Source organism: Pseudomonas sp. FME51 (genome assembly GCF_014897305.1).
In genome coordinates, this window is sequence record NZ_JABUYN010000003.1 from 1 (window position 1) to 115343 (window position 115343).

The window sequence follows — 115343 nt, forward strand, 5'->3', positions numbered from 1 at the left end:
GGCTCTACGTCGCCTTCGTGGTCGATGTATTTGCCCGGCGTATCGTTGGCTGGCGGGTGAGCAACAGCATGCGAACAGACTTCGTTCTGGATGCCCTGGAGCAAGCGCTGCACGCTCGACAGCCGAGCCGCATGGACGGCCTGATACACCATAGCGACAGGGGTAGCCAATACGTCTCCATCCGATACACCGAGCGTCTCGCTGAGGCCGGCATAGAGCCCTCTGTAGGCAGCAAAGGCGATAGCTATGACAACGCTTTGGCTGAAACCATCAACGGGTTATACAAAGCGGAGCTGATCTATCGGCAATCCTGGCGTAGTCGCGAAGCCGTGGAAATCGCCACTTTGAAATGGGTTCACTGGTACAACCACCAGCGGTTGCTGAGCTCGATTGGGTATATACCCCCGGCAGAAGCTGAGGCAAACTTCTACCAGCAACAATCCGGTCAGACCATGGCGGCCTGACTTAAACGAAATGGCCTCCATAAAACCCGGTACGATTCACTCCATAGAATTTAGCGGGTTGGAGAGAATGCTTTTTAATTTGAAGGGCGCTGCTTTCAGAGAGGAGAAAGAATGGCGCCTCATTTCAACTAGGATGAACATGACCAATCCTGATTCGATCAGCAGAAGCACTAGAAATGTAGAGTACCGGGCGTCAGGCGGAGCAATCATCCCTTACAAGGTATGCAAGTTGACAGACTTTTCTTTTCCGCAGATTGAGGAAGTCGTTCTAGGGCCAAAGAACAACACGCCATTGCATGTTGTCGAGGGAATCCTTGCAAAGAATGGATTTAACTCTGTGCAAGTGAGAAAATCTTCTGCCACTTACAGGTGATTCGGGGGTTCTTCAGCCAAGCAAATGTGGTCTTGAGAGCTACAGGTACTTTTTGAAGCTGCTCGCGGTCAGGGCCACCGCCAAGCCCAGCAGCGCTGCGCTGGGCAGCAAGATGAGCAGCGGATGCACCGAGACCGGCATCGCCAAGTAGATTACCCAGGGTAGTATCGACAGTGGCAGCAGCGAGGCTTTCGCGCGATGGTATAAGAAACCCGATTCCCTCCCTGCGCCAAACTTGCGAACGTCGCGCCGAACCAGGCCATCAACCAGGCCCACGAACATCGCCGTTAGCATCAGCGGCAGTGTCAGCAGTAGTACCACCAGGCGCACTAGAAAGGTTAATGCGGTGAAAGCGCCGGCAATCAGGTAACGCTCTGTCCATAGATAGGTCTGACTGATGAAGTAACGAAAATCGCGTGTTACCGCTCGGGCTGGCGCGCGGGCACGTTCGGCGGTATCGGTCATTTTGTCGAGCAGCCCAGTCTTGACGAACACCCACTCGTAACCGGCATCAAGCACCCGGTGAGCAGTGCGCCCCGGCTCCTGTACCATAACGCTGCGCGTGAAGTGACTGGACAGATGCCCCAGTTCATACTGCAGCATTTGCTGCGAGTGCCTCCACCCCTGATCCTTCCAGAAGATGTGCATGCCTACGCACTCAATCAGGATCGAGAGCAGCAACGACGCGGCCAGTACTCCGATCAAACGCAGCGGTAAAGAGATTACCCCGACAATCAGACCTTGTCGGCGCTGTTGCTGGCGCTGCGCAGTGGATGCCGCGTCGTTCATGGCACCTGCTCGTCCTGGCCCATGTCACCTACATCGGTTACCGGATGGGTGTTGGTAACGATCACGTCATCAATCAGGTCATTGGGTAAGGGACCGTCCTGCAGTAGCGGCGAGCTACCCACGTTCTCCCACCAGTGCGTCGCCTCGGTGTAGTGCTGGCGCATGTACTCGGCCAGTTGCTGCAGATCCTTCGGCATGACCTCATCAGGGTCGGCCGCCGGCAGCGGCATCCTGACCTTCCACAGCTGTCCGCCCTGCATCAAGGCGAAACATTGACCCTTCGGCAACGCTACGACATGAGAGGGCTCGATCATCGGTACGCTGGACATGCTGATGCGGTCTTGGGTATTCGATGTGAAATCCGTCGCCCCGCGGATGTCAGAGCTGTCGGTCGCACCGGAGACGATGGTGGTGGTATAGACCTCCACCTTCGGCAACTGCCTCGTCAGCAATTCGGCAGTCGCCGTCTCGCGCACACGCAGCATGAACAGGTTGTTGAAATTCCCGATCACCTGGCCCGCTTTCGCACGGTTTCCGATGCGCGCCTCAATATCTGAAAGCGTCTGGGTGTATGCAGTCACCTGGATGCCGGCGCCGCCGCCCTTGTTGATCATCGGGATGAACTCGTCGCCCATGAGTTCGTTGAACTCGTCGGCGTGGACGTTGATCAGCACGCGCGTGTCCGCGGATGCACCGGGCAGACCGTCGTCGATGCCGTGCTTGTAGATGTGCCCGGCGACCGACACAAGGTCACTGAACATCGAGTTGCCGACTGCCGCGGCGACTTCAGCATCGGACAGCGCGTCCAGGCCCACATAGACGATGGCGCGCTTTCTGATGACTTGCATCCAGTCGAAGATCGGCCGAGGGTCATTGAGGTCGGAGTAATTGGGGGCAAGGAGTTGCGCGATTTTTCCGCTGGTGAGCTTTTCCAGTAGCGGCAGCAGCGATGCGACGATCTTGTCGAAGTAGGTCTTGTCGTACCGGACCGCCGAACGCAGGCCGTCGAGCACAGGGTCGTAGTTGCGCGCCTGGCTCAGGTACTGCTCCAAGGCGACGACGCGCTTCTCCCGCCCGATCATGTTCCTGGGAGTATTTTTTTCGTTGAGCTTGGCCTCGATCTGGACGATGACCTCCCAGGCCTTGGGCTCGGTCTTGGCGAAGTAGTGCTGGGCGTACTCGATGAACAGCGCGTCGATGTTGATGACGTGGCGCTGGATCAGCATGTAGTCCGGGCGCTGCCCCAGTTCCACCAAAGCGCGGGCAATGATGTTGACGAAACGCCAGGCAAACTCGCGAAACGCCGCGCTGTTGCCTTCGCCGGAGAGTTGTCCGGCGATGCGGGTGGCGACTTCCGAGATGCGTCCGAAGCGACCGACCGCGTTGTAGCGGGCGCTGATTTCCGGCCAGCCCAAATGGAAAATGTAGAACTCGCCCTCACGACCTGCACGCTTGGCTTCCACATACATCCGCTTCAGGAGGTCTGCGTCCCCCTTGGGATCGATGACGATGACGACCTCATGCTCGCCAGCACCGTTCTTGCGGCGAATATCCTGTGTCACGAACAATTCAGCGAGGCGGGTCTTGCCCACGCGTGTTGTGCCCAGTACCAAAGAATGGCCGACCCGTTCTCCGAGCGGCAGACTGACGTCAACTTCTTCCGGCTCGATACCGTGAAGGCGCGGCAGTCCGCCGACGGGCGGCAGCGGCCGCACGGGGTTGATAGGTACGTCCCAGCCCGTGAGCCTTGGCAGGTGGGATAGTGGGAACGGTGCGAACTCCAGGCGCTCTTCCAGGCGCCGAGCCAGCCGGTATGCGGGCGTCGGTTCCACGTAGCGGCGAAACTCCGGCCGGTACGTCTGCATCAGCCTGTGCGTGTGCTTCTGCTCCCACAAGAACCCGCGCCCGATGAACAGACGTTGCTGGCTGACTGGTACGTTCTGGCTTGTCATTACGTAGCGCGGTAGCCGGCGGATATTGCGTCGGTAACGCAGGATCACGCGGGCATCGCGCCAGCGCAGCGTGCCATAGGCACTGAACGCCAGCGCACTGCCGATACCCGTAGTCGGACTTAGTGCGAGCGACCATGGTGCCGCCACGCATAGGAACGTGGCGCCGGCGCAGACCGCCACGGTGTATAGCTCCACGGCAGGGCGTAAAAGAACCTCGACTGGCTGATTCCCCGCCATCGATTCATTGCTCAATGCCGGTGGACGTGACCAGCACCGGGTAATGCCGCAGGCCCAGGCGTTCGGCCAGATCGTCGGCGGACATCGGCGACAGATTCAGGCCGGGCGCGATTGCACGCAGTTGCGCCAGCGCCTGGGCCGTCTCGACATTGACCACCAGGCCCCAGGCGTTGCGTTGGCGCAGCGTGTCGGCGTGCTGACGCAACCAGGCTTGAGAGGTCGCATCGTCACCGACCAGGAAGAATGGTTGCAGTCCGGGGGCCTCGATGACGCGGCGGGCAACCGTTCCCGGCGTGAGCCTGGCACTGCGCACCGGCAGCATGGCCGTCTCATCGACAGCGGCGGTCGGTGCCTCGGGAATGACGATGGAGGGGAGTGGCTGACTCGTGGCGCGCGGCTGCAGGTCGAGCGCTTCGTAGTACGGCAGCGCGGAAGCGCCGCCCCGGTCTTCCACCACGATCAGGGGCGGCGTGGCACGCACCGCGCTCATCGGCACGGTGGCGAGCATTACGACAAGAAGGCCGTGCGTGGCCCGGATGGATGAGGTCATCGGCTGTTCTCCTGGCGGGGCGCGTGTGCGGCGGTCTGTTGCGGGCCGAGCACGCGCTGGAGGTGTTGTGAAACGCTGCGCCGGTAACGCGCCGCGGGCGCGCCGCCAGCCGGTCGGTGGTAACGCCCGACCGCCAGCAGCCAGTCTTCGCCGGGGGTGTGCTGCTCTTTCAGGATGTCGGCGGCGATGCGCAGGTTGTCGTAGGGGTCGAGCAGATCGCAGGGCTGGCGGTAGCGGTGCTGCTGGTAGCCGAGGTTGATCTGGCCCAGGCCCACGTCGATGCGCGTGGGGGGCACCTCGCGCAGCGCCTGGCGCACGCCCGCACAAGCCTGCGCGCGCGTGGCGTAGCGGCGCGACTGGCCGGCGACATTGAGCGACCAGGGCCACGGCACGATGCGATCGTCCCGGCGCACGCCGCTTTCCTGCAGCGCCACGGCATAGAGCACCGTCGAAGGAATGCCGGCGTGCTGGGCCGCCAACTGGTAGGCGGGCGGCGGAATTTCCTGGGCCTGGACTGGCCCGGTCGCCAGCGCGGCGGCCAGCAGCACGCGCAGCGGCCACGTCGGCATCAGGGCTGGCGCTGCCATTGGCCGTTCACCTGACGCACCACCGTGGGCAGTTCACCGGGCAAACCCAGCGCCAGCCAGCGGCCACCGTCGTGGTTGAGCGTGATCGAGCCGCTGCGCACGCGCGCCGGATCGATCTGCGCGCGCTGGGCCCACTCGCGGATGCGCGCGTCGTCTTGGCGGCTGCCGACCATGTACAGGTCGAACTCGGCGTTCGTCGTCTGCAGACGCTGCACGACCTGGGCACACGGCGCGCAGCCGTCCCGGACGAACACGGCGGTACGACCGCTGCTGGTCATCGCACTGCCGCCCGGCAGCGCATCGGGCAGATTCACCCGCTGGGCGTCGGGATGCAGGCGTTGCCAGGCTTCGTCGTAGGCTCGTTGATACGCCAGCAACTTTTCCACGCGGCGCGCTTCGACCTGCACTTGCAGTTCGGCATAGCGCCGCCGCTCCTCGTCGGAGCGGGCTTCGATGCCGAGTGCGGTCAGCGGGTCGAGGTTGGGTGAATGGATGCCCAGCGGCCCTTCCATCAGTTCGCGGTAGCGTCCCCATTCGTCGCCGCGCAGCCCCCAGTCCCGCGCCAGGCGTTCATCGCGTGCCTGATCGATCTGGCTCGGCGTGACACGGGAAGACTGTGCGGGTGTGCTCTGGGTGGCGGGCTGCTGCGCGAAGGCCGGTGCGTTCAGCGCGGCCAACAGGAACAGCATGGAAAGTGCGCGACGTTGCATGGCGCCTCCCGATCAAGGAATCGCCAGCCGGCGCGTCTGGTCGCCGGCCTGGAACACGGCGGTGTTGCCGTCGATGGTCTGCAACTGCCAGCGCCCGGCATGCTCGCCGGGAAGCAGCACCTGGATCTGCCCGACCGAGAGCGGGTCGGTGGAGGGGGCGATGGAAACGGCTCGCTGCCCGGCGCGCAGTTCCGCACCGATCAAGCGGAAGGGAAACGGTGCCGGTGCCGGTGCCGTCGTCGTCGCCCTGGCGGGACGCGGCGCTGCGGGCGTGCGCGCGGCGGTCTGGCGCTGTGCCTTGAGCTGTTCGACGTCGCTGTGCAGTGTCTGCAGGGCCGCCTCGGTGGCGTAGCCGGCCAGCGACTGTTCGAGACGGGCGATGTCGGCTTCGAGGCGCTGGCGGGTGTCCTGCAAAGCTGCCGTGGTCGCCGCTTCCGGGCGGGCTTGCAGCGTCTGCACGTCGTCGGCGAATTCGGCGAGCCGGCCTTCGAGCACCTGCAGTTGGCGCAAGGCCGAATCAACTTGATTCTGACCGGCCAGGTCGCCCGCGACGCGGAAGTTGACGAGCACCAGTGCGCTGAGTCCGACCATCCAGGCCCACAGCAGCAGGTACAGCACGAAGGCCGCGCGCGAACGCGACGCATGGGCCACTGCGCTCATGGCTGGCCTCCGTCGACGATGGGAAAGGTCTGCACCGGCGCGGCCAGTGGCGTATCGGTCTCGGGATCTGCGGAGGGCTCGCCGGCAGGTACGAAGCAGATCTGGCGCGCCCGGTCATCGACCTGTACATCCCAGGCCGGCCCGGCGAGGGTGAGCAGTGCGTCGCGCAGCGTCATCGGCCCCAGATGCAGGTGCGCCGTCGGCAGCGGCAGCGAATACAGCTGGATCACCGCATGGGCGTTCTCGCAAAGCTGGTAGCCGCTGCGCTGGAGTGTGTGGCGCAGGCCGTCGCCCACCGTCGCTCTGGCATCCGCTGGCATCGCCACGTCGATGACCTGCAGCAGCAGGTCACGCTGGGCCGCGGTGGGAACAAGCTCCACGAGCGTGTAGCGGCCGTAGCGCACCACCGGAATCAGTTCGGGTGACTGCGGCGCGGCGTCGGCTTCCTCGACAGGAGGATCAACGGGCGGTGCGGCGGTGGTGGCGCAGCCGCCGCTCAACATGGCGACGATCAGCAGGCTGCTGCCGGCCAGGCGCCGTAGAAGTTGGGTTGCTGGCATGGTTCGGCTCTCGATGGCGATGAGCCGATACCTTCGCCGGGCAGACCGAATCGTTCAGCAAAGAATACGAAAGAGTCTTGGATCGCTTTGTTCGCGGGTGTAGGTTGGAAGTACGAGTCTTCGGAGGTTGAGTCAGCGCAGGCTTGTAGGGAAGGCGGTGAATAACTAACGGTGTTGCCGACGATGGGCTGATATTATTCGTAAGACATATTGCAGGGGGTGTGTATGCGGATCTCACGCGTTAGGCTGATCAATTTCGCCAATTTTTCGGATGTTGATATAAAGACTGGCGATAGCATCGTTATCGTTGGTGAGAATAAAGTCGGAAAAAGTAACTTCATTCGTGGATTACAGCTGATTCTCGACCCAGGATTGTCCGAGCGTGACCGGCAATTGAGCATAGAGCACTTCTGGGATGGCCTGGTTGAAGACAAGATCGGTAAAATCATCGAGGTCTCGGTGGACTTGACCGACTTCACTGATAACCCGCGGTTGATGGCTCATCTCAACGATTGTGTGATTGATCCAGGCCCACCCATGACGGCCCGTCTCACCTATCGCTTCCAGCCCAAAGCCGGACTGGGACGCGCTCCGGAATCGTTGAAAGACTATGAGTATGTGATCTTTGGTGGTAACGACCCCGAAATGCACGTCGGTAGTGCGTTTCGCCGCATGTTGCCAATAGACGTCCAGGTGGCACTGCGTGATGCTGAGAAGGATCTCGCGAGTTGGCGCAATTCACCATTGAGACCCCTCATAGAAGATCTTGCCGAGTCGTTGGACGAAGACGCCCGTGAGGAGATTCAAAATCAGGTTGACGACGCACAGCGGGAACTAGCTGGCCACGCCCAAGTGGTTGCGACGGCGAACCGGATCAGCGAGCGGTTGATCTCCATTGCTGGTGAGCAGCATGCTGTGCCTGTGTCGCTTGGACTCGCTCCAACTCGGGTGGATACGCTGCTTCGCAGCTTGCGATTGTTAATTGACAATGGAATTCGCGGCGTCGGTGATGCTAGTCTGGGAACCGCGAACCTGATCTTCCTGGCATTGAAGAGCCTCGAACTCGACCGCCTCGTGTCTGACGGAGAACGTGACCATACATTTTTTGTGGTTGAGGAGCCCGAAGCGCACCTGCACCCGCACGTTCAGCGCCTTGTCTATCGTTATTTCCTTGGCACCGGAGGGGATGAAAACGAGGAAGATGCTCCGCTAACAACGATCCTTACAACTCACTCCCCACACATTGCAAGCGTTACGCCGATTAGATCCATCGTTCTGCTACGTCATGACGTGGGGGCAGGCAAGACTGTCGCCGTTTCAACTGCGAATGCGCCGTTCACACAGAGGGATGAAGAAGATCTACAGCGCTACATTGATGTCACGCGTGGCGAGATTTTCTTTTCTCGGGGGGTCATTCTGGTCGAAGGCGACGCAGAACGTTTCCTGGTCCCCGCGTTCGCTGAGGCGCTTGATATCCACCTCGATATGCTTGGGATTACCGTGTGCTCGGTTGGCGGAACTAACTTCACGCCGTATGTGAAGCTCCTAGGCCCTGAAGGACTGGATATTCCTCATGTCATCCTGACGGACTGTGATCCGGTCAATGGCAAGGCTCCGCTGGTTCGCCGGCGACTGATCAATCTTCTTGACGTGGTTGAAGACGAGTACGACCACTCGGAGATGGAGACAGATGACGTAATTGAGCTTGCCGAGGAGTTCGGATACTTCGTGAACGAGAACACACTGGAAACGGAGTTGTTCGCCGGTGGGTTGGCTGAGTCGATGCGGGATGTAATTCAGCAGGAATTGCCGCAACTGAGGCAAGCAACCCGAGAAGCATTGCAGCAGTGGGTGGATGACTTAGACCAGGTCGATGAAGAACGGCTGCTGAAGCTTATCGAAAGAATCGGAAAGGGACGATTCGCTCAGGCCCTTGCACGTTCAGTGTCCGAGGATACTTGCCCGCACTACATCCGTTCCGCGCTGGAGCATATCCGCAATGCCGTCGCGTAGTTTCAGCACAGCCTACCTGGCCCAGGCTGCCGAGCTGGCCGGAAATCCTGGTCAGTTGGCGGCGTACAACTCCCAGGGACATTGCGTGGTGCTCGCCGGCCCTGGAAGCGGAAAAACCAAGACGCTTGTGCTGAAGCTGGCTCGCATCTTGGCCGAAGACGTGCAGGCACCGCGTGGTGCTGCGTGCATCACCTACAGTCAAGAGTGCGCACGCGAATTAACCCGTCGGCTTGAAATGTTGGGGCTGCGGGAGGCGCCAAACCTGTTCATCGGCACCGTCCACGGATTCTGCCTACGCCATCTGTTGATGCCATATGGACGCTTAGCTGATCTACCGATTCAGTTTCCCCTCTCGGTGGCATCCCAGCGAGTGAGTGATCGTTTGATCAGGCAGTCCGGAGACGAGCTCTTTGGGGCCAACCATCCTTACAAAGCCATCGATCTTGGACGGCATCGCCGATCCGTACTGAACCGAAACAGTGTTGCCTGGCGTAGCGAGGAAGAACTTGCCGCCTGGGCCGAAGCCTACGAGGCGGCACTGCGCCAAGGAGGGCTGATCGACTACGACGACATGGTGGTCTATGGCCAGCGCCTGATCGCCGAGCATGATTGGGTACTGCCTCTGGTGCAGGCGAAATTTCCGGTGCTGGCGGTAGATGAATATCAGGATTTGGGGGTTGCACTCCATCGCATCGTCAAGCGCCTGGCTTTTGATGGTGGCGTGCGCTTGTTCGCAGTCGGTGATGCAGACCAGTCGATCTACGGTTTCACAGGGGCCGATGGCGCGTTGCTCATGGAGCTAGCTGAGCGTGAAGACATCGAGCCGGTCAGACTTCAATTGAATTATCGCTCAGGGGCAGGCATTGTCAGCGCTTCGGAAATGGCGTTGGGTGAGGATCGTGGCTATCGGGCGAACGACCCGACCCGTCAGGCGACTATCGAGTTTGTGCTGTGCCCTGATGGGCTCGCAGATCAGGCCGCACACGCCGTCGCGCAGATCATTCCGGTGGCCTTGGACTCCAAGCCAGGACGAACGCTGGGCGATATCGCAATCTTGTATACGGACTATCGCGCAGGCGATATTGTGGCCAAGGCCGTGGCAGCCGGCGGTTTCGATTATATCCGCGTGGACACCGCCGCGCCTTACCGTAAAGTTGCCTTGACGAGTTGGGTAGAAGACTGCGCCGCATGGTGTGCGGGTGGCTGGCGTATCGCGCGTCCGCAACTGCGTGGATTGATCGACCGTTATCTCGCATTTCATCGAGCGAACTTGGACGATGCGCAGGCTCGACGCGAGGGGCAGGAGCTAACCGCTCTGTTGTGGGCGTTGCGCGCCGATCAGCAGTCCGCACGTGATTTTGTCGCATCACTGCGCAACGGCATCTTGGATCGTCTGTTGGTTGCTGAATCGTCGCTTGCCGATCAGAAGGAACAACTGGATCGCATGACGGCGGCGCTTGCCGAAGGTGGCGCGCTGGCTACGCTGGACATTGCGAGTCTGGGCGGACGTGATGGTTCGCCGGATCACCTGAACCTGCTGACACTTCATTCCGCTAAGGGATGCGAGTACGACGTGGTCATTATGGTCGGTCTCGACTATGGGAGTTTGCCATGGCGAAAACTGAGTCCAGAGAAGTTGCGCGAGAGCCGCCGGCTGTTCTATGTGGGACTCACACGCGCCCGCGACGAGGTTCACATGCTGTACTCGGGATTCGTTGAAGGGCGCTATGGTCCGATGCGCCATGGGCGCTCACCATTCCTGGATGAATTAGAGGCACGAATGCGTGCTGCGAACCTCTGAGCGACTATATAAGGGTTGGGGCTGTATCCGAATCGCATGGGCTCCGGATGAGTTAATACCGGTTCTTAACTAAATATCTGCCGCGCGCTGGGCTGCGGCACGTTCGCGCGCAAGTTGGGCGGCACGAGACATCGCATCTAGGTTGTCGATGCACCAAAGACCATCTACGCAAAGAAAGCGATCACTAAGCACTGCTTCGAGTAAATCCGGAAGACTGGCGGTGAAAAATCCAGCACCTGTGATCGTGGTGGTCGGCTCCAACTCGAGCATTGCTATAGGCACATCTGCGAGACATGGGCCGAAGTGCCCGGCTGGAGGGAATTTTCCTCCGAACTCGGTCCGCAGTCGCTCCTTGCTCATGCTCCTCGTGAGAGTGCTGTACCTCTCTTGTCTTAGCAACCAAAGCGCCTTGATGCCCTCGGCCCGATATTTCTTTTGCCGGGTACGGTAGTCACGCAGCGACTGATATGACCTTTGGATCTCGATAGCCAACTTGGCCTCGCCACGCTCGCCCCAGACATCGGCTTTCCAGCGGCTGGTTTCGCTGCTCCCTGGAACCTCAACCGAGGCTCGGCAACCAAGATCCTCCAAAACGCTGCGCACCAGTATCTTGGCCGCGAGGTGCCACTGGCTTTCTTCGGAAGTGCTGCAGGCACCGCTTAGATGCGCGAAGAAAGGATGGCCATTGGCACTGATCTTGGGGACGGCTGGAGCATTGCAGCATGGCATTAGCAGATCGCCGACGTGATAGTTCCGTTGCAGCCCCAGCCACTGGGCCTGCGACATGCGCAGTGCATTCGCGACGCCAGTGCCATTCGCGTAGGCTGCTTCGATCACCATGACCATCATGCCCCTCGAGATCTGCGTATGTCCGCCCAGTTTAACGACCCCGACGCCGGGAGTCATGGCGACGATTGATGGTACTGTGCAGGAATAAAAAAAGCCGGCGCCCAGAGGGACGCCGGCATGAACGAGAGCATCAGGCCGCGACAAGCTGCCGGGCCAGGGCGACCTCGATCGAATCGCCGTCCTGGTTGAGCACATCCAGCCCCGATTCCGGGACGTCGCCGGAGGTGCTCTGCGACACCAGGATCTTCTTCGCCATCAAGGCCAAGCACGTCATCTGCGACGTGGCCGCATACCCCAGGTAGATCACCTTCACATGCTGCTTCTGGCCGATCCGCCATGACCGGCGCGCGGCTTGTTGCAACGTGTAGATGTTCCACCCCGACTGCATGAACACAATCGTGGGGAACTCCAGCAAATCCAGGCCGGTTTTCACCAGTTCCGGATTCGTGATGAGGACGTCGATCCCGCGATCGAGCCGCTCGGCAATCCAGTCTTCACGGCGAGAGGCATCCACGCTTGCGCGCAGTACCGCCACCCGAAAACCCTCTTGCTCCAGCAACATCTTCAAACGGCTGGTGGTATCGCGCGTGCCGGTGTAGACGGAGTACACCAGGGTCTTGCGACCCGCGGCTTTCTCCTCGCGGCAGATGTCGATCAGCTCACGCTCTTTCGGCATGATCTCCAGCTCGTTGAACTGAGCCGGTGTGAAGGCCAGGATTTGGCGCGTGCGCGGGTGGCGCACGGTTTCCGCCCGGAAGCAGCAGTCGGACCACGCCAACAGCACATTGAGGACTACGCCCAGCAAGGTGGTATCCCGCTTGCGCAGGGCCTCCTTGAGTTCCGCCGTCAGACTGGCGGCCAGATTGCGGTAGGCGTCGGCCTGCCCAGCATCCATGGCGACCTCCCGGAACTCTTCGTCATACGGCGGCAGCACGCCGCCGATGTCTCTGAGCTTGAGGAAGATCGTGTACGGCAGCACGCAGCGCAGTACGCCTTTCGGCCCGAACCCGGGTGCCTTGACCGTTCTGACGGTGATCTTCGAGCCTTTGGCGGTCTTGTGGGCCGGCCCGTTGCTCTCGGAATAGATGTCCTTGAGGACACCGTGGTCCCTCATAAACGCCATGGCAGCGGCATTCATGCTGCCGCTGGCGCTCGGGCGGTAACCATCTTCGATCATCCTCGCGGGCAAGGCCCGGAACAGCAGATGAAAGAGATCGTCTGCATAGCCCCCCATGAGAGTGCCGGTCAGCAGTACGGTCTTGCGGGCCTTGGCCGCGATGACGCCCATCGCCTGGCCCTGCGCCGATCCACCCGTTTTGTATTCATGGGCTTCATCTGCGATGAGCAAGTCGAAGGTGCTTTGCGGCAGATACCGCTTCACATATTCCGAGGGTTGATAACCGCCTTCTCCGAAGCCGAACTCCATCGAGGACATGGCGCGTTCCATGCGCTGCGCCTGCCGATCGGAAAACACCAACTCCCCGCGCTCGTCCATCAGGTTGATGAAATTGTGCAGGTTGTCGCCGAGCATCGACGCCAGGAACGAATCGCCGAAGGTCTTCATCAGCTTGTTGGCCGTGGCCTCGCCGATGGTCGGGATTCTCTTCAGCGCACGCAACACCGCCGAGGACTGATCACTGCCTGACAGGCTGCGTGGCCGCATCAGCGTCCAGAGTGCGCCGTCGCAGACATTGCACTTGCGGCGGATTTCTTCCGCCTCCAGCTCCAGAGGATTGGCCGGCTCGCCGTCGAGGTCGGTGACCACCGTGCCGCAGTGCGGGCAGGCGCCGACCATGCCGTGACGGGTGCGTTTGCGGGTAAAGGCGGGCTTCCAGTGGAATCCCATCCGCATCCTGACCCTGCCGATGATGAAGAATTCCTGCCCTTCAGCCGGTATTTTCAACTGCTCGCGCAGCTTGATGAGCTTGAGTAGTGTGTCCGGACCGTTGAGGACCCAGACCTTGGCACCGGCGACAGTTTCCAGTATTTCGCGGCGCCACTTGTAGACCAAGTGCGGAGGGCTCAGGACAAGCGTACGGCGATAGCCCTCGGCATGCAGGACCGCCGCCAGCGCAATGCCGATTGTGGTCTTGCCGGTGCCCATCTCACCGTTGATGAAAACAGCACTCTCGCCCTGATTGGCAAGCAGTTCCGAGGCCGCATGCACGACCTCGGCCTGAGCGGGAAACAGCTGGCGTTTGAGGCCCGCCAGCACCAGTTGACGGTGCGGGCGTGGCGTACCGCTATAGACGGGCGGATTCGCCCTGTTGAGGGAGCCCAGGATTTCGTCGCCGAACTCGGCAACGAAATCCTGGAGGCTAAGGGACAGCTCGGATGATTCCTGTTCGAGTAGGTCGTCCACATTGGACGAGACTACGTCGGCGGGAACCGCTTCGATGACTGGCATGTTCATGGTGATGCTCCATAGAAAAAATGAGGCACACACCACCCCCAGGGGCAGTGACATGCCCCTGGGGGTTGAAGTTGGAAAGGCGGTTTGCAACCGCCTCGGGATGGATCAGTACTCGCTGGGCAACAACAGCGTGGTGACGCTGCGATCCCATTCAGTGATGATCCAGAGTTTCAGATCAGGTTCGACCTGGTAGGAGGAAAACAGTCGGGCTTCACCCGATGCCAGCGCGGCATCGTTCAGTTGACGATCACTTTGATCGAGATCGCCCCAATCGGCGCTCAGGTGGCGGCGAAGGTACGAACTCGGGTTGAGTCGACCCTGTTTGACCAGACTGACCACGCCGACGGTCATGACCGTCGCACCCGGTGAGAAGCGCAGATTGGGGGTCGCGCTGATGAACATTGCTTCGGTTGCCATGGTGATAGCTCCTTCGATAAAAGAAAGGGCCATGGCAACCCCATCGGGGCAGCATGACCCCGTTGGTAGGATGAAAAGGATGAGTGGAGAACTAACGTTCAGTTAGAGATTGATGGGCTCGTCGACCAGCTTTACCAGCGTCAAGTCGCGATGCTCGTCGGTTATGACTGCAACCGTAAGACGCGGTGTGATGATGTAGCGCGACATAACGATGCCCTCCTGATGCAGAGCTTCCTCGTTAGAAAGACATTCGGACTCGCCGATGTCGCCCCAGTCGCCGCGAACATGTCGCTGCACCAGTTGGATAGGATCGAGTAGGCAGTGGTCGTCGAGCCAACGTACTCGCTCGCTGAGCCTAATGCCACCCACAGAAAACAGCGGTGGTTGCGGTCGGCTAGTGGCCTTGGCCGATAACAGTTGCTTGAACATGGAAATGCTCCTTTGAGAATGAAGGACGGTTACCCGTCCGAGAGATCAGTGAATAGTGAGAATCCGGCCGAGGGTGTCCGAGTCGGGCGTGAGATCCCAGGCCCGAATCACCGGGACGAACTTGTCCGTCAGGATGCGCGTCTCGGCCATTGAGCCGTCGTCGCGCTCGCGGTACTCCACGGCGGAGGACTTCTGCTTGAACGTGTCCCCCTTCACAGCCAGCGTGCGGCCGTTTGGTGACTGCACGACACCGGAGATCGCGCCGGCCGCGAGGGCCAGTGCGAGGTGCCACTGGGACAAGGCGCGTGCCGGAGCACGCGGGATCTGCTGGGTCGCGCCCAGGTGGGTCTCGAACGCGGGCCACAGGCCCTTGAGACGCCGCACTTCGTCGGCGAACTGCTCGGGCTCCATGCTGATCCGGTAGAAATGCTCCGGCTCAGACTGGGCCGTGGGGACGACATACGGAAGCAGCGTCCACTGGTGTGGCAGTTCCTCCGCTTCCAGCTCCGCCTGGCCGATTTGCAGCAGCCGGACGCGAGCCGATTTCACATCGTCTCCCGACTGTTCGCGTTGGCGAACCCGGCGACCGAAGATCACGACCTGCTTGAACTGCTTGTCCACCGCCTGGTAGACACGCAGATCTGCGAAGTGGCGCGTTAGCCAGCCGACGATTTCCTGATCCAGCACATGGGATGGGATGATGAAAACGAGCACACCGCCGTATTGCAGAAAAGGCAGCGCTCGCTGATAGAACAGCTTCTCCAGTCGGCCGCGGCCCTTGCCTTCATAGCCAAGATTGCCATTGGCATCCCTTGCGAGATCGCCATACGGCGGGTTGAGCCACAAGAGGCCGAAGGCCTGCCGCGAGATCATGGTGTCCATCAGGTCACCGTGTATGCAGTGATCGACCAGTAGCCGGGCATGGTTGGCCCGCTCCTGATCGAACTCGACTGCATAAGTGCTGGTCTGCTCAGGCCCGAGGGCATGGGCGGCTTCGGCGATGGCAACGCCTTCGCCCGCGCATGGATCAAGAATGCACATCGGCCCGCTGGACGTGGAGTCTGCGGGCGCCAGTGCGCCGAGGGTTCGTTCGAGGGTGGTTTCGTCGGTCGGGTAATAGCCGTTCTTGGCGAAATTACGAGCGAGCCTTGGGAACATCAATGCCATGGGAGTCTCCTGTCTGGCGGGAATGAAGGAAGTGAAGGACGCGCGCAAGGCACGCAACCATCGCGGCAACTTCAGGTGGTGGCCACCATCTCCAGATCGGCCGGAGCCGGCAGCTGGGTCAGATGGGCGGTGAGCATGCCTTCGCGGATGAGATCACCCAACGCGTTGGTGAGCTGAGGTACGTCGATGACTAATCGAACACCCTGCAGCGGCCCGAGGGTCACTGGTAATGCGCTCAACATCTCGCGCTCGCGCAATAGGGCCAAGACTGTCGATTGCCAGTGATCCAGCAGCGGCAGCGGGCACGTGTCCTTGACCAGTTGCCACAAGCGTGACGTGGGATCGGCCGCCGAGCGTGGCAGCAGCGCCAAGGCGCTGGCCGAACTCTTGTCGGGCCGGATGCAGCGTCGATCGAACAGCCAGAGATTGACCATCGAACCGAACAGCGTGCGGCGATAGCTGCGGGTCAGGCGCTTTTCCAGGCGCTCGACCGAGCCGACGAACACGGGCAGCGAGCCGCCCTGGTCGGTGATGACGTGAAACTGGTCCAGGCCATCATCGCTGCGGCCCAGGGTGAGCCGCCCAATGAACTGCTGAATCGCGGTGTCGCGCGCCCAGACCGAGAGAAAGATCAGGTCGCCCTGGTCACCGCAGACGCAGGCATCGGCCATGAGGTCGCTGCATTCGTCGATGTGGTACAGAGGGTGATCGGAAGAAGTGGCAGGCATGGTGATGTCCTCGATGAAATGAGGGGCAGCACCACCCATCGAGGCAGTGATGCCCCGTAGGGATGAAAAATGCGAAGTATCTGAGACTGAATTCAAAGCTCCTGTTCGGTAAACGAACCATCGCTCTGATGTTTAGTAACGCGGTTGCCGGTATTCCTTTCGCGGTCACGTTCGACCTCGATGAACATGCTCTCCGGCACGACGATCTGAAAATGCCGCAAGACATCGCGGTAGTAGTCCATATCATGGCCAAAGGGATCAATCTCATACAGATTGCTGTACAAGAAGTTTTCATCCACGAACGGCATTGGCATGGTGTCGTCGATTAGTTCGGCTGGCTTTTTGACGACCAGGAAGAAGTACTGCATCGGCCGGTCCCAGCCGAATATGACGGAGATGGGAAATCCTTTGTGAGTCGTGTCGAAGTGGTGCTGACTCATAGTGAGGCTCCTCGATTGAAAATCGCCGGAAGCTTCCCCATCGGGGTAGCCCCGCCGGGTGATGACAAGCCGTATGAGCGGCGATGAAATGAGGTGTGAGCCTCAGTAACTTAATAGTCCGAATCGCAACCGGCCGGGCAATAGCCCTGTTCGATTCCGTGCGAGCAATAGCCGTTCTCCGCATTCCAGTCCTGGGTATCTTGCCGCTCGGTAGGTGTCGCGTAGTCCCATTCCTGAGCTATTTGCAGGGCTTGTTCATGCTGCGCTTCCGGCAATCGAGCAACTTGCGCATCGATCGCCGAGCTGAAGCGTTCAACGTAGTAATCGTGAGACAGGCCACAACCCTTGGTGGCTTGTGCCGCCGCAGTCTCGCAGATAGCCCGCCACACTGTTTCATCCAGCGCAGAAGGGGTGTCCCGGGTGGGTTGTGATGGGGTATCGCAAGCGATGGTTGACATGGTGAAGACCTCCAGAAAAAAAGCCGGAGCCCTCCCCCATTTGTGGGAAAGGAGCTCCCGGCAAGTGATGAAAAACACCGCGGATGCGGTGCCCGTGATCACGCAGGTTGCGGTTGGGCCTCACGGCTCCACTCTTGCGTCTTAAAGTCCAGCGCGTAGCCCAGTTCTCCCAAGCGGGCGATCTGGGCGCGCAGCGTGCGGCGGTCGATGGTCGAATCCAGTCTCACGGACCCGCCCAACGGCCAAAGAAAGCCAAACAGAGCGGCGTCGCCATCTTCGGTGCTACCGGTGGTAGCAGCCGCAGCGGTCGTCGGCGCATCCACACCGAAGGGTGTGGTATCGATCAGCGGGTCCGCGGATGCCCGCAACGGTGCGGGTTTGGACGTTCTGGCTTGCTTGGCCGATGTCGCCATCGGCTGCGTCCCCAGATCTTCATCGAGCGGATCGACGTCTTGGGCGGCGAAGCTACGTGCTTCGTCACGGCTCAGTTTGTCGATCCCGTTGAGTATCATCCCGTCGAGACTGGCACGGATCTCGAATCGCATACCGCCGCCGACTGGGTAGGACTTTGGGAAGATGTAGCGGATCAGGAACTCACCGTCGTACTTGCCTTCGGCGTACTGCTCCAGTTCCGCATCTTTGACGGCAAACTCGCCGATGGGCGTGACAAGGCGGCCAACCGTGAACGGACCGTTGCGGCCGCGGATGGTGCGCAGCGTAAGCTGGCCGGTAACGATGATGGGCGATACTGATTTCTCAGGCACCGATATGACTGCCATGATGCTTCTCCCTTTAGAAATAGGAAAACGACAAGGCCCCGTGAGGGGCCAAGCCGGATCAGAACGAAGCAGCCAATGCCGGCTCCTGCCCCTGTACTTCACCTTCGGGCTCGCGCTCAGCGGGCGGCGAAGTCTGGTCGGAAGCGTTGTCGGCGGCATCCTCGGCTTCGGGCGCGGGTGCGTCCTGGGCCCGCGGCGCCTCGGCTTGCGCCTGGCTCGTTGGATAGACCTTGGTACCGTCGATCTTGATAAGACCGATGTGGGCCAGTGTCGATTTCAGGCTGGCGGCCGGTTCCCCGGCGTGCTCGCCCTTGGTGCGAATGTACGAATCAATCCGCATGTCGTTGAGCCTGAAGGCGATCAGTACCTTGCGATCCCCTTCAATGGCCTGCACGCATCGGCGAACCAGATGCTCGGCCTCGGGAGTGCCGACGATCGTATCGAAGTACCGATACTCCGGTTCATCGACGAGGCCCGCCAGTGCGGCGATGGAGCACGACAGGAACGGATCACCGGCTTTCGGGGTGACGTCCTTCGGACGATTGAGATAGCCGATGCCGCGGGTGATGAGTTCGAACTTTTCGATCTGCGCCAGTTCTGCACGATCGATCAATTCGGCCTTCAGCAGTCGGCCTTTGAGACTGGCCGCCGGCTGATTCTTGCGGTCGCCGCTGGTGCGAATAAAGGCATCGCCCCAGAGATCGCCGATCCGGAACTTGACCAGCGGACGTTGCCTCGGGTCATCGACGCCGATGTAACCCTCAACCAGTTTCTTGGCGTCGGCACCGGAGACTTTGACGTCGAAATAGCGGGTTATAGGGTCTTTGGCGGACCCGACGAGTGCGGCGACAGTGCAAGCCAGGAACGGCTGCGCACGGCGGCCACCACGGACAGGAACCTCCCGGACACGCTGCAAGCGGCCGTAGCCCTCGGTGTGAAGATCGAAGTAGCTCTTCGCGTTGGATGCTGTATTGGTCATGGTGAATCTCCAATGGGAATGAAGCGGAGACACACCGGACCCGACTGCGCGGGGGGTGCGTAACCCCGCGGTGGGTTGATAAGGCGAATGGACTAGGAAGGTGCATCCACCACCGGCAAGCCGATGGTCGTTCGCACAAAGGGATGCGTTGCGAACTGGCTTCGGCCACGCGGCGGATGCCGCGCCGCAACCTTGAAGACCGATGGTTGCCTGGCATGTCGCTGACAACGTCAGCAAGCATGGGGGTCAGCATGTCCTCACTCTGCGTGCGAAACAGCAATGAAACAGCATCCGGGAGTTTCCCTTTGTCTACGGAGGCGTTTGGGTATCGCCTTCACCAGCCTGGAGCGCGATGCCAAGCCAAGTAAAAGCTATTAGCACGATATGTGGAGAGGTGTTAAAACTCACTTGGGTTTCGACGCGCACGATAACTTACTGGCTACGTGCTCGGATTCCGAAGAATTTGGACAGTATCAATGAGAAATTTTTTTGAAAATCCCTTTAAAGGCAAATTACTCGCCGATCAGGTAAAGAACCCGAACATCAAGGTAGGGCGGTACAGCTATTACTCCGGTTACTATCACGGTCACTCGTTTGACGAATGCGCGCGTTATCTTCTGGCAGATCGCGATGACGTAGATCGCCTCGTGATTGGAAGCTTCTGTTCAATCGGCTCAGGGGCCTCTTTCATCATGGCCGGCAATCAAGGTCACCGATATGACTGGGCGTCGTCGTTTCCATTCTTCTACATGCCAGAAGTGCCTTCGTTTACAGGGTCACTTGACGCATTTGAGAAAGTCGGCGACACGGTGATCGGCAGTGATGTTTGGATAGGCTCCGAGGCAATGATCCTGCCTGGGATCAAAGTAGGGCACGGTGCTGTCATTGGAAGTCGCGCACTTGTCACCAGAGACGTGGCACCTTACGAAATTGTTGGAGGCAACCCTGCCAAGCTGTTAAAGAAACGATTCACCGATGACGAAATCGTCATGCTTCTGGAAATGCAATGGTGGGAATGGTCTGAGGAGAAAATCAAAGGAGCAATGTCTTTACTGTGTTCATCCAAGATTGCTGACCTGTATCGGTATTGGCAGGATTCGACAACCTGAAAAGCCGCCAGACAGAGCTGCCTGTACTCTGTGCGTATGAGCACTCCCAATAGGAAAGCCCCCAAAAGTGGGGGCTGTGGAGGATTCATTCTCCTGCTGGTGTGGCAGGTACGGCTTGAAACGACAGATGTGTGGCCGTGGCGGACACTTCCAGATCATCCTGGCTGTTAAGAACGCGCGTGAACACGCCGTCTCCAATATCCAGAAACTCCCCGAAATCATCACCGCCAAACTCGACGCGTGCTCGATCCCACCAAGTGTCAAACGGATCGACATCTGGATTGCAGCCAACCGCATAAGCAACTAGCTTCTGGCTGCCATCGGGGTGGCGTTCGCCACGCTCGGAGAGGAAGTAAACGCCGTGATCCTTGACCAGAATGATCCGGCATTGGTTTGCGACGGCTTCGGCAAGAACGGGACGCAGATCTGCGCCTTTGAAACGTACGGTCATGAGATGTCTCCCAGCAGCTGGCCCAGTCCCGGGCGCCGGCGCGAGGCCGGTTCCCGGAAGCAGTGCTGTAGTGGATGAATGCACCGGCGACGCGGTGCGGAATGGACGAAATACCGCCGAAGAACTCAGCCGTAATAATGGCCCACTTCACGCAGTGCGACGAAGCGGGCGTCATGGCCGGTCGCTGGCGGTAAGGCAACGGAACATGCCTGCTCGGTGCTGAAGCGTGTGGCTTGGCCGAGTTCGACCCAGTCCAGCGTGTCGTTCCAAAAGCCAGCGCCGTCACGGAGAGCCGATTCGTTGGGTGAATAGATCACCCAGGCACACGCTGCAGTTCGCTCACTCATGCTGACAATGCCTGCGGCTTACGCCGTGCCGGCTTTTGCACTGTGCTGATGCGAATCTGGCGCCAACTGCCGTCGTCGATCAGGCGTTCCAGCGTGTCGCCGAGATCATCGAAGAACACCTCGTCTACGCGCTCGATCAGCTCACCGTCGCGATGGAGTTCCACCGCATAGAGGTCGTCGCCTCGTTCATACAGCAAGGTGACGCGCCCTTGGAACTTTGCCGTAGCCACGTTGAAGCTGATAGCCGGCGGCGTGGCGATAATGTCCTTGGGCAGCGGATCAACCCAAGTGAAGTCGCACGCGCCGGCATCGACCAGTAAGTGCGTGATGCGTCGGTAGCCGTCGGGTGCTGGCAGCGTCTCCAACTGCTCGATGAGCTGCTGCAGTTCCAAACAATGCGGCTGTGGGATCGGCAGCTTCGCCGGAGCCGAACCGAGCACGAACGTCTGCAGCTTATAGGGCTGACCGTCATGGGTGTACTGAGTGCGCTCCTCAGGCGTATCCGCCCGCAAGCCATCAAAACGGCGTCTGGCGTAAGGCTCGACCTGGACCTTGGCACCCTCGTCGGGTTCCTCGGTCACCAGCGACCTGTCGAGCACCATGAACTGGGTGCGCCCGGTCTTGACGACAATGGCGTCGTCCGTTCTGGCGACGACCTTGCCTTCGAACGGTTTGGGGTCGATATGAAAACCCAGGGTAGATACCTTGGGCTCGCCGTCGAAAATGACGAACTTGAACCCGCGAGCATTGGATGGCACATGCCCGGCAACGAGTGTCGGGAGTTGTTGACGAATGAGTTGATGGTCCATGGGAAATCTCCAAAACAAAGGGACTTCCCGACCACTAGAGACGGGGTGTCCCAAGTGGGTGCAATAGATGGACGCCGAGCGTCCGGGGAGGATGGAAGCCAACATGCCAATGGCATGCCGCGGTCTTGATGGCCTTAACCGCCTGGGATGCTGCCGGCTCCGCCAGCGAACATGGCAGCAGGATGGCAGAGCTTGGCCGGCCCGGCCTGCGATTAACCGAACCGGCCTGCACCGCATTCCCGAGGCAGAAAAAAGCCCCTCATCGGAGGGGCTCGGGGGGACATGACTGGTCAGGTGTCCACAGAGGGGGTGTCGTCCTCTTCCTCGAAGACGGTCAGACCGTCCAGCTCGTTGGCATCAGCATCGAATACCAGCACCCTGACGTCAGCCTGTCCGGCCAGCGCCAGTACGTTGGCCAGATCCTCGGGCATGCCCTTGGACAGGTGCTCCCGGCGCAGTTGCTCGGCGGTGATGCCTTCGACGTGCATCAGGTTCTCATCCGTCCAGGGTGTGGCGATCAGCTTGACGCCGATGGCTGGGCTGTACGGGATGCGAAAGGCGACGAACAGGAACCCGCTCGGTGTGGCGATATCCGCCAGTTCGCACAGGTAGCGGCCCGATGCTTCGGTGATGTGGGCTGTGCTGATCTCCCAGGCACGGCTGTAGAAGCCCGTCTCGAACTGCAGATTGCGCACCACCGCTTGGGCATATTCCAGTGTGTAGCTGTCGCCCACGTGGATGAAGCCTCTATCGAGGGTTCGGCCATAGATGCTGTGGTACACGGCCTGCACGGCGCCGCTGCCGCCGCACAAGGCATCGAGTTCGGCGGGCACCGTTTGGCCTTCGGTGATCAGCACGAAATCATCGTTGAAGATGCACGCTTGGTACGCCACCTTGTCATCGGGTAGATGAGCCTGCGATGGATGCAGCGGCAGAAAGGTTTGCGGGTGGCGCTCGTCGTAGCTGATGACGGCAAGGCGCCGAATCTCGAAACCGTAGTAGCCGCGGGCGAAAGGATTGGATGAATGGTCCATGGTTTGATTCTCCGGTGAGGGGTGACGCAGGGCCAACCCCCACCGGGGATCGACCCAAGTGGGAAAGGAAGTGGTGCCGGCAGGCGGCGCCAGCACGGATCAAACGAACGGCGCTATTCGCCGAAGTCGGTAGGGTCGCCCAGGGACTTGAGCAGTTCGATCAGTCCACAATTTGCCAGGACATATAGGGAGTTGTAGTCATCACCCGTGGGTGCTTGCTCCCCGGCGTTTATCCAGGCATCCATATCCAGGATGCTCTGACGAACCTTGCGGGCCTGGGTCAAGACGTCCGGGATATCATCCAGGATCGGCTCATCCAGAGCAGCGAGCACGATCCGTGGTGACAATGCATCCGGTAGGGATTCGAACACGGTGGGCGTGTCGCTGCGGCACAGCGCTTCGGCTTTGGTATTGCCGATGTCGAAGTAAACGATTTCGTTGTCGGCTGCGCCTTCGGTGTCGTAGTCCACCACCGCGAATGGTGGCAGCGGGAGATGAGTCGGCCAATCTTGTACGACGATGGCTTGAACCAGGCCACCTTCGAGAACGACGGCAAAGGAAGGGTGTCGGGACATGTGTCACTCCTTGGATGTAATGAATAGAGGGGCACCATCCCTAGGGACGGATGTCCCTCTTTCGGGGTTGGGAAAGTGGCGGAGATCAGTTGTGTCGACCTACCAACCGCTGTAGTTGAGTACCAGATCGGCGATCACCTGACGCCGCTCCAGATCCAGGCCTCCGAGATCGGAAAGTCCCTCGAACCCGCAGTGTTTGAGCACCGCAGCGCCCTCGCGGGCGTTATAGATACTCACCATTGCGGGCAGGGACATGCGCTGTCCGCCGCTCAAAACACCCAGGGCGTCGTTGAGTTCCAGCAGGTTCGGACGCAAGTCCCACTTGCTGGTGGCACGGTGCAGACCTTCGCGGGTGCCATCGCCAAACCACTCGGGCCCGGCGATTTCCGCACCGCGTTTCCAAGCCTCGAAAAAGGCCTCGGCGCACGCTCGAAATGGCGCGTTTCACGCATGATCTGATCCTGACGGGATGGCAGCTCCCGCTGGCGGTGGATGAATCGACATCGGCACCATGAAGGCGCGCGTCCGCGGACTCGATGCGATGGCGGACTGGTGCGGGTCGCACGGGTGGGAAATCCCGCGGCAGCCTGAAACCCTGGCTGCTGGCATGGTGCTGACGTGGTCAGCGACACATGCCAGCAGCTTCTGCCAGGGCCGGACAAGTGTCACGCTCAAATGGGAATTTGAGATGCTCCGATTAATGAACAACGTCCCACAGTGATGGCCGTGGGGCGGCTGGAGTTTGGAGTCTGGCGGATGGTCAGGACGATTCGCCGCCCAGGACGTGCTTCTTCCACAAGGCAAAGGCCTCATCTGGCGGCAGTTCAGCCAGAATGACGATGGGTACTTTTTGCCGTGCACGTAGAGCAGCGAAGTACGCTGGGCGATCGGCGATAGTCTTGAGCTTGATGCCCTTCAGGAACAGTAGCTTGTCTGTCTTGATGAAAAGCAGTTTGTTGGTGATGTCTCTGTTGTAGGCCTTGCGCAACTTGCGCTCTGCATGCTGTGCCTCGGCCAGATGATCGACCAGGTAGTCGAGCGTAATATTGATGATCAACGGATCGTCATCCTGGCCGGAGACACCTTCTACCCTATCGGGTGGGAGATGCCTGGCAAAGGCTTCGGCCTCAGCCAGCTGCGCAGCTTGGCCGTCGAGCGCTCGGAGGAAGGTGGAACCGCCATGCCCGTCGTTACGAGCCTCGGCGATGGCGACGCCATCGAACAGCACGGTGGCGTTGAAGCACAACGTCTCTTCGCTGGCGAAATCCGCGACCTTGAGGTGTTTCAGGGTGATGCGGTCTTGGGTGGTGATGGTTTCCATGGACATTCCTTGGATCAGTCGGGAAACGCCACGCCCCTGCGGGACGAAGCGCTCATCCCGTGGGTTGGAGAAAGAGGCATCGATGCCCGCATGGGCAGCGTTCGCCCGAGCGATGCGACGGCGAACTGGCGGGTGGCATGGAGCAAGCCCCACGGCAGCCTTGAAACCCTGGCTGCTGGCTAAGCCGACAATGTCGACAACAGCGAATATCAGCATCGGTTCTGGTACTGTCCGCGTCATTCGGAAACGGGAAATCAGCACAGCCGGATTCACCCGCACTCGGTAGCGCGAACCGGTTTTGCGTCGGCCCACACGAAGAAAAACGCCCCCGATTTCGGGGGCGTGGAGGGGTGGCACCGATCAGGCGGTGACTGCCTGCAATTTGCCGGTGTCATCGAAGATCAAGCGCACGGTAGCGCCGGCCAGCTTGGGTTGCACAACATGGCGCAGCGCGTACGGCAGCAACGCCTGGACTACGCGATCGGCCGATGGCGAGCAGCCTACGGCGATGAAGGTTTGGATCAGCCGTTCGTCCTTGTATTCACGATCCTCATCGTAGCGATCGTCGAACACATAGTCGCAGACCAGCCCGGTTCTGGCCCCCGCCGAGGGAGTCAGATAGAGTGTGTACCCTTTGCGCACAGCCTTCACTGCATACTCCACCGCTCCGGGATGGCCTTCCAGCCCGACATACAGGGCATCGACCAATTCCAGCTCTACCTCGTAGTCGGCAAGTCCGGGATCGGCCTCCCGATGCAAGATGGTGCCGGCTCTAATGCGAACCTGCTCGGCACTGACGACCTTGACCAGACGCTTGAGCCAGTGGCCATCATCCAGACCAGGCTCATCGAGCACAAACGCGTTGGCCGCTTCCAGATAGATTTCGGCGGTCGGCACGACTTCGTCATCGGGTTCGATCTGCCAGACACCAAGCACTTCCAAGGCCTGTTGGACGATTACGCCACTTCTGCCCAGAGAACGCCGCCAGTATTGACGATAGCCAGCCGGCTCTTCGTCCCAGTCCCTGAACCAGGCCAAAGGCACTAAGGGAACATCATTGAGCAGATCAGCGTTCGACGAGTTGAGGCAAATATGCGCGTAGTACGTGACAAAGTCGCTGGCGGCAAGCGCCTGCTTCTTCTCGATCAGTGCCTCGCGGTAGGCCTGGTTGACCGCAGCCTGGATACGTGGATGATCTTCCGTCTCGTTCAGCAGGTGCTTCCGATCCGGGAGCTTCGCCAGCGTGCTGTCAGGCAGCAGGACGACCTGATGCTTTTGGCTCGTAGGTAGTCTGCCGATGGGCAGGCCCTGGAGGAAGCAGCGCCATTGCGTGCGCGTACCGGACAGGTTGATCAAGACCTTGCCCATGGGTGTCTCGCGCCAGTGCAGATCGGGCTTCGCCAACGGGCGCGGTACTTCGGCGCCGTTGAGCCAGATCGGTACCGGAAAGGCTTCGCACAGACGCAGGAGTTCACACTCCACCCAGGTGGACAGATCCTGCCCAGCCTGCACCGGCTTGATGCCTTCGAGGTGGATGGCGGTGCCCTCCAGATGGAAGCCTGCGACGTCTTCCTCGATCGGCTCACCGGCAATGATCTCGGCGGTTCGCGCGCTGAACAGCTTGTCGCGTGAATGCACCGTCAGGGTATTGGCGAAGTACAGGGTTGAGAGCACACCGAGTCCGAAGGCGTTCTCGCGCTCCTTGAGTTGCTGATCCCAACCGGATTCAGCGATGAAAATCAGGGTCTGCAGGTCGGTAATGCCGATGCCATCGTCGGTGATGGTCAGGTTGTCCTGGTTCACCGTGATGTGGATCGCGCTGGCCTGCGCGCGGCGAGCGTTCTGTAACAGTTCGCCCAGCATTGAGGCCTGATTGAACGCATGGCGCAGATTGGCGATGAGGCGGTGCTGGTTGGTCTTGAGACGAAGGGTTCTCATGAGATGACTCCTTGGATAAGGGTTTGCACCGGACAGGTTTAGCGCTGCCCGGTGCGACGGGGCACTGAACAGGCGGATGTCGGTGAGAACGGGAATGGGCCGGTCGGCCCGAGGGAGAAGCAGCATCGACGCCCGGGATGAGCGCGTGTCCGCTACACGATGCGATGCGGACAAGGACGGTCGACGCGGATGGTGCGCGACGCAGCCTGCACGACCCTGGCTGCTGGCAGCTGCTGACGGATCAGCGATGCAGGCCCGAGGATGCGCCTACCATTGCGATGTGTCGCTGATCAATGCGCAGTCGTGTGACCCGCGTTGTCCAGGACCTGCAGCAGGCGCCGGCCCAGCCAGGCCATGCACGGCACCGCCATCGAATTACCGATCGCCTTGTAGCGTGGCGCGTCGGCGGCCGGTTTGCCGCGGTACGGAACCAGCGTGTAGTCGTCGGGCATGCCTTGCAGCCGCTCACACTCCATGGGCATCAGCCGCCGAACCCGCCATTGCGACCAATCCCACCGGGTGGGGTCATTCCAGTCGTAGTGGAAATGTGCCTCGTAGGCGGGTGCCAGTACATGCCCCTTGTCTGCACCGCCGCTGCTCGTGCGCAAGGCGGGCGACACGTCGCCGCCCAATTCGGCGGCCAGACCTTCGGCCCTACCACGCAGCGCCACGCCAAAGACCATCGTCAGGCCTTGGCCGGGCTTGCCGCCGCCCGTGGAAAGCGTCCCAGCAAGCTGGCCATGGCCGGATTCGAGCCGCAACTCGCCACGTGAGTTCTGCGCGAATGCGATGGCTGGCACAACGCCGGCATTCGCATGGCTGTTGCGATGCTCCCCGGCACGCAGCGTTGGCGCTCCTTCGATTGTGGCGTCGGCGCCGCAATCTTGGGCGGTGAAGGCGATGATCGGCACGCCCCTGCCCGTGCCATCTTCGCTGCTGCCCTTGCCGCCATTGGCCGCACCGAGCGTGTGGCTGATGGAGCCCGTCACCGACTGGACCAGCAACGTGTCAGTCTCGAAATCGCCCTTGGTGCCACCCTGCGCAGTCAGGCAAGCGGCCACGTCGATTGGTCCAGCGGTGTTGCCTCCGCCGAAACCCAAAAACATTGCGGCCTTGCCGTAGGGCTGCTTCAGCTCTCCAAAGCCGCTTGCTGGCGCAGCGCTAGGTCCAGCAGTGTGGGTAGCGTTTTGCCACGACGCGAGGCCCGACGAAGAATCCCCGCGCAGGCCCGTGCGCTCAAAAAGTACTTCGGCGGGATCAAGGTTGTCTCCACCACTTGCCACAAGAAACACGCGCTTGCGGCGTTGGGCGACGCCGAAATATTGAGCATCGAGCACGCGCCAAGCGATGCGGCGCATGGGTCCAGACACATAACCTGCGTGCGACCACTTTTGCCCTGGCGGTTCGAGCGAACGGCTTTCTCCGGCCAATGCGCCCAGGAAATGCCCAAAGGCGTTGCTGCGGTCGCTGAGGACGCCGGGAACGTTTTCCCAGACGAGCGTGGACGACGGGAGGTGGTCTTGGGAGCGGGTTTGGTCGATGGCATTGGCTAACTCCACATAGGCAAGGGTCAAGGCACCACGCGGGTCATCCAGCCCGCGGCGAGCGCCGGCAATGCTGAACGACTGGCATGGCGTGCCGCCAACGAGGATGTCGGGAGCCGGTACGGTGCCGGCACGAACCTGGTGGACGATCGTGGTCATGTCGCCCAAGTTGGGCACATGGGGGTAATGGTGTGCGAGCACGGCGCACGGGAACGGTTCGATCTCTGCGAACCATGCGGCTTCCAGGCCTAGCGGTTGCCACGCGAGGCTCACGGCCTCAATACCACTGCACACGCTGCCGTACAGCAGCGGTGCGTTGCGTGGTGTATTGCAAGATTCGGGGTGCATATCGGTTCTCCTGTTCGTATGGCTCACGACCTTCGGCCGGGCCGGAATGTTTAAAGGCAGGAGAAAGGCGCCGAAGGCCACAAGGGTCTTCGGCTCGGGAGGAAGGAACCACCCGTGGGCTGATAAGCAAGCCCGGTCGTCGCTAGAACCGTCTGCTGTCAGCAATCGCACCCGGCCTATGTCGTGGCTGAGGCCGGTATCGTCTGGCGCACATCCGCGCACAAAGGGAGCCCGTTTTTGCACCGGCAGGCTCCGGTGTCGAATACCGCTGACCGCGATGGGTCTCCCGATGGCTTGTGCGACCAGGTAAATCATCGGGAGACCCATCGCAGTGCGCGGGAGAAACGCAGATCAACAGAACACGCATCGCGCGTATCGCAGAGAAGCCACCTTCTGGTCCTGCAGCCGGGTTGGCTCGCGGGACGCGCACACGGATAGGGAAGGTGTTGCGCGCTGGGCGTCCCGCAGGGGGGTGCGGGACACGAGCCACGTCGCCGATGGCGGGCGCGGCTCACGGGGAACGAGGTCGGTCAGGAGCCTTTGCGTGCAGTGCGGCGCGGGCGTGAGGCGCCACGCTTGGACGTGCCGGGTTCGACCTGCAGTGTGCCTTTGCAGTCAGGGTAGCGACTGCACGACCAGAACGAGCCGCTCTTTCCGGCGCGCTGGCGCGTGGGAGCGCCGCACTGCGGACAAGCCGGCCCTTGGGGGATCTTGATGGGTAGGGACGTGCGGCTGTACTGCGCGATCAGCTGCGAGATCCACGCGGCCTGCTTGCCGATGAACATGTCCAGCGTGAGTTGACCGGCTTCGATCATGTCGAGCGCCTGTTCCCAGACGGCGGTGGTGCCTGGGTCGGCAATCGCCGCAGGCACCGCGTCGATGAGGGTGAAAGCTGCATCCGAGGCGCGAATGGCGCGTCCCTTCTTCACAAGATAGCCGCGCGCGATCAGGCCGCTGATGATGTTGGCCCGCGTCGCTTCGGTGCCGATGCCGACCGTATCCTTGAGCTTCTGTTTGAGGCGCGGGTCCGAGACCAGCTTGGCGATGCCCTTCATGGACTTGACCAACTCGCCCTGCGTGTAGGGCCGAGGCGGCAGCGTCTTGAGCGCCTTTAGATCGACACCGGCCACCTGGCATGCCAGACCCTCACGCAGTGCGGGCAGCATCTGGCTGCGGGTTGCGCCGTCGCCATCCTCCTCGGGTTGCGGTTCCGCCAGCACTAGGCGCCAGCCCTTGACGGCCACCTGCTTGCCGGTGGCCGCTAGCGTTTGCTGGCCGCAGGAGAGTTTCGCCACGGTGCGATCGAACTCGTGGTGAGGAAGGAACTGCGCCAGATAGTGCGCCCGGATGAGCCTGTACACCGCCAGCTCCTTCTCGCTCATGGCCGAGATGTTCGCCGGTTCGAGCGTCGGGATGATGCCGTGGTGCGCGGACACCTTCGCATCGTTCCAGGCGCGTGAGTGTTGAGTGCGGTCAAGTTGCTCCATGATCGGTCGCAGCGAGGGATCGGTTTTGACCAGGCTGTCGATGACTGTGGGCACCTCGGCGAACATGCTTTCGGGCAGGTAGCCGGAATCCGAGCGCGGATACGTGGTGGCTTTGTGCGTCTCGTAGAGGGCCTGGGCGATGTCCAAGGTCTCCTGCACGTCCAGCCCAAGCTGCTTGGAACACACCTCCTGCAAGGTTCCCAAGTCGAACGGTAGCGGCGGGCCTTCCCGCACGCGCTCGGTTTCTACCGAGACGAACTGGGCGCTGCCGGCCGCGCGGATCTGCTGCGCCGCCTGCTGTGCCACCGGCTGCTGCAGGCACCGGCCTGCGTCGTCGGTGCAGGTCTCGGGCGGAACCCACTGCGCGGTGAAAGCCTGGCCGCCCGCGGACAGGGACACGTCGATGGCCCAGTACGGCACGGACACGAAGGCTGCGATTTCGCGGTCGCGATCAACGATGAGTTTGAGCGTCGGGGTTTGGACGCGCCCGACCGACAGCACGCCATCGTAGCCGGCCTGGCGTCCCAGCATGGTGAACAACCGGCTGAGGTTCATGCCGACGAGCCAGTCCGCCCGAGAGCGCGCCAGCGCCGAGTGGTACATCGGTAGCGTCTCGGCCGATGGTCGGAGCTTGTCGAGCGCGGCGCGAATTGACGCATCGTTGAGCGCCGACAGCCAGAGCCGCTCGATGGGACCGCGGTAGCCGCACAGGTCGACGATCTCTCGGGCGATCAACTCGCCCTCGCGGTCGGCATCGGTGGCGATAACAAGCTGGGTCGCCTTTGCCAGAAGAGCCTTGACGACTTTGAATTGCCTAGCGGTTTTCGGTTTGACCTCGACCCGCCAGTGCTCAGGGATGATCGGCAACTGCTCGATGGACCAGCGCCTGAACTGCACGTCGTAGGCTTCGGGCGCTGCCGCTTCTACAAGATGGCCGATGCACCAGGTAACGGTGACGCCGGAACCATTGAGGCAGCCTTCACCGCGCTGCGTGGCGCCGAGGATACGGCCAATGTCTTTGCCCTGGGAGGGCTTCTCGCATAAGAACAGCTGCATGTCCGTCCATCCGATTCCCGTGGTTCATGGAGTTGCTGAGATCAAGGATGCCAAGCCACCCCAGGGGCAGCAGCAAACAAGTCGCATGCGGTGGCGACCGCTTTGACGTGAAGGAATTGTTTGTGCGGGGATGGAACTTGACCGGGCGTGTGATGGCCGGGAGCCTCGATTTGCGGGAGCGCGTGGAAGTCGTTGGACATTGATGGAGCTATCCCCTGGGGATAGCTCTGCAGGAACGAGAAGCAGCGGCCAGGATACGCCGCTGCTGCACACGACTACTACTCGTCCGGAGGCGGCTCCGCGTGCGAAGGCTTGGGATTGAGCGTTAGGGACTCAATGCGGTACGGCAGGATGCCGACACTGCGCGCGTTGATCTGCCAGGTCTCGCGCGGCTTCTCGTCCTTGTCTTCCCAGGGTTCGCGCTCCATGCGGCCGATGACCAGGACGCGCATGCCTTTCTGGTACAGATCCTTCCAGTGCTCGGCATCGCGGTGCCAGATCTCGACCGGAGCCCAGAAGCCGCCGCGGTCTTCGAAGGTGCCGTCCTTCTTGGGCACAGGGTTGTCGAAATAGACGTTCAGCCGTAGCAGGCGGCTGGGTTCGTCGTTGCCGTTGGGGAATTCGCGGTACTCGGGTGGCGAGCCGATGTTGCCTTCGCCGGAAAAATGCGTGCTCATGTTGCAGTCTCCGTGGTGGTTGAAATAGACGTGCCCGGGCGGCCTCGGGCGTGTGTTGGGATGTCTGGCGCAATCATCGATTGCGCAAAGCAACAGGAATGGAAGCGAGCCGGCGCAGGTAGACGTCATCCGCCTCTGCGGCTTTACTGGCGCATTCCTGTGCTTGCCTGCCCAGGGTGTGCAGGAGGCTGATCTGCATGTTCAATGCGATCCGCTGCTGCTCTATCGCGTGTAGATCGGCAAGCAAATTCACTGGCGTGACCGTGGAGGCCATGGCTTCTTGCCACAGGGCGACTCCCATCGCCGACCTGTCGTGCCTGCGCCAGCGTAAGAAGACGGTTCCTGCGCCAGTGGTCTGCTGGGCCAGTTCAACGGACAGCAGGCGGAAGGGATGGCCCCGCGCCTGCGCCAACACGCGCTGCTGTGCTAACTTGACCAATTGATCCCTGAGTGCGTGACACTGGCTGGCCCAGGTTTCGAGATCTCCTTTACTCTTAAAAGGCCTTAAAAGGCCCTTTTGATAGCCTGAGTGTTCCAGCTGGATGAAGTCCGTCTGTTCCAGTGGCTGGAAGTACCGGCGTTGGCTTGGTTCGCGTGCTGTCATGCTGACTCCCCCTCGTCGGATGAGGCCGCTTCGGTGGGATCTGCCGCAGCATCCGACTCGTCAACAGTCTCGGTTTCGGGGGTGGTGCGCTGCTGCAAGCCACGGCGCGCAATTGGCGGAGCGAATCGAGAGCGGCGTGTCCCTTCGAGTACGTCTTGGGGCAATTCGCCATATTTCTCCAGAGCCGCCCGAGCTGCGGCATTCGCTGCTGCGAAGTCATCGCGGGTGCAGCCCGAGTAGCGGTATTGCTGAGCTAGCGAGAACAGGCTGCGCAGTGCGTGCGCGCCGTCATTGAGCCAGCGCTCAAGCGTCGGGCGATCGATCAGTGCGGTGTGGTGGGCCAAAATCAAACGTCGGGCAAGATCGTCGTAATCGGCCAGTAGATACACCGCCATGAAGCCCAACTGCGAGGAGACAAACAACGGCAAATTGACGGGCTGCACATTGAGGTTTTCGCCCAGGCTCAATGCTGCGGGGACACCGGCCAGCGCCTGGTCCACCTGTTCGCGCAGTGATTGCAGCGTGGCCTTGGTCAGGTCGAGCTTATTTTCAATGCGTAGCATCCACTGATCGCTGTACGGATCGTCTTGTTCCGATCCCCGCTTTAACTTGTTCATGTTGCCGATGAAGCCGTTGAGACCGATGATGCCGGGCCGCCCCTCGGCGGCAGCGCGTCCATGCCAGATGCGAGACGCATGGTGCGTGTGTAGGGTTAGGGACATCGCGCTGCGCAACGATCCCAGGTTCAACTGAAGGGATTCGTTGGGACTATTGTCTTGGGGCATGGTGACGACTCTCAATGATGAATGAATCGTCAGCATCCGGGTTGGGAGGAAGGGCGTCAGTCATCAATCCGAACCCGCCGCGTGCCTGTTTTGTTGGAGCAGCCAGCCGCGAGCGTCGTTCGGAAGCATCGTTGCGATGCCGCACCGGAAGGCTGTGTGTTGCGCTATACCCCGGGTATAGGCGGCCATGGCACTCAGTGGATGCTACCGGGGCCGAGCGCGGTGCGAATCAGGCAGCTTGAGCGGAAGACAGTGTGTCAAGCTATACCCGTGGTATAGGCGACAGTGGAGCGCCTTGGACATTGCTGAGCAGCATCCCGGCCGATGAATCTCCGCGCCGTGTCGGTTAAGTTTCGAATCAGGTCGATCGCAATAGTTCTTGCAGACGCGCCAGGTGAGCTTTTGCGGTTTCTGCATCAACAGGTTTGGCAAGTGGCGGCCTGGGTTCCGTTGCCCTGTTGACCGGCGCCGCAGGCGCCTTCTGCGCTGCCCAGATGCGGAACTCACCCTTCAAGGCTTTCTGGATAATGCCGAATAGGTAGCCAGTGGGGCTACGTATCGTGGAAGAGGCGCAGCGGGCATCCCATTCGTCCAGCAGAGCCTGCCGCAGATCGCGATCGACGGACTGCAGCGTGGCCAGCGCGCCATTCTGCTGCTCCATCTTGAGGGCCAGGAAGCGCTTGGGCAACCGCAGATCATCTTGCGTGCGCGGTATTGTACGTACTTCTTTTATACTTTCTTTTCTACGTACTGTACGGTCTCCCTTCGGATTCCGAAGTGAGCTGCAAACCGACGGAAAACGGCTCACTTCGGAATCCGAAGACTGATCTTCCAAATTCCGAAGAAGGTCTTCAGAGCCGTCTTCGGAATCGTGTTCGCCGCTGGCTTGTGGATAACTCAATATGCCGTTCCAGCCCTGCGCTGACAGCCGTTGTGCCAGAATTTCCAGCCGAGTCGGCAGCATCTGGCCGCTGAGCATAGGGTCGTGTGTCAACTCTTGCAGGGTGGTCGCGCCCACGCGTTGGACGGATTTGCTGGCATGCGTCAGTGCCTGGCTGAGCAACTCCAGATAATCGGCGTCGAGTTGGATGGCTTCGTAAGGAGTGAGCGGTTCGTCGTGAAGGACATAGAGACTGCCCTGAATACGCCCACTTCTGGGATCGCGCCGACGCCGTACCAGGCTGATCCAACGTGTCAATCGCAGAATGGTCAGGGCTCGTGCAACCGTTTCGTGCGATGCTCTCTCAGCACAAGGCATGGAGGCTAACCAGGGAGCGAGCTGGTCGTAGGTGGGCATGGCGGTGATGCCATCGTCAGTGAGCATCAGACGGAACACCTGCCAGCCATTGCGTTCGAGCGGTGTCAGGCGCTTGTCCAGCAGGAGTGCGCGCGGCACGCTGTCGTGGTGGTTGCCGCTGAAGAGAAAGCCATCGCTCGGTGGCGGGGCCGCAGGTTGGGCTGATGGTGGCTGTTGGTGTGTCAGTTGGTCGATGGCCCGACCGAGCAATTCGCTCAGCCGAACGGGGCCGTCCGTAGAGTGTGGCCCATCCATCATCAGGTTAGCCCTTCATCGATCCACCCGCGCAAGGCGTTCCAGATCACGGACAGAGGCAGCGCAGTGACCGCGGCGAGATCCGCCGCGACGCCCAGCAGATCCATGTCGTCGTTGACGTCGATTTCCTGTTCCTTCGCTGTCGAGGACCAGCGCCTCCACAGATCGGTGTCCTGTTCCTCTGTCAATACCGGATGCCGCCCCTTGCGTTTCGGCAGGCCGATGACGCTGCGTCGTAAGGCGATCTCCTGGTGGGTCAGGCCGAAGAATCTGCTGATCAGCTCCGTGCTGGCACCCAGGCGCAGCAGCCGGTCGATCTTCACCACTTCCTCGGTGACGTCCTCGACCTGGTGCAGCAGGCGGCGCAACACGTCGCGGTTGACCACCACCGAGCACCAGGACACGTTGGCGTTGGCCAACACACTCGCCATTGCGGGATGCTTGAGAGCGTCCAGATCCTTGTCGTCGAAACCCATCGACTTGGCCCGGCGCAACTGGCCGTTGCGCAAATCATGGAGCGCCTGGGCGATCACTGCCTGGTTGAGTGGGTGAGGTCCGGACATGGCTGCGCCCCTTATGATCCGGTGATGGCATGGTCGCCATCGAGGATGCCGGTCTCGATGTCACTCAAGCGACGGGAAAGCCGCAGCAGGCGGAACAGTTTCACCAGGGCATTGTCGCTGAGCCTATGTGGCAAGCCTTGCTGCGCTCCGGTACCTGCCGGGGCGCCTAGTAGCAGCGTACCCAGTATTTCAGTCAGAAACGATAGATCGATGCTCGTGACCCGCTCATCGGCAGCCAAGTAAGGTGTGCTCAGGGCATGCAGCAGTGCCACCGTCGCCTGAGCGTAGCGATTGGGTGTCGGCTCGGCCCCGGGCTGCCGACAGCGAAAGCCGATGCCGGCCTTGCATGACTCGACCAGGTCTTGCACCTCGGCTTCGCCGGCAATCTCGCGGGCGAACTGTGCGATATGCATGCGTAGCCGATCTGGATCATCAAGCGATGGTTCGATGTACCAGACATCGCTTATTGGATAGAGACTACCCACTTGAATCGGGATTGCCTGTAGGACGTTGTGCTCGAAATCGGGTAGCACCTCGCCGGTGTGATCCGCGACCAGGCGTTGGATGGATTGCAGGCGCTCGGTTGTGCCGGCTGGCGATACGATGTGCTCCTGCAACAGGGTGGCACGCTGATCGTCGCCGGCTTCCTCGGTTCCCGCTGCTGTCGTTACCTGGCGGCCCGCAGCGACAGATGGAGTGTCCGTAGCGTGCGGAGCGGCAACAGGAGCCGAGTGCGTCGTCGAGGCTGATTCCGGGGTCGCGGGCAAAGATGGCGGCTCGGTCAATGCCGCCGATGATAATTGTGGTGATGCTGGCGTCGTATTTAATTCGGGTTCATCGTTAGGCTCGCGGCTAAGCACCTCCCAACGGCGATCCGAGTCGGTGATCTCAAAGAGCAACGTGTCGTATTCCATGTCGAGTAGCTCGGCCATCTGGCCAACCAGTTCGTCCTGAACGCGCTGAACGCTGAAGCCTCCCGCCGCACTGTCAAACAGCACCAACACGTCCTGGAACAACGTGGGAAAATCGACATGGGATTGGGCCCGGCCGCCGCGCGCCGCCCATACTCTGTCTGCGGTGCGTCGCAAGCTGGTCAATTGCTCGACTTGACGTCGTCCCAGGCCAGCATAGAGCAAGGTCGGGATAGCAGGTAACAGATACTGGATGGCCTCCTGCATCCGGCTTATATGGGGCTGCGAAACTGGATAACCGTCCGCCTTGAGGCGGCGTGCCAGTTCGGATTGGGACAAGGGCTTGCCGGTTTCCTGTTCGTACAATTCCCGGGTTTTCTGCACGCCCAGCGCACGTTCGATGAATGACAGGCCACCGTGTAATTCGTTTTCCGCGAGATGACCTGTCAGCGCAATGATTTCTCCGCGCTCCGGCCACGGCCGGAACTGGCAGGCAATGCGGAAGAAGCGCTCATCACGCGTTTCGCTCCACAGTTCGCGCAGAATCGCCAGCCGAGTGTTACCCCCGTTACGGATGATGTAGTGATCTGCGCCCGGGCGCCTAGTGATCGGCGGAGGCGCGTCGAGACCGCGTTCACGGATCGACGCCTTGATGTCATCGTAGAGTGGGTTGCGTGTGAGGCGCGGATCATGCTCATACGGCCGCAGCTCATCGAGCGTCACGACCATGTACGTGTCTTCAATCGGATCGCTCAAGGTGCTCGCGACGGGGCCGTTGCGCATAAATCTATCGCTCAACAGCTTTTTGGCAACGTCCTGAGGGGAGATGTCAGACATGGCCATCTCCTTCCTGTTCAGTAAGCGCCGACGGTTCACACCCACGTTGGGCTCGCCGCAGCATGGCACGGGCGTTAAGACCCGCCCGATGGTCGCTGGCGGTGCCGCTGGTGAAGATCGGTGGCAGGCCAGGCCGGGTGAATTTGAGATGTCCGCCTGGGGTACGAACGACCTCCCATCCTTCTCTCAGTGCATACTCGATCAGAGGCAGTAACCGCTTGTGGCCGCGGGCCAACTCATGGGCGCTCGACATGGGCGTGTCTCCCTGCGGTCTTGCCGGTGACGGCTGCGAATCGCTCCTGCCACTGAGGGCAAAGTTCATTTGCCAAGTTGCGCACGATTTCCAACGCGGCTAATGTCTGGCGCCCGGAGGGCCGTCGGTGCTCGACGCGATGAACCGGCAAGCCTCGGGTTGCTGCGCGCGGAAAGGCTTCAATCGCAGGAATTTCGGTGGCGAGCACGTGAATGCCAGTCTGCTCCTTGAAGACCAGGCGCAGCGTCTGCTGGATGATGCGAGCGTTGGACGAAACGACGGGGATCCGGTTTATCAGCAACTGCAGTACGGGTGGTTCAATCCCCAGTCTATGGTACGGCGTGATGTCCTCGACTAACTGTAGGGTTCCACGCCGCAGTTCACGCGCCGCTAGAATTTCGGGCGTTACAGGGGAGACGGCCTGTTGTGAAGCGAGCAGTGCCATCTCCAGCAACACGCTTCGTGCACCCTGGGTGTCGATGAGCAGCAGGTCGTAGTGTGGCTGGAAGGCCGCCAGAAGATTGCGAAGCCGTAGCCGGCCATCTGGTGCGTGCAGCAACAGCGTGTTCAACTGCCTGTGCTCGTCGTTGGATAGCACCAGATCCAAGTTGTCGATGACCGTACGCGACACCAGGTTCTCTAGGTCACGCTCGTTGAAAGCCAGGAGCTCGTAGACGCCCCCCGGTGCGCGATGCCGTAGCTCGTAGTAGGACGACAGCGTTGGTTGCATGTCCAGGTCGAGCAGCAGCACACGCAAGCCTGCATCAGCGACGAACGCACCGAGGTTGGCAGCGACGGTGGTCTTACCAACGCCCCCTTTAGTCGAAATGATGGATACGACCTGCATGGGATTCTCCTTAGGCTTCACGTGGGAGATCCGGCTGCTGGGCGCGGTTCTTGAGGCGTTCGCTGATCCACAAATCGATCTCAGCGGAGTCCCATCCTACAGCGCGGACTCCAAGGCGCAGCGATTGGGGAAACTCACCCTTTTTCATAAGCGCATAGATATGTGCGCGTTTGAATCCGGACTTGGCTTGGACTTCGTCCAGCCGCAGGATGCGGCGCTCCCCGGGAAGCAGTGCATTTGGTTGGAACATGTTGGTCACTCCTTAACGCTTACTGGCGTTTGTTGGCGTGACCTCTATTCAATAGACATGGCCGGGGAAAGACATTGCAAATGCAGTTTCGTAGGTTGCAGATACAAGATGGATTTTCTTAGCGTGATGAGTTAGTCAATCTCCGCTTTGAACTCGCAAATTTGCCGTTCAAGGTACGCTCGGTGATACCCATGGCGCCGCCAAAGTTGGCGATCAACGCACTGACAATGGCTTCCTGCGTCTTGAAATTGGAATAGGGGATGCCGGAGGGCGACTGTCCAAGCATCAGTTCGAGCATGCTGCCAATAATGTTGAGATACGTGGTCTCTGCACGGTCCGTGATAGGACACTGTGCGCATGCGGGGATCTCTTCAGACTGTTTAAGCAACGCATCGTGCTTGTCCTGTAACGCCTGCAGTTTATGTCTGCATTGCTCAAGCTGTGCCTTCATTGCCTGACGCTCAACCAGCATCGCTTGTCCTGCCTCCAGCGTGATGACCGGATGTGCGATGCGTTCTCTACGACTGAAAAGAAACGCCGGCCGTTGGTCTGGATAGTGATCACGCATCCAGCGCTTAAGGTCGATATGGCGAACCGTTATGTCTGGCGAGTCCCATAATGACGGATCATTAGACGTGATTCCGTTTAGGCCATAGGGAAGTTCCTCGTTAAAGATGGCGTCGAAGATACGAGCAGTGCATAGGCGAAACTCGTTCCATCGCGGACAGTCCAAATTTTCAGGAAATTGTCGAGGCATCACTGTCGCTGTTACGATTTCTTTCTTATGCCGTAGTAATCCGGCCCAGCGGATGGCGGCCTCAACAGGTCGATAGAAAACTTTTGATGTCGGTGGGTTTTCATACATACCCCATCTCCTAGCATCAAGCCTCTTATTGCTTTTCTCCTTCTTTAGCTTGGGCTTTAGATGGTTAAAAAGTTGGCCTGTATTACTTGAGCGTCAACCTGGCCATCATGCTGTTGGGAGTACTCCCCGTTTAACCAGAGCGACCGTTTTCACCGGGTACTTCACAGCGATAAAGGCCGATTATTATCTATGGCTGAGTTGCGCTTAGTGATGAGCGTTCTTTGTTAATGCTTCTTGCTCAAGACCAAATAGGTCAGCTGTGTTGCTTGGAACGCATAATTGTCCAAGATTGGTAGTTGCCAAGCATGAAAACAGGTATAAGGCCATGCGCTTGCTAAGCGTGATGCAACCTAATGAGAATGCTGTGTGATCAATTCAACATCTGCATTTACACGTGGTCTGTGGGTATTTCTATCGGTTCGGGCTGTGGCTGGACGGGAGAGAGGACGTTCGTCAACGTCGGACGGGCCAAGCAGTGGCTTTGTGAATATGATAATTGGCACGCGTGCTCAACAGGTGGGCCTTGAGTATGATCATTGGCCTCGACTTGTTACCACGGCATCCGGCGGTTTCTGGTCGATCCGCGCGCAGAGCGCAGCGGATTGCCATCGCTGGCGCTGTGTAATCGTGGGCCCTTAGCCTTTACTCTCTTTCAATGGTCCTCAGCAGAGCCCTGCGCCGCTTCGATAATGGGCCGAAGTCTTCCATGATTTTGCTGAGTGCCGCGCCGCGAGCCAGCGCGTCAAGGATATCCGCCCAATCCTGCATGAGGATAGTGCGGGATGCGACGTATTTGGTGTGGTCGTAAGGTGCGCGCGACGAATCTTTCTTTCGCTTCGAGTGTGCCAGTTGCAGATCAACCCGGTTTTCGGGATAGCTCAGCAAGCCAAGCAAGGTGGTTGCTGTCGAGCGGAAACCATGCGAGGAAAACCGCCCACCATAACCCATGCGCTCCAGCACCTTGTTGAGCGTCGTGGCTGATATCACCGTTCCCGGCTTTCGGAAACTGGGGAACAGCACCTCGCTTCCCCCCGTAAGTGTATGCAACTCTTTTAATAGTACGAGCGCCTGCTTCGAAAGCGGGACGATGTGCGGGTCGCGCATCTTCATGCGCCCAGCAGGAACGATCCAAATTGCATTATCCAGGTCAAACTCGCGCCAGTGCGCCTTGCGCAGCTCGGCCGTGCGGACATAGGTGAGGGCCATCAATCGTACTGCGATGACGGTGATGCGGTACCCAGCATCGTCCACACGGTTCAGGAAGTTTGGAATTTCTTGCCATGACAACGGCGGGTGATGGCGAACCCGTGGGCGCTTGACTGAACCCTTTAGCAACGCGGTTGGGTCACTGTCACAGATGCCTTGACCAGATGCGTAGACAAACAGCTGACTGAGCCATTGCCGGATCAGGATCGCCACGGTAGGCGCGCCACGATCTACTACTGCCTGGACAATCGGCCGTAGATGAGACGCCTTGACTGCCGCGAAGGGTAGCTTGCCCAGCTTCGGAAATATATCCTTATCGAAGTATTTGGCTACTTGATTGGCGTAACCTTCGGACCACTGAGTATTGCTCTTCATCCAGGCGCGAGCGACGGTTTCGAAGATGTGGTCGTTCTGTTCAACTTGGTCGGCAATTTTGATGCGCCTTTCGAGTGTCGGGTCGCGTCCTTCGCGCACAAGCCCTCGCGCCCAGTCACGGTCAGTTCGCGCGGCTTCCAAAGTTACTTTGGGAAATGCGCCGATCGAAAAAATCTTGGCGGCACCGCCGAGGCGATAGCGGTACCACCACAGCTTGCTCCCATTGGTCTGGACACGCAGGAACAAGCTGCCGCCATCTTGCAGTGAGTATGCTTTATCCCGAGGCTTGGCAGCCTCGATCTTGCGAACGGTGAGGATATTGAGTGCCATTGTGTATAACGACCTTTCACACGCCTATTATACACTTCGTTATACACAAATGCAGTGGCTTCGTCTAGCCAAAAGTGGAACTCAATAGACTGTCAATCCTTATAAATCAGCGAGTTACGCAACCTCCGTGGATCTCAAGAGCGGTCTGTGGACGCCAATCGTAGTTGTCGATCATCAATAACATGGGCGGCTCCTCACTTGGCAGCTTGTTCGGCCAGCGCTACGGCACGGAACATGGCGCGGCGCTTGTTGATGGTTTCTTCCCATTCCAGTTCGGGCACCGAGTCGGCGACGATGCCGCCGCCGGCCTGCACGTGCAGCTCACCGTTCTTGATCACCGCGGTGCGGATGGCGATGGCGGTGTCCATATTGCCGTTCCATGCCCAGTAGCCGACAGCGCCGCCATAGACGCCACGCTTGACCGGTTCCAGTTCATCGATGATTTCCATGGCGCGGATCTTCGGTGCGCCGGACAACGTCCCCGCTGGGAGAATCGCCCGCAGCGCATCCATCGCGGTCAGCTCCGGACGTAGCCGGCCCTGCACGTTGGAGACGATGTGCATCACGTTGGAGTAGCGCTCGATGATCATCTTTTCGGTCACCTGCACCTGGCCGATCTGCGCCACGCGGCCCACATCATTGCGCCCCAGGTCGATCAGCATCAGATGCTCGGCCAGCTCCTTGGCGTCGGACAGCAAGTCCTGCTCCAGCGCCAGGTCAGCTTCTTCGGTGATTCCCCGCGGCCGAGTGCCGGCAATCGGCCGCACGGTGACTTCGCCCTCTTCCACCCGCACCAGCACTTCGGGCGAGCTGCCGACCACATGAAAGTCGTCGAGGTTGAAGAAGTACAGATAAGGTGTCGGATTCTGACTGCGCAGCGCGCGATAAAGATCGATCGGCGCGGCCTTGAAGTCGATACTCATGCGCTGCGACGGCACCACCTGCATGCAGTCGCCGGCGAGGATGTACTCTTTGACGGTATCGACGGCGTTCTGGTAATCCTCGCGGGTGAAGCTGGCGCGGTATTGCAGATCACGCTCAGCGACGGCGGCAAGGTCGAGACCGGGGCGCGGAGTAAAAGGCGCAGCCAGTTGCGCCAGCAATTGATCCAGTCGGTGGTTGGCCTGCTCCCAGGCATCGGTATTGGCTGTATCAGCCAGCACGATGACGTGCAGTTTGCCGGCCAGGTTATCGAACACCACTACCTCATCGGACACCATCAGCAGGATATCCGGATTGTTCAACGGGTCGGGATTCGGCGAGTCGCCCAGGCGGCGCTCCACATAGCGTACGCAGTCGTAGCCGAAGTAGCCGACCAGCCCACCGTTGAAGCGCGGCAGACCTGGAATGCTCGGCACCTGATAACGCGCCTTGAACTGCTCGACAAAGGCCAACGGGTCATCGCACTGATGGAATTCGGTCTCGACGCCATCCACTTGCACGCTGGCGGTGTAGCCATGCACTTTCAATACGGTGCGGGCCGGCAGGCCGATGATTGAATAACGACCCCACTTCTCGCCACCCTGAACGGATTCGAGCAGGTAGGAATAGGGCGCGTCGGCCAGTTTCAGATAGGTGGACAGCGGCGTGTCCATGTCAGCCAGCACTTCGCGCACGACAGGTACGCGATTGCAATCCTGGGCAGCCAGGCGGAGAAATTCATCTTGGGTCATGATCAGCCTCACGGGCGGGTAGATGTCACACACAAACCGAGGGCCTGCGCAAAAGGCAGGCGAAAGAAGTTCAGGGACGCCAACGCCAGCGGGCGAACGCCTTCATCATTCCCATCAGTATGCGGTTGCTGACAAACACGGCTGATCCATCGATTGAAAAAGTAACCGCCCAAGACTATATGAGCGCATCGAGTGAATCAACCAGCAGGTCCGGGTTCTCCAGCGCGACCGAGCGGCCATGGTTGTAGCCGTAACTGACCGCCACCACCCTGACATCAGCGGCGCGGGCCGCCAGTACGTCATTGCGCGAATCGCCGACAAACAGACTCTGCTGCGCGGTTACCCCGGCAGCGGACATGACCTGCAGCAGTCCTGCTGGATCGGGCTTCTTCACCGGCAGAGTATCGCCGCCGATGATCCAGTCGAATTCGCCCAGACGCTTTTCTTCCAGCAGCGGCGCGACAAAGCGTTCGGGCTTGTTGGTGATGACCGACAGCAATACACCGCGTTCACGCAGCCAGCCCAGCAACGCCGGCACGCCGGGGTAAACCCTGGTGGCAGCATGACCACCCGAATAGGCCTGCATAAAGTCAGCCAACGCCGCCTGGGCTTCGGTATCATCCACCTGGGCGTGGTCGATATTGTCGGCCAAGGCGCGGCGTACCAGCACCAGGGCGCCGTTGCCGACCCAATCTTTCACCTTCGGCACGCCGGCGGTCGGGCGTCCGCGCAGCACCAGCACCTGATCCACCGCCGCCGCCAGATCGGGCACCGAGTCAACCAGGGTGCCGTCCAGGTCGAACATCACCAGGCGTGGCAACTCGCCGCTGTAGAGCCGCTGCAGTGCGTTCATGTCAGCGTTGCACCTGGGCCAGCTCGGCACGCATCTGGTCAATCACCGTCTTGTAGTCCGGCGCGTTGAAGATCGCCGAGCCGGCCACGAAGGTGTCGGCACCGGCTTCGGCCACCTGGCGGATGTTCTGCACGTTCACACCGCCATCGACTTCCAGACGAATATCCCGGCCGCTGGCGTCGATCAATGCGCGCGCTTCGCGCAGCTTGTCGAGGGTCCCGGGGATGAACTTCTGCCCGCCGAAGCCGGGGTTGACGCTCATCAGCAGGATCATGTCGACCTTGTCCATCACGTATTTCAGCGCATCCAGCGAGGTAGCAGGATTGAACACCAGTCCGGCCTTGGCGCCGCCTGATTTGATCAGCTGCAACGAGCGGTCAACGTGGTCGCTGGCTTCAGGGTGGAAGGTAATGAAGGATGCACCCGCTTCCAGGAAATCGCCGATGAGGCGGTCCACCGGACGTACCATCAGGTGCACGTCGATGGGCGCAGTGACGCCATATTTGCGCAATGCGGTGCACACCATGGGGCCGATGGTCAGGTTGGGTACGTAGTGATTGTCCATCACATCGAAATGGACAATGTCGGCACCCGCCGCCAGTACCCGGTCCACATCTTCCCCGAGACGGGCAAAGTCGGCGGACAGAATGGACGGGGCAATTGCGTAATCAGGCATGGCAGACCTCTGGGGATAATCGGAACCGGGACATTCTACCCTCTCGGGCGCTATTCGTGGGAGCGGGCTTGCCCGCGAATGGACTGGCGGGAGACCGTCGCGGGCAAGCCCGCTCCCACAACCCGACCTCTCTCATCAGTGAGCCCACGCACCAGGACCACTCCTGCATAAAACGTCTACCGTTTCACCTGAATCCGCGGTACCGCTTGACCTTCTCATACGCCTGCTGAATACGGTGCACCTGTTCACTGGCGGCGGCGAGCTCGGCTTCGCTCACTCCTCCGGCCATCAATTTATCCGGATGATGGCGACTGAGCAGCCGGCGATAGGCGCGCTTGATAAGCGCCGGCTCGGCGTTCAGCTCGATGCCTAGAATGGCCGCCGCCTGCTGCAACCCGCCACCGGTAGTCGCAGGCGCAGTGCCGCCCGATTGGTGGCGTTGATGACGCTGGCGTATCCGCTGCTGTTCCGCACTGCTCAGCCTGGCCAGGCCCGCCCAGCGGCCAAGCAACTGTTGCGAGGCGGCACTGGGCTGTCGGTGCACCAGCGCCATTCGCCAACAGCAGTCCAGCAACTCGGCATTACGCCCCGGCTGCTGGCGACAGAGACGCCGCAGTTGCCGCTCAACCCGCGTGGCCGGCAGCTTGCCTCGATTGAAGCTGTCCATGGCAGCCAGCCGCTGCGGCTCATCCAGTCGATACTGCCGCATCAGCTCCCGGGCCAGCTGAAGATGTTCGGGTGTGACTCGGCCATAGGCCTTGGCCACCCGGCCAAGGCACAGAAAAAGCACTTGTTGAAAGTCCGGCTTCAACCCCAGCCAGCGGACCAGCTGCGCAGGCAAATCCGTCCAGCGCAGCAAGCCCCAATGCCGATCCAGAGCATGGCCGAGCACGCCACCGAGAACGCCGCCGGGTACACCCGCGACAACACCACCGAGCAGGACACCCGCAACGGTCACCGGCCAGAGCATCTATCAGGCCTCCCTGGCACGCTGATCTGCCTGTTGCAGGCGTTCGGGGGTGCCAACGTCGATCCAACTGCCTGCAAAACGCTCACCACTGACCAATCCTCGCTCAGCCGCTGCACGCAACAGGGGAGCCAAGGGTTGTGGTCCATCGACCAGCCCGTCGAACAGCCGCGGCGACAACACAGCGATGCCACTGTAGGTCATGGCGCCGCCTTGTTCGGCCTCGGTAACCGGATTGGCTATCACTCCCTCGTCGAGCAGAAAGTCGCCGCGCGACTTGAAAGATGGATTGTCGACCAGCACGAGATGCGCCAACCGTCCCTCGGGCAATCCCATGCCGGCAAAGTCGAAATCAGTCCAGACGTCGCCATTGACCAGCACAAAGGGCTCATTACCCAGCAGAGGCAAAGCCCGCAGAATGCCGCCGGCGGTTTCCAGTGGCGACGCCTCGGGCGACCAGCTGATCTGTACGCCATACGCAGCGCCATTTCCGAACGCTGCTTCAAGCTGCTCCCCCAGCCAGGCGTGATTAATGACCAATCGCTCCAGCCCGGCCCGCTGCAGCGCTTCGATATGCCACTGAATCAGCGGCTTGCCAGCAACTGGCAGCAAGGGCTTGGGTGTATGCAGAGTCAATGGGCGCATGCGCTCGCCCTTGCCTGCAGCCAGGATCATAGCCTTCATCATTACAACTCCAGACTGTCGAGCAATCGCACCAGCGGCGCCAGACAGGCATCAGAGGAACAGGCATCGCGCAGGTATTGAATGAAGCGCGGAGCGTCCTCCAGGTAGTGGGGCTTGCCGTCGCGGTAGCGTATGCGGGCAAAGATGCCCAGCACTTTGAGATGGCGCTGAACGCCCATCAAACGCGACTGGCCGAGAAACTCGTCAAACCGCTCCGGCAAAGCAATGCCCGCCGTACGCGCCTGCTGCCAATAACGCTGAATCCAGTTTTCCCGCTCGGTCAGCGGCAGATTGAAAAAGGCATCGGCAAACAGCGAGGTCACGTCATAGCTGGCTGGACCGTACAAGGCATCCTGAAAATCCAGCACACCGGGCTCACCCGACGCCGTCATCAGATTGCGCGGCATGTAGTCCCGATGCACGAACACCTTGCTCTCGGCCAGATGGCTGTCCAGTAACACTCCACACAGCACCTCCCAGTCCGCCTGCTGCTCCGCCTGCTGCTCCGCACTCAACGCGCGCTGCAGATGCCGGCCAACAAACCAGTCAGGAAACAGTTCCAGCTCACGGCGCAATATAGCCTCATCGTAGTCCGGCAATTCACCAGGCCGGCTGCTTGCCTGCCAGCGCACCAGGGTACTGATGGCACCGGCAAACATGCGTTCGAGCTCAGCGTCGGAGATACCCGTCTGAATGCTTTGCAGATAGGTGCGCGCGCCAAGATCTTCCATTAATAGAAAGCCCTGCTGCGGGTCTGCCGCCAGAATGGCTGGCGTTTTCACCCCGGCGCCGGCCAGCAGGCCGGCAATGCGCATGAAGGGACGCACGTCCTCCTGTTCCGGTGGCGCGTCCATGATGATCAGACTGTGTTTCGCATCGCTCCAGCGGAAATAGCGACGAAAACTGGCATCGGTACTGGCTGGCGCCAGCTGTCCCGCGCCCTCTTCCGCCCAACTCTGACGGTCGCGCGCCTCAGACAATGCCGTGGGCAACCATGCTTCCAATAAACTTAGTCTTGCATCCACCATTGGGTTCCTCAGCTTCCAAACAGACCGGCACTGGCTCTGGCGCCTCACAATGCTTTATTATCCATGATCTCGACACGCAGAAGCAGCATGCATGTTGCAATTGCCTCGCACAAGTTCCCGAGTCATCGCGAGCCTGCACGCCCGACTGAATCCCGGATAACTATAATGGCCTACCCTAAACCTCCGTTTCGACCTGCTTTCCCTCTGCTGTTGGCCAGTGGACTGCTGCTGGCTCAACCCGTTGTCACGCTTGCCGCCGCGCAGGTTGAATGTCGCGCCGGCAGCGGCGGTAGTTGGGTCTGCACCCCGATGAAAGCCACCGCAGAGTTGCCGCCACGCCCCGGAAAACCAGTTGTCCGTGCTGCCGAGCCGGAACCGCGCCAGCGCGTCAGCGAAACCCGCCAAAGCGCTGCCCGGCCGCAGACGGTGGACTTCAGCAAGCTGGACTGGGTGCCTCGCGATCAGCTAACCGACACCCAACGTGCCGCCATTGCCCCCTATTGCAGTGGTGATTACATCGAGCCGCCACGCGCCGGCCGGGATGACGACACGCCCTTCGATCAGCTACCGGTCTATGCCAGCGCCGACTCGAGTAGCTTTGAACAGCGCAACCAGACCGGCACGCTGCAAGGCGATGTACTGTTGCAACAGGGCCGTTTGCAGGCACAGGCCAACGAAGCCAGTTTTGACCAGGGCAATAACATCGTCCGATTGAATGGCGACGTGCGCCTGCGCGATCAGGGCGTACTGGTGCTGGGCGATCGGGCGCAGATGCAGATCGACAGCGGCGAAACGCGTATCGAACAGGTAAGTTACGTCGTCCATCGCGCCAATGGCCGCGGCAGTGCCGAAAAGCTGATGCGCCGCGACGATGCTGTCATCGTCATGACCGATGGCAGCTATACCACCTGCGACCCGGGCCGCAATACCTGGAGCCTGCACAGCGACGATATCGAACTGGACCAGGAGAAGGGCTGGGGCGAGGCCAAGCATGTCACTCTCAAGGTCAAGGATGTGCCGGTGTTCTATACCCCGTACATCTATTTCCCGCTGGATGATCGCCGCCACACCGGTCTGCTGCCGCCGTCCATCAGCAACTCCACCGACAACGGCACCGAACTGGTCACGCCCTACTACATCAATATTGCACCGAATTACGATGCCACCCTGTACCCACGCATGATGAGCAAGCGCGGCATGCAGATGGAAGGCGAGTTCCGCTACATGCAGCCGGATCATGAAGGGCAGCTGAGCGCCTCCTTCCTGGATGACAAGGAATACGACGACAACCGCTGGCTCTATGGTTGGGAGCATATGGGCGGCCTGCAGAGTCGCTGGACTACCGAGGTCGAGTACTTCGACATCAGCGACCCCTTCTACTTCCAGAACCTGAACAGCTCTCTGGATGCGCGCAGCGATACCTACGTCAATCAGCGCGGCGCCATGACCTACCGTGGCAACGGCTGGCAGTTCCAGGCCGCCTTGCATGCCTATGAGCTGGCCACGATCACCTCGGTCACACCCTATGAGCGCCTGCCTCAGTTGCGCCTGGATGGCGGTCACTGGCTTGGCGACAGCGGGCTTAAGGTCGACTACCGCGCCGAGTACGCCTATTTCGACCGGGATCTGGATCGCGGTGTGCTGAGGGGTGAGGACGGTGTGCACTTTGACGCCGCGGGCGCCCCGATCTGGACACCCGATACCAACCTTGTAGGCCTGCAGCGCGCTACCGGTCACCGCGTCAGCCTGAGCCCCCGCATCAGCTACCCCATGCAGAATAGCTGGGGCTATTTCACCCCGGCCGCCCGGGTGCAGTCGACCTATTACGACCTGGACTTCGACAAACGTCAGCATCGCGACGTGACCACCAACCCCGACTTGTTCTTCGATTACGACAACGCCGATACCAACCCCTCCAGCACCATTCCGGTGGCCAGTCTCGACGCCGGCCTGTATTTCGACCGTGACACCAGCTGGTTCGGCCGCGACCTGCGCCAGACCCTGGAGCCCCGCGCCTTCTATCTGTATGCGCCGGACCGAGACCAAGATGATCAGCCGCTGTTCGATACTAACGAAAACACCTTCAGCTACAACTCACTGTTCCGCGATGACCGCTTCAGCGGCAACGACCGTGTCGGTGATGCCAACCAGTTGGCACTGGGGGTGACCAGCAGGGCGTTGGAAAGCAATGGGGTGGAGCGGGCTCGCGCCAGCTTCGGGCAGATCCTGTATTTCGAGGACCAACGCACGCAACTGCTCAAGACCGAAGGTCAGCGGCGCGATGAAAATGACCACTCCACCTCCGCCTATGCCGCCGAGTTCATGTATCGAGTGAGCAATGCCTGGAAGCTGCGCGGTGACGTGCTGTGGGATCCCGAGGAAAACAACAATAATGCCGGCAGCCTGTTGGCCAACTACCAGCCCGAGCCGCGCAAGGTCATCAATGCCGGATACCGCTTCCGCAATGACACCAACACCTTCAATGCCCTGACCGGCAGTTTCAATGAGAGCGAGAATCGTCGTATCGACCAATCGGACATGTCGTTCATCTGGCCACTCAACCCGCAGTGGAGCATGATCGGCCGCTGGCAGCATGATTTCGCCGGTGACCGAACCCTGGAAGCCTTCGGTGGTCTTGAATATGAAAGCTGCTGCTGGAAGCTGCGCTTCATCAACCGTTACTGGGTCGACTACAACGAGTTCGAATCGGTTACCCGCGACGAAGGCAACCGCGGCATCTTCCTGCAAGTGGTCCTCAAAGGACTTGGCAGCGTTACCGGCAATCGTGTCGAAAGTCTTCTGGACGAAGGCATCCCTGGCTACAGAGAGCGTGAAAACAATGCATTTTAAGCTACACCACAAGCTGGCGGGCCTGTGCGCCGGCCTGCTGCTCAGCACCGGCCTGCAGGCACAGATGGTCGAACTGGACCGGGTCGCCGCCATCGTCGATAACGACGTCGTCATGCAAAGTCAGGTGCAAGAGCGGTTGAACACGATCCGCCAGCAACTGAATGAAAGAGGCACCGAGCTGCCGCCCGAAGAGGTGCTGCACACCCAGGTCATCGACCGCCTGGTGTTGGAAAGCATCCAGCTGCAGATGGGTGAGCGCGCCGGTATCCGCATCGACGACGCCAGCCTCAATCAGACAATGCAGCAACTGGCCGAGCGTAATGGTGTGAGCATGGAAGAGTTCCGTGCCACTCTTGAGCGTGACGGCATCAGCTATAACCAGGCACGCGAGCAGATCCGCCGCGAGATGATCATCAACCGCGTGCGCCAGCGCCGGGTTGCCGAGCGTATTCAGGTGAGCGATCAGGAAGTACGTAACTTCCTCAATTCCGAAATGGGCCGTTATCAGACGTCCGCCGATTACCGACTGGCCATGATCGTCCTGCCGATATCGGAAAACGCCAGCAGTGAAGAAGCGCGTAGCAAAGCCGAAATCGCAAATCAGATCTATCAGGAGCTGAGCGAAGGTGCGGACTTCACCCGCCTGGCTGTCAGCCGCTCTGGCGGTGAACATGCCCTCGAAGGTGGTGAGCTGGGCTGGCGCAAAGCTGCCCAGTTACCACCGGCCTTCGCCAATGCAGTGGACGAGCTGGAGATCGGTGGCACCACGCCTCCGCTGCGCTCACCCGCGGGTTTCCATATTCTCAAGCTGCTGGAAAAGCGTGGCGGGGATAACCTGTTGGTGGATGAGTTCAATGTGCGCCATATCCTGATCAAGCCCAGCGAGATCCGCAGCGAGGCAGAAACCGCCCAGCTGATCCAGCGCCTGTATGAACGTATCCGCGCTGGCGAATCCTTCGAGACCCTGGCGCGCTCCTTCTCGGAAGATCCGGGCTCGGCGCTCAACGGCGGCTCGCTCAACTGGGTTACTGCTGATGCCATGGTTCCCGAATTCCGCGAGGTCATGACCACCACCCCGGAAAACCAGATTTCCGCGCCCTTCCAAAGCCAGTTCGGCTGGCACATTCTGCAGGTGCAGGGTCAACGTCAGGTCGATATGACCGATGAAATGCGTGAACAGCAGGCTCGCAACCTGTTGCAGAATCGCAAGTTCGATGAAGAGCTGCAGACCTGGCTGCTGGAAATCCGTGACGAAGCCTATGTTGAGATCAAAAGTTAAGTGACTGCTTCCGCCATTGCCCTGACCGCCGGCGAACCCGCCGGCATCGGTCCTGATCTGTGCCTGCTGCTGGCTCGTGAGCCCTGCGCCCATGAACGTGTGGTGGTCGCTGATCCCGACCTGCTTGCCGAACGCGCCCGCCAGCTCGAGCTCGATATCGAGCTGCGGCCCTACGATCCGACTCGCCCACCGGCGGCCCAACGGGCCGGCCAGCTCAGCGTACTGCCGGTGCCTCTGGCAGCAGCCTGTCAGCCGGGCAAACTGAACCCGGCTAACGCACGCTATGTGCTGGAAACGCTGCGGCTGGGTGGCCAGGGCTGTATTGATGGGCAGTTTGCCGCGGTCGTAACGGCTCCCGTGCACAAGGGCGTTATCAATGACGCCGGTGTGCCCTTCTCCGGGCATACCGAATTCTTCGCCGATCAGACCGGCACCGAACAGGTGGTGATGATGCTGGCCTGCCCCGGCCTGCGCGTGGCACTGGCCACAACTCACCTGCCCCTGCGTGAGGTAGCCGATGCCATCACTCCAGAAACACTGGAACGGGTAATCCGCATCCTGCAGCAGGATCTGCGCAGCAAATTCGGCATCAACAGGCCACGCATCCTGGTCTGCGGCCTCAATCCCCATGCCGGGGAAGGCGGGCATCTGGGCCGCGAAGAAATTGACATCATCATTCCACTGCTAGAGCGCCTGCGCGGCGAGGGCATGTTGTTGGACGGCCCTTTACCGGCCGACACGCTTTTCACTCCCAAACATCTGGATCATGCCGACGCGGTATTGGCGATGTATCACGACCAGGGGCTGCCCGTGCTCAAACACAAGGGCTTTGGCCAGGCTGTTAACGTGACGTTAGGACTTCCGATCATCCGTACCTCGGTAGACCATGGCACAGCACTGGATCTGGCCGCCACCGGACGTGTTGACGTAGGCAGCCTGAACGTCGCCCTGAATACCGCCATCCACATGATCGAAGCCCGAGGCCGGCAATGAACGAATTTGCTCCACACCGGGCGCGCAAGCGTTTCGGTCAGAACTTTCTGCACGATCACGGCGTGATCAATCGCATCCTGCGTGGCATCGCTCCGCGTGAGGGCCAGCATCTGGTCGAGATCGGCCCGGGCCAGGGCGCCCTGACCGAAGGCCTGCTCGCCAGTGGTGGTCGGCTGGATGTGGTCGAATTGGACCATGACCTGCATCCGCTGTTGCTTGCCCACTTCGGTGGCAACCCGCAGTTCACTCTACACAAGGGTGACGCCCTGAAATTCGACTTCCGCTCCCTGGTTCAGCCGGGCGAGAAGCTGCGGGTCGTGGGCAACTTGCCGTACAACATTTCCACGCCGCTGATGTTCCACCTGCTGAAGCAGTCCGACTGCATCGCCGACATGCACTTCATGCTGCAAAAGGAAGTAGTGCAGCGTCTGGCCGCCGGCGCCGGCATGAACCACTACGGCCGCCTGGGCATCATGGTGCAGTACCATTGCCAGGTTGAGCACCTGTTCGATGTGGGTCCGGGCGCCTTCAATCCGCCCCCCAAGGTCGACTCTGCGATAGTGCGACTGACACCTCATGCGACCTTGCCGCACCCCGCTGATGACCCCCAGGTGTTGGAGCTGATCGTCCGCGAAGCCTTCAACCAGCGCCGCAAGACCATGCGCAACACGCTCAAGGGCTTGCTGGATGCCGAGTCTATCGCCGCTGAAGGAATCGATCCGACACTGCGTCCGGAACAGGTCGACCTTGCCGGATTCGTGCGCCTGGCCAATCGGCTGGCCCTGCAACAGCGAGCCAGCCATGATTGATTCGCAGCTGCACCGCATTGTTATCGATACACAACCTCGCTACCTGAGCGAGCAATCCGACCCGGCGGCCAAACGCTTTGCCTTTGCCTACACCATCCGCATTCACAACGCCGGACAGGTGCCGGTTCAGCTGCTGGATCGGCACTGGCTCATCACCGATGGTAACGGCAAGGTCCAGGAAGTACGCGGTGAAGGGGTCATCGGTGAGCAGCCGCTGATTGCACCCGGGGCCAGCCATGTGTACACCAGTGGTTGCCTGCTCGAGACGCCGGTCGGCAGCATGCAGGGCAGCTATGGCATGCGCAGCGCTACGGGAGAAGATTTCCGCGCGCCGGTCACGGTTTTCCGTCTGGCCAAACCCAACGCACTCAACTGAGACCAGTATGGCCGTATACGCTGTCGGAGATATCCAGGGTTGCCTCAAGCCGTTGCAATGCCTGCTTCAGGAAGTGGATTTCAATCCTTCGCGCGATACGCTCTGGGCGGTGGGCGACCTGGTCAACCGTGGCCCAGAATCGCTGGCCACCCTGCGCTATCTGGACAGCCTGGGCAATGCCTGCCTCAGCGTACTGGGCAATCATGACCTGCACCTGCTGGCTGCCGCCTACGACGTCAAGCGCCTGCGCAAATCCGATACGTTACTGCCCATATTGCAGGCTCCCGATCGGGACCAGTTGCTGCACAACCTGCGCCAGCGTCCCCTGGCGCATATGGACAGCGAGCGCGGCCTGATCATGACCCATGCCGGCGTGCCGCCGATCTGGAGCGTCCAGGACACCCTGGCGTTGGCTGCCGAGGTCGAAGCGGTACTGCGTTGCGACCAGCAACTACCCTGGTTTCTCGACGAGATGTACGGCAACGAACCGGCATGCTGGAGTCCTGAACTGGACGGCACAAAGCGCCTGCGCGTCATCACCAATTATCTGACGCGCATGCGCTTCTGCCGGCCTGATGGCACGCTGGATCTCAAGTCCAAGGACACGCCGGGCCAAGCCCCGCAAGGTTATGTGCCCTGGTTCACCCTGCCCCGCCGCGACCCCGAGATTGGTATCATTTTCGGCCACTGGGCGGCACTGGAGGGCAAGGTGGGTGTTCCCGGTATCCACGCACTGGATACCGGCTGCGTATGGGGCAACCAACTGACCTTGATGAATGTCGACACAGGTGAGAAGCGCCACTGCGCTTGCCGTAATTGACCGTTACCAACAGCTGCCCTAGGCTTCGCACATACCCTCAACGGAGCACATCATGAGCGATTTTCAGCGTATCTCCCCCGAAACCGCAGCCGAGCTGCTGGCCGCGAATGCCTACGCAGTGGACATCCGTGACCCGCAAAGCTATCACGCTGGCCATATCCGCGACGCCGTACGCCTGGACAACGACAATGTGCAGGAGTTTATCTCCTCTGCCGACCAGCAAAGACCCTTGGTCGTCTGCTGCTACCACGGCAATTCGAGCCAGCAGGCCGCCGCCTGGCTAGCCGGCATCGGCTTCAGCGAAGTCTATAGCCTGGATGGCGGCTTCGAGCTCTGGCAACAGCAATACCCCGCTCTTGTCAGCCGCGACTGAGCGGCTTCCTGCCTGCAATTGCACATTTTTTCACACATCCTCTGTCACCCTCGCGCAAACCAACTATCCTGAAAGCAAGGCAATCAAATAATTCAAAGCAAAGCCGGTCCACCGGCTTCCGATAAAAGGGAAGCAAGTCGATGTGCAGCGCCGAACCGCCTTCGACCCACTTCCCGGGCCTTGTCTGCAGGCAGTAACGGGGGATTTTCGTATGCCATCAACTGTGTCCTTCGCTGCGTGGCAGATGGGTTCCTACCCGGAAGTCTCGGACCTAATTTTCAGTGAAAGCGAGGTCGCGCCATGAGCATATTCAGTCATTTCCAGAGTCGATTCGAGACCACCCAGCAGGAGGAAATGTCCCTGCAGGAGTACCTTGATCTATGCAAGGCCGATCCTTCCACCTATGCCACCAGTGCCGAGCGGCTACTGATGGCCATCGGCGAACCGGAGCTGATTGATACCTCCCTTGACCCGCGGATGTCGCGCATCTTCTCCAACAAGGTGATCAAGCGTTACCCCGCCTTTGCTGACTTCCACGGCATGGAAGATGCCATCGAACATATAGTGTCGTTCTTCAAGCATGCGGCTCAGGGCCTGGAGGAACGCAAGCAGATTCTCTATCTGCTCGGCCCGGTAGGCGGCGGCAAGTCGTCCATTGCAGAGAAACTCAAGGCGCTGATGCAGCAGGTGCCCTTTTATGCCATCAAGGGATCGCCGGTTTTCGAATCCCCCTTGGGGCTGTTCAATGCGACCGAGGATGGCGCGATCCTCGAAGAGGACTTCGGCATTCCGCAGCGTTACCTGACCAGCATCATGTCGCCTTGGGCGGTCAAACGCCTGCATGAATTCAATGGTGATATCAGTCAGTTCCGTGTGGTCAAGCTGTATCCCTCGATCCTGCAGCAGATTGCTGTCGCCAAAACCGAGCCGGGCGATGAGAACAATCAGGACATCTCTGCTCTGGTCGGCAAGGTGGATATCCGCAAGCTGGAAGAATTTCCGCAGAGTGACCCGGATGCCTACAGTTATTCCGGCGCCCTCTGTCGCGCCAACCAGGGGCTGATGGAGTTCGTCGAGATGTTCAAGGCGCCGATCAAGGTGCTGCACCCGCTGCTGACGGCCACCCAGGAGGGCAACTACAACAGTACCGAAGGTCTCGGCGCGCTGCCCTTCAATGGCGTAATCCTGGCTCACTCCAACGAGTCGGAATGGCACACCTTCCGCAATAACAAGAACAATGAAGCCTTCATCGACCGAATCTACATCGTCAAGATCCCCTACTGTCTGCGGGTCAGTGACGAGATCCAGATCTATCAGAAGCTACTGACCCACAGTTCGCTGGCCAGCGCCCATTGCGCCCCCGACACGCTGAAAATGCTCGCCCAGTTCAGTGTGCTGTCGCGCCTCAAGGAGCCGGAAAACTCCAACGTCTATTCGAAGATGCGCATCTACGATGGCGAGAATCTCAAGGATACCGACCCCAAGGCCAAATCCATTCAGGAATACCGCGACACTGCAGGGGTAGACGAAGGCATGACCGGCCTGTCCACTCGCTTCGCCTTCAAGATCCTCTCCAAGGTGTTCAACTACGACAACACCGAGATCGCCGCCAACCCAGTGCACCTGTTGTATGTACTGGAACAGCAGATCGAACAGGAGCAGTTCTCGGCAGAAGTCAGCGAGCGCTACCTGCGCTTTCTCAAGGAATACCTGGCGCCCCGTTACGTCGAGTTCATCGGCAAGGAAATCCAGACCGCGTACCTGGAGTCCTACAGCGAATACGGGCAGAACATCTTCGACCGCTACGTACTGTATGCCGACTTCTGGATTCAGGATCAGGAATACCGCGACCCGGATACCGGGGAGATTCTCGACCGCGGCGCTCTGAGCGAAGAGCTGGAGAAGATCGAGAAACCCGCCGGCATCAGTAACCCCAAGGACTTCCGCAACGAGATCGTCAACTTCGTGTTACGCGCCCGCGCCCACAACAACGGCAAGAATCCCACCTGGCTGTCTTATGAAAAGCTGCGGGTGGTGATCGAGAAGAAGATGTTCTCCAATACCGAGGACCTGCTACCGGTCATCAGCTTCAACGCCAAGGCCTCCAACGAGGACCAGAAGAAGCACAACGACTTCGTTACTCGGATGGTCGAGCGTGGCTATACCGAGAAACAGGTACGCCTGCTGTCGGAATGGTATCTGCGCGTGCGCAAGGCGCAGTAACGACTGGCACGCAGTCCGGTCAGCTTCTTGTCTGGTCATTTGCAGAGTGAAGCTGACCCTCCCCCGGAGGGGTCTTATGAGCTATGTGATCGACCGTCGTCTGAACGGCAAGAACAAGAGCACGGTCAACCGCCAACGTTTTCTGCGCCGCTATAAGGCGCATATCAAGAAAGCGGTTGAAGAGGCGGTAGGCCGCCGCTCCATTACCGATATCGAACATGGGGAACAGATCAGTATCCCCGGTCGAGACATTGACGAACCCATCTTCCACCACGGCCCCGGCGGTCGCCAGACGCGTGTATTTCCCGGCAACCGCGAGTTTTCCACGGGGGATCGCATCGCCCGACCTGAAGGCGGCGGCGGAGGGGGTGGTGGCAGCCAGGCCGGCAACTCCGGCGAAGGCGAGGATGAATTTGTATTCCAGATAACTCAGGAGGAGTTCCTCGATTTCATGTTCGAGGATCTCGCCCTGCCCAACCTGATCAAACGACACCTGACGGGCACCGATACCTTCCGTACCGTGCGGGCCGGCATCAGTCAGCAGGGCAACCCATCGCGCATCAATATCGTGCGCTCCATGCGCGCCGCCCATGCCCGCCGCATCGCCCTGAGCGGAGGCAGTCGGGCGCGGCTGCGCGAGGCCGTCAAGGAACTGGAACAGCTGCGATTGCAACAACCCGACAATCTCTGCGACATCCAGGCTCTGGAGCAAGAGATCGAACAGCTGCGCAATCGCATCGATCGCGTTCCCTTCCTGGATACCTTCGACTTGCGCTACAACCTGCTGGTCAAGCAGCCCGATCCCAGCTCACGCGCAGTGATGTTCTGCCTGATGGATGTCTCCGGCTCAATGACCCAGGCCACCAAGGACATAGCCAAGCGCTTCTACATCCTGCTGTATCTGTTTCTGCAGCGTAACTACGAACGCATCGACGTGGTCTTCATCCGCCACCACACCAGCGCGAAAGAGGTCGATGAAGAGGAGTTCTTCTACTCGCGGGAAACCGGCGGCACCATCGTTTCCAGCGCCCTGCGGATGATGCAGCAGATCATTGCCGACCGTTACGCACCCGAAGAATGGAATATCTACTGCGCCCAGGCCTCCGACGGTGACAACTGGAACGATGACTCGCCGATCTGTCGCGAGTTGCTGATCCGCCAGTTGATGCCTGCCATGCAGTACTACTGCTACGTCGAGATCACTCCGCGCGAGCACCAGGCGCTATGGTATGAATATGAACACGTTGCCGAGCACTTTCCCGACAGCTTTGCTCAACAGCAGATTGTCGATGCGGGAGATATCTATCCGGTGTTCCGCAAGCTGTTCCAGAAGAGGATGGTCACATGATCCGACAGCCCATCTCCACCGAATCGGAATGGACCTTCGATCTGATCCGCGAATATGACCGCGAGATCGGCCGCATCGCCCGCGATGTCTATGGTCTGGATACCTACCCCAATCAGATCGAGGTGATCACCGCCGAGCAGATGATGGATGCCTACGCCTCGGTGGGCATGCCGCTGGGTTATCACCACTGGTCCTACGGCAAACACTTTCTGCATACGGAAAAGCACTACCAGCGGGGACAGATGGGCCTGGCCTACGAGATCGTGATCAACTCCGATCCCTGTATTGCTTATCTCATGGAAGAAAACACCATGACCATGCAGGCTCTGGTCATTGCTCACGCCTGCTATGGTCACAACTCCTTCTTCAAGGGCAATTACCTGTTCCGCAGCTGGACTGACGCCGGCTCCATCATCGACTATCTGGTGTTCGCCAAGCAGTACATCAGCGAATGCGAAGAGCGTCACGGCATCGACGCGGTGGAAGATCTGCTGGACTCCTGCCACGCCTTGATGAATTACGGCGTGGACCGCTACAAGCGACCCTATCCGGTCTCCGCCGAGGAGGAGCGCCGGCGTCAACGCGAACGTGAGGAGTATCTGCAACGCCAGGTCAATGACCTGTGGCGTACCATTCCGGTCAGTCCCGACGCCCATGACCGGCACCATGAAGAACCGCGGTATCCATCCGAGCCCCAGGAAAACCTGTTGTACTTCATCGAAAAAAATGCGCCGCTGCTTGAGCCGTGGCAGCGCGAAGTGGTGCGCATCGTGCGCAAGGTCGCGCAGTACTTCTACCCCCAGCGCCAGACCCAGGTCATGAACGAAGGCTGGGCCACCTTCTGGCATTACACCCTGCTTAATCACCTGTATGACGAAGGCAAGGTGACCGACGGCTTCATGATGGAATTCCTGCAGTCGCACACCAGCGTTATCTATCAGCCACCCTTCGACAGCCAATGGTTCAGCGGCATCAACCCCTACACTCTGGGGTTCGCGATGATGCAGGACATTCGCCGCATCTGTGAAAACCCCACCGCCGAAGATCGTGACTGGTTCCCCGACATTGCCGGCAGTGACTGGCTGGAAACCCTGAAGTTCGCCATGCGCACCTTCAAGGACGAAAGCTTCATCCTGCAGTACCTGTCGCCCAAGGTGATCCGCGACCTCAAGCTGTTTGCCATCGTCGACGATGAACAGGACGATCATCTGCAAGTGGCCGCCATCCATGATGACGCAGGCTACCGCCGAGTGCGGGAACTGCTCGCCGCACAATACAATCTGGGCAATAACGAGCCGAATATTCAGGTATGGCAAGTGGACCGCCGGGGCGACCGATCACTGTCCCTGCGTCACCAGCGCCATGAAGGCAAACCTCTGGGCGAAACCACCGAGCGCATGCTGAAGCATCTGCACCGGTTGTGGGGTTTTGATATCCATCTGCAGAGCATGGATGGCGATACTGTCAAAAGCGAGTCCCACATACCGCCCCGTCCCAAGGCCAATGAAGACCAGATACCGCGCTTTGACATGAACATCCCGCCGATCTGAGCCAACCTGGCGGGTTGCCAGAGCCCCTTTGAAGAGCATCCCAGGTGTTTTTCAGGCGGCTTCTTGGCCTGCCGGGCCCAATGCCTTACAGTCGCGCCATGAAAACAGATTTCACTACTTATCTGGTCGGTGGCGCCGTCCGCGACCAATTACTGGGTGTACCCTGGCACGAGCACGACTGGGTCGTGGTTGGTGCCACGCCCGAACAAATGGTCAACGCGGGCTTCCGCCCGGTCGGACAGGACTTTCCTGTATTCCTGCACCCACACACCGGCGAAGAGTACGCACTGGCCCGCACCGAGCGAAAAAGCGGCCGCGGCTACGGTGGATTCACCTTCCATGCCACCCCGGAAATCACCCTGGAACAGGACCTCCAACGGCGGGATCTGACGATCAATGCCATGGCCATGGATGATGCCGGCAACGTTATCGATCCCTATGGCGGACAGCAGGATCTGGATGCGCGGCTATTGCGCCATGTTTCCACTGCGTTTGCCGAAGATCCCCTGCGAGTGTTGCGGGTGGCCCGTTTTGCTGCACGCTATGCCCCGCAGGGGTTCCGCGTCGCCGATGAAACCCTGCAGCTGATGCGCGAATTGGCAGAGTCCGGTGAGCTGCAGGCACTCACCGCCGAGCGCACCTGGAAGGAAATCAGCCGAGCGCTGATGGAGAGCCGACCCGATGTATTCATCCGGGTACTGCATGAATGTGGCGCGCTGGCTGAGTTGCTTCCGGAAGTGAATTGCCTGTTCGGCGTGCCGCAACCCGAAACGCACCATCCGGAAGTGGATACCGGTGAACACGTGTTGCTGGTACTGCGCAAGGCCGCCGAGATGGCACTGCCGCTGCCGGCACGCTGGGCCTGTCTGCTGCATGACCTGGGCAAGGGGCGCACGCCCGAGCGGTTCTGGCCCAAGCACCATGGCCATGAAACCAAGGGGCTGGCCGCGGTCAAAGCAGTCAATCAGCGCTGCAAGGCACCGCGCGATTGCCAGGAACTGGCGCTGTTGACCTGCGAATATCACACCCATTGTCACCGCGCGCTGGAATTGAAACCCGGCACGCTGCTCAAACTGTTCAAGGCCTTCGATATCTATCGTCGTCCAGAGCGGTTCGAGCAGTTTCTCGGGGCCTGTGAGGCCGACGCACGGGGTCGAACGGGACTCGAACAGCGGGATTACCCCCAAGCCGACTACCTGCGCGCCGCCGCCGAGACCGCCCGCACGGCGGATGTGAAAGTGCTGCTGGAACAAGGCTATCAGGGCGCCGAGCTGGGTGCGGCGCTGGAGCAGGAAAGATTGCGACTGCTGTCTACCTATTGCCAGGATGCGCGCTGAAGGCGGCCCGCTTCAGCTCAGGCCGCGCCGCTCCCCGGAGCGGGATTGGCGGAAGACAGCCGCTGACGCAGCAGCAGCTCCGGCGTCAGCGGCTGGCCACGCCACTCGAAGGCTACTGGCCAGACTTTCTGATTCCCCCGCCAGCCAGCCCAGAGGTCGGCGGGGGTCTGCTCTCCGCCGGGTAACGACACATGGGGTGCCAGCAACGCCAGGGGCCACAGCACGAAAGCGTTGCGCCGCACTTCAGGTCGAGGCAGCGTCATACCCTGATGCTCACCGGCAAGATCACCGTACACCAGAATATCGATATCCAGGGTAATCCGACCGGGCGAGGACTGCTCACGCCGCCCACACGCAGCCTCGATCGCCTTGAGCGCAGCATTCAGGTCAACCAGATCCAACTGACACTCAGCGCCGACCACCATGTTGTAGAAACGCGTACCAAGAATGCCGACAGCATCGCTTTCAAACACCGGAGACAGATCCAGCGGCCCGAGCAATTGCTCAAGCGCATCCAACCCGCGCCGCAAATGGTGCTCACGCTCGGTGTTGCTGCCTACACCAAGAAAGAGAACTGTCATGCTGGACGCTGTCCCCGCTCGATGATCACACCCACACCCCCGCTGGCCTCTTTCACCGCGCCGGGCTTGGTGATCGTCAAACGCAACCAGGGCACATTGAATTCACTCAGTACCAGCGCGGCGACCCGCTCGGCCAGGGTTTCGATCAGCTCGAAATCAGTCGACGAGACATAGTCCAGCAGTCGCTGGCTGACCGCCGCATAATCCAGCGCCTGACTCAAATCATCATCCGCCGCAGCCCCACGAATGTCCCAAGCCATATCCAGGTCGAACAGCAGCCGCTGGCGGATGGTGCGCTCCCAGTCGTAGGCACCGATCACCGTCTCGACTTCCAGTCCTCTGACAAATACCTGATCCACCCTTTTCTCCCGTGTCGACTACAATGGCCTTTCGATCAACCCTGGCCAGGCGCACCATGACCGAATTAAATCTGTTGCTCTGTGTGGCGTATCTGCTCGGCTCGGTTTCCTTCGCCGTGCTGCTCGCCCGTCTGCGCCACCAGCCAGATCCACGCAGTTTTGGCTCGAAGAACCCGGGAGCCAGCAATATGCTGCGCCTGGGTAACCGCCGCTTGGCGCTGGGCACCCTGCTTGGCGACATGGGCAAAGGCGCCCTCGCCGTCTGGCTGGCCAGCCAGGCCGAACTCGAGCCCGTGCAACAGGCCTGGGTCGGACTCGCCGCCGTCATTGGCCACATCCTGCCGCTATATCATCGTTTTCAGGGCGGCAAGGGCGTGGCCACCGCCGCAGGCGTGTTGCTGGTACTCTCCTGGCCCGCCGCTGCGGTAGCGGCGCTGGCCTGGCTGAGCGCCTTCGCCATTCGCAGCACTGCTTCCCTCGCCTCGCTGGTCGCCTGCGTCGTGCTGCTGCCCTGGCTGGCTTGGCACAGCCCCGAACTGCAGATTCCGGTGAGCCTCATGGTATTGGTGATACTGCTGCGCCATAGACTGAATATCGGCCGCCTGCTGGCCGGCAACGAGAACCGCTTCAGACCTTGATCAACTGACGATAGACGGCAACTGCTCAAGCGGCCAGCGGGCATGGGTTACCAGTCCGTCGGCATCATGCTGTCCGGCGAGCAGCCGCTGGCAGCCAGCATAGGCGATCATGGCGCCGTTATCGGTACAGAACTCGGTGCGAGCGTAGAACAGCTCACCCTTTAGCCCTAGGGCCATGTGTTCCAGAGAAGCACGCAGGCGACGATTGGCACTGACACCACCGGCAATCACCAACCGCTTGAAACCGGTGGCCTGAAGCGCACGGCGACATTTGATGGTCAGCGTATCGACCACCGCCTGCTCAAAGGCCAGAGCGATATCGCAACGTGTCTGCTCGCTGTCATCACTCGCAGCCACACAGCGCTGCCAAGCCGTCAGCGTCGCAGTTTTCAGGCCGCTGAAACTGAAATCCAAGCCAGGCCGATCAGTCATCGGGCGCGGAAACACGAATCGACCGGGCTGACCACGTTCGGCAAGGCTGGCGATTTCCGGACCGCCGGGATAGCGCAGCCCCATCAGTTTGGCCGTCTTGTCGAACGCCTCGCCCGCCGCATCATCCAGTGATTCGCCAAGCAGCGTGTACTGACCGATACCATCAACCTTGACCAGCTGCGTATGCCCACCGGAGACCAGCAGAGCAACAAAGGGAAAAGCCGGGGGCTGGTCTTCAAGCATGGGCGCCAGCAGATGGCCTTCCATGTGATGCACACCCAAGGCTGGCACCTGCCAGGCAAACGCCAGCGCCCGCGCGAAGGCACCACCCACCAGCAGCGCACCGACCAATCCCGGCCCGGCGGTGTAGGCGATACCGTCCACCTCGCTGGCTGTCACACCGGCGCGCTCCATCACTTCCCGCATCAGCGGTACCAGACGCTTTACATGGTCGCGCGAGGCCAGCTCGGGGACCACGCCGCCATACACGCGATGCAGATCGATCTGGCTGAACAAGGCGTCCGCCAGCAGGCCGCGCTCGCTGTCGTACAGCGCAACGCCCGTTTCATCACAGGAGGTTTCAATACCCAGAACACGCATGGAATCAGGAATGCCGGTCAGCTTGGAAATAATGAGGCGTGCATGATAATCCCCATGACCCACTCAGACCAGCCTTTCCTGACCGATGCCTGACAGGCTGCAACGATCAAACGCATCCACCCTTTGCATTTCTCCACCGAAGGCGGTAACATCCGCTCCCCTTGAAATGCAATCGCTCTGATCCTTATGTCGGGGCTATTACTCACAGTTTTTTGAGAAAGGTACGAAATGCCTGCCGTCAAAGTAAAAGAGAACGAACCCTTCGACGTGGCCCTGCGTCGTTTCAAGCGCTCCTGCGAAAAAGCTGGCGTCTTGGCTGAAGTCCGCCGTCGCGAGTCTTACGAGAAGCCCACTACCGAGCGCAAGCGCAAGGCTGCTGCTGCCGTCAAGCGTCACGCCAAGAAGTTGCAACGCGAAAACCGTCGTCGCGAGCGTCTGTACTGAGTTCAGCTGCGACGTCCTGCAGGGCCTGATTTCAGGCCCGCCGAGCAAGCGGTCTAGCGCAGCATCGGCAGGACAGAACTGATTAGCGTACACATTGGTCCGGCCTTCCGGTATTACTGGAAATGGCTGGATTTCTGTGTTGCTTTCGCGTGCTATCATCTCACCCCGATAGCCGCCCGCCCAACGCCAGCTCCCATGCCGATGTTGTGGCAGACCCAGGGTCCACGACTCTGGATATCCATTCCACGTTTGCAAGGCAGCATGCATGGCTGGGCTGATCCCACAGGGTTTCATTGACGATCTTCTCGGACGCACTGATGTCGTCGAGGTGGTCGGCTCACGCCTGAAACTCAAGAAGACCGGCAAGAACTACTCGGCACTCTGCCCCTTCCATAACGAAAAATCACCCTCTTTCAGTGTCAGTCCCGACAAGCAGTTCTATTACTGCTTCGGCTGCGGCGCCGGCGGCAACGCCATTGGCTTCCTTATGGACTTCGAACGCCTGGATTTCCCCCAGGCAGTCGATGAACTGGCACGCCAGGCGGGTGTGGAAATACCCCGAGAAGACAGCGGCAACAGCCGCAGCCCACGTCAAACGCGCCAGGACAGCCCGCTGTATCCCGTCCTGGAAAATGCTGCCGCCTATTATCGGCAGCAGCTGCGCCGCCACACCCAGCGCAAACGGGCGGTGGACTACCTGCAGCAGCGCGGACTCAGCGGCCAGATTGCCAAACAGTACGACCTCGGCTTCGCCCCGCCCGGCTGGAATAACCTGATGGGACACCTGGCCACCGACAACAGCGAAGAAAAGCAGCTGATCGAAGCCGGCCTCGTGGTGGAAAATCCCGACAGTGGTAAACGCTACGACCGTTTTCGCGACAGGATCATCTTTCCCATCCGCGACAGCCGCGGCCGGGTAATCGGCTTCGGCGGCCGGGTACTGGGCGATGACAAACCCAAATACCTCAACTCGCCCGAGACCCCGGTTTTTCACAAGGGTCGCGAGCTGTACGGGCTGTACGAGGCGCGCAAGCAGAATCGCCAGCTGGACGATATTCTGGTGGTGGAAGGCTACATGGATGTCATCGCCCTGGCTCAGCACGGCGTAACCAATGCGGTTGCCACTTTAGGCACCGCCACCAGTGAAGAGCACCTCAAGCGCCTGTTCCGTATCGTCAACAGCGTGGTGTTCTGCTTCGACGGTGATAACGCCGGTCGCCAAGCCGCGTGGCGCGCACTGCAATCCTGCTTGCCGGCCCTGGAAGATGGACGCCATGTGCGCTTCATGTTCCTGCCCGACGGCCAGGACCCGGACAGCCTGATCCGCAGCGAAGGCCACGATGCCTTCCGCGCACGCATGGTGCAGCAGGCTCAGCCACTGACCGAATACCTGTTCCGCCACCTGGCTGAAGAGGCGCCGCCGAACAGCCTGGAAGGCAAAGCTCACCTGGCAACCCTGGCGCTGCCGCTGATTGAGCAGGTGCCCGGCAGCCTGCTGCGCCGCCTGCTGCGGCAATCGCTGGAGTCGCGCACCGGCATGGATCTGGACAGCCTGCCCACATCCGAGCCAGCAAGTCCGCCCATCATCGACTACGATTATGACTATGCTCCTGAGCGCCAGCTTGATGATATGCCCGACTGGGACAGCCCGACACCGAGCGCGCCGCCCAGCCGCACCCAACGCCGCCCCCAAAAGCACGAGCGCAGCGCAGTGGAGAGCCCGGTCATGGGCGCTACACGCACGCTACTGCACCACCCGCATCTGGCCGGCCTGGTGAAGCAGGCCAGACAGCTGGCCAACGAGGATGACGAAGAGGCACAGCTGCTGATTGCGTTGATCGATGCCCTGCAGAAAAACCCGCAGCTGTCGACAATAGAGTTATTGGCCAGGTGGCACGGAACGGCCCTGGGAGACCAGCTCAACCAGCTGGCGGAAAAGGAATGGCTGCTGAATATGCCCAGCGCCAACCTTGAACAACAGTTTTTCGACACCATAAACACACTGATGGCAAGACAAATCGACCGTCAGACTCAACACCTCCTCGACAAGTCGGCCCAGGCCCCACTCACCACCGAGGAAAAACAGCTGCTGCGGGAGCTTCTGAGCAGAAGACATACACCAACTGCCGGAACCTGACAATCAGGCAAACTGGCAAGACACCCTGATCTCAGGGTATAATCCGCAGCTTACTTTTTGTACACCTAGGCATCCACATAGGGTTGTTATGTCCGGAAAAGCGCAACAGCAATCCCGTCTCAAAGAGCTCATTGCCCGCGGTCGCGAGCAAGGCTACTTGACCTACGCGGAAGTCAACGACCATCTGCCTGAGGATATCTCAGATCCGGAACAGGTTGAAGACATCATTCGCATGATCAACGACATGGGAATCACGGTCTTTGAGACTGCACCCGATGCCGATGCTCTTCTGCTGGCCGACAACGACGCCGATGAAGCCGCTGCTGAAGAAGCAGCCGCTGCTCTGGCCGCCGTGGAAAGCGACATCGGCCGGACAACCGACCCGGTGCGCATGTACATGCGCGAAATGGGTACCGTCGAGCTGCTGACCCGCGAAGGCGAAATCGAAATCGCCAAACGCATCGAGGAAGGCATCCGCGAAGTCATGTCGGCGATCTCCATGTTCCCCGGCACCGTCGAAGGCATCATCACCGACTACCAGCGCATCACTGAAGAAGGTGGTCGCCTGACGGACATCTTCAGCGGTTATATCGACCCTGATGATGACGGCATGTCCGGCACTGACAACGCCATTGTGCCCGGCGAAACGGCCAAGGCGAAGAATGACAAAAAGTCTGACGACGAGAACGAAGAAGAAGACGACACCGAAGAAGAGGAAGAAGGCGATGGCGGCCCAGATCCGGAACTCGCCCGTCAGCGCTTTGGTGCCGTCAATGATCAGCTGCAGAAAGTCCGCAAGGTACTGAAGAAGCATGCCCGCAACAGCCCGGAAGTCATTGCCGAGCTGGAAGCGCTGGCGCTGCTGTTCATGCCGATCAAGCTGGTGCCCAAGCAGTATGAAGCACTGGTCGTTCGTGTCCGCAGCACCCAGGACAGCGTCCGCGCCCAGGAACGCGCCATCATGCAATTGTGCGTTCGTGATGCTCGCATGCCGCGTGCCGACTTCCTGCGCAGCTTCCCTGGCAACGAAACCAATGAACAGTGGGTCGACGACCTGCTGGCCGCCAAGCCGCGCTATGCCGAAGGCCTGGAAGCAGTCAAGGCAGACGTCATCCGCGCGCAGAAGAAACTCGTTGCGCTCGAGCAGGACGCTCAGCTGACGATTGCCGAGATCAAGGACATCAACCGTCGCATGTCGATCGGTGAAGCCCGTGCTCGTCGCGCCAAGAAGGAAATGGTCGAGGCCAACCTGCGCCTGGTTATCTCGATCGCCAAGAAGTACACCAACCGCGGCCTGCAGTTCCTCGACCTGATCCAGGAAGGCAACATCGGCCTGATGAAGGCGGTGGACAAGTTCGAATACCGTCGTGGCTACAAATTCTCGACCTATGCCACCTGGTGGATCCGGCAGGCCATCACCCGCTCGATCGCTGACCAGGCGCGCACCATCCGTATTCCGGTGCACATGATCGAGACCATCAACAAGCTCAACCGCATCTCCCGTCAGATGCTGCAGGAAATGGGTCGCGAACCTACGCCCGAAGAGCTTGGTGAGCGTATGGAAATGCCCGAGGACAAGATCCGCAAGGTATTGAAGATCGCCAAGGAACCGATCTCCATGGAAACCCCCATCGGTGACGACGAAGACTCGCACCTGGGTGATTTCATCGAGGACGGCGCCATGGAATCGCCGATCGACTCGGCCACCGTGGAAAGCCTCAAGGAAGCCACTCGCGACGTACTGTCCGGCCTCACTGCCCGTGAAGCCAAGGTACTGCGGATGCGCTTCGGCATCGACATGAACACCGATCACACCCTGGAAGAAGTCGGTAAGCAGTTCGACGTCACCCGGGAGCGGATCCGTCAGATCGAAGCCAAGGCCCTGCGCAAGCTGCGTCACCCGACCCGCAGCGACCACCTGCGCAGCTTCCTCGACGAGTAAGCACACCGCAGCACCAACAGAAACGCCCGGCTTGCCGGGCGTTTCTGTTTCTATCGCTCCACTCTCCGCCGCATGAAATTACGGCTTCGCTCTATGCTGCGCTCCGATCCTCGCCTATTCTGCTTCGGCAGCACCCCCAAATGGGTGTTCGAATAATAATAAGAGGAAAGGAATATGCAGCAGTATATGCAGCGTAGAAGTCTCGCTCGGCTAGGATTGATCAGTACCTTTCTGATGCTGGGTGCGTGCAAGTTCGGTGGCAGTGGCGGCGGTAGCGATAGTCCTCCTCCCGCCAGTTACAAGGCCACCATCGAACGCACCACCTACGGCATCCCCCATATCACCGCCGACAATTTCGCAGGCGCAGGATACGGACACGGTTACGCCATTGCGGAGGATAATCTCTGCGTGCTGGCCGATGCCTTTCTCACCTTCCGTGGCGAGCGCTCACGTTATTTCGGCCCGGATGCACCCGCCTCGCCGATGAGCACCTTTGGCTCGCCTCCCAATCTGGAAGCGGATTTCTTCTTCCGCTTTGTCGTCGATGACCAGCAGGTTGAGAAATTCAAAGATGAGCAATCTGAGGACGTACGTGACCTTCTGCACGGCTTCACCGCCGGTTACAACCGTTATGTAACTGAAATACAGGGCGGCGAGCATGCCGGTCGTCATGCCGACTGCCGCAACCAGGAATGGCTGATGACGGTAACTGAAGACGATCTCATGCGCCGCCTCGTCGGGCTTAACCTGGCCGCCAGCAGCGCTAACTGGGTAGAAGAAATCACCAGCGCGCAGCCGCCAGCCATCGGCGCGGCCACAATGCGCAGCCGCAGCGCACCGCAGGAACTGAACATCGATCCGGAGCGCTTCAAGCTGGGCCGCAAGGAGGGTATCGGCAGTAATACCTTCGCCTTTGGCAGCGACGTTACCGAATCCGGTGAAAGCCTGCTGTTTGCCAATCCCCATTGGTATCACCTGGGCATCGACCGTTTCTATCAGGTGCACATGACCGTTCCGGGCAAACTGGACATCTCCGGCGCCTCCATCATGGGCTCACCCATGATCCAGATGGGCTTCAATGACAATATTGCCTGGGCGCATACCGTCTCCACCGCCTATCGCTTCACCCTTTATCAGTTACAGCTGGCAAATGGCGACCCCACACGCTACCTCCAGGATGGCCAGGAGAAAGCGCTGGAGGCCACCGAGATAACCGTCCAGGTCAAGCAAGCCGATGGCTCCCTGACTCCCGCCTCGCGGACGCTATATCGCTCGGTCTACGGTCCGATGATCAACCTGGCAGGCATGGGCCTGCCGGGCTGGAGCGAGCAGGCCGCCTTCACCCTACGCGATATCAACCTCGAAAATACCCGATCCTTCGAGAACTTCTTCGCCTGGAACCAGGCAGAGTCGCTGGCTGACTTCTATGACATAACCAGACAGTACGTCGGTATTCCATGGGTCAACACCACGGCTATCGGCCGCGACGATGACCGAGCACTCTATTCCGACATCACCGCCGTGCCCAACGTACCCGACAGCATGTTGGCCGACTGTCTGGCTCCGGGTCTTGGCCCCATCGTCATTCAGCTGGTGCCGGGCCTGCCGCTGTTGGACGGCACTCGTAGCGAATGCGACTGGCGCACGGACCCGGACTCAAAACAAACCGGTGCGTTCGGCCCCAGCAAACTGCCCAGCCTGTTCTCCACCGACTATGTCGCCAACATGAATGACAGCTATTGGCTGAGCAATCCCGAGCAACCGCTGACCGGCTACGATGGCATCATCGGCCGCGAGAACTACCAGCAGACCTTGCGCACGCGCATGGGCCACACACTGGTCAGGGAACGACTGACAGGTACCGACGGCTTGAACGGTCATTTGGCCAGCAGCGAGAATATCCGCGATATCGTGCTCAACAGCCGGGTCTACAGCGCTGAATTGCTGAAAGACGATGTGCTTGCCAGCGTCTGCGATGCGGGTGCACCAGATACCGAGCAGCAGGCCTGCCAGATTCTGGCCAGCTGGAACAATACCGGTGAAATTGATGCGGTCGGCGCCCACATCTGGACCGCCTTCTGGACAAACATAAAGCTGGCCCCAGGTTTGAGCCTGTATGCCACTCCCTTCGATGCAACCGATCCGGTCAACACGCCAGCCGGACTAAGTACCAACAACAGCGTGCAGGAAGCCGTTCGCGCCGCATTCTCCAGCGCCGTTGCGGAACTGGTGGATGCCAATATCCCGCTGAACGCCAAGCTGGGTGATGTGCAATTCTTCCTCAAACCGGGCAAGCAGATTCCCCAATATGGGGGCGAGGGCGGAGAAGGCTATTTCACCGTGCTACGTAATACCTATATGCACGTGGTGGACTTCCCCGAAGGGGAACCGGTGAGGGCCTATACCTTCCTGAGCAACTCCCAATCTACCGATCCGGGGAGCCCGCATTACGCCGACTACACCGAAGCCTATGCGGACAAGAACTGGCATCGTATGCCCTTTACCAGGGAGCAGATCGAAGCGGAGCGCATCTCCAGCATCGATATCAGCGAATAGCACCAACCCAGATACAAGGCACCACAGGTGCCTTGTATCTTCCACACCCACTGTAATGCAGCCTAGCCAGAGCCAACCGCAGTACGTATAATCCGCGACTGTTGTAAATAAGTGGGCCTATAGCTCAGTTGGTCAGAGCAGTCGACTCATAATCGATTGGTCGTAGGTTCAAGTCCTACTGGGCCCACCATTTTCTCCACTCATGCCAGCCCCCCTCCGCGCAGGCACCCTCTACGTTACAGCGAAGCAACAGTCTCAGCCTTCGCCTGGCCAGCAGCCCTCCCCAGCCGCCAGCTCATCACCAGCACCACCAGCCCACCAACCACCATGCAGATCCATGCCCATTGCAGCGATGCCATGGCATCCCTGATGACACCTGCGAGCAGCGGCATCAAGGCGGCTATGGCGTAACCGCCGCCCTGTACGAAGGCCAGCAACGCGCCGGCCTCGGCGGGGGATTCGGCATGATCCAAGGTGACGATCAGCGACAATGGGAAGAGTGCGCCGATACCCAGTCCGAGCAAGATGATAGCCGGCAGCATGAGTGATATGGGCGCCAGGATCAGGCAGCCCAGCCCGGCCAGCATCAACAGAATGACGAAGGTCAACAGCGGTCGGCGATCCGGGAAGCGATGCACCATGGATGACACCGCCAACCCAGCGACCACTTCCATCGCCGATAGCGCGCCGAGCAGGTAGCCAGCGTGGACCGGTGAGCGCCCCAGATCAATGTAGTAAGCCGGCAGCCAGGCCAGGACCAGCGTGTAAGCGCTGGTGCCAATGCCGAAGAACGCCAGCAGGAACCAGGCCCGCGAGCTGCGGTAGGGCAACACAACGCTGTCCGCCGTGTGCTGCCGGCCGCCGGCATAGCGCATCCAGGCAATCAGTGCGAGCAAGGCCGGAATCAGGGCGACACCCAGCACCAGCCGCCAACCGCCGATTGCCGCCGCAGGGGCTGCTCCGGCTGCTGCTATCACCGCGCCCCCCATGATACCGGTGGTAAACAGGCCCATCAGCGAGCCCGCGCGCTCGGGGTGGTTTCTTTTCAGCCAGGCCGGCATCAAGGCCTGGACCATCGCGATACCGGCACCGGCGATCGCCGCCGAAACGATCAGCCAGGCGCCTGAGTCAATAACGAATCTCGCCGCGCTGGCCAGGGTGATCAACAGCATCCCGAGTGCTATTCCTCTCACCTCGCCTATCCAGCGTTGCAGCCACGGACCGGCAAGAGCACAAATGCCCATCAGGAAAACCGGCAAGGTGGTCAATAGACTCGCCTGGGTGCTGCTGAGCCCCAGATCCTGCTGGAGAATGTCCAGCAACGGGCCGATAGCCGCCATGATCGGCCGAAGATTGAAGCCAATAAGTAAGGCAAGCCCCGCAATCAGCGAGTACCGGGGGGAGATCGGCATGAGTTATTTCCAGGAGGGCAAAACGCGAGCGCGTATATTAACATGTCCCATATGGAGGCGTGCGCGCCTGGCACAGCGTCGGCAGAGATCCCGATGCCAACCTGTGAGAATGCAATATGCCCGACAGTACAGTAAATCTGCATGAGTTCAATCGCCAGGATATCTGGGAAGGGTTCAAGCAGCTTGTCCCCATTGCTATTTTTGTTATCGCTTTCGGCGCGGCCTTTGGGCTTGCGGCGACTCAGACCGACTTATCGCCCTCCTTGAGCATGTTCATGAGTACGCTGGTGTTCGCCGGTGCCTCCCAGTTCGCGGCGCTGGAGTTGTGGGGCGCGCAGATCCCTGTAGTCCCGCTGGCCCTTACGGTACTCGCCATCAATGCCCGTCACCTGCTGATGGGCGCCTCCCTTTACCCATGGTTGCGTTATCTATCACCCGCAAAGCGCTACGGCATCATGCTGGTTGCTTCCGATGCCAATTGGGTGATGTCGGTACAGGCGTTTCACCGCGGGCAGCCCGGCTTCGGACTTCTGTTCGGTGGCGGTCTCGCACTCTGGTCATTCTGGATCTTCGGTACCTGGCTGGGTATTTATTTCGGCGGCGCCATACAGGACCCGACCCTGTATGGGTTGGACATGGTGATGGGCTGTTTCCTGTTGGCGATGGCGGTCGGTGGTGACAAAAGTCTTCGATTGCTGATTATCTGGGCGGTTGCAGCCTGCTCAGCCCTGCTCGCCTATTGGTACCTGCCTGAGAACAGCCATGTCGTGGTCGGCGCCCTGGCCGGTGGTGTGCTGGGTGCAGTGTGGATGGAGAAACACCAATGAATATCGAAACGGTAGGCTATGGCGCTCCGATCATCGTACTGATCATGGCTGTCGTCACCTTGGCAACCCGCTGGGGCGGCGTCTTCATCATGTCATTTGTGCCCATCGGCTACCGGGTTAAACAGTTCATCAGTGCCATGTCCGGTTCAGTACTGGTGGCACTGCTGACGCCCATGGCCATAGAGGGGGATACCAGCGCACGCCTTGCACTACTGACCACAGCAATCATCATGCTGGTATGGAAGAAACCCTTACCTGCTATTGCGGCCGGTATTCTGGTCGCTGCGGTTTCCAGGCAGTTCTGAATTTGTGATTCAACCCTGAATGGGCAGGCACTTTCGGTCCAGCACCTCAATCCAACACCTTCCCCTCCCCCGCATCCGCCGGCGTCAACAACACATACAACGCCGGCACCACAAACAGCGCCAGCACCGACACCGAGATCAGGCCGAAGATGATCACCAATGTCAGCGGCCGATAGAAGGCACTGCTGATTGCCAGCGGCACCAGACCAATGATGGTGGTGATGGCCGTAGTGAGCAGTGGCCGCAGGCGCCGGGCGGAGCCCGCCGCGGCGGCTTCGGGGATGCTCATGCCTTCTTTCAGGAAACTGTTCATGGTGTCGACCATGATGATGCCGTTGTTGATGGCAATACCGATCAGCGAGACCAGACCAATCATCGCAAAAAACGAGAAGGTGATATCGAACATCCAGAAGCCGAGGGCGGAGCCGATCACAGCCAGCGGCATGGTGGCAAAGATGATGAAGGCCTGGCGAAAACTGCTGAACAGGATGACCAGCACGCCAACCACCAACACCACGGCGACGACCAGTGCCAGCAGCGCTGAAGAGAAGGTTTCCGTGGTGTCCGCGGCTTCACCCCCGATCACGGCGCGGTAACCGGATGACCATTGCCGCTGCATCTCATCCAGCTGCGGCTGGACTTCGGCAAAAACTTCGCCAACGGTGCGCCCTTCGTTCTTGGCCATGACGGTCAACGCCCTTTCGCCGCCAACATGGGAGATGGCGATGGCTGACTCGGACTGGTTGGGCTTGAGCAGCTGTTGCATGGCAATCGAGCGGCCATCCTGGGTGAAGGCGCGCACCCGCGCCAGCTCCTCAGTGCTGCGCGGTCCGCCAGCCTCGCCGGGACGGCTGGGCCATTCGGTACCCAGGCGGATATCGATATTGTCATCGCCATCCGCGGTGACGAAGGTACCGACTTCGTCGGAGCTGAAGGCGATACGCAGCTGCGAGGCCAGATCGCCGTGATCAATGCCGAAGAAGTTGGCGGCTTCGCGGTCGGGCTGCAGCGCCAGCTGCGGCTTGAGCATACCGATGTTGTCACGCACATCGACTACACCCTGAGTGCCGGCCAGCAGCGTCTGCACTTCGCGCGACAACCGCAGCAACTCATCCATGTCCGAACCGATCAACTGGATCTCGATCGGATCGCCCATGCTCGGGCTGCTGGATTCCGGCACGACCAGCAACTGGGCGGCGGCGACATGCTGATTCAGATAAGCAGACAATTCACGGCGCAGCTCATCGGCCAGTTCATAGGAGGGAGCGTCGCGTTCTTCAAGCGGGAGGAAAGTAGCGGAGAAGCCGATAAAGTTTTCCGCCTCGCTGGGCTGCAGGTTGGCAGCCATCGAGCCGGCGGCGAAGGGGCTCTTGAGGCCCACCAGCTTCACCACATTCTCGAAATACGGTTTGTTTCGCAGGATGGCGCCGATGTCATCGGCTACCGCCTGGGAGCTTTCCAGCTGCACCGTGGGCGGCAACTCGATGTTGATGCCCAGCCGCTCCCCGTCTGTTGGCGGGAAAAGCTCGATCCGCGCTTGGGTGAAAGCCCACATGGAAAATACAAACAGCGCGATGGCAGCGATCACCCATAACCAGGATTGACGCCGGTGCTGCACCACCCAGCGCGCATTCCAGCTTTCCAGGGCGCTGACCGCCCGGCTGGTTATACGGTCGGACAGCCCCTGGCGCTGCGGATCCTCGGATTTGCGCTGCTTACCCAGCAGGGCGCGGGCCAGCGGCAGAGTGCATAGCATGGCGACAATGAACGAGAGGATCAGACAGACCACGGTGGTGGTCGGCAATACTCGGATGAATTCCCCTACGGTACCGCTGATCGACATCAGCGGCGCCAGCGCCAGGATGGTGGTCAACTGTGCGGCAAAGGCCGGCAGGGCATAGCGTTTGACCGTAGCCAGCACCGCCTGACCGAAGGTCTTGCCGCCGTTGTAGATCTCGTCGTGCAGGCCTTCCAGTAGAATGATGAACACATCAACGATCATCACCAGCGCGATCACCATGCCGATGACCACCAGTTCGTTGAGCGAGTAGCCCATGATCAGGATGATCAGCAGCACTCCGGCAAAGGTCACCGGCACCGACAGGCCGGCGAGAATCGCCTCGCGCCAGGCAATGGTCAGCAGCAGGATGATGAAGACCACCGCCATGGTCTGCAGCGCACTGAAAAACACCTCGGCCAGCGACTCCATGATCTGGTCCGCTTCATCCTGAATAACGCTGTATTCCAGGCCGGACGGCCAAGCGCCCTCTTCCTGCATTTGTGCCAATGCGCTGTGCAGGCTCGCCACCAGGTTCACCGTATCGGCGCCGGGGCTCTTGCGTACCGAGATATCCAGCGACGCGGCATAGTCTTCACCATTCGCACTGAAGAAAGCGCGGGAAGTTTCGGTTTCCTGCATGCGGCGCACCGATGCCACTTCGTCGAGACGCACCGGACGATCGGCGCCGGGGCCGCTGAGCCTTGCCACCGGCAGAGCCCGCAAATCGTCAACATCGCGGAAACGCCCTTCCAGACGCACCACGGCACCGATATCGTCGCTGTGAATTTCGCCGAACGGCTGCTCCACGTTGGCCTGCTGCACGGCATTGCGCACAACTGATGGCGACAACCCCAACGCCAGCAGGCGCTCGGGACGCAGCAATATCTGCACTATCTCTTCGCGCTCCCCGCCGATGCTCACTTCCCGGACACCGGTCACCCGCTCCAATACATCGCGGATGCGCCGGGCCTGGTCGTTCATGGTCGCCGAGCCGGCTTCGCCATGCAGGGTGAAGGTGAGAATCGGCCGGTCATCCACCGATGCCTGCTCGATCGCCGGACGCTCCACGTCCGCCGGTAGCTCCGCCTCGGCATCGGCCACCGCAGCACGCAGCCGGGTCATGGCGTCAATCGGATCGGCGGAGGCATCAAATTCGACAGAGATGACCGAAAAGGAATCATAGGAGGCGCTGTCGACCTTGCGCACCCCTTCCAGCGTAGTGACTTCGTCCTCGATGATATCGGTGACTTGCTCTTCGATGGTGCGCGGGTCGGCACCGGGCCAGCCGGTGGTGATGGTGGCCTGGGGAATATTCAGATCCGGCAGGGATTCCTTGACCAGCTGGGTATAGGCCATCAGCCCGCCGAGCAGCAGGGTGATCAGCAGCAAAATACCGAAGATCGGCTGCAGGAAGAAGAACCGCGCCAGCGGGTGAGCTGAGCGCACCTCATCGCTTTCTTGCCGGGCATCGGCCGGCAGGCTGTCATCCGGATCCTTGGCGGTGCTCATTCAGGATCCCCACCGGCTTGCAGGATCCTCACCCGCTGCCCATCGTAGAGCGCCGCACGCCCATCGGTCACCACCAGTTCGTCCTCCTCTACCCCGTCAATGACGGCACGGTAGGCGCCGGCCTGTTGGCCCAGCTCAACCCGGCGCTCATGGACCCGGCCGCTGTCGCTGTCCACCACGAAGAGAAAGGCCTGATCATTGCGAAAGCGCAGCGCTTCCAAGGGGACGGCCAGATTGTCCTGCAACGCTGGCAGGGCGATCCAAACCGCGACGAACTCGCCATCCTGCAACCGGGGGGTATCGCCTTCGGTGTGCACGATGACCTCGAAGGTGCGGGTTTCCGGATCAAGGGACGGGCTGATCGCATGCACCTTGCCGGCCACCCGATCCTCGCCGATCAACGGATCGACATCACGCCCATCCAAGGGTGGCTCACCCCCGATCATCACTCGAGCACCGTTCTCGACCTGGCGAAAATCGTAGGATGGCAGATCCACCCGCACTTCGAAGCGGTTCGGATCGATCACCAGCACCGGCACCGTGCGCAGCGCGTTCTGCTCAGTGTTGGTCTGCACTATGCTGGGCATGAAGTAGCGGCCCTTCTCGATATTCAGCCGTGCCAATACCCCGTCAATGGGCGATATCAGGCGCGACTCATCGACACTCAACTGCGCCTGCGCCAGTTGCGCACGGCTGTTGTCCCGGGCGGCGGTGGCCTGCTCTACCTGCACCACGGCCTGGTCCAGTTCCTGCTGCGAAGCTGAGCGCTGTTCGATCAGCGTTTGGTAGCGCTTGCGGGTTACCTTGGCCAGTGAGAGGTTGGCTTCGGCTTCGGCCAGTGCCGCCCTGGCCGCCTGCAAATCCGCCTGCACCCGCTCCGGTGCCTGATGAGCGATCAGTTGCCCTGCCTTGACCGGGCTGCCGATCCGCAGTTCCTCATCCACATGGGACACCACGCCCTGCTGGGTGAAGGTAAGAAATTCACGCTGCCGGGAACGGGCGGTACCCTGACTGTAAACCCAGGCCTGCAGGTTGCGGTGCTCCACCGGTACCACCTTGACGCTGACCACCTGGGCACCGCTATCCTGCTGGGCTGCGGCGTTGGGCTCAGCGTCCTGCTGCTGGTCCGGTTCCTCCGAGCCGCCACAACCCAGCAGGCCGAACAACAGGGCCATGCCGATGGCGCTCAGTCGAGTCTTGTTCATTTATCTGCGCTCTTCTGGTGGGTTGGTGGATAAGCTGCCGGCAGCCACGGGCGTCACTGCAAGCACCCCAGGCGAGACAGGCTCGAAGCCGCCACCCAGGGCCAGATGCAGGGTAATGCGGTTTTCGATGCGCGCATGGCGGGCAGTGATATGGGCGCTGCGGCCATCCAGGGCGCGCTGCTGGCTTTCCAGTACATTGAGGAAGGGGTCTATCCCCTGCTGATAGCGGTTATAGGACATGTGCACTGCCTCTTCGGCAGCACTGGCAGAAGCATCCAGGTTGGATTCGCGCCTCGCCAGAACGGTATCCACCGCCAGCATGCTTTCCACCTCGGCCAATGCATTCAGCGCCGTCTCGACATAAGCGTACAAGGCTTCGTCCTGCTGACCTTCGGCAATATCCACCTGGGCTACCAGGCGCCCACCCTGGAATACCGGCTGCATGATCTGTCCGGCAATTGACCATACGAGATTACTGCTATCGAACAGGCCAGACAGCTCACCGCTGGCATAGCCGGCCGAGCCGCTCAGTGACAAGGAGGGTAAAAAGGAACGCTCGGCTGCGCCCAGTTGGTAGCCGGCGGCCAACAAGGCCAATTCTGCAGCGCGTACATCCGGTCGCCGCTCCAGCAGCTGCGCAGGAACACCTGCCGCCGGGGCTGCCGGCACGCTGGGTAAGGTGTCGGCCGTCTGCAGGGTGCCCGTGGGGTAATAGCCGAGCAGCACATCGAGCTGGCGCAGGGTGCGTGCCAGCGCCTCCCGACGCTGCTCCAGTCCCGCCTCGGCTGAGCCCAAGTTAGCCTGGGCCAGCATGGCATCCGCCGGCGAGGCAATACCCACCTGCGACCGATTGCCAATCTGCCGGGACATTTCCGCCAGCGCCTCAACGGTGCGCTCGGACAGCTCTACTTGAGCGCGCGCATGAACGATTTCGTAATAGAGTTGCACCACCTGAGCCGCGACCGATTGCCGGGCGCCGCGCAACTGCTCGGCACTGGCCAGGAATTCCGCGCGGGCAGCCGAGCTGAGTGCCGACAGTCGCCCCCACAGATCCAGCTCCCAGCTGACATCCAAGGCGGCGTTGTGATTATTGCTGATGAAGGACATGTCATCGGCCAGCTCTCCCAATGGTCCGGCCATGGCGCTCATGTTCTGGCGTTGGCGGGCGCTGTTGAGCCCTACTCCCGCCTGGGGTAGCTGATCAGCGCGGTTCAGCCGGATGCGCGCCTCTGCGACCTGAGCCCGGGCTAACGCCTGAGCCACACCTGGATTGCGCACCAGCGCCGTTTCGACAAAGCCATCCAGTTGCTCGTCACCGAAGTCTCGCCACCAGCGTTCTACCGGTGTATAGCCACTGGTGAGAGTAGCGCTGAAATTCTCTGGCAGCGCGAAGGGTAACTCCGGCTCAGCGGGTGGCGCAACACTACAGGCGCTGGTCAGAACTGCAGCGACCATAGCAATGCAGGGGAGCAATCTGTAAAAGCTGAAATTCATTCACCGTCCTTTTCTGGCTTCAGAATGCGTCATTCATTCTAGCCCAGCCAAACCAACCCACACCGGGCTGGCTACCCTGCACACAGGTCATCGATCCGCTGCGGCATTATCACTTGGCGAGCACACTCAAGACACCGCCCGGTGGGAAAATTCCGGGCAGTACTGTTCAGTCACGCTGCAACCACGCAACAAACCGGTGTCGCCAGCCGGATTTCTGCTGCTCCTCTGGCGTTGGCCAGTCCAGCTTCTTGCTTTCGCAGTGGACTATGCCATTGGTGCCCAGCCGCAAGCGCCAACGCTGGGCGGTTGAGTGTTGCTGGCCCGGCTCGGAGAACACCAGCAGCAGGTTGTAGTCATGCTGCTTTTCGATGGCGTGGCCTTCCACTGCGGAAAAAGGCGCACCGTCGCCGGCAAGCGTAAACAAGCGGTTGCGTGTAGGTTCTATCAATTCGCACAATTGCTCGCAGTCCAGATTCACTCGCTCTTGAATCTCATTCTGCTCCAGTGCCGCCTTGTCCAGCAGCAGGTGGGTGCGATAGCAGATGATGTGCCGCTCTTCATTGGCCCATTTGCCGGAGCGCTCCAGCACATCGCGGGGCAGGTCAGCCAACTTGTAGTAATCCAGCCAGATCAGTTGCTGCGCCATCAGCTGCTTGGTGTAGGGCATCAGCAGACGGCTCTTCCAGCGCGCCCTGCCCTTGCGTAACCAGCGAGTGACCAGGGTGATCAGATCATCACGCAGCAGATCGCGGACGCCATAGACCATAGCAATCCCCAGCAACAGGGTGATGGACAGCTGACTGGCGCTACGGGCGTTGAACAAGACGTAGGTAAACAGCCCCATGATCAAGGTGGTGGTCGCGGCCTTGACCAGCTTGCGAGTGCCCGAGCCCAGCTCAGTGAGCTTCGAGCGCAGCAGCACAGGGTATTCCAGCAGCCGGTGATACAGGCTCATGCGGTTCCATATCCGGGTCGGCTTGCCGTGGAAGTCGGCCAGGTATTCGCGCTCCTTGCGGATCCGGTATTCCTCGAGCAGAAACTCTTCGATCGTCTCACGCAACTCCGCATCCAGCTCTGAATAGCCCTCCAAGGTCATGCATTCCAACAGGAACTGCTCGGCATACCAGGAGAAGTAGATATCCATTTGCCGGAAATAACGCTGCTGACTGCTCGGCTCCGGCACCGTTCGGCGCAGGCGCTGGGCATAGGTCTCACTCAGGCGCAAGGCCCGCGTGATGGGCTCGGCGGTGGCAACACCGGTGCTCTGCAGCTGCTGGCGCAGTCGATCCATGGAGGCCTTGTAGCGGAACAACCATGAGCCGTAGGTGATTTCGTAATGGGGCGACAACAGCGCGAAGGAACTGTCTTCCTTGCTGGCCCGCTCCTGGGCTGGCAGGCCCAGCAGACCAAAGCGGTGCAACATGGAGGTGAGGTAGAACTGCTGCTCGGACATTGTCCAGGCAGCAAAATTGCTCTCGTGGGGAGTGAACAGATACAGTTCGACCTTGTAGCGACCCGGCTTCTTGAGTGTGCGGGTCAACTGCAGACGGTAATCACCCTTGCGTTTCAGCGAGAACACGATCACTCCCTTACTGTTTTGATGGCCGGCCGTGGGATCAACTGCAAAACTGCACTGGCAGGAAGCACGGCCGCTTCAATCCTAGCATGACCGCGCCAGCACGGCGTGGAAGACAACGGCGTTGCATTGCCACTGCAGCGTCGAGCTACGCTAATATGAACTGCGCTGCACAACCCTCTGTTGCACAGGAAGTCATGGTGACCAATACCAACTCATATCTGCCGTCTGACACGCCTTTTTCGCTCGCCCCTGCGCCTGTATCCAGAGGCAGACCATGAAGTTTTTCAAGGACCTGTCCCTCTCCTCCTTCAGCGCCGGCTTTGTCGCGGTATTGGTAGGCTTCACCAGTTCCGCCGCCCTGGTGTTTCAGGCTGCCCGCGATCTGGGCGCCACACCGGCACAGATCGGCTCATGGATGTTGGCGCTCTGTCTGGGTATCGGTCTGTCCGGTATCTATCTTTCCTGGCGCTTCAAGGCGCCGGTAGTTACCGCCTGGTCAACGCCTGGTGCTGCGGTATTGGTGACTGCTGCCTCCAGCGCCAACCTGCATGAAGCCACCGGTGCGTTCATTGTGTGCGGCTTGTTGATGGCACTTTGCGGCTTCTTCGGCTGGTTCGAACGTATCATGCAGCGTATTCCACCGGCGATTGCAGCAGGCATGCTGGCCGGTGTGCTGTTGCGCTTCGGCATGGAGGCCTTTGCCGCGCTGGAAACTGCCTTTGGCCTGGTCTTCTCGATGCTGCTCACCTACCTGCTGGCTCGGCGGTTGATTCCGCGCTATGCCGTGATGGCGCCTCTGGTGGTCGGTGTTGCAGTGGCTGCACTGGGTAACATGCTGGACTTCAGTGCCCTGAACTTCACTGTCACCAGGCTCCAATGGGTCACGCCGACCTTCAGCATGCAGGCCATGATGGGCGTGGCCTTGCCGTTGTTCGCGGTATGCGTGGCGTCACAGAACCTGCCTGGACTGGCAGTGCTGCGGGCCGCTGGCTACCAGACACCGGCTTCGCCGCTGATCGGCTGGACCGGGCTGGCGACCTTGTTGCTGGCACCATTCGGCGCCTTTGGCGTTAACCTCGCTGCCATTACCGCCGCTATCTGCACCGGCCCCGAGGCGCATGACGACCCCGCCAAACGTTACACCGCTGCGATTGTGTCCGGTCTTTTCTATCTGGTTGCAGGGATTTTCGGCGCCAGTATTGGTGCGCTGTTTCTGGCTTTCCCCAAAGAGCTGGTTCTGGCCATCGCTGGGTTTGCCTTGATCAATACCATCGGCAGCGGGCTCGTCAGCGCGTTGCAGGAAGAGCGGCATCGCGAAGCCGCGCTGGTGACCTTTCTGGTCACGGCCTCCGGCGTATCCCTGCTGGGAATAGCCTCGGCGTTCTGGGGGATGGTAGCGGGCGCTGGCGCTCTGCTTATCCTGCAAACGCCAGGCCTGCAGAGTCTGCTCAAACGCGAAGGAAAGACGGAGTCAGTCCAGGCCCAATCGACAGAGAAGGACTGAGATTCTGAAAAAGCCGAAAGACGCCCATTAAAAAACCCCGCCGAGGCGGGGCTTCGCAAAATAACGTCCTGATCATCATCCTTAACGAGGGCACTTCCTGTAGCTTGTTCCCTGCTCCCTATTGGTATTTCTTCGCTTCCTGCGGTGCATCCTTGCGAAACCAATAGTACGTAGATGGTAGGGGTAGGCCCATAGGCTATTACCACCACGCCTTGTAGGCCTTCTCCTACATATCAATAAAGTGTCTCAGAACTGAGTCGCATCCAACTCAAACAACGACTCACTACCCGCCCGCACCGCCGCACTCAGCGACTGGACTCTTGGCAGCAATCGTTTGAAATAGAAGCGCGCAGTGGCCAGCTTAGCCTGGTAGAAACCATCCCCGTCCTGCTCCACAGCCAGCGCGGTCTTGGCCATGCGTGCCCACATATAGGCATAGGCGGTATAACCGAAGGTGTGCAGATATTCCACCGACGCAGCGCCGACTTCGTTGGGGTTGGTCTTGCTGCTTTCGATGACCTGAGCAGTCAGTTGTTTGAGGTTTTCCAGTGCAGTCTGCAGCGGCTGAACAAACTCGCCCATGTCAGCTGCGCCATTGTCAGTAATGAAACCGTCAACTTCATCAGCGAAGACCTTGAAGAACGCCCCGCCATTGGCGACGGTCTTGCGCCCCATCAGATCCAGCGCCTGAATGCCGTTGGTGCCTTCGTAGATCTGCGCGATGCGCACATCCCGCACCAGCTGCTCCTGACCCCACTCGCGAATATAGCCATGCCCGCCGAGAACCTGCTGGCCATGCACACAGTTTTCAAAGCCCACGTCGGTGAAGAAGGCCTTGGCCACCGGTGTCAGCAGCGCAACCAGATCTTCACCCTTCTTCTTGATCTGCTCATCTTCAGCAAACTTGCTGATATCCAGCTGCATGCCGACGTAGGTCGAGAACGCGCGGCTGCCTTCGGTCATGGCTTTCATGGTCAGCAGCATGCGACGCACGTCAGGGTGCACTATGATCGGGTCAGCAGCCTTTTCGGGCTGTATCGCGCCGGTCGGCGCACGGCTCTGGATACGTTCACGCGCATAGGCAACAGCGGTCTGGTAGGAGGCTTCGCCACAACCAATGCCCTGGATGCCGATGGACAGTCGCTCGTAGTTCATCATGGTGAACATGGCGTTCAGGCCCTTGTTCACTTCGCCGATCAGATAGCCTTTGGCACCGTCGAAGTTCATCACACAGGTGGCCGAGCCCTTGATGCCCATCTTGTGTTCGATCGAGCCACAGCTCAGGGTGTTGCGCTCGCCCAGACTGCCGTCTTCGTTGACCAGGAACTTGGGCACCAGGAACAGGGAAATACCCTTCGGGCCAGCCGGTGCGTCGGGCAGCTTGGCCAGTACCAGGTGAATGATGTTGTCGGTCAGGTCATGCTCGCCGCCGGTGATGAAGATTTTGGTACCGGTAACGGCATAACTGCCATCGGCTTCGGGCACGGCCCTGGTGCGAATGATGCCCAGGTCGGTGCCGGCATGCGGCTCGGTCAGACACATGGTGCCTGACCAAGTGCCGGCGTACATGTTCGGCAGATATTTCTGCTTGAGCTCTTCGCTGCCGTGGGCGTCCAGCGCCAGGGTGCTGCCGGCGGTCAGGGCGATATAGAGTGCGAAACTGCTGTTGGCGCCGTAGATCATTTCCTCGACCTGTACGCCGAGGGTCTTGGGCATGCCCAGCCCGCCGTATTCGGCATTGCCTGCCAACCCTACCCAGCCGCCTTCGGCATAAGTGCGATAGGCTTCCTTGAAGCCTGCCGGGGTGGTGACTTCGCCGTTATTCCACACTGCGCCTTCTTCGTCACCGTTGCGATTCAGGGGGGCGATGGTCTGAGAGGTGATCTTGGCGGCTTCCTCCAGCATGGCATCAGCGGTTTCAGCATCGATTGCGCCATTCAGGCCAGGCAGGCTCTGCCACAGCCGATCGGCTTCAAAGGTTTCATTGAGAACGAAACGGATGTCACGCAGGGGGGCTTGGTACTCGGCCATGGGAACTCCTCAGTCAATATGCCCGCTCGAACGGGTCGATTGGCCGATTGTAGACCGAGAACTTTTTAAACGATAGCGTCTTGTTGTGACTTTTACTTATACTTTGGTCACTACTTTGGACCGCGTTACTAAACTTTGATAATACCGGCTTGATGTTGTGATCGTAGTGTTGGATTGAGCAGGCTGGTAGGGCTGTCACGACACGCCGTAAATACATCCCTGTAGGCTCGCGGTCGCCATCCATGGCGACCGACGGTCGTGTCAGCCCTACCAGCCTGCTCCCTCATGCACATTTGTGTTGCTGCGGGCTTAAAACCACTCCGAGAGCGCCGCGCGCTCAATAACAACAAAAAGACCAGCAGCGGCAACTACAGTCCGCAGATGGCGTTGGCCGGCAGGGTTGGCACGACCGTTTGATGCCATGGATGGCATCAATGAGCTTACAGGGATGTACTTGCAGCGTGTCGTGACAGCCCTGCCGGCCAACGCCATCAGACATCGAACCAGCAGCACCCCATGCGCAGACTCAGAACTGATCCGCACCCATCTGCATCAGCGTATCGGCACCCGCTTCCAATGCCTCGACATGCGCTTGGGCCCGCGGAAGAAGTCGCTTGAAGTAGAACTCCTGGGTGGCCAACTTGGCCTGATAGAAAGCAGCTTCGGAACTGTCGGCGTCCAGTTTCTGCTGAGCGACCACCGCCATCTTCAACCAGAAGAAGGCATGGATGACGTAGCCGGAGAACATCAGGAAGTCCGTGGCTGCGGCGCCGACTTCTTCCTTGTTCTGCATGGATTTGACGGCGACCTTCTGAGTCAGCTCGCCCCACTGGGCATTCAGCGCGGTGAGCTTGTTGAAGTACTCGCCCAACTGCGCATGACCTTCGTTGGCCTGGCAGAACAGGTGCACTTCCTTGGAGAAGGCGCGCAGCAGTTTGCCCTGGCTCATCAATACCTTGCGGCCAAGCAGGTCCAGCGCCTGGATGCCGTTGGTGCCTTCGTAGATGGGTGCGATCCGGCAGTCACGAACCTGCTGCTCCTGACCCCACTCGCGGATGTAGCCGTGGCCACCGAACACCTGCATGCCCAGCAGAGTCACTTCCAGGCCGGTCTCGGTCATGAACGCCTTGCAGATCGGCGTCAGGAAGGCCAGTTGGTCTTCGGCGTTGGCACGAACGGCTTCGTCCTGTGAATAGTGCGCATTATCCAGCAGCTGCGCGGTGTAGTAGGCCAGCGCGCGGTTGCCTTCGTTGAAAGCTTTCATGGTCAGCAGCATGCGGCGCACGTCGGGATGCACGATGATCGGGTCAGCGGCCTTCTCCGGTTCGGCCGGGCCGGACAGCGAGCGCATCTGCAGACGGTCCTTGGCGTAGGCAACGGCGTTCTGATAGGACACTTCGCCGTGACACAGGCCCTGCATACCGGTACCCAGACGGGCGCCGTTCATCATGGTGAACATGCAGTTGAGGCCCTTGTTGACTTCACCGATCAGAAAGCCGGTGGCGCCGTCGAAGTTCATCACGCAGGTGGCCGAGGCCTTGATGCCCATCTTATGTTCAATGGAGCCGCAGGCCACGCCGTTGCGCTCGCCCTTCTCGCCGGTGGCGTCGGGCAGGAACTTGGGCACGATGAACAGCGAGATGCCCTTGGTGCCGGCGGGTGCATCGGGGAGTTTGGCCAACACCAGGTGGACGATGTTCTCGGCCATGTCGTGCTCGCCGGAGGAGATGAAGATCTTGGTGCCGGTAACCGCATAGCTACCATCGGCCTGGGGCACGGCGCGGGTCTTGATCAGGCCCAGGTCGGTACCGCAGTGGGGCTCGGTCAGACACATGGTACCGGTCCAGTGGCCGGGTACCAGTTTGTTCAGATACAGCTCTTTCTGCTCCTGGCTACCATGGGCGCGGATCGCCGAGGCGCAGCCGTGGGTCAGGCCGGGGTACATGTTCCAAGCGTAGTTGGCGGCGGCGGTCATTTCGTTGACCACCAGACCCAGAGAGGCCGGCAGGCCCTGGCCGCCGAACTCGACCGGGCCGCTCATCGCTGCCCAGCCGTTGTCCACGTATTGCTGATAGGCTTCCTTGAAACCCTTGGGCGTGGTGACCACACCGTTGTCGAAATGGCAGCCTTCCTCATCACCGGTGCGATTCAGCGGGGCGAGCACTTCGCTGGCGAACTTGGCGCTTTCCTCAAGGACGGCATCCACCAGATCGGGCGTTGCGTCGGTCAGGCCATGGGTCTCATAACCGGTAGCAAAATCGAACACTTCATCCATGACAAAGCGCATGTCGCGCAACGGGGCTGTGTAACTGGGCATCGGATTCTCCAGAGATGACGCAGGAAATGCGCTGATCATTATTCATACAGTCGTTTGACATTAATGTCCCGCTGACCGAGCGGTCAACGGATATGACCGACCATTACATAGCTTGATACGCGGGCATAAGGCAGGCAGCATAAAGCTCCCGCATCCTGTTATCGGCGCCCCCATGACTTCTCTGGCTGACCTGCAATTCGACAACCGCTTCGCCCGACTCGGCGATACCTTCTCCAGCAAGGTCGTTCCTGAGCCGCTGAGCAATCCACAACTGGTGGTAAGCAGTGAGGATGCCATGGCCTTGCTGGATCTGGATCCTGCAGAGGCGCAATCCGAGATATTCACCGAGCTGTTTTCCGGCATGAAGATATGGAGCGAAGCCGAACCACGGGCGATGGTGTATTCCGGCCATCAGTTCGGCGCCTACAATCCGCAACTGGGCGATGGGCGCGGGCTATTGCTGGGTGAAGTGATCAATTCAACCGGCGAGTACTGGGATCTGCATCTCAAGGGCGCCGGCAGCACGCCCTATTCGCGGATGGGCGACGGGCGCGCAGTGCTGCGCTCATCAATCCGTGAATTCCTCGCCTCCGAGGCACTGCAGGCACTGGGCATCCCCACCAGCCGCGCATTATGTGTGACCGTCGGCGACAACCCGGTGTACCGTGAGCGCCAGGAGCGCGGCGCCATGCTGCTGCGCATGGCGCCCTCGCATATCCGCTTCGGCCATTTCGAGTTCTTCTATTACACCAAGCAGCATGACGCCCTGCGCGAGCTGGTCGACTTCACCCTGCAGAGCTGTTATCCCGCCTCACAACAGGCAGACGAGCCCGTACTGGACATGTACCGGCAGGTGTTGCGTCGCACAGTGGACATGATTGCTCGCTGGCAGGCCTATGGGTTCTGCCATGGCGTGATGAATACCGACAACATGTCGATTCTTGGTATTACCTTCGATTTCGGCCCCTACGCCTTTCTCGATGATTACGACGCCGGTCATATCTGCAACCACTCTGATCATGAGGGTCGTTACGCTTTTAACCGCCAGCCGGCCATTGGGCATTGGAACCTGGCCTGCCTGGCCCAGGCCTTGACCCCCTTTGTTGAAGTCGATCAATTGAAGGCCGAACTGGCCACGGTGATGCCGCTCCACCAAGCTGAATATATGCGCCTGATGCGCGCCCGCCTGGGCTGGGCGGGCGAGCAACCAGGTGATGAAGAACTGTTGCAGCGTCTGCTGCAACAGATGCAGGACAGCGCCAGCGATTATCACATCACCCTGCGTTTACTGGCTGAGGATGATTCGACGGCGCGTGATCAGTTCATCGATCGTGCGACCTTTGATGCCTGGTTGCAGCAACATCAGGCCCGCCAGGCAGCAGACCCAGGCGCACTGGCGGGCCGGTTGACTTGCAATCCGGTTTACATATTGCGCAACTATCTGGCCCAGCAGGCCATTACCGCCGCCGAGGAAAATGACTTCAGCGAAGTGCAGCAATTGCACCAGATCCTGCGCCAGCCCTTCACTCGCCAACCTGGACGGGAAGCCTATGCGGCACCACCGCCGGATTGGGGGCGCCGACTGGAGATCAGCTGTTCTTCGTGAGAGCCCTACGTCCCGCGGGCGCCTGTCGCCCTGGGTTGGGCCTTCCCACAGTATCAGGTTAATCGGAGCTTCCCCCACGACCGCCCACCCTTATTCCTATAATGCATAAGAAAATCATTATATTGTCTTGGACAGACTAAGCACCGCCCATTAGGGTTAGCCCTTCTTTCTGGTTCCTGACGCGGAACCGATACCTCATACGAGATTCAGTTGCCGATGAACTGGGACACCCTGCCCATGCTTGGCGTGGCCGCCCTGTTGGGTTGGGTCATGTACGCCTTCGTGCGTGAGAAATTCAGCCCCGATGTGGTGGTCGGTATTGCCGTCGCCATTCTCCTGGCCACCACCCTGCTGACGCCTGCCGATGTTCTCGGCGTCCTGTCCAATAGCGCCCCAGTCACCATCGCCTGCATGTTCGTGCTGTCTGCCGCACTCGAACGCACCGGCTGCGTGGACAAACTGGGTAGCGTGCTGGCCCGTATCGGTGGCACCAGCCCGACACGCATGCTGTTCGCCCTGCTGGTCACCGCCATGCTGTTGTCGACCTTCATCAACAACACGCCAGTGGTCGCCATTCTGACTCCGGTGGCGGTCACTCTCGCCGCCCGGGTCGGAAGCAAGGCATCGAAAATACTGATTCCACTGTCCTATGCCACCATTCTCGGCGGCACCATGACCATGATCGGGACCTCGACCAACATTCTCGTCGATGGCGTGGCCCGACAGGAGGGTTTGGCGCCGTTCGGCATGTTCGAGATCACCCTGGCAGGTGCGATCATGTCAGCCATCGGCCTGGCCTTCATCATGTTGTTCGGTAACCGTCTGCTGCCAGACCGCGACAGTCTGTCAGAACGCCTGCGTCCAGCTCGCAACCGCACCTTCATGACTGAACTGCTGGTGCCCCAGGACTCTCCGGTGATCAACCAGACCATTGCCGAGGCCCAGCTCAATGGCGACAGCGGCATACAGGTCTTGAAGCTGTTTCGCGGTGACGACGAGCTGACCACCCCGCTCAACACCACCATGCTGACTGCTGGCGACCGCTTGATACTTCATGCCAATGTCCGCGACTTCGTCGAGCTGCGGCAGAATGGCGTGCTGGAGTTCAACCGCGACCAGAGTTTCGAGACCATCTCCACCCGCGACGTGGTACTGGCCGAGGCCGTGGTGGCGCGCAGCTCACGCTATATCAACCGCCCCATGCGCGACCTCAACCTGACCGCCCGCTACGGTATTCACGTCTTGGCCGTGCACCGCCAGGATGAGCATATTCAGGACAACCTGGATGACTTCGAGCTGCAGTTCGGCGATGTCATGCTGGTCGAAGGCTCGCCGGCGCAGATCCGTAAATTCGCCGATAACGGCGATCTGATCAGCCTGAATACCGTGCAGGAGCGAGCCTATCGCCGCAACAAGGCACCGATTGCCATTGTCGCCGTGCTGTCTGTGATGTTGCTGGCGGCACTGGGAGTAATGCCGATCGAAGGGCTGGCGATCATCGCTGCCGCCGTAGTGGTTGCCACCGGCTGCCTGGAAGTCGAGGATGCCTACAAGGCCATCGACTGGAAGATTCTCGCGCTGATCTTCGGCATGCTGGCGATCAGTATCGCCATGAACAAGGTCGGCCTGGTGGACAGCATAGTCGGTCAGGTGATGACGCTGTCGCCCCTGCTCGGGCCGCTGTTCATGCTGTCATTCATCTATCTGCTGACCTCGGTTCTCACCGAAATCGTCAGCAACAACGCGGTGGGGGTGTTGCTGACACCGATTGCCATCGGCGTAGCTCATCAGTTGGGTGCTGATCCGCGCCCTTTCGTGGTTGCGGTGATGTTCGCTGCCAGCGCCAGCTTCGCCACCCCGATTGGCTATCAGACCAACACATTCGTCTACAGCGCCGGCGGTTACCGGTTCATGGACTTCGTGCGGATCGGCCTGCCACTGAACCTGATCATGTGGGCTGCGGCGACGCTGGTCATTCCGCTGATCTGGCCGCTGTTTCCGGTCTGATATAGAAACAATAAAGGCGGCCGGAGCCGCCTTTATCATATACGCAGTAACCTATTTCGACGCTTCGAGCGCCTGCGCCAGATCCGCGAGAATATCGTCGATATGTTCGATACCGATCGACAGCCGAATCAAATCTCGCGGTACGCCAGCCTTTTCCAGTTCATCATCATCCAGCTGACGATGCGTGGTCGAGGCCGGGTGACAGGCCAGTGACTTGGCGTCACCGATGTTCACCAGCCGCAGCACCAGCTCCAGCGCATCAATGAAGCGTGCACCTGCTTCCTGCCCCCCCTTGATACCGAACGACAGGATCGCCGCCGGTGTGCCACCCATATAGCGCTGGGCCAGTTCGTATTCGGGGTTATCCTTCAAGCCGGCAAACTTCACCCAGGCCACCTGCGGATGCTGCTGCAGGTACTCGGCCACCTTCTGCGCGTTCTCGCAATGACGCTCCATGCGCAGACTCAGGGTTTCCAGCCCCTGCAGGATCAGGAAGGTGTTGAACGGTGACAGCGCCGCGCCCATGTTGCGCAGCGGTACTACCCGGCAGCGGCCGATAAAGGCCGCCGGGCCGAAAGCCTCGGTATAGACCACACCGTGGTAGGACGGGTCAGGTGTATTCAGCAGCGGGAAACGATCCTTGTTATCCGCCCAGGGAAACTTGCCGGAATCCACCACCATGCCGCCCAGACTGTTGCCGTGGCCACCGATATATTTGGTCAACGCATGCACGACGATATCCGCGCCGTGCTCAAAGGGCCGGCACAGCACCGGCGTTGCCACCGTGTTATCGACGATCAACGGCACACCATGACGATGCGCTGCATCGGCCAGCGCTTGCAGATCGACGATGTTACCCGCGGGGTTGCCGATCGACTCGCAGAATACCGCCTTGGTATTCTCATCGATCAGCGCTTCCATGGCAGCAATGTCATTATGCGGTGCAAACCGCACCTCAATCCCCTGGCGTGGCAGCGTGTGGGCGAACAGATTATAAGTGCCGCCATACAATTTGGCGGTGGAAACAATGTTGTCGCCCACCTCGGCAAGGGTCTGGATCGCATACGTGATCGCCGCCATACCGGAAGCTACCGCCAATGCACCTACCCCACCCTCCAGTGCCGCCACCCGCTCTTCCAACACCGCATTGGTCGGGTTGGTAATCCGCGTGTAGATATTGCCAGGCACCTTCAGGTCGAACAGATCAGCACCGTGCTGCGTGCTATCGAACGCATAGGAGGTGGTCTGGTAGATCGGCACCGCGACTGATTTGGTCGTCGGATCGGGGCTGTAGCCAGCGTGTATTGCCAGGGTTTCAAGTTTCATTATTGTTCTCCCTTGTAAAAAGTCAGCTATCAGCCCTGGGCGACAACTGCATTCGGATCATGGTATTTGGCCGAAAACTCATGCACCGCCTCAATGAACACACCGGCATGGACCGGGTCCACTTCCGGCGTTATGCCGTGGCCGAGGTTGAACACGTGGCCGGGGCCCTTGCCGTAGCTGGCCAGAATGCGCTCCACTTCGTTGCGGATGGCTTGTGGATTGGCATACAGCACAGTCGGGTCCATATTGCCCTGCAGCGCCACCTTGGAGCCAACCCGCGAACGGGCCACGCCGATGTCCATGGTCCAGTCCAGTCCGACACCGTCAGCGCCGCAATCAGCAATGCTTTCCAGCCACAGACCACCGTTCTTGGTGAATACGATTACCGGTACGCGGCGGCCATCATGCTCGCGGATCAAACCACTGATGATCTTGCGCATATAGGCCAGCGAGAAGGTCTGGTAGGCATCGGCAGACAGGTTGCCGCCCCAGGTATCAAAGATCTGCACCGCTTGGGCACCGGACTTGATCTGCTCGTTCAAATAGGAGGTAACCGACTGGGCCAGCTTGTCCAGCAGCAGGTGGACCGCTTCAGGCTGGTCATACATCAGCGCCTTGATCTTGCGGAAGTCCTTGGAAGAACCGCCTTCAACCATGTAGGTCGCCAGGGTCCAGGGGCTACCGGAGAAACCGATCAGCGGCACCCGGCCATTCAGCTCACGGCGAATGGTGCTGACCGCATCCATGACGTAACCCAGATCCTTGCGCGCATCGGGAATCGGCAGGGCTTCGATGTCCGCCAGGGTATCGATGCGCTTGCGGAATTTCGGACCTTCACCGGTCTCGAAATGCAGGCCCAGGCCCATGGCATCGGGAATGGTGAGGATGTCGGAAAACAGGATGGCCGCATCCAGCGAGTAGCGCTCCAGCGGCTGCAGCGTTACTTCACAGGCCATTTCCGGATTCATGCACAGGCCCATGAAATCACCCGCGCGGGCGCGGGAAGCGCGGTACTCAGGCAGGTAGCGGCCAGCCTGGCGCATCATCCACACCGGGGTTACGTCGACAGGCTGACGCATCAGCGCACGCAGAAAACGGTCATTCTTCAATTCAGACATGAAATCAGCATCCAGTTACGTAAATGGAGTCCATTGTAACCGTTATCGCAGGGAAGATAAGGGGCGGTGCGGCAAAGGGGCGCGGGGGCTTCGTTTCGATGAGGTTATAAATATTGGATATTATATTGTGCAGGGACTGCGGTTACCGGTCGGACCTGCTCGACACGCCGTGAATACGTCCCTGTAGGCTCGCGGTTGCCATCCTTGGCAACCGACGGTCGAGCTGGCCCGACCGGTAACCGCTGCCGTCATCTCTGTGCGAGACGGAGGCCAAACACCCATAAAAATCAGAGGCTGTGAGACAACTCTCACCAATTTGGCTGAGCAGAACGTTAGGGTTTAATCCATCAGCGACTCAATGTCTCGCAGGGTTGATGGTCTGGCCTGGCTTCGCAGACCGTTTGATGCCAGGGATGGCATCAACGAGCCCCCAGGGATGGGTTCACGGCGTGTCTGCGAAGCCAGGCCAGACCGTCAACCCAGACACCACCCCCATCAAGTAACGCTAATGCAAACCGCAAACGCCCCCAACCGGCATCAAACCTCGAGATACTCCAAGATCCCTTCAGCCGCCTGGCGCCCTTCCCAGATGGCGGTGACCACCAGATCCGAGCCGCGCACCATATCGCCGCCGGCAAACACCTTCGGGTTGCTGGTCTGGAATTTGTATTGGGCCTGCTCGGGGGCGATGACTCGGCCCTGATCGTCGGTCTGCACCTGCACCTCGGCAAACCAGGGCGCCGGGCTGGGGCGGAAGCCGAAGGCGATGATGACCGCATCGGCCGGCAGGATCTGCTCGGAACCGGGAATGGGTTCCGGGCTGCGGCGACCGCGGTCATCCGGTGCGCCAAGGCGAGTTTCCACCACCTTCACGCCTTCGACCTGGCCATCACCGACGATGGCGATCGGCTGACGGTTGAACAGGAACTTCACGCCCTCATCCTTGGCGTTCTTCACTTCCTTGCGCGAGCCGGGCATGTTTTCCGCATCTCGCCGATAGGCGCAGGTGACCGAACTGGCGCCCTGGCGAATCGAGGTACGGTTGCAGTCCATCGCAGTGTCACCACCGCCAAGCACCACCACCCGCTTGCCCTGCATATCGACAAAATCGTCCGCCGACTTCTCGAAGCCCAGATTGCGATTGACGTTGGCGACCAGAAAATCCAGCGCATCATGCACGCCAGGCAGGTCTTCGCCCGGGAAGCCGCCCTTCATATAGGTGTAGGTGCCCATGCCCATGAATACCGCATCGTATTCATCCAGCAGCTGATCGATGGTCACGTCTTTGCCGACCTCGGTATTCAGACGGAACTCGATACCCATGTCGGTGAACACCTCGCGGCGGCGCGACATCACGGTTTTTTCCAGCTTGAACTCGGGGATACCGAAGGTCAGCAGGCCACCGATCTCCGGGTTGCGGTCGAACACCACCGGGCTGACCCCCGCCCGCGCCAGCACGTCCGCGCAGCCGAGACCCGCCGGGCCGGCACCGATGATCGCCACCCGTTTGCCCGTCGGCACCACCTGGGACAGGTCCGGGCGCCAACCCATGGCAAAAGCGGTATCGGTGATGTATTTCTCCACCGAGCCGATGGTCACCGCGCCGAAGTCATCGTTCAGCGTGCAGGCGCCCTCGCACAGTCGGTCCTGCGGACACACGCGGCCGCAGACTTCCGGCAGAGTATTGGTCTGGTGCGACAGTTCTGCCGCCTCGATGATGTTGCCCTCGGCGACCAGCTTCAGCCAGTTGGGAATGTAATTGTGCACCGGGCACTTCCATTCGCAATACGGGTTGCCGCATTCCAGGCAACGGTGCGACTGCTCGGCCGCTTCCTGGGGCTTGAAGGGCTCATTGATTTCGACGAAGCGCGTCTTGCGCTGACGCAGCGGGCGCTTCTTCGGGTCCTTGCGGCCCACCTCGACGAACTGGAAGTCGTTATTCAGACGGTCTGCCATTGTTGCACCTCGTTACTGCAGCGCCGGGTTGTTCACTCGTCGCTGCTGGATATTTCTTGCCATGGGCGAGCCATAACCACACCCGCCGCTGCGATTTATTGCGGGTTGGCCAATGTGGTCCGCAGCAATGCGCGCAGGCTCGCTGCCTTCGGTTTGACCAGCCAGAACCGACGGATATGGTTATCCAGATCCTCCAGCACTTCGGCGCCCCAGGCACTGCCGGTTTCGGCTACGTACTCGGTCAGCACCTGCGTCAGGTGGCTGCGGTAGGCTTCCATGGCTTCGCCGCTGATGCGCTGCAGCTCTACCAGCTCGTGGTTGAGCTTATCGAAGAAACTGTTGTCCTGGTCCAGCACGTAGGCCAAGCCGCCGGTCATGCCGGCGCCAAAGTTGTAGCCGGTCTTGCCGAGCACACAGACCATGCCGCCGGTCATGTATTCGCAGCAATGATCACCCGTCCCCTCGACCACCGCGTGGCAGCCCGAGTTGCGCACCGCAAACCGCTCACCGGCGATGCCCGCGGCGAACAATTTGCCGCCGGTAGCGCCGTAAAGACAGGTATTGCCGATGATCGACGTCTGTTCGGAACGGAAGGCGCTGCCCGCCGGAGGGACTATCACCAGCTTGCCGCCGGTCATGCCCTTGCCCACGTAGTCGTTGGCATCGCCCTGCAGGTACATATACAGGCCGCCGGCGTTCCACACACCGAAGCTCTGTCCTGCGGTACCACTGAAACGGAAGGTGATCGGTGCGCCACTCATACCCTGGTTGCCATGGGCTCGGGCAATCTCGCCGGAAACCCGCGCACCGATGGAGCGGTCACAGTTGGTCAGGCTCAACTCATATTCGCCGCCGGTAGCACCTTCAATAGCGGCACGCGCCATGTTGACCATGCGTTCGGCGGTCTGACCCTTGTCGAAAGGGGCGTTACCCGGTATCTGACAATACTGCGGCTTGTCCGCCGGCACTGCATCACTGAACAGCAGCGGACGCAGATCCAGCCCCTGCTGCTTGCTGGTGGCGCCGGGCAGGATCTCCAGCAGGTCGGTACGACCGATTAGATCCTTGAGCTCCCTCACACCGAGTTTCGCCATCCACTCACGCGTTTCGCTGGCAACATAAGTGAAGAAATTCATCACCATCTGCACCGTACCTATGTAGTGGTTGTCACGCAGATTCTTGTTCTGCGTGGCGATGCCGGTGGCACAGTTGTTCAGGTGACAGATACGCAGGTATTTGCAGCCCAGAGCAATCATCGGCGCGGTACCAAAACCGAAGCTTTCGGCGCCGAGGATCGCCGCCTTGATCACATCCAGCCCGGTCTTCAGGCCGCCGTCAGTCTGCACCCGCACCTTGCCGCGCAGATCATTGCCGCGCAGGGTCTGGTGCGCTTCGGACAGGCCCAGCTCCCAGGGGGAACCGGCATATTTTATGGAGGTCAGCGGCGAGGCGCCAGTGCCGCCGTCGTAGCCGGAGATGGTGATCAGATCAGCGTAGGCCTTGGCCACACCGGCAGCGATGGTGCCCACCCCCGGCTCGGCGACCAGCTTGACCGACACCAGCGCCTCGGGGTTGACCTGCTTGAGATCGAAGATCAGCTGCGCCAGATCCTCGATCGAGTAAATGTCGTGGTGCGGCGGCGGCGAGATCAGGGTCACGCCGGGGACGGCATAACGCAGCCGGGCGATCAGCTCGTTGACCTTGCCACCGGGCAGCTGCCCGCCTTCACCGGGTTTGGCGCCCTGGGCCAGCTTGATCTGCAGCACTTCGGCGTTGACCAGATATTCGGGCGTCACACCGAAACGACCGGAAGCGATCTGCTTGATCTTCGAGGTGCGGATGCTGCCGTAGCGCGCGGGGTCTTCACCCCCCTCGCCCGAGTTGGAGCGCGCACCGAGCCGATTCATCGCCTCGGCGATGGCCTCATGGGCTTCGGGAGACAGCGCGCCGAGGGAAATACCCGCGGAGTCGAAGCGCTTGAACAGGGATTCCAGGGGCTCGACCTCCGCCAGGGAGATGGGTGTCTGATCATCGCGCAGGCGCAGCAGATCGCGCAGAGTCGATACCGGCCGCTGATTCACCAGCGCGGCATATTCCAGATACTTGTCGTAACTGTCGCCCTGCACCGCATCCTGCAACGCGCGGACAATATCGGGGTTGTAGGCATGGTACTCGCCGCCGAACACGAACTTGAGCAACCCACCCTGCTGAATGGTCTTGCGCGGATTCCAGGCCTCGCTTGCCAGCAGCGCCTGTTCGGCCTGCAGATCACTGAAACGCGCACCCTGAATCCGGCTGGGCACACCCTTGAAGCACAAGTCGACGATTTCATCAGCCAGGCCAACCGCTTCAAACAGTTGCGCCCCGCGATAGGACGCCACAGTCGAAATACCCATCTTCGAGAGGATTTTCAGCAGCCCCTTGGAGATACCCTTGCGATAGCTCTTGAAGACTTCATACAGGTCGCCGATGACCTCACCGGTGCGCACCAGATCGGCCAGCACCTCGTAGGCCAGGTATGGATAAACCGCCGAGGCGCCGAAACCGACCAGCACCGCAAAGTGATGAGGATCACGTGCGGTGGCGGTTTCCACCAGGATATTGCAGTCGCAGCGCAGCCCGACATGGATCAGGTGATGGTGCACCGCCCCCACCGCCAGCGCCGCGTGGACGGGCAGCTTGCCTTTGACGATGGCCCGGTCGCTCAGTACCAGCAGGGTCTTGCCCGCCCGCACGGCCGCTTCGGCCTGCTCGGCGATGGCGGCCACCGCGGCGGCCAGCGGGACATCTGCGGCCACGTTGAGGTCGATGACCTGATGGGCGAAACCTGGGCGCTCGAGATTCATCAGGGTGCGCCATTTCGCCGGGGACACCACCGGGCCGTTAAGGATGGCGCGATTGGCGTGATCGGCAGTTTCCTCGAACACGTTGCGCTCGGCACCCAGGCAGGTTTCCAGCGACATGACAATGGCTTCGCGCAGCGGGTCGATCGCCGGGTTGGTGACCTGGGCGAACTGCTGGCGGAAATAGTCATAGACCGTACGCACTCGGCTGGAGAGCACTGCCATCGGCGTGTCGTCGCCCATGGAACCGACCGCCTCCTGGCCGTTCTCACCGAGCGGACGCAGTACCTGGTCACGCTCCTCAAAGGTGACCTGGAACATCTTCATGTATTGCTGCAACGCGTCAGGCTCGAGAAAGGCTGCGCCGTGATCACGGTCCTCCAGCGTTGCCTGAATCCGCAAGGCATTCTGCTTCAACCATTTACGATAGGGGTGGCGCGACTTGAGGCGACTTTCCACTTCATCGGTATGCAGCACTTCGCCGGTACGGGTATCCACGGCGAGGATCTGACCCGGGCCTACCCGCCCCTTGCTGATCACATCCTCAGGACTGTAGTCCCACACGCCGATTTCCGACGCCAAGGTAATATAGCCGTTGGCGGTGATCACGTAACGCGCAGGGCGCAGGCCATTACGGTCCAGCAAACAGACAGCGTAGCGCCCTTCAGTCAGCACGATACCGGCCGGACCATCCCAGGCCTCCATGTGCATGGAATTGAATTCATAGAAGGAGCGCAGGTCGGCATCCATGGTCTCCATGTTCTGCCAGGCCGGCGGCACCACCATGCGTACCGCGCGGAACAGGTCCATGCCGCCAGCCAGCAACAGCTCCAGCATATTGTCCATGCTGGACGAATCCGAGCCGGTGACATTCACCAGCGGCGCCAGACTGTTCAGGTCCGGCAACAGCTCGTTGACGAACTTATTACGCCGGGCGTGGGCCCAGTTGCGGTTGGCGGTGATGGTGTTGATCTCACCGTTATGCGCCAGCAGGCGGAACGGCTGAGCCAGTGGCCAGCGCGGCAGCGTGTTGGTCGAGAAACGCTGGTGGAATACGCTGATCGCGGTCTCCATTCGCGCATCACCCAGTTCGGGAAAGAACTTGTCCAGGTCCGCCGGCATCATCAGACCCTTGTAAGAAATCACCTTGGCCGACAGGCTGCAGACATAGAAGTCCGGATCGTCCTGCAGGGCGATCTCCACCCGGCGGCGGACATAGAACAGCTTGATCGCAAACTGCTGCTCGTCCAGCCCTTCGCCGGAGATGAACAGTTGCTCGATATGGGGCTGACAGCTCAGCGCCAGCGGACCGAGAACGCTGCTCTCTACCGGCACCGCGCGCCAGCCGAGCGGCAGCAGCTGTTGATCAGCCAATGCAGTGGCAAATGCCTGATGAGCACGCTGTTGCGCTTGTTCGCTGGCGCCGGTAAAGACCATCCCCACGGCATATTGCTGCGGCAGGTCCACCGCCAGCTCATCCTGCGCCACGGCACGCATGAAACGGTCAGGCATCTGAATCAGCAGGCCGCAGCCATCACCCGTTTTGCCGTCGGCATTGATGCCGCCGCGGTGGGTCATGCAGGTCAGCGCCTCGATGGCGGTTTTCAGCAAATGATGACTGGCCTGCCCTTGCATATGGGCGATCAAACCGAAACCACAATTATCCCTGAACTGATCAGGCTGATACAGACCTGCTTTCATAGGCACGCTCTCAATATTTACATACATTTCAGACAGTTACAGAATTTTAACGAGACTTCTATGACCGCTATTCACTGTAAAAGAGAGCTTGATTCTACACAGCCACCTTGGGCCCGACAATTATTTTTGACTCAAAAACATATCTAACCGTCGTAAAATTGAATGCTTTTTAAAACTAACAAGCAAAATTGAACCAAAGAGGTGCGTGCTTATTCTTTTTGCACCGAGACGGGGCAGAACCGGGACGCAGACTTTCAGCTGGCTCCCCAAGGCTTTGCGCAGGAACCTGCGTTATGGATGTCGGCGTTCGGATTGGATTGCCTGTGCCGCGGCGGGATTGGAACGAAGAGCGTCCCGACCGGCATTCCCACACTGAAGCGTAGGAGCCATCGGAACGCTCAGTCTGCTTAGCGCAGTGATTGCTGAATGCTGCCGAAGCTGCGCGGCCAAGGGTTGAGCTTGCGCAGGGACTCGGGCAGCTTCGCCGCGCCCTGTTGTGCCTGGGTACGGCCGGCATAGGCACCTTGAGTCACGACAAACCAGGGTTTGCCTTCATGTACGGTCTCGAAGTAACCCAGATCCGCCACGCCCGACTGTGCCGCCACGAAGTCCAGTGCCGCCTGGCGTGAACGGCTGCCCAGCAGCTGCAGCGCATACTCACTGGCGGCGCGCTGGCGATACCAGCCTGCCTGGTGATAAGCACCGACTGTTGCTGCTGGCGCCGGAGCGACAGCTTGGGGCTTGGGCTCCGACTCCGGAGCGGCAACCACCGGCGGCGCCTCTACCGGTACCGGCTCAGGCATGGCGATCGGCTCGGGCAGCTCATTGGCGCTGTTGTCCGAGTCGGCTATCGCCGGCTCGCGAGCAGCAGCGCCAGCAGCCACTGCAGCACCGCCGCTGCTGGCAGAAGTGCCCAGCGGTTCGGCATCAGGCTCTTCGGCTATACGTTCGAGCATATTGGCTGCGTCATTGGGCATTTGCAGAACTGCCCCACCCGCTGTGGTATCGGTGACATCCACCGTTGCCACTTGATCAGGCAGACTGAGCACCGTACGCGTGGGTTCCGGCTCATCACTCCCCATCATCCAGGCAATGGCTACGCCGATACCCACCAGAACCAGGGCGACCAGTGAGCGCAACGGCAACGCGGCGGCTTTCTTGCGCTTCACCGGGCCTGCCGGCTCGACCGCTTCCACCATCGTCTGTCTGGCCGTCTGGTTGATCCCGCCCGGCCAACCGCCGCTCTGCTGGTGGATATGCTGGAGCTGCTCGTCGTCCAGTAGCTCGATGCCCTGGCCTGCCGCCTCCAGGCGCTGACTCAGATAATCCCGGGTTTCTTCGAGGGTGAACGGTGCCAGATCGATCAGTTGCAACCACACTCGGTCGGCGGGCATCTCGACCGCCTCCAGCAGCTCAGCGACCGATTCGCCCGCGAACAGAAAGACCCGCGGCGCAGCGCGTCCGCCAGACTGGCTCAGATCAGCCAGCAACTGCACAGCCTCGCCATCGAGACAATGCGCGTCATCCACCACTATATACAACTGCATGCCGGTCAGATGCAGCTGCTCGGCACGTTCCAGCAATGCCTTGGTGTCCATCACGTTCAACGCCTGACAAATAAAGCGCGCCAGCGTCGAGGCGTCCGCCACCTCCCGTCCGGAGGTGACGATGCACTGCACATTGTCCTTGTTACAGCTGGCAACCAATGCCTGGCGCAGTAATGTCTTGCCAGCGCCCGACGGGCCGACTACCACCTGTACCTGTTCGGAAAAGTGCGCCATATGATGTAATTGCGCCAAGACCGGCTTGCGCTTGGGCGTGAAGAATCGAAAACCCGGCGTGCGTGCGGCGAAGGGATCATGCTGCAGCTGGTAATGATCGAGAAAATCTTCTGTTGTGCTCACATCGCTCATTTCTGCTTCCCGTTGGTCATTCATCGGCCGGCCGCCAGTACGGAGCGCAGCGCTTCCCCATCAAAGTCTGCGGTGACGACCGCTTCACCCAGCCGCTTCAACAATACCAATCGCAATTGACCATCCAGCACTTTCTTGTCCACTGCCATCAGACGAGTAAAGTCCTCTGCCGTCATATCCATCGGCGGCGTCACCGGCAGCCCGGCGGCAGCAACCAGTGCCGTGCAGCGCTGCTCTTCCTCGGCCATCAGCCAACCGAGTGCGTGCGACAGTTGCAGCGCCATGACCATGCCGGCGCCGACCGCTTCGCCATGCAGCCAGGTGCCGTACCCCTGGTGCGCTTCAATCGCATGACCAAAGGTGTGCCCCAGATTGAGAATCGCCCGCACTCCGCCTTCACGCTCGTCCGCTGCCACCACTTCTGCCTTGATCGCACAGGAACGGGCAATCGCCTCGGTCACCAACTCCGGCTGCAAGGCGCGCAAAGCCGGCATGTTCTGCTCAAGCCAGTCGAGGAACTCGGTATCACGAATCAAACCGTACTTGATGATTTCCGCGAGCCCGGCACTGACTTCGCGTTCCGGCAAGGTACGCAGGCTATCGGTGTCTATAAGCACCGCCTTGGGCTGATAGAAGGCCCCGATCATGTTCTTGCCGGCAGGATGATTGATACCAGTCTTGCCACCCACCGACGAATCCACCTGGGACAACAGCGTAGTCGGGATCTGAATGAAATCCACACCGCGTTGATAGCAGGCGGCAGCGAACCCCGTCATATCACCAATGACGCCACCACCCAGGGCGATCAAGGTAGTGCGACGGTCATGCCGTGCACCAAGCAAGGCATCGAATATCTGCTGCAGGGTCGACCAGTTCTTGAAAGCTTCTCCGGTAGGCAACACCACTGGCAGTACAGAGTAATCCGTCAGCGTCTGGCAGAGCCGCTGCAGATACAATGGAGCAACGGTATCGTCCGTCACTATGCAGACCTGACGGCCAGCGATATACGGCGCCAACAGCTCCACTCGTCCGAGCAGATTGCTGCCTATATGGATGGGGTAACTGCGATCATCGAGATTAACGGTCAATTGCTGCATGGAACTCCCCATAGTCAGACCCGGAAACCCAGCAAGGATACATCAGTCCCCACAGCTGCGCATAAAGCCGTGGAGATCTCATGCTCGTCACACTGGATGGCGTTACTGGATGATTAGCTCAATTCTTCATCAAGCTGGGCCATGATGGTATTGACCACCACTCTGGGGCCACGCTGATCGGTGTCGATGATAAGGTGGGCAATTTCCCGGTACAGCGGATCGCGGCGAGCCATCAGATCGCGCAACACCGCCTCTGGGTCGGGGGTCTGTAGCAGCGGTCGCTGACGATCCTTGCTGGTGCGCTGCAGTTGCTGATCGACGCTGGTGCGCAGATAGACCACCAGGCCATTGTTCGCCAGTGCCCGGCGATTGGCCTCACGCATGACCACACCGCCACCGGTGGCAAGGACGATACCCTGTTCCTGCACCAGCTCGGTAATCATGGCTTCTTCGCGCTCACGAAAGCCGGCCTCCCCTTCCACATCGAAGATCCACGGGATATCGGCGCCGGTTCTGGCTTCGATTTCCCGGTCTGAATCCTTGAAGGGGTATCTGAGTTCCTTGGCAAGCAGACGCCCGATGGTACTTTTTCCAGCTCCCATCGGGCCTATCAGAAAGACATTACGCAACGCGGTTACCTGGCAAGGCTGATGGCTCCATTATTGATGATGCGCGGAGTCAGGAATACCAGCAGTTCGGTTTTGCTTTCGTAACTGACGTCACGCCGGAACGCTCTGCCAACGATGGGCAGGTCGCCCAGGAAAGGAACCTTTTCCTGACTCTTCTGCGATTCACTGGAGAATACACCACCAATGACGATGGTTTCACCATCGGCGACCAGAATCTTGGCATTGACCTCGTTCTTGCGGATGGTCGGCACACCATTCACTACTCGGGTGAAGTCCGGCTCATCCTTGGTCACGATCACTTCCATGATCACCTGGTTGTCCGGGGTGATCTGCGGGGTCACTTCCAGCGACAGTACCGCTTCGGCAAATGCCGTGGTGGTGGCACCGCTGGAGCTGGCTTCCTGATAGGGAATTTCCGAGCCCTTGAGGATCTTCGCGGTTTCCTTGTCCGAGGTAACCACCTTGGGTTGAGAAATGATCTCGCCGTTACCGGTGCTCTCCATGGCCGACAGTTGCAGGTCGAGGATGGTGTTGTCGGTGATGAAACCGATACCGATACCGGAGGTGGCACCCAGGACGCCCATATCAACGAAAGGGGTATTCAGCGGGATTTCCGGAATACCGATGAAGCCAGCAGTATTCCGCGAGACTTCCTGGGTAGAGCCGTCTGGATTGGTAATTGTGGTCGGGTTGGGATCGTCGGCGATGCCCATATTTCCTTCTTTACCATAAGCATTGAACCGGCTGCCCAGGTTGACGTTACCCCCCCAGCGCACACCCAACGCCTTGTCGAAACCGACGTTGGCCTCAACGATACGCGCCTCGATCATCACCTGACGCACCGGAATATCCAGCTGGGTAACGATACGACGAAGTTCGTCGAGCTTGGTCTGGGTTTCCAGCGCAATGATGCTGTTGGTGCGATCATCCACGGTGATCGAACCACGCTGCTCACCTTCACCGGCAGTAACCGAGGCAAACAGGGTGGCGATATCCGACGCCTTGGCATAGTTGACCTGAATCAGTTCACGACGCAGCGGTGCCAGTTCGGCGATCTGCTTCTGTGATTCCAGTTCCTGACGCTCACGGGCGGCAATTTCTTCAGCTGGGGCAACCAGCAGTACGTTGCCGATCTGACGCTTGTCCAGACCTTTGGTCTTGAGCACCAGATCCAGCGCCTGATCCCAGGGCACGTTCTGCAGGCGCAGAGTGATGCTGCCCTGCACCGTATCACTGGCCACCAGGTTCAGATCGGTGAAATCGGCGATCAACTGCAGCACCGAGCGCACTTCGATATCCTGGAAATTCAGCGACAGCTTCTCGCCGGTATAGGAGAAGGCATCGGCGCGACGCTGTTCAACCTCAGTCTGGCTGAGCGGCTTGAAGCTGACGATCAGACGGCTGTCGGCCTGATATACCAAATGCTCATAGAAGCCGGTCGGCTCGATGGTGATGCTGACGTCCTTGCCGGAAGCGCTGGCACTGACGAAGTTGACCGGTGTGGCAAAATCCTTGACATCCAGACGGACTCGCAGCTCATCGGGCAGCTTGGTATCAGGGAAGTTCAGGCGTACGCGACCGCCCTGTTCCTGGACGTCCACGCGGATGGACGGATCGGACAGGTCGACGATGACATTCCCTTCACCCTGCTCTCCACGTTGGAAATCCAGGCTGCGGATGGCCGAGCCACCGGACACAGCTGCCGGGCTGCCCACCGCTGGCTGGTCGCTGCCGCGCCAGTTACTGTTACCGGCCTGGACTGGCGTTGCCGCTGTATAGCCAGGCGCCTTATCAGCACCCACCATGATGAACAGATTATTACCATCAACGCGGGTGGTATAAGGTGCCAGATCGTTCAGATTGATGATCAGGCGAGTCCGATCCTTGGCCTCCACCACAGTCAGACTGCGGGCATTGCCCAGCCCCAGTTCACGCGAACGTTCACCGAGCTTGTTCTTCACGCCCGGAAGATCGATGGCGATCCGGGCGGGCTGATCAATGGTGTAGCCTTGCGGTGCAGCCACAACCGGTTCGTCGAAGGACAGCTTGAGCTCTACCCTCTCTCCCGGCAGCGAAGCGACATCAATATTTTGAAGATCGGCGGCAAGAGCCAGCGGGCTAAGCAGCGCAAGCACGGCTGCGAATGAAAACTTCCTGGTTAGAGGCATTTGATTGCGTTCCAAGCGTGACTGTTTACAGTTCATATTATCTCTCCCTGGTTGACCTTATCCGCGCTCAGGCAAGCTGAGTGCGCGCGGCCGCTCCAACCAACCACCTTCCCCATCCGGCACTATCTCGACCACATCGACACGACCTTCCTCGATGCTGGCAATTCGGCCGTGATTTCGACCCAGATAGTCACCTATCTTGACTCTGTGTACGCTTCCCGCGCCACGAATGAGTGCCTGCATGCCCTGCTGATTGCTGAGCACGCCGACCATCTCGAACCCCTCGACATTGAAGCCTTCGAGGAATTGTCGGACCCTGTTTTCATCCGGCTTGATATCCTGAGAGCCCTTCTGCCGCTGCGTCAGGTCGATACGAATCGGCGGCTGAAATGGGCTGCGCAGAGAAGACGCGCTATAGGTGAATGCCTCATAGGGCTTGAACCGTGGCAGCGGCTCGATCTTGCCCGCTGGACGCGCTCGGGTTTCTTCCATGAACACCTGCAGATCACTGAAGTCGTTGCCTCCACAGCCACTGAGCAATACCGCGCTCAGCATTACCATGCCGGTTAACCCTTTATGCATGCTCATTCCTGACCCTCCGCATCATGATAGCGGTAGGTTTTCGCCAGGATATTCATTTTCAGCAGGTCGGGATTGCCCGCACTGAGCGGCACGATATCGAAATCGTGCAGCGTGACAATGCGCGGCAGTCCGGCAACACTGCTGACGAAAGTAGCGATGTCGTGATAGTTGCCCTGCACCACGATACGGATCGGCAGTTCGACGTAGAACTGCTGGGCCACTTCCGGCTGCAGGGTGATGGATTCGAACTCGAGACCGCTGTTCAAGCCCATCTGGGTGATGTCTTCAAGCAGGCCTGGTACTTCGGTATCGCTGGGCAGCTGCTTTAGCAGCGTGCCGAAACGCTCTTCGATTTCGACCAACTGTTCCTTGTAGGCATCCAGATTGGCGGCCCTGAAAGACTTGTCCGCGAACTCTTTGCGTAGTGTCACTTCCTGACCCTGGGTGCGCTCAAGATGGGCCTGCAGATCCTTCAGGTGAAAGTGATAGCCAAGAAACAGCAGTACCACGAAGGCAAGTATGCCGACGATCACTTTCAGCGCAGCGGGCCACGACCCTATATTGTTGAAGTCGAGGTCGTTGATATCGACCTTCTTCAAACTTTCCATGGATTGAGCAAAACTCATTGCTGCTGTTCTCCCTCAGCGGCTGGCGCACCCGGCTCGGTCTGGCGAACCGACATCTCGAATACGTTGGCCTGATCCAATGCTCCCTGGGTAACCGCTTTCACTGCGGTCAGATTTGGTGATGCGAGCCAGTCGGAAGCGTCCATCTGGCGCATGAGGTTGGAAACCCGGCTATTCGACTCGGCGCCACCCTTGATGCTGACCACCGGCCCCGCCATGTTGACCGAGGTGAAGTACACGCCATCAGGCAGAGTGCGGGCCATTTCGTCGAAGACGCGAACAATGATAGGACGGTTGCCCTGCAGATCCTGGATGATCTTCATCCGATCCAGCAACTGGGTCCGGCGGGCCTGAAGCTGTTCGATTTCCTTGATGCGTCCATCCAGCAGACTGATTTCCTTGCGCAGGAAATCATTGCGAGCGTTCTGTTGGTCGATCTTGCCGCTCAGGTTGCGATCGCCGAGAAATATCAGCAGACCGGAAAACAGGACGATGAGCATCAGAATGCTGAGAAACTGCTTCTTGCGCTCTTCCCTGAGCTGCTCGCGCCAGGGTAACAGGTTAATGCGAGCCATTAGTCGAAACTCCTCATTGCCAGACCACAGGCGATCATCAGTGCCGGAGCGTCATTACTGAGCGCTACCGCATTCACCTTGTTCGACAGGGTCATGTTTGCAAAGGGGTTGGCCACCAGGGTGGTGGTACCGAGTTTCTGCTGGATCAGCTGGTCCAGTCCCGGGATCGAGGCAGTCCCCCCGGCCAGCAGGATGTAGTCGACATCGTTGAACTGGCCGCCGGCAAAAAAGAACTGCAGAGAACGCGAAACCTGCTGCGCAACCGCATCCTTGAACGGCCCCAACACCTCGCCTTCATAGTCATCCGGCAGCCCGCCCTGCTTTTTGGCCAGACCGGCTTCATCCTGGGACAGCCCGTAGCGGCGCTGGATCTCGTCGGTCAGTTGCTTGCCGCCAAACAGCTGCTCGCGGGTATAAATGGTGCGCCCTTCACTCAGCACGCTGAGGGTCATCATGGTCGCGCCGATGTCGATCACCGCAATGGTCAGATCATTCGGATCGCCGTTGAGCTGATCGATCACCAGCTCACAGGCTCGCTCCATGGCGTAAGCCTCGACTTCGACGACTTTCACATCGATACCGGCCAGTGCCAGTGCAGCCTCGCGGATATCGACATTCTCCCGGCGACAGGCAGCCAGCAGCACTTCAACTCGTTCGGGGTTGCGCGGGGAGACGCCCTGCACTTCGAAGTCGATGGATACTTCATCAAGGGGATAGGGAATGTACTGATCAGCCTCCAGCTTGATCTGCTCTTCCATCTCGTCGTCGTCGAGGCCGGCGTCCATTTCGATGATCTTGGTGATCACCGCCGATCCAGCCACGGCCACGGCCGCCTGTTTCAGCGACGTACGCGAACGCGCCAGAACCTTTTCCAAGGTCTGACCCACACCTTCAAGTTCGACTATGTTTTTTTCCGCCACGGCACCCGGGGGAAGAGGTTCAACCGCGTACGCTTCGACTTTGTAGCGGTTCCCTGAGCGGCTGAGTTCAAGCAGTTTCACCGTGGTGGAACTGATATCGACACCCAGCAGCGTATTCGCTTTCTTCTTGATAAGCCCTAGCACAGCCAATTATTCCCTATCAGCATCCGCCACTTACGGGCGGTTTATATTTAACTGCATTAAATAACAGTCCTTGTCACAGTGCAAATGGCTAAACTGAAAAAAATACGCTTATAATGCGGACTGTTAACCCGTTCTCATCACCGTCTTACATTCACCGGCTTATTCAACAGGGAATGATCAGATCCCCTCATGCGCGTGCTAACCACCCTGTTCTGGCTGCTAATCGCTGTCGCAAGTGCTCCGCTACTCGCGCTCAGCGGCGTCGCTCTGTATCTGAGTCCGGCCTTACCTGACGTAGATACACTGCGTGATGTCAAATTGCAAACACCTTTACGTGTGTACAGCGCCGATCAGAAGTTGATCGCCGAGTTCGGTGAGATGCGCCGCCTGCCGATCAGCTTCGAACAGATTCCTCAGGGCTTCATCGACGCCATTCTGGCAGCAGAGGATGACAACTTCCTCAATCATCATGGTGTTGACCCCATGAGCCTGCTGCGGGCCACCTCGGAATTGCTCAGTACCGGACAGATCCAGACCGGCGGCAGCACCATCACCATGCAGGTGGCAAAAAACTATTTCCTGACCAGTGATCGGGTGTTCTCGCGCAAGCTCAACGAGATCCTGCTGGCATTGCAAATTGAACGCAACCTCAGCAAACGCGAGATCTTCGAGCTGTACGTCAACAAGATCTACCTCGGCAATCGTGCTTACGGGATCGAGGCGGCTGCTCATGTGTACTACGGCAAGCCGATTTCAGAGCTGCCCCTGGCCCAACTGGCCATGATCGCCGGCCTGCCAAAGGCACCTTCTGCGTACAATCCCGTCGCCAACCCCGAACGCGCCAAGATTCGCCGTGACTGGATTCTGCAGCGTATGTTGTATCTGGGCAGTATCGACCAGGCCGCCCATGATGAGGCCGTGACTGCTCCGATCACCGCGCGTAACCATGGCGCCAACCCCGAGCTGGAAGCGCCCTATGTCGCCGAAATGGCTCGTCTGGAAATGATCGAGCGATTTGGCACGGCCGCCTACACCGATGGCTATTATGTGTACACCTCGGTCGACAGCCGCCTGCAGACGCTGGCCAACCAATCCCTGCGCGACGGCCTGATCACCTATGATCAACGCCACGGCTACCGCGGCCCGGAAGCACGCCATCCTGACGCCGATCTGCAACAGCTGCCGGCATTGCTCAAATCCTATCGCAGCATGGGAGGCCTGCGCCCGGCGGTCGTCAGTGAAGTCGCTGCCGACTCCGCCACCATCGTCATGCGCAACGGCGACACCGGCACCATCGCCTGGGAAGCCATGCGCTGGGCACGCCCTTACCTGAGCGCCAACAGCATGGGGCCGAACCCACGTAAGCCCGCTGATATATTGCAGCCCGGCGATGTCATTCGCATTCAGAAACTGAAAGAAGAAGGCCAGTACCGGCTCGCACAGATGCCCCAGGCCCAGAGCGCGCTGGTGGTCCTGTCGCCCCAGGACGGCAGCATCCAGGCGTTGACCGGTGGTTTTTCCTTTCTGCAGAGCAATTACAATCGCGTAACCCAGGCGCGTCGGCAGCCGGGATCGTCGTTCAAGCCCTTCCTCTACAGCGCTGCGCTGGATCACGGCTATACGCCCGCCAGCCTGACCAACGACTCCCCGCTGGTATTCAACGATGGCAGCCAGAATGACGAATGGCGGCCACGCAATTCCAGCGGTGACTTCCTCGGCCCGATCCGGCTGCGCGAAGCCTTTTACCGGTCACGCAACCTGGTCTCGATTCGCCTGATGCGGGACATAGGTGTGGATGAAGCCTTGACCTACATGGAACGCTTCGGCTTCAGCCGCGAGGAACTGCCGCGCAATCTGTCGGCAGCGCTGGGCACGCCTGAACTGACCCCGCTGCAGATCGCCACCGGTTATGCAGTCTTCGCCAGCGGTGGCCATGCGGTCAAGCCATGGCTGATCGAGCGTATCGAGAACAGCGAACACAAGGTGATCGACTTCGCCCGCCCGGTCGTCACGCCCCAGGTACTGGCCGACCAGCAACGGCGGATCGATGCCTATGTCGGGCTGACACCCGGCCAGACTCCGCCCGAAGCCAAACTGGCGCCCGAGGTGATCGACCCGCGCACCACCTACCAGATGACCAGCATGCTCCAGGACGTCATCACCCGCGGCACCGGATCGCGCGCACGGACCTTGCAACGCGGCGATGTCGGCGGCAAGACCGGCACCACCAACGAGCAGAAGGATGGCTGGTTCGCCGGTTTCAACAGTGACTATGTAACGACGGTATGGGTCGGCTTCGACCAGCCCACCACCCTCGGACGTCGCGAGTATGGCAGCACCACTGCATTGCCGATCTGGGTGCAATTCATGACTGCAGCGCTGGAAGGCAAGCCCGAGCATAGCCAACCGCAGCCCGAAGGGCTGGTGATTACCCGCGTTGACCCTATGACCGGCCGCAGCGCCCGCCCGGGCACACCCGGCGCCTTCCTGGAGATTTTCAAGGAAGAGGACGTACCGCCACCCTCCAGCGAGCTGGAGGCCGGTGGCTACAGCAGCGATGGGGGCATCACTCCGCTGGAACTGTTCTGACCGCCAGAACACATCTGCCTGGCACACCATAAGCACCGGTACTGCCCCGCCATTCGCCACGGCAAGCTTGCTGTTTTTCGTATCGAACCGCTCTACTCTGACCTTGCTCCTACAATAACAAGCAAGGTGTCGAACATGCATGAGCATGAGTATCTTGAGCGTCTGCGCGAGCTTCAGCGCCAGGCCTGGCCTGCTGGTCACGCCAGCGAACCGCAGTACCCGTTGGGCCAGCGCCCGCTGACCGCCTACCTGCGCCACTGGGCCGAGGTGTTGCCGGACAAGCCCGCCGTCCGCTATTACGGCCATGATCTGAGCTATGCCGAACTGCACGAGCTGAGTGACCGCTTCGCCGCCCTGTTGCTGGATCAGGGCGTACAGCCCGGCGACCGTGTTGCCGTATTCATGCCCAACTGCCCGCAACTGCACCTGGTGTTCTATGGCATTCTCAAGGCCGGCGCGGTACACGCTCCGGTCAGTCCGATGGCCACACCGCCCGAGCTGGCCTACCAGCTGCAGGATTGTGGTGCCAGCGCCATGGTCTGCTTCGACCAACTGCTGCCGGTAGTGCGCCAGGCTGGCACCGACACGCAGTTACGAGTGCTTATCAGCACCAGCCTGTCGGAAGTCTGCCCCACCGAACTGCCCTTCGCCGCACCCGAACTGTTGCACGCGCCCAAGCTTCCGGTTACCGACAGCATCGACCTGCTGCCGGCTCTCGCGGCAACCGAACCCCGCGCTGAGCTTCCCGAGCCGCAGCTCGACAGCATCGCCGCGCTCAACTACACCGGCGGCACTACCGGCCTGCCCAAAGGCTGCATCCATACCCATGGCGACATGCTCTACACCTGCGCCAGCTTCCTGCCCGCCGCACTGGGCCTGGACAGTGAACGCGTCAGCCTGAACTTCATGCCCGAGTTCTGGATCGCCGGGGAAAATGCCGGGTTGCTGTTCCCGGTCTTCGGCGGCACCACGCTGGTATTGCTGGCACGCTGGGACCCGCTGGCGTTCATGGGTGCAGTGCAGCATTACCAGGTCAACCATGGCAGCCTGCTGGTCGATAGTGCCGCCGAGATACTTGATCATCCACAGGTGAGCCAATTCGACCTCAGCTCCCTGCGGGTCACCAGCTGCGTATCCTTCATCAAGAAACTCACTCCCGAGTACCGCCGACGCTGGCGTGAGCTGACCGATTGCACCCTGTTCGAGACCAGCTTCGGCATGACCGAGACCCATACCTGCGACACCTTCACCGCCGGCCTGCAGGACGATGATTTCGACCTCAAGTCTGCGCCGACCTTCGTCGGCCTGCCGGTACCCGGCACAGAGTTCAAGGTCTGCGACTTCACCACCGGTGAATTACTGCCGCTGGGCAGCGAAGGCGAGTTGCTGGTGCGCACACCCTCTCTGCTCAAGGGCTACTGGAACAAGCCCGAAGCCAGCGCCGACGCGCTGCGCGATGGCTGGTTGCACACCGGTGACAGTGGCGTCATCACCGAGCAGGGCTTTATTCGCTACCTGGGCCGGCGCAAGGAAATGCTCAAGGTCAACGGCATGAGCGTGTTCCCCAGCGAGCTGGAAGCCATACTCGGCCAGCACCCGGCGATCCTTGCCGCCGCTGTGATCGGCCGGCCGGATGAGCAACGCGGTGAAACGCCGGTGGCCTTCGTCATCGCCAAACCGGACACTGAGCTGAGCGCGGAAACAGTGCACGACTGGTGCCGTCAGGTCATGGCCATCTACAAGGTGCCGGAGGTCAAGCTGGTTGACTCGCTGCCCATGACCGCTACCGGAAAAGTGAAAAAGAACGAACTACAGGAATGGATCTGATGCTCTTCAAACGTCTGCTGATTGCCAACCGCGGCGAAATCGCCATCCGTCTGGCCCGCGCCGCGGCTGAGCTGGATATTCCCAGTGTAGCGGTGTATTCCGAAGATGACGCGGGCTCGCTGCACCTGCGCAAGGCCGATGTCGCTGTGGGGCTGCAGGGGCGCGGCGCCACAGCCTACCTCGACGGCCAGCAGCTGATTGCCATCGCCAAGGCGCATGGCTGCGACGCCATTCATCCCGGTTACGGCTTTCTCAGCGAAAACGCCGGCTTCGCCCGCGCTTGCAGCGAGGCGGGTATCACCTTTGTCGGGCCCGACGCCGAGGTGCTGGAGCTGTTCGGTGACAAGGCCAGCGCCCGACGTCTGGCCATCAAGCACGACATACCGCTGGTGGCCGGCACCAACCAGGCAACCGACCTCGAACAGGCAAAAGCCTTCATGGCCAGTCTGCCGGGCGGCTCCGCCGTCATGCTCAAAGCCTTGGCCGGGGGCGGCGGACGCGGTATGCGCGCGGTGCACAGCATCGACGAACTGGAGCAGGCCTTTGCCCGCTGCAGCTCCGAGGCGCGCGCGGCCTTCGGCAATGGCGATCTCTATATCGAGCGGCTGATCCGCCGCGCCCGGCATATCGAGGTGCAGATCATTGGCGACGGTCGCACCGTGAGCCACCTCTGGGAGCGGGACTGTACCCTGCAGCGGCGCAACCAGAAGGTGCTGGAAGTGGCACCCGCGCCGGGTCTCGATCCCAACCTTCGCGAGCGGCTGCTGGCCGCCGCCGTAACGCTGACCGGCGCCGTCGGCTATCGTGGTCTGTGCACGGTGGAGTTCCTGGTTGACGAAGAGAACGGCGACTTCGTGTTCATGGAGGCCAACCCGCGCATTCAGGTCGAGCACACGGTAACCGAAGCCGTTACCGGGCTGGATCTGGCACAACTGCAGATTCACCTGGCGGCGGGCGCCAGTCTGGTCGATCTCGACCTGGAACAATCACGCATCGCAGCGCCGCGCGGTTACGCCGTGCAGCTGCGCATCAACCTGGAGAACATGCAGCCCGACGGCAGCGCCAGCCCCACCGGCGGTATCATCACCGCCTACGAAACGCCCAGCGGTCATGGTGTGCGCGTCGACGGCTATGGCTACAGTGGTTACACCACCAATCCGGCCTTCGACTCGCTGCTGGCCAAACTGATCGTGCATGCTGATGCCGACTACAAGACAGTGTTACGCCGCGCCTATCGCGCGCTCTGCGAGTTCCGACTCGAGGGTGTCGCGAGCAACCTGCCGTTTCTGCAGAGCCTGCTGCAGCATCCTCAGGTACGCAGCAACGAGGTCACCACAGGTTTCATCGAAGCGCACGCTGCCACGCTGATCGGCGCTGACAACACAGCCCATCCGCAGTTGTATGCTGCGAGTCAGGCAACCGCAGGCCAAAGCCTGCAGGCTCAGCCGGTGGCGCCTGACGGCAGCCAGCCGCTGAACGCACCGGTGCAGGGCGTGTTGGTGAGTCTGGATGTGCAGTCCGGGGACGAAGTGATCATCGGCCAGCCGCTGGCGGTCATGGAGTCGATGAAAATGGAGTTTGTGATCAAGGCCGATTGCAGCGGCCGCATTCGCGCACTCGCTGCCGCGCCGGGAGACAATCTGTTCGAAGGCAGCCCGCTGCTGTTCATCGAACCGAACGGTGTTGAGCAGGTACAGCAGACCAGCGAAGAACAGCTGGACCTGCAGCATATCCGCGCAGACCTTGACGACGTCCTGCAGCGCCGCGCCGATCTGACTGACGCCCAGCGCCCCGAAGCCGTCGCCAAACGCCGCAAGACCGGCCAGCGTACCGCCCGCGAGAATCTCGCCGAGCTGCTGGATGAGGGCAGCTTCATGGAGTACGGCGGCTTCGCCCTGGCCGCACAGCGCACCCGACGCAGCCATGCAGAACTGTTGAAGATGAGCCCGGCCGACGGCCTGATTGCCGGCATCGGCACGGTCAACGGCGACCTGTTTGATGCCGAAACCGCCCGCTGTATGGCCATGAGTTACGACTACACGGTCTTCGCCGGCACCCAGGGCGTGATGAACCATAAAAAGACTGACCGCATGCTGACGCTGGCGGAGCAGTGGCGTCTGCCGTTGGTGTTCTTTGCCGAAGGCGGCGGCGGCCGGCCGGGCGATGTGGACAAGGTGGGCGTCGCAGGACTGGATTGCACCACCTTCATGCGCATGGCCAGGCTCAGCGGTCAGGTGCCGCTGGTCGGCGTGGTATCCGGCCGCTGTTTTGCCGGTAACGCCGCCCTGCTCGGCTGTTGCGATGTGATCATTGCCACCGAGAATGCCAGTATCGGCATGGCTGGCCCCGCCATGATCGAGGGCGGCGGACTCGGTCGTTTCACCCCGGAACAGGTCGGCCCGGCCAGCGTGCAAGGCCCCAACGGGGTGATCGATGTGCTGGTCAAGGACGAAGCCGAAGCCACCCGGGTAGCCAAGCAGTACCTGTCCTACTTTCAGGGCGACCTGACCACGAGCGAGTGCACCGATCAGCGCCTGCTGCGCCACCTGATTCCGGAAAACCGTCTGCGCGTCTATGACATCCGCCAGGTCATCGAGGCGCTGGCCGATACCGATTCGGTACTGGAGCTGCGCCGCCAGTTCGCCCCGGGCATGATCACCGCCCTGATCCGTATCGGCGGCAAGCCGTTCGGGCTGATGGCCAACAATCCGATGTATCTGGGTGGGGCCATCGACGCGGTGGCGGGAGACAAGGCGGCGCGTTTCATGCAGCTGTGTCAGGCGCACGGTCTGCCCA

The 115343-nt window shown here is 60.2% G+C and carries 93 protein-coding genes, 1 tRNA gene and 1 pseudogene (1 of these 95 running past the window's edge); 29 read left to right on the plus strand and 66 right to left on the minus strand.

Annotated features, from left to right (window positions below):
• Nucleotides 1-464: IS3 family transposase (locus INT39_RS06600; RefSeq protein ID WP_193073062.1), on the plus strand; the 464-nt coding region annotated here is incomplete at its 5' end.
• Nucleotides 465-876: 412 nt separating this feature from the next.
• On the opposite strand, the gene INT39_RS06605 is transcribed toward INT39_RS06600, so the two are convergent.
• The 7 genes from INT39_RS06605 to INT39_RS06635 are packed head-to-tail and all read right to left on the minus strand — an operon-like array spanning nucleotide 877 to nucleotide 6882.
• Nucleotides 877-1626: a TIGR03747 family integrating conjugative element membrane protein gene (locus INT39_RS06605; protein WP_193073064.1), complete on the minus strand. Its 750-nt coding sequence runs from the start codon at nucleotides 1624-1626 to the stop codon at nucleotides 877-879.
• Nucleotides 1623-3815: a type IV conjugative transfer system coupling protein TraD gene (gene traD / locus INT39_RS06610; RefSeq protein WP_193073066.1), complete on the minus strand. Its 2193-nt coding sequence runs from the start codon at nucleotides 3813-3815 to the stop codon at nucleotides 1623-1625. The genes INT39_RS06605 and traD overlap by 4 nt, the downstream gene beginning before the upstream one ends.
• Nucleotides 3816-3819: 4 nt before the next feature.
• Nucleotides 3820-4365, minus strand: a complete 546-nt coding sequence (locus INT39_RS06615) for an integrating conjugative element protein (protein WP_193073068.1) — start codon at nucleotides 4363-4365, stop codon at nucleotides 3820-3822.
• On the minus strand, nucleotides 4362-4952 hold the full coding sequence (locus tag INT39_RS06620; protein WP_193073070.1) for a transglycosylase SLT domain-containing protein: 591 nt from the start codon (nucleotides 4950-4952) through the stop codon (nucleotides 4362-4364). The genes INT39_RS06615 and INT39_RS06620 overlap by 4 nt, the downstream gene beginning before the upstream one ends.
• Nucleotides 4934-5662: a TIGR03759 family integrating conjugative element protein gene (locus tag INT39_RS06625; RefSeq protein ID WP_193073072.1), complete on the minus strand. Its 729-nt coding sequence runs from the start codon at nucleotides 5660-5662 to the stop codon at nucleotides 4934-4936. Before INT39_RS06625 ends, INT39_RS06620 begins: the two co-directional genes overlap by 19 nt.
• Before the next feature lie 12 nt (nucleotides 5663-5674).
• The gene (locus INT39_RS06630) at nucleotides 5675-6322 is read right to left on the minus strand and encodes a hypothetical protein (RefSeq protein WP_193073075.1); all 648 of its coding nucleotides are present in this window, start codon (nucleotides 6320-6322) and stop codon (nucleotides 5675-5677) included.
• On the minus strand, nucleotides 6319-6882 hold the full coding sequence (locus tag INT39_RS06635; RefSeq protein ID WP_193073077.1) for a PilL N-terminal domain-containing protein: 564 nt from the start codon (nucleotides 6880-6882) through the stop codon (nucleotides 6319-6321). Before INT39_RS06635 ends, INT39_RS06630 begins: the two co-directional genes overlap by 4 nt.
• Nucleotides 6883-7107: 225 nt before the next feature.
• On the opposite strand from INT39_RS06635, the gene INT39_RS06640 reads away from it, so the two are divergent.
• Together INT39_RS06640 and INT39_RS06645 are read left to right on the plus strand one after the other, a co-directional pair.
• Nucleotides 7108-8895: an ATP-dependent nuclease gene (locus INT39_RS06640; protein WP_193073079.1), complete on the plus strand. Its 1788-nt coding sequence runs from the start codon at nucleotides 7108-7110 to the stop codon at nucleotides 8893-8895.
• The gene (locus tag INT39_RS06645) at nucleotides 8882-10696 is read left to right on the plus strand and encodes an ATP-dependent helicase (RefSeq protein WP_015879479.1); all 1815 of its coding nucleotides are present in this window, start codon (nucleotides 8882-8884) and stop codon (nucleotides 10694-10696) included. Before INT39_RS06640 ends, INT39_RS06645 begins: the two co-directional genes overlap by 14 nt.
• A 69-nt stretch (nucleotides 10697-10765) precedes the next feature.
• Here INT39_RS06645 and INT39_RS06650 read toward each other — a convergent pair whose 3' ends face one another.
• The 10 genes from INT39_RS06650 to INT39_RS06695 all read right to left on the minus strand — a co-directional run bounded on the left by INT39_RS06650 (nucleotide 10766) and on the right by INT39_RS06695 (nucleotide 19355).
• Nucleotides 10766-11536, minus strand: a complete 771-nt coding sequence (locus INT39_RS06650; RefSeq protein WP_041609888.1) for a competence protein CoiA — start codon at nucleotides 11534-11536, stop codon at nucleotides 10766-10768.
• A gap of 139 nt (nucleotides 11537-11675) precedes the next feature.
• Entirely contained in the window at nucleotides 11676-13952 is a 2277-nt protein-coding gene (locus INT39_RS06655; protein ID WP_413468908.1) for a DEAD/DEAH box helicase family protein, read from the minus strand.
• 111 nt (nucleotides 13953-14063) lie between these two features.
• Entirely contained in the window at nucleotides 14064-14375 is a 312-nt protein-coding gene (locus tag INT39_RS06660; RefSeq protein ID WP_193073083.1) for a hypothetical protein, read from the minus strand.
• Between the two features lie 102 nt (nucleotides 14376-14477).
• The gene (locus INT39_RS06665; protein ID WP_193073084.1) at nucleotides 14478-14804 is read right to left on the minus strand and encodes a methyltransferase; all 327 of its coding nucleotides are present in this window, start codon (nucleotides 14802-14804) and stop codon (nucleotides 14478-14480) included.
• Between the two features lie 45 nt (nucleotides 14805-14849).
• Entirely contained in the window at nucleotides 14850-16019 is a 1170-nt protein-coding gene (locus INT39_RS06670; RefSeq protein ID WP_226944601.1) for a DUF6094 domain-containing protein, read from the minus strand.
• Between the two features lie 23 nt (nucleotides 16020-16042).
• The gene (locus INT39_RS06675) at nucleotides 16043-16699 is read right to left on the minus strand and encodes a hypothetical protein (protein ID WP_193073086.1); all 657 of its coding nucleotides are present in this window, start codon (nucleotides 16697-16699) and stop codon (nucleotides 16043-16045) included.
• A 92-nt stretch (nucleotides 16700-16791) separates the two neighbouring features.
• On the minus strand, nucleotides 16792-17139 hold the full coding sequence (locus INT39_RS06680) for a hypothetical protein (protein ID WP_193073087.1): 348 nt from the start codon (nucleotides 17137-17139) through the stop codon (nucleotides 16792-16794).
• A gap of 110 nt (nucleotides 17140-17249) precedes the next feature.
• Nucleotides 17250-17597 carry a hypothetical protein gene (locus INT39_RS06685; protein ID WP_193073088.1) on the minus strand — a complete coding sequence of 116 codons (348 nt, stop codon included), beginning with the start codon at nucleotides 17595-17597 and terminating at the stop codon, nucleotides 17250-17252.
• Between the two features lie 98 nt (nucleotides 17598-17695).
• A complete protein-coding gene (locus tag INT39_RS06690) occupies nucleotides 17696-18376 on the minus strand; it encodes a DUF3275 family protein (RefSeq protein WP_193073089.1) in 681 nt (226 codons plus the stop codon).
• A gap of 58 nt (nucleotides 18377-18434) precedes the next feature.
• Nucleotides 18435-19355 (minus strand): DUF3577 domain-containing protein, encoded by a 921-nt coding sequence (locus tag INT39_RS06695; protein ID WP_193073091.1) that lies wholly within the window; start codon nucleotides 19353-19355, stop codon nucleotides 18435-18437.
• Nucleotides 19356-19831: 476 nt separating this feature from the next.
• Here INT39_RS06695 and catB point away from each other — a divergent pair, with 476 nt between their 5' ends.
• Nucleotides 19832-20464 carry a type B chloramphenicol O-acetyltransferase gene (gene catB, locus INT39_RS06700; protein WP_193073093.1) on the plus strand — a complete coding sequence of 211 codons (633 nt, stop codon included), beginning with the start codon at nucleotides 19832-19834 and terminating at the stop codon, nucleotides 20462-20464.
• Between the two features lie 85 nt (nucleotides 20465-20549).
• Here catB and INT39_RS06705 read toward each other — a convergent pair whose 3' ends face one another.
• From INT39_RS06705 to INT39_RS06835, 27 genes and pseudogenes are all read right to left on the minus strand, one after another.
• Entirely contained in the window at nucleotides 20550-20915 is a 366-nt protein-coding gene (locus tag INT39_RS06705; RefSeq protein ID WP_193073095.1) for a DUF3085 domain-containing protein, read from the minus strand.
• A gap of 125 nt (nucleotides 20916-21040) precedes the next feature.
• On the minus strand, nucleotides 21041-21262 hold the full coding sequence (locus INT39_RS06710) for a hypothetical protein (RefSeq protein ID WP_193073096.1): 222 nt from the start codon (nucleotides 21260-21262) through the stop codon (nucleotides 21041-21043).
• A complete protein-coding gene (locus tag INT39_RS06715; protein ID WP_193073097.1) occupies nucleotides 21259-22071 on the minus strand; it encodes a GTPase in 813 nt (270 codons plus the stop codon). The genes INT39_RS06710 and INT39_RS06715 overlap by 4 nt, the downstream gene beginning before the upstream one ends.
• 290 nt (nucleotides 22072-22361) lie before the next feature.
• Nucleotides 22362-23105 (minus strand): ABC transporter substrate-binding protein, encoded by a 744-nt coding sequence (locus INT39_RS06720; RefSeq protein ID WP_193073098.1) that lies wholly within the window; start codon nucleotides 23103-23105, stop codon nucleotides 22362-22364.
• Between the two features lie 113 nt (nucleotides 23106-23218).
• Complete coding sequence (locus INT39_RS06725; protein ID WP_193073099.1) at nucleotides 23219-23680, minus strand: hypothetical protein; 462 nt, start codon at nucleotides 23678-23680, stop codon at nucleotides 23219-23221.
• 99 nt (nucleotides 23681-23779) lie between these two features.
• Nucleotides 23780-24132 (minus strand): annotated as a pseudogene (locus tag INT39_RS06730) (hypothetical protein).
• Nucleotides 24133-24440: 308 nt separating this feature from the next.
• Nucleotides 24441-25001 (minus strand): hypothetical protein, encoded by a 561-nt coding sequence (locus tag INT39_RS22785; RefSeq protein ID WP_193073442.1) that lies wholly within the window; start codon nucleotides 24999-25001, stop codon nucleotides 24441-24443.
• A 360-nt stretch (nucleotides 25002-25361) separates the two neighbouring features.
• Entirely contained in the window at nucleotides 25362-26939 is a 1578-nt protein-coding gene (locus tag INT39_RS06740; protein ID WP_193073100.1) for an ATP-binding protein, read from the minus strand.
• A gap of 290 nt (nucleotides 26940-27229) precedes the next feature.
• A complete protein-coding gene (locus INT39_RS06745) occupies nucleotides 27230-28831 on the minus strand; it encodes a DNA cytosine methyltransferase (RefSeq protein WP_193073101.1) in 1602 nt (533 codons plus the stop codon).
• A 530-nt stretch (nucleotides 28832-29361) separates the two neighbouring features.
• On the minus strand, nucleotides 29362-31374 hold the full coding sequence (locus INT39_RS06750) for a DNA topoisomerase III (protein ID WP_193073102.1): 2013 nt from the start codon (nucleotides 31372-31374) through the stop codon (nucleotides 29362-29364).
• 278 nt (nucleotides 31375-31652) lie between these two features.
• Nucleotides 31653-32051 (minus strand): single-stranded DNA-binding protein, encoded by a 399-nt coding sequence (locus INT39_RS06755; RefSeq protein ID WP_193073103.1) that lies wholly within the window; start codon nucleotides 32049-32051, stop codon nucleotides 31653-31655.
• Between the two features lie 73 nt (nucleotides 32052-32124).
• Nucleotides 32125-32655, minus strand: a complete 531-nt coding sequence (locus INT39_RS06760) for a DUF3158 family protein (RefSeq protein ID WP_193073105.1) — start codon at nucleotides 32653-32655, stop codon at nucleotides 32125-32127.
• Nucleotides 32652-33440 (minus strand): PFL_4669 family integrating conjugative element protein, encoded by a 789-nt coding sequence (locus tag INT39_RS06765; protein WP_193073106.1) that lies wholly within the window; start codon nucleotides 33438-33440, stop codon nucleotides 32652-32654. Before INT39_RS06765 ends, INT39_RS06760 begins: the two co-directional genes overlap by 4 nt.
• Nucleotides 33441-33798: 358 nt before the next feature.
• Nucleotides 33799-34995 (minus strand): STY4528 family pathogenicity island replication protein, encoded by a 1197-nt coding sequence (locus INT39_RS06770; RefSeq protein WP_193073107.1) that lies wholly within the window; start codon nucleotides 34993-34995, stop codon nucleotides 33799-33801.
• Nucleotides 34995-35555: a DUF2857 domain-containing protein gene (locus INT39_RS06775; protein WP_193073108.1), complete on the minus strand. Its 561-nt coding sequence runs from the start codon at nucleotides 35553-35555 to the stop codon at nucleotides 34995-34997. Before INT39_RS06775 ends, INT39_RS06770 begins: the two co-directional genes overlap by 1 nt.
• Before the next feature lie 11 nt (nucleotides 35556-35566).
• A complete protein-coding gene (locus tag INT39_RS06780; RefSeq protein ID WP_193073109.1) occupies nucleotides 35567-37303 on the minus strand; it encodes a ParB family protein in 1737 nt (578 codons plus the stop codon).
• Nucleotides 37296-37556 carry a type II toxin-antitoxin system HicA family toxin gene (locus INT39_RS06785; RefSeq protein ID WP_193073110.1) on the minus strand — a complete coding sequence of 87 codons (261 nt, stop codon included), beginning with the start codon at nucleotides 37554-37556 and terminating at the stop codon, nucleotides 37296-37298. The genes INT39_RS06780 and INT39_RS06785 overlap by 8 nt, the downstream gene beginning before the upstream one ends.
• Nucleotides 37540-38403 (minus strand): ParA family protein, encoded by an 864-nt coding sequence (locus tag INT39_RS06790; protein WP_193073112.1) that lies wholly within the window; start codon nucleotides 38401-38403, stop codon nucleotides 37540-37542. Before INT39_RS06790 ends, INT39_RS06785 begins: the two co-directional genes overlap by 17 nt.
• 10 nt (nucleotides 38404-38413) lie before the next feature.
• On the minus strand, nucleotides 38414-38653 hold the full coding sequence (locus INT39_RS06795; protein WP_193073114.1) for an AlpA family transcriptional regulator: 240 nt from the start codon (nucleotides 38651-38653) through the stop codon (nucleotides 38414-38416).
• 118 nt (nucleotides 38654-38771) lie between these two features.
• Complete coding sequence (locus INT39_RS06800) at nucleotides 38772-39518, minus strand: hypothetical protein (protein ID WP_193073116.1); 747 nt, start codon at nucleotides 39516-39518, stop codon at nucleotides 38772-38774.
• A gap of 642 nt (nucleotides 39519-40160) precedes the next feature.
• Complete coding sequence (locus INT39_RS06805; protein WP_193073118.1) at nucleotides 40161-41429, minus strand: tyrosine-type recombinase/integrase; 1269 nt, start codon at nucleotides 41427-41429, stop codon at nucleotides 40161-40163.
• A 194-nt stretch (nucleotides 41430-41623) separates the two neighbouring features.
• Nucleotides 41624-43102: an anthranilate synthase component I gene (gene trpE, locus INT39_RS06810; RefSeq protein ID WP_193073120.1), complete on the minus strand. Its 1479-nt coding sequence runs from the start codon at nucleotides 43100-43102 to the stop codon at nucleotides 41624-41626.
• 175 nt (nucleotides 43103-43277) lie between these two features.
• Nucleotides 43278-43955: a phosphoglycolate phosphatase gene (locus INT39_RS06815; RefSeq protein WP_193073122.1), complete on the minus strand. Its 678-nt coding sequence runs from the start codon at nucleotides 43953-43955 to the stop codon at nucleotides 43278-43280.
• A gap of 1 nt (nucleotide 43956) precedes the next feature.
• Nucleotides 43957-44631: a ribulose-phosphate 3-epimerase gene (gene rpe, locus INT39_RS06820; protein WP_193073124.1), complete on the minus strand. Its 675-nt coding sequence runs from the start codon at nucleotides 44629-44631 to the stop codon at nucleotides 43957-43959.
• Nucleotides 44632-44815: 184 nt separating this feature from the next.
• The gene (locus INT39_RS06825) at nucleotides 44816-45601 is read right to left on the minus strand and encodes a DnaJ domain-containing protein (protein ID WP_193073126.1); all 786 of its coding nucleotides are present in this window, start codon (nucleotides 45599-45601) and stop codon (nucleotides 44816-44818) included.
• A 3-nt stretch (nucleotides 45602-45604) separates the two neighbouring features.
• Nucleotides 45605-46282 carry an N-acetylmuramate alpha-1-phosphate uridylyltransferase MurU gene (murU, locus tag INT39_RS06830; RefSeq protein WP_193073128.1) on the minus strand — a complete coding sequence of 226 codons (678 nt, stop codon included), beginning with the start codon at nucleotides 46280-46282 and terminating at the stop codon, nucleotides 45605-45607.
• A 2-nt stretch (nucleotides 46283-46284) separates the two neighbouring features.
• Nucleotides 46285-47310, minus strand: a complete 1026-nt coding sequence (locus tag INT39_RS06835) for a phosphotransferase (protein ID WP_226944603.1) — start codon at nucleotides 47308-47310, stop codon at nucleotides 46285-46287.
• 165 nt (nucleotides 47311-47475) lie between these two features.
• On the opposite strand from INT39_RS06835, the gene INT39_RS06840 reads away from it, so the two are divergent.
• From INT39_RS06840 to INT39_RS06890, 11 genes are all read left to right on the plus strand, one after another.
• Entirely contained in the window at nucleotides 47476-50160 is a 2685-nt protein-coding gene (locus INT39_RS06840) for an LPS-assembly protein LptD (protein ID WP_193073132.1), read from the plus strand.
• Complete coding sequence (locus INT39_RS06845; protein ID WP_193073134.1) at nucleotides 50150-51439, plus strand: peptidylprolyl isomerase; 1290 nt, start codon at nucleotides 50150-50152, stop codon at nucleotides 51437-51439. The genes INT39_RS06840 and INT39_RS06845 overlap by 11 nt, the downstream gene beginning before the upstream one ends.
• Nucleotides 51440-52432, plus strand: a complete 993-nt coding sequence (gene pdxA / locus INT39_RS06850; RefSeq protein ID WP_193073136.1) for a 4-hydroxythreonine-4-phosphate dehydrogenase PdxA — start codon at nucleotides 51440-51442, stop codon at nucleotides 52430-52432.
• Complete coding sequence (gene rsmA, locus INT39_RS06855) at nucleotides 52429-53241, plus strand: 16S rRNA (adenine(1518)-N(6)/adenine(1519)-N(6))-dimethyltransferase RsmA (RefSeq protein WP_193073138.1); 813 nt, start codon at nucleotides 52429-52431, stop codon at nucleotides 53239-53241. The genes pdxA and rsmA overlap by 4 nt, the downstream gene beginning before the upstream one ends.
• Complete coding sequence (gene apaG, locus INT39_RS06860; protein WP_193073140.1) at nucleotides 53234-53617, plus strand: Co2+/Mg2+ efflux protein ApaG; 384 nt, start codon at nucleotides 53234-53236, stop codon at nucleotides 53615-53617. Before rsmA ends, apaG begins: the two co-directional genes overlap by 8 nt.
• A gap of 7 nt (nucleotides 53618-53624) precedes the next feature.
• A complete protein-coding gene (locus tag INT39_RS06865; protein WP_193073142.1) occupies nucleotides 53625-54437 on the plus strand; it encodes a symmetrical bis(5'-nucleosyl)-tetraphosphatase in 813 nt (270 codons plus the stop codon).
• 52 nt (nucleotides 54438-54489) lie between these two features.
• Nucleotides 54490-54810, plus strand: a complete 321-nt coding sequence (gene glpE / locus INT39_RS06870) for a thiosulfate sulfurtransferase GlpE (RefSeq protein ID WP_193073144.1) — start codon at nucleotides 54490-54492, stop codon at nucleotides 54808-54810.
• 300 nt (nucleotides 54811-55110) lie between these two features.
• Complete coding sequence (locus INT39_RS06875; protein WP_193073146.1) at nucleotides 55111-57033, plus strand: PrkA family serine protein kinase; 1923 nt, start codon at nucleotides 55111-55113, stop codon at nucleotides 57031-57033.
• A 76-nt stretch (nucleotides 57034-57109) separates the two neighbouring features.
• Nucleotides 57110-58381, plus strand: a complete 1272-nt coding sequence (locus INT39_RS06880; protein ID WP_193073148.1) for a YeaH/YhbH family protein — start codon at nucleotides 57110-57112, stop codon at nucleotides 58379-58381.
• The gene (locus tag INT39_RS06885) at nucleotides 58378-59931 is read left to right on the plus strand and encodes a SpoVR family protein (protein WP_193073150.1); all 1554 of its coding nucleotides are present in this window, start codon (nucleotides 58378-58380) and stop codon (nucleotides 59929-59931) included. The genes INT39_RS06880 and INT39_RS06885 overlap by 4 nt, the downstream gene beginning before the upstream one ends.
• A 98-nt stretch (nucleotides 59932-60029) precedes the next feature.
• Nucleotides 60030-61268, plus strand: a complete 1239-nt coding sequence (locus tag INT39_RS06890) for a multifunctional CCA addition/repair protein (RefSeq protein ID WP_193073152.1) — start codon at nucleotides 60030-60032, stop codon at nucleotides 61266-61268.
• 17 nt (nucleotides 61269-61285) lie between these two features.
• Here the strand turns inward: INT39_RS06890 and folK are convergent, their stop codons facing one another.
• Nucleotides 61286-61849, minus strand: a complete 564-nt coding sequence (gene folK / locus INT39_RS06895; RefSeq protein WP_193073154.1) for a 2-amino-4-hydroxy-6-hydroxymethyldihydropteridine diphosphokinase — start codon at nucleotides 61847-61849, stop codon at nucleotides 61286-61288.
• On the minus strand, nucleotides 61846-62208 hold the full coding sequence (gene folB / locus INT39_RS06900; protein WP_193073156.1) for a dihydroneopterin aldolase: 363 nt from the start codon (nucleotides 62206-62208) through the stop codon (nucleotides 61846-61848). Before folB ends, folK begins: the two co-directional genes overlap by 4 nt.
• Before the next feature lie 56 nt (nucleotides 62209-62264).
• On the opposite strand from folB, the gene plsY reads away from it, so the two are divergent.
• Nucleotides 62265-62846 carry a glycerol-3-phosphate 1-O-acyltransferase PlsY gene (plsY, locus tag INT39_RS06905; protein ID WP_193073158.1) on the plus strand — a complete coding sequence of 194 codons (582 nt, stop codon included), beginning with the start codon at nucleotides 62265-62267 and terminating at the stop codon, nucleotides 62844-62846.
• Here the strand turns inward: plsY and tsaD are convergent, their stop codons facing one another.
• Nucleotides 62847-63878: a tRNA (adenosine(37)-N6)-threonylcarbamoyltransferase complex transferase subunit TsaD gene (tsaD, locus tag INT39_RS06910; RefSeq protein ID WP_193073443.1), complete on the minus strand. Its 1032-nt coding sequence runs from the start codon at nucleotides 63876-63878 to the stop codon at nucleotides 62847-62849.
• A gap of 228 nt (nucleotides 63879-64106) precedes the next feature.
• Between tsaD and rpsU the strand changes: the two genes are divergently transcribed.
• The 5 genes from rpsU (at nucleotide 64107) to INT39_RS06935 (ending at nucleotide 71147) form a co-directional block, all read left to right on the plus strand.
• Complete coding sequence (gene rpsU / locus INT39_RS06915) at nucleotides 64107-64322, plus strand: 30S ribosomal protein S21 (protein WP_090274341.1); 216 nt, start codon at nucleotides 64107-64109, stop codon at nucleotides 64320-64322.
• A gap of 265 nt (nucleotides 64323-64587) precedes the next feature.
• Nucleotides 64588-66459, plus strand: coding sequence for a DNA primase (gene dnaG, locus INT39_RS06920; RefSeq protein WP_193073159.1), 1872 nt, complete (start codon nucleotides 64588-64590; stop codon nucleotides 66457-66459).
• 88 nt (nucleotides 66460-66547) lie between these two features.
• Complete coding sequence (rpoD, locus tag INT39_RS06925; RefSeq protein ID WP_193073160.1) at nucleotides 66548-68401, plus strand: RNA polymerase sigma factor RpoD; 1854 nt, start codon at nucleotides 66548-66550, stop codon at nucleotides 68399-68401.
• Nucleotides 68402-68575: 174 nt separating this feature from the next.
• Nucleotides 68576-70957, plus strand: a complete 2382-nt coding sequence (locus tag INT39_RS06930; protein ID WP_226944604.1) for a penicillin acylase family protein — start codon at nucleotides 68576-68578, stop codon at nucleotides 70955-70957.
• Nucleotides 70958-71070: 113 nt separating this feature from the next.
• Nucleotides 71071-71147 (plus strand) — tRNA-Ile (locus tag INT39_RS06935).
• 46 nt (nucleotides 71148-71193) lie between these two features.
• Here the strand turns inward: INT39_RS06935 and INT39_RS06940 are convergent.
• Nucleotides 71194-72369, minus strand: coding sequence for an MFS transporter (locus INT39_RS06940; protein ID WP_193073161.1), 1176 nt, complete (start codon nucleotides 72367-72369; stop codon nucleotides 71194-71196).
• Between the two features lie 116 nt (nucleotides 72370-72485).
• Here INT39_RS06940 and INT39_RS06945 point away from each other — a divergent pair, with 116 nt between their 5' ends.
• Entirely contained in the window at nucleotides 72486-73196 is a 711-nt protein-coding gene (locus INT39_RS06945; protein ID WP_193073163.1) for an AzlC family ABC transporter permease, read from the plus strand.
• Nucleotides 73193-73501, plus strand: coding sequence for an AzlD family protein (locus INT39_RS06950; RefSeq protein ID WP_193073166.1), 309 nt, complete (start codon nucleotides 73193-73195; stop codon nucleotides 73499-73501). Before INT39_RS06945 ends, INT39_RS06950 begins: the two co-directional genes overlap by 4 nt.
• A gap of 46 nt (nucleotides 73502-73547) precedes the next feature.
• Here INT39_RS06950 and INT39_RS06955 read toward each other — a convergent pair whose 3' ends face one another.
• The 4 genes from INT39_RS06955 to INT39_RS06970 all read right to left on the minus strand — a co-directional run bounded on the left by INT39_RS06955 (nucleotide 73548) and on the right by INT39_RS06970 (nucleotide 81068).
• A complete protein-coding gene (locus INT39_RS06955) occupies nucleotides 73548-76790 on the minus strand; it encodes an efflux RND transporter permease subunit (RefSeq protein WP_193073169.1) in 3243 nt (1080 codons plus the stop codon).
• Nucleotides 76787-77995, minus strand: a complete 1209-nt coding sequence (locus INT39_RS06960; protein ID WP_193073173.1) for an efflux RND transporter periplasmic adaptor subunit — start codon at nucleotides 77993-77995, stop codon at nucleotides 76787-76789. The genes INT39_RS06955 and INT39_RS06960 overlap by 4 nt, the downstream gene beginning before the upstream one ends.
• Complete coding sequence (locus INT39_RS06965) at nucleotides 77996-79489, minus strand: efflux transporter outer membrane subunit (protein ID WP_193073176.1); 1494 nt, start codon at nucleotides 79487-79489, stop codon at nucleotides 77996-77998.
• Between the two features lie 166 nt (nucleotides 79490-79655).
• Nucleotides 79656-81068: a hypothetical protein gene (locus tag INT39_RS06970; protein WP_193073179.1), complete on the minus strand. Its 1413-nt coding sequence runs from the start codon at nucleotides 81066-81068 to the stop codon at nucleotides 79656-79658.
• A gap of 274 nt (nucleotides 81069-81342) precedes the next feature.
• Here INT39_RS06970 and INT39_RS06975 point away from each other — a divergent pair, with 274 nt between their 5' ends.
• Complete coding sequence (locus INT39_RS06975; RefSeq protein ID WP_193073182.1) at nucleotides 81343-82572, plus strand: benzoate/H(+) symporter BenE family transporter; 1230 nt, start codon at nucleotides 81343-81345, stop codon at nucleotides 82570-82572.
• A 246-nt stretch (nucleotides 82573-82818) separates the two neighbouring features.
• Here INT39_RS06975 and INT39_RS06980 read toward each other — a convergent pair whose 3' ends face one another.
• Both INT39_RS06980 and INT39_RS06985 read right to left on the minus strand, forming a co-directional pair.
• Nucleotides 82819-84603, minus strand: coding sequence for an acyl-CoA dehydrogenase C-terminal domain-containing protein (locus tag INT39_RS06980; protein ID WP_193073184.1), 1785 nt, complete (start codon nucleotides 84601-84603; stop codon nucleotides 82819-82821).
• A 526-nt stretch (nucleotides 84604-85129) separates the two neighbouring features.
• Nucleotides 85130-86920 (minus strand): acyl-CoA dehydrogenase C-terminal domain-containing protein, encoded by a 1791-nt coding sequence (locus INT39_RS06985; protein WP_193073185.1) that lies wholly within the window; start codon nucleotides 86918-86920, stop codon nucleotides 85130-85132.
• Nucleotides 86921-87092: 172 nt separating this feature from the next.
• On the opposite strand from INT39_RS06985, the gene selO reads away from it, so the two are divergent.
• Together selO and INT39_RS06995 are read left to right on the plus strand one after the other, a co-directional pair.
• Complete coding sequence (gene selO, locus INT39_RS06990; protein ID WP_193073188.1) at nucleotides 87093-88526, plus strand: protein adenylyltransferase SelO; 1434 nt, start codon at nucleotides 87093-87095, stop codon at nucleotides 88524-88526.
• Between the two features lie 216 nt (nucleotides 88527-88742).
• Nucleotides 88743-90533 (plus strand): SLC13 family permease, encoded by a 1791-nt coding sequence (locus INT39_RS06995; protein WP_193073192.1) that lies wholly within the window; start codon nucleotides 88743-88745, stop codon nucleotides 90531-90533.
• Between the two features lie 51 nt (nucleotides 90534-90584).
• Here the strand turns inward: INT39_RS06995 and INT39_RS07000 are convergent, their stop codons facing one another.
• The 12 genes from INT39_RS07000 to INT39_RS07055 all read right to left on the minus strand — a co-directional run bounded on the left by INT39_RS07000 (nucleotide 90585) and on the right by INT39_RS07055 (nucleotide 108131).
• Entirely contained in the window at nucleotides 90585-91859 is a 1275-nt protein-coding gene (locus INT39_RS07000; RefSeq protein WP_193073195.1) for a bifunctional O-acetylhomoserine aminocarboxypropyltransferase/cysteine synthase, read from the minus strand.
• 29 nt (nucleotides 91860-91888) lie between these two features.
• Nucleotides 91889-92977, minus strand: a complete 1089-nt coding sequence (gene hemE, locus INT39_RS07005; RefSeq protein WP_193073198.1) for a uroporphyrinogen decarboxylase — start codon at nucleotides 92975-92977, stop codon at nucleotides 91889-91891.
• Nucleotides 92978-93514: 537 nt separating this feature from the next.
• On the minus strand, nucleotides 93515-94933 hold the full coding sequence (locus INT39_RS07010) for an FAD-dependent oxidoreductase (RefSeq protein ID WP_193073199.1): 1419 nt from the start codon (nucleotides 94931-94933) through the stop codon (nucleotides 93515-93517).
• A gap of 95 nt (nucleotides 94934-95028) precedes the next feature.
• Nucleotides 95029-99477 carry a glutamate synthase large subunit gene (gene gltB, locus INT39_RS07015; RefSeq protein ID WP_193073203.1) on the minus strand — a complete coding sequence of 1483 codons (4449 nt, stop codon included), beginning with the start codon at nucleotides 99475-99477 and terminating at the stop codon, nucleotides 95029-95031.
• 407 nt (nucleotides 99478-99884) lie between these two features.
• Complete coding sequence (locus INT39_RS07020) at nucleotides 99885-101390, minus strand: AAA family ATPase (protein ID WP_193073207.1); 1506 nt, start codon at nucleotides 101388-101390, stop codon at nucleotides 99885-99887.
• A 20-nt stretch (nucleotides 101391-101410) separates the two neighbouring features.
• Nucleotides 101411-102487, minus strand: coding sequence for a 3-dehydroquinate synthase (gene aroB / locus INT39_RS07025; RefSeq protein ID WP_193073211.1), 1077 nt, complete (start codon nucleotides 102485-102487; stop codon nucleotides 101411-101413).
• Between the two features lie 113 nt (nucleotides 102488-102600).
• A complete protein-coding gene (gene aroK / locus INT39_RS07030) occupies nucleotides 102601-103116 on the minus strand; it encodes a shikimate kinase AroK (protein WP_193073214.1) in 516 nt (171 codons plus the stop codon).
• Nucleotides 103117-103121: 5 nt separating this feature from the next.
• The gene (pilQ, locus tag INT39_RS07035; protein ID WP_193073445.1) at nucleotides 103122-105284 is read right to left on the minus strand and encodes a type IV pilus secretin PilQ; all 2163 of its coding nucleotides are present in this window, start codon (nucleotides 105282-105284) and stop codon (nucleotides 103122-103124) included.
• Nucleotides 105285-105341: 57 nt separating this feature from the next.
• Nucleotides 105342-105845: a pilus assembly protein PilP gene (locus INT39_RS07040; protein ID WP_413468909.1), complete on the minus strand. Its 504-nt coding sequence runs from the start codon at nucleotides 105843-105845 to the stop codon at nucleotides 105342-105344.
• Between the two features lie 23 nt (nucleotides 105846-105868).
• On the minus strand, nucleotides 105869-106492 hold the full coding sequence (locus INT39_RS07045) for a type 4a pilus biogenesis protein PilO (protein WP_193073220.1): 624 nt from the start codon (nucleotides 106490-106492) through the stop codon (nucleotides 105869-105871).
• On the minus strand, nucleotides 106489-107067 hold the full coding sequence (locus INT39_RS07050) for a PilN domain-containing protein (RefSeq protein WP_193073222.1): 579 nt from the start codon (nucleotides 107065-107067) through the stop codon (nucleotides 106489-106491). The genes INT39_RS07045 and INT39_RS07050 overlap by 4 nt, the downstream gene beginning before the upstream one ends.
• Entirely contained in the window at nucleotides 107067-108131 is a 1065-nt protein-coding gene (locus INT39_RS07055; protein ID WP_193073226.1) for a pilus assembly protein PilM, read from the minus strand. Before INT39_RS07055 ends, INT39_RS07050 begins: the two co-directional genes overlap by 1 nt.
• Before the next feature lie 189 nt (nucleotides 108132-108320).
• On the opposite strand from INT39_RS07055, the gene INT39_RS07060 reads away from it, so the two are divergent.
• From INT39_RS07060 to INT39_RS07070, 3 genes are all read left to right on the plus strand, one after another.
• A complete protein-coding gene (locus INT39_RS07060; protein WP_193073229.1) occupies nucleotides 108321-110720 on the plus strand; it encodes a penicillin-binding protein 1A in 2400 nt (799 codons plus the stop codon).
• Nucleotides 110721-110855: 135 nt separating this feature from the next.
• Nucleotides 110856-112547, plus strand: a complete 1692-nt coding sequence (locus INT39_RS07065) for an AMP-binding protein (protein ID WP_193073233.1) — start codon at nucleotides 110856-110858, stop codon at nucleotides 112545-112547.
• Nucleotides 112547-115343: the 5' portion of a carboxyl transferase domain-containing protein gene (locus INT39_RS07070; RefSeq protein ID WP_193073234.1), read on the plus strand. 488 nt of this gene lie beyond the right edge of the window; 2797 of the gene's 3285 nt are visible here — the first part of the coding sequence; its start codon is at nucleotides 112547-112549; its stop codon lies off the right edge, out of view. Before INT39_RS07065 ends, INT39_RS07070 begins: the two co-directional genes overlap by 1 nt.

Coding starts and splice junctions, on each gene's coding strand:
- INT39_RS06605 (WP_193073064.1), bottom strand. CDS start 1,626: ATGAACGACGCGGCATCCACTGCGCAGCGCCAGCAACAGCGCCGACAA.
- traD (WP_193073066.1), bottom strand. CDS start 3,815: ATGGCGGGGAATCAGCCAGTCGAGGTTCTTTTACGCCCTGCCGTGGAG.
- INT39_RS06615 (WP_193073068.1), bottom strand. CDS start 4,365: ATGACCTCATCCATCCGGGCCACGCACGGCCTTCTTGTCGTAATGCTC.
- INT39_RS06620 (WP_193073070.1), bottom strand. CDS start 4,952: ATGGCAGCGCCAGCCCTGATGCCGACGTGGCCGCTGCGCGTGCTGCTG.
- INT39_RS06625 (WP_193073072.1), bottom strand. CDS start 5,662: ATGCAACGTCGCGCACTTTCCATGCTGTTCCTGTTGGCCGCGCTGAAC.
- INT39_RS06630 (WP_193073075.1), bottom strand. CDS start 6,322: ATGAGCGCAGTGGCCCATGCGTCGCGTTCGCGCGCGGCCTTCGTGCTG.
- INT39_RS06635 (WP_193073077.1), bottom strand. CDS start 6,882: ATGCCAGCAACCCAACTTCTACGGCGCCTGGCCGGCAGCAGCCTGCTG.
- INT39_RS06640 (WP_193073079.1), top strand. CDS start 7,108: ATGCGGATCTCACGCGTTAGGCTGATCAATTTCGCCAATTTTTCGGAT.
- INT39_RS06645 (WP_015879479.1), top strand. CDS start 8,882: ATGCCGTCGCGTAGTTTCAGCACAGCCTACCTGGCCCAGGCTGCCGAG.
- INT39_RS06650 (WP_041609888.1), bottom strand. CDS start 11,536: ATGGTGATCGAAGCAGCCTACGCGAATGGCACTGGCGTCGCGAATGCA.
- INT39_RS06655 (WP_413468908.1), bottom strand. CDS start 13,952: ATGCCAGTCATCGAAGCGGTTCCCGCCGACGTAGTCTCGTCCAATGTG.
- INT39_RS06660 (WP_193073083.1), bottom strand. CDS start 14,375: ATGGCAACCGAAGCAATGTTCATCAGCGCGACCCCCAATCTGCGCTTC.
- INT39_RS06665 (WP_193073084.1), bottom strand. CDS start 14,804: ATGTTCAAGCAACTGTTATCGGCCAAGGCCACTAGCCGACCGCAACCA.
- INT39_RS06675 (WP_193073086.1), bottom strand. CDS start 16,699: ATGCCTGCCACTTCTTCCGATCACCCTCTGTACCACATCGACGAATGC.
- INT39_RS06680 (WP_193073087.1), bottom strand. CDS start 17,139: ATGAGTCAGCACCACTTCGACACGACTCACAAAGGATTTCCCATCTCC.
- INT39_RS06685 (WP_193073088.1), bottom strand. CDS start 17,597: ATGTCAACCATCGCTTGCGATACCCCATCACAACCCACCCGGGACACC.
- INT39_RS06690 (WP_193073089.1), bottom strand. CDS start 18,376: ATGGCAGTCATATCGGTGCCTGAGAAATCAGTATCGCCCATCATCGTT.
- INT39_RS06695 (WP_193073091.1), bottom strand. CDS start 19,355: ATGACCAATACAGCATCCAACGCGAAGAGCTACTTCGATCTTCACACC.
- catB (WP_193073093.1), top strand. CDS start 19,832: ATGAGAAATTTTTTTGAAAATCCCTTTAAAGGCAAATTACTCGCCGAT.
- INT39_RS06705 (WP_193073095.1), bottom strand. CDS start 20,915: ATGACCGTACGTTTCAAAGGCGCAGATCTGCGTCCCGTTCTTGCCGAA.
- INT39_RS06710 (WP_193073096.1), bottom strand. CDS start 21,262: ATGAGTGAGCGAACTGCAGCGTGTGCCTGGGTGATCTATTCACCCAAC.
- INT39_RS06715 (WP_193073097.1), bottom strand. CDS start 22,071: ATGGACCATCAACTCATTCGTCAACAACTCCCGACACTCGTTGCCGGG.
- INT39_RS06720 (WP_193073098.1), bottom strand. CDS start 23,105: ATGGACCATTCATCCAATCCTTTCGCCCGCGGCTACTACGGTTTCGAG.
- INT39_RS06725 (WP_193073099.1), bottom strand. CDS start 23,680: ATGTCCCGACACCCTTCCTTTGCCGTCGTTCTCGAAGGTGGCCTGGTT.
- INT39_RS22785 (WP_193073442.1), bottom strand. CDS start 25,001: ATGGAAACCATCACCACCCAAGACCGCATCACCCTGAAACACCTCAAG.
- INT39_RS06740 (WP_193073100.1), bottom strand. CDS start 26,939: ATGAGAACCCTTCGTCTCAAGACCAACCAGCACCGCCTCATCGCCAAT.
- INT39_RS06745 (WP_193073101.1), bottom strand. CDS start 28,831: ATGCACCCCGAATCTTGCAATACACCACGCAACGCACCGCTGCTGTAC.
- INT39_RS06750 (WP_193073102.1), bottom strand. CDS start 31,374: ATGCAGCTGTTCTTATGCGAGAAGCCCTCCCAGGGCAAAGACATTGGC.
- INT39_RS06755 (WP_193073103.1), bottom strand. CDS start 32,051: ATGAGCACGCATTTTTCCGGCGAAGGCAACATCGGCTCGCCACCCGAG.
- INT39_RS06760 (WP_193073105.1), bottom strand. CDS start 32,655: ATGACAGCACGCGAACCAAGCCAACGCCGGTACTTCCAGCCACTGGAA.
- INT39_RS06765 (WP_193073106.1), bottom strand. CDS start 33,440: ATGCCCCAAGACAATAGTCCCAACGAATCCCTTCAGTTGAACCTGGGA.
- INT39_RS06770 (WP_193073107.1), bottom strand. CDS start 34,995: ATGATGGATGGGCCACACTCTACGGACGGCCCCGTTCGGCTGAGCGAA.
- INT39_RS06775 (WP_193073108.1), bottom strand. CDS start 35,555: ATGTCCGGACCTCACCCACTCAACCAGGCAGTGATCGCCCAGGCGCTC.
- INT39_RS06780 (WP_193073109.1), bottom strand. CDS start 37,303: ATGTCTGACATCTCCCCTCAGGACGTTGCCAAAAAGCTGTTGAGCGAT.
- INT39_RS06785 (WP_193073110.1), bottom strand. CDS start 37,556: ATGTCGAGCGCCCATGAGTTGGCCCGCGGCCACAAGCGGTTACTGCCT.
- INT39_RS06790 (WP_193073112.1), bottom strand. CDS start 38,403: ATGCAGGTCGTATCCATCATTTCGACTAAAGGGGGCGTTGGTAAGACC.
- INT39_RS06795 (WP_193073114.1), bottom strand. CDS start 38,653: ATGTTCCAACCAAATGCACTGCTTCCCGGGGAGCGCCGCATCCTGCGG.
- INT39_RS06800 (WP_193073116.1), bottom strand. CDS start 39,518: ATGTATGAAAACCCACCGACATCAAAAGTTTTCTATCGACCTGTTGAG.
- INT39_RS06805 (WP_193073118.1), bottom strand. CDS start 41,429: ATGGCACTCAATATCCTCACCGTTCGCAAGATCGAGGCTGCCAAGCCT.
- trpE (WP_193073120.1), bottom strand. CDS start 43,102: ATGACCCAAGATGAATTTCTCCGCCTGGCTGCCCAGGATTGCAATCGC.
- INT39_RS06815 (WP_193073122.1), bottom strand. CDS start 43,955: ATGAACGCACTGCAGCGGCTCTACAGCGGCGAGTTGCCACGCCTGGTG.
- rpe (WP_193073124.1), bottom strand. CDS start 44,631: ATGCCTGATTACGCAATTGCCCCGTCCATTCTGTCCGCCGACTTTGCC.
- INT39_RS06825 (WP_193073126.1), bottom strand. CDS start 45,601: ATGCTCTGGCCGGTGACCGTTGCGGGTGTCCTGCTCGGTGGTGTTGTC.
- murU (WP_193073128.1), bottom strand. CDS start 46,282: ATGAAGGCTATGATCCTGGCTGCAGGCAAGGGCGAGCGCATGCGCCCA.
- INT39_RS06835 (WP_226944603.1), bottom strand. CDS start 47,310: ATGGTGGATGCAAGACTAAGTTTATTGGAAGCATGGTTGCCCACGGCA.
- INT39_RS06840 (WP_193073132.1), top strand. CDS start 47,476: ATGGCCTACCCTAAACCTCCGTTTCGACCTGCTTTCCCTCTGCTGTTG.
- INT39_RS06845 (WP_193073134.1), top strand. CDS start 50,150: ATGCATTTTAAGCTACACCACAAGCTGGCGGGCCTGTGCGCCGGCCTG.
- rsmA (WP_193073138.1), top strand. CDS start 52,429: ATGAACGAATTTGCTCCACACCGGGCGCGCAAGCGTTTCGGTCAGAAC.
- apaG (WP_193073140.1), top strand. CDS start 53,234: ATGATTGATTCGCAGCTGCACCGCATTGTTATCGATACACAACCTCGC.
- INT39_RS06865 (WP_193073142.1), top strand. CDS start 53,625: ATGGCCGTATACGCTGTCGGAGATATCCAGGGTTGCCTCAAGCCGTTG.
- glpE (WP_193073144.1), top strand. CDS start 54,490: ATGAGCGATTTTCAGCGTATCTCCCCCGAAACCGCAGCCGAGCTGCTG.
- INT39_RS06875 (WP_193073146.1), top strand. CDS start 55,111: ATGAGCATATTCAGTCATTTCCAGAGTCGATTCGAGACCACCCAGCAG.
- INT39_RS06880 (WP_193073148.1), top strand. CDS start 57,110: ATGAGCTATGTGATCGACCGTCGTCTGAACGGCAAGAACAAGAGCACG.
- INT39_RS06885 (WP_193073150.1), top strand. CDS start 58,378: ATGATCCGACAGCCCATCTCCACCGAATCGGAATGGACCTTCGATCTG.
- INT39_RS06890 (WP_193073152.1), top strand. CDS start 60,030: ATGAAAACAGATTTCACTACTTATCTGGTCGGTGGCGCCGTCCGCGAC.
- folK (WP_193073154.1), bottom strand. CDS start 61,849: ATGACAGTTCTCTTTCTTGGTGTAGGCAGCAACACCGAGCGTGAGCAC.
- plsY (WP_193073158.1), top strand. CDS start 62,265: ATGACCGAATTAAATCTGTTGCTCTGTGTGGCGTATCTGCTCGGCTCG.
- tsaD (WP_193073443.1), bottom strand. CDS start 63,878: ATGCGTGTTCTGGGTATTGAAACCTCCTGTGATGAAACGGGCGTTGCG.
- rpsU (WP_090274341.1), top strand. CDS start 64,107: ATGCCTGCCGTCAAAGTAAAAGAGAACGAACCCTTCGACGTGGCCCTG.
- dnaG (WP_193073159.1), top strand. CDS start 64,588: ATGGCTGGGCTGATCCCACAGGGTTTCATTGACGATCTTCTCGGACGC.
- rpoD (WP_193073160.1), top strand. CDS start 66,548: ATGTCCGGAAAAGCGCAACAGCAATCCCGTCTCAAAGAGCTCATTGCC.
- INT39_RS06930 (WP_226944604.1), top strand. CDS start 68,576: ATGCAGCAGTATATGCAGCGTAGAAGTCTCGCTCGGCTAGGATTGATC.
- INT39_RS06940 (WP_193073161.1), bottom strand. CDS start 72,369: ATGCCGATCTCCCCCCGGTACTCGCTGATTGCGGGGCTTGCCTTACTT.
- INT39_RS06945 (WP_193073163.1), top strand. CDS start 72,486: ATGCCCGACAGTACAGTAAATCTGCATGAGTTCAATCGCCAGGATATC.
- INT39_RS06950 (WP_193073166.1), top strand. CDS start 73,193: ATGAATATCGAAACGGTAGGCTATGGCGCTCCGATCATCGTACTGATC.
- INT39_RS06955 (WP_193073169.1), bottom strand. CDS start 76,790: ATGAGCACCGCCAAGGATCCGGATGACAGCCTGCCGGCCGATGCCCGG.
- INT39_RS06960 (WP_193073173.1), bottom strand. CDS start 77,995: ATGAACAAGACTCGACTGAGCGCCATCGGCATGGCCCTGTTGTTCGGC.
- INT39_RS06965 (WP_193073176.1), bottom strand. CDS start 79,489: ATGAATTTCAGCTTTTACAGATTGCTCCCCTGCATTGCTATGGTCGCT.
- INT39_RS06975 (WP_193073182.1), top strand. CDS start 81,343: ATGAAGTTTTTCAAGGACCTGTCCCTCTCCTCCTTCAGCGCCGGCTTT.
- INT39_RS06980 (WP_193073184.1), bottom strand. CDS start 84,603: ATGGCCGAGTACCAAGCCCCCCTGCGTGACATCCGTTTCGTTCTCAAT.
- INT39_RS06985 (WP_193073185.1), bottom strand. CDS start 86,920: ATGCCCAGTTACACAGCCCCGTTGCGCGACATGCGCTTTGTCATGGAT.
- selO (WP_193073188.1), top strand. CDS start 87,093: ATGACTTCTCTGGCTGACCTGCAATTCGACAACCGCTTCGCCCGACTC.
- INT39_RS06995 (WP_193073192.1), top strand. CDS start 88,743: ATGAACTGGGACACCCTGCCCATGCTTGGCGTGGCCGCCCTGTTGGGT.
- INT39_RS07000 (WP_193073195.1), bottom strand. CDS start 91,859: ATGAAACTTGAAACCCTGGCAATACACGCTGGCTACAGCCCCGATCCG.
- hemE (WP_193073198.1), bottom strand. CDS start 92,977: ATGTCTGAATTGAAGAATGACCGTTTTCTGCGTGCGCTGATGCGTCAG.
- INT39_RS07010 (WP_193073199.1), bottom strand. CDS start 94,933: ATGGCAGACCGTCTGAATAACGACTTCCAGTTCGTCGAGGTGGGCCGC.
- gltB (WP_193073203.1), bottom strand. CDS start 99,477: ATGAAAGCAGGTCTGTATCAGCCTGATCAGTTCAGGGATAATTGTGGT.
- INT39_RS07020 (WP_193073207.1), bottom strand. CDS start 101,390: ATGAGCGATGTGAGCACAACAGAAGATTTTCTCGATCATTACCAGCTG.
- aroB (WP_193073211.1), bottom strand. CDS start 102,487: ATGCAGCAATTGACCGTTAATCTCGATGATCGCAGTTACCCCATCCAT.
- pilQ (WP_193073445.1), bottom strand. CDS start 105,284: ATGCCTCTAACCAGGAAGTTTTCATTCGCAGCCGTGCTTGCGCTGCTT.
- INT39_RS07040 (WP_413468909.1), bottom strand. CDS start 105,845: ATGGTAATGCTGAGCGCGGTATTGCTCAGTGGCTGTGGAGGCAACGAC.
- INT39_RS07045 (WP_193073220.1), bottom strand. CDS start 106,492: ATGAGTTTTGCTCAATCCATGGAAAGTTTGAAGAAGGTCGATATCAAC.
- INT39_RS07050 (WP_193073222.1), bottom strand. CDS start 107,067: ATGGCTCGCATTAACCTGTTACCCTGGCGCGAGCAGCTCAGGGAAGAG.
- INT39_RS07060 (WP_193073229.1), top strand. CDS start 108,321: ATGCGCGTGCTAACCACCCTGTTCTGGCTGCTAATCGCTGTCGCAAGT.
- INT39_RS07065 (WP_193073233.1), top strand. CDS start 110,856: ATGCATGAGCATGAGTATCTTGAGCGTCTGCGCGAGCTTCAGCGCCAG.